Consider the following 115,343-nt stretch of genomic DNA (forward strand, 5'->3'; position numbering starts at 1 on the left):
TTCTTAAAAACTGCTTTTCCGGACTCGACCATGAACTCATGAAAAAGCTGCACATAATCTTCTCGGAAGACCTCCTGAGCATTGCAAATGCAGTATCCGATGCAAAGAATGACAATCCCGGGATCATTCTGTCATCTCTGGCTTCAATGGGGTCGGTGCAGAATTCCCGTGTCAGGGCCAAATCCCGCAGATTGCGCATTTATGAGGATATAGATCAAAGAGATTTCAATACCGCCATCTCTGAGAGCATATCCGATCTCGACTCATACGAAATCGCAGAACTCGTAAACGGCCTGTGCAGGGTCTTCAACAGAGTCCATTCTGTAAAGCCTGATATCGTCAATTCTCTTGCCTGCGGAATTGTGGATTCAATAGACCCCGGAGAAACAGAGAAAACTCTCAAGTGGCTCATTCCCGGTCTGGTACAGGCCGTCAAACCGCTTGCTCCTGCAATCATGCCGGAGATTATCCGCGGACTGAGTGAGCTTATCAGACCTGATGGCGGATATCAGAGTTCAGAACAGACCGGGGCGATCAGAGAACTCAGGGAGGCGATTGCCCTTGCCGCCGGAGGTGATGAATGATCGACAAACTTAAATCAGCCGCGACATCCCTCGAGAATGAATTTCTCGTCAAATGGAAAAATAAAGGCAGGTCGGTCATGGGCTACACATGCACCTTCATACCTGAAGAGATAATGCACGCGGCAGGCCTGCTTCCGTACCGGATCAGGGGCATAGGAACCACGTCGCTTTCTATCGGCGACTCATATTTCGGACCTGTCAACTGCAGCTTTCCCAAGTGCATGCTGCAGCTCGCCGGCATAAATGCCTACAAATTCCTTGACGGCGCCATAATCTCCAACGGCTGCGACTCCATGCGCAGGCTCGAAGAATGCTGGAGAAAGGCCGGCGATGACTATCCCGGCATACTTCCCGGATATTATGAGTTCTTCTCGGTGCCGCACAAGGCAGTTGACTACAGCATCGACTTCTTCACTGAAGAGCTTCAGGACATGATTGCAACTATCGAGAATCATTTCGGGAAAAAAATCGAAGAGTCTGACCTCAGGAAATCGATCAGACTCTATAACACCGGAAGAAAGCTCCTAAAAAATCTCGATGAGCTGAGATACGGCTGCAATACGCCAATCACCGGAGAAGATGCGCTCTCGATACTTATTGCCGGCCATGCAATCCCCAGAGAGGACTTCAACCGCATCCTGAAAAGAATACTGGCTGCGCTAGAAAAGGCGCCTCATCTCACGGAAGGGAAAAAACGCATCATGCTCATCGGAAGCGCAAGCGACGATCTGGACTTCATCAGGGTAATCGAAGAGGCGGGCGCGGTGGTGGTGGCGGATACCGTATGCTTCGGCTCGAGACTTCATGCAAGCCTTGTTGACGAAACAGACGAGCCTGTTCACGCCCTTGCCTCCCATTATCTCAGCAACAGCATATGCCCGCGAATGCTGGGCAATTATAAAGACAGGAGATCCTACATCAGGGACATCGTAAAAAAGGCTGATGTCGACGGTCTCATTCTTCAGAATATAAGGTTCTGCGACCTGCACGGTTCGGAAAACGGCGTCCTTGAAAGGGACTTCGAGGCCGAAGGCATACCCTGCATGAGGCTAGAAAGGGAATACGGTCCGCTGGTCGAAACCGGCCGGATAAGAATGCGCGTGGATGCGTTCATGGAAAGAATTTCTTAAGGAGGACCAGGAATGTGTCAGAACGACAGGGAAGAAATTGCAATGGAAGTCCTTTGCGGCATCGCCATGGATGACGCCAGGATGGTTGCGGAACGCCAGCGTGCGATCGATGCGCTCACTCTGTTTCAGGCGGATGCGCTTAAGTCTCTCGAATATATCGCACGCCGTACCGACTTGGATATCCTGAGAGAGCGCGCAAGGCTCTACATCGATAGAATAAAATCAGGGGCCGTCCTCAGCATGACCTCGGTTTGAAAGGTATGGGCATATGAAAAAGGAAACGCGCGAATATAACTATGACTGGATGCTCTGGAGCATCTTCAATGCCGGGAGCAAGGCCCTTGACGGGACCATCAAGGAATTTGGCGGACTTGTAAAGGTCATGCCGAACTTCTCGCCTGTCATCAACAATTTTCTCAGGCACGGCGAACCGGGTAAGCTGTTCCTCAAGATGATCAGCGAATATACGAACGACATTATGACGGCGCATAAAGAGGGGAAAAAATTGTGCCTCGGTACATTTGTTACGGCCAAGCATCTCTTCTTCTCGTTCGACAATGTGGTTCCTGTATGGGCCGAACCACTGACGGTGTTCGGGACGCTCGGTTTTCGTAAAGGGACTTCTGAGTACATGGACTACTGCTGCGAGGTGGGGTTTACTGAAACTTCCTGCTCTGCCCAACGCGGATCAATCGGTGCGGTTCTGGCTGGTCTTACTGAAAAGCCCGATTTCGTCATATGCACCGCACCCGGCATATGCGATACGAATGCAAACGCCGTGCAGTTCCTATCATCGTACCTCGACCTGCCCTTCTTCCAGTGCAACTTCCCGGCAAAGCTCACGGGAGACCGGATCAATGAATACCACCACCGTGACTTCAAGGCGCTCATTTCATTTATCGAAGAACAGTCAGGTTCGCGTCTGAATGTGGAAAAGCTCAAGGATATTCTGGAAGAACAGCGGCATCAGGATGAGATCACCGATGAGCTCTATGATCTCATCAGGCTTAAGCCATGCCCACTGCCGCCTATATTCATACTCATGATGTACGCCGGAAGACTTACGATGTCCGGCCGAAAATCGTACACAGCCGTGCTCGAATCCATGCTCGGGGTCGTGAAGGAGAATGCCGCCCGGGGTCATGCAGGAACGGCATCGAAGAAAGAGCGGGCCCGGCTTCTCATGTGTTATATCGATCATTACACTACAGATGCGAGATTCTGGGAATGGCTGGACTCCGAGGATATAAGCCTCATGCCATCCCTCATATTCAGTTTCTGGAACAAGGGGGTAAACTATGCAGAGGGCCGTGCTGAAGAAAGCTACGGCGTCATAGACACCTCGAGCCTTGATACCATGATAGACTCGCTTGCTGACATCAATTCGCGCATGCCCATGATCAAACAGTTGAGGGGGCCGTATGACGCACCTGGAATGTGGCGCGATGATCTTCTCTGCATGGCTAAAATCATGGACCCGGATTTTATGGTCTATATCGGAAGCATGGGATGCCGGAACAGCTGGGGAGTCAATAAACTGCTCCAGCGCGACTGCGAACGCGAGGGCATTCCCACGATGCTTCTCTTCGCAGATGCATTCGACGACAGGGTTGCTTCCTGGGAGCACTGCATAGACAAGATCAGCGAGTTCATGCATGTCAGAGGCATAAGGTCATGATAGCTGCAGGCTGCGATGTAGGTTCGCTCACCACCAAGGCGGTCATACTCAACAACACGCGAATCATAAGCCATGCCCTTATCCCTTCAACCTTCGACCCTGCAAAATCCGCAGAAGAGGTGATGGAAAAGGCCCTTTCCACGGCCGGACTTCAAATGAAGGATATCGGGTTCTGCGTGGGCACCGGTTACGGACGGGAACGCATTCCTTTCGTGCACAAGTCGGTCTCGGAGATAGCCTGCCATGCCAGGGGCGCGCATTGGCTGCTGCCTTCGGTGCGCACCGTCATTGACGTGGGCGGCCAGGACTGCAAGGCAACCCGTCTCGATGAGAAAGGCAATATCGTCAGATTTTTTACCAATGACAAATGTGCATCAGGAACCGGGCGCTTCCTCGAGGTAATGGCTGGTATTCTCGGACTCGATCTCAAGGAGCTGGGGGATATTTCAGTGCAGGCCCGTAACCCCGTAACCCTTGCAGCCACATGTACGGTCTGGGCGCAGGCCGAGGTGATCATGCACCTCAACAATAAAACCCCGAAGGCTGATCTGGCGGCAGGCATCAATGACGCCATGGCGGCGAGGATCGCGATCCTGGCAAAATCGGCAGGCCTCGAAAAGGATGTCTGCATGACTGGCGGTGTGGCCAAAAACACGGGCGTTATAGAGGCAATGGAAAAGCAGCTTAATGTCCCGATACGCAGGCTCAGGGTCGATCCCCAGGTCATAGGCGCCCTGGGCGCGGCCATCTTTGCCAGAGAAAAAATGGGAGGCGGATAATGTTTGCTGCAGGCTGTGATGTCGGCTCATTAAGCGCGAAAGCGGTCATCATGAAGGATGATGAAATACTCGCCACCGAGGTGATATTTTCCAAGCCTGACCCGGGTGACTCGGCCCGGACAGTCATGGAGAATGCCCTCATCAAGGCGGGTATTTCTTTAAACGATATCGGATACTGCATCGGCACCGGCTATGGAAGAAACTCCATTCCCTTTGCCGACAGCGTCGAGTCCGAAATCACGTGTCACGGAAAAGGGGCGCAGTGGCTCATGCCTGACGTGCGCATGGTGATTGACATAGGCGGTCAGGATGCCAAGGCAATCAGGCTGGACGATACCGGAAAGGTGGTCCGTTTCGCATATAATGACCGCTGCGCATCGGGTACTGGCAGGTTCCTGGAGGTGATGGCGGCTGCAATGGGGATAAGGCTCGAAGACATGGGTATGATATCCGCGCAGGGAAGGAACCCTGTCGCCATATCAAATCAGTGCGTGGTCTTTGCCGAAACAGAGATCATATCACTTGTAAATGCCGGCAAGGACCTGGCCGACATAGTGAGCGGCCTGCACAAGGCACTGGCCCACAGGGTGGCGTCGCTTGCCCATGGAGTGGAACTCGATAAACGACTCACCATGACCGGTGGTGTGGCTAAAAACCGGGGCATGTTTCTTGCCCTGCAGGAGGCGCTCGGGGTGGATATCACCCCCGTTGAAGCCGACCCGCAGATTATCGGCGCCCTCGGAGCGGCTGTTCTGGCACGTACGAAAGTGAACGGGGCCGGATAGTGTCTGAGATGGAACTCTTTACGGATACCATCGCAGCTGTAAGGTCATTTGTGGCGCAGTCATCTGCCATAAAATCCTGGAAAGAGGACTCCTCATGCCTTTGGCCTTCCGGCGGAAGCCGCAACATTGTCCTCAAAGACGACACCGGGCTCGAACTTGGCAGTCCTGAAATGGATTCCGTGAGCTGCCTTTTGTGGACACAGGACAAAAGCCTGGTTGAAGACGGCAGGATAACCGTTATCGGGCGTGATTTTCCTGAATGCAAAGATGAAAGCCTGCCCTTCGGCAAGGTAGTCATAGCAGGAGTCGAAGGCTTCAACGAGGATAACGCCTATGAGAGGCACAAGGATATGGATTTTCTGCGTTATGATCTTGACCTCAAGGGCTTCATGCTGCGTGCAGCTTCACAGTTCATGCGCGAATGGTGCCGCATCAGCAGGGATGCGCTGCAAAAAGGCTTCTCTGCACTTATACTGGGTTCGGCCCTGATGCGGCTCTTTCGAGCGCAACCATTTGTCAAATCGGTAGAGGTCATCTACCTTACTTCCAGCACCGAAGATATACTCAGGCTCAGGGAAATAACGACGCCTGCGGAAATGATCATTGCCGCAATGAACAAGATGGCCGTTGAGATGGATTTCGAATGCGACAGCTGCGATTACAGGACTGTCTGCGATGATGCGACCCAGCTCAAGAGCATGCGCGAGAGCCTGATGAAAAAATCAGTGGAGGCGGCCCGTGGCTGAAACCGGAATAATAGCGCTTTGCGGCAAGGGCGGCGTGGGCAAGACTTCGGTATCGGCCATTATGGTGAAGCTTCTGGCGAAAAAGCATCACGCAAAGATACTCGCAATCGACGCCGACCCGGCAGTGGGTCTGGCCACAGCACTTGGCGTAAGTGTAATGAGGACGGTGAATGATATCCGCAATGATCTCATCTCGAACCTTAAAAACGGCGGTAAGGACCGCGAGACTATAAGAAATCTCGATTACGAGGTGTTCGGTGCCCTCAAGGAGCAGGACGGTTACGCCCTGCTTGCCATAGGAAGACCCGAGGATGAAGGGTGTTTCTGCCGCGTGAATTCCCTTCTGAAAGACATCATCCGTGACCTTGCAGGAAATTTCGATATTGTCCTCATCGACGGCGAGGCCGGGATAGAACAGATCAACCGCCGGGTAATGAAGACTGTCGATCATCTGGTACTTGTTTCTGATACTTCGGCAAAAGGCATCAATGTGGCCAATACCGTTGCTTCGGTTGCCAAAGACAGAAACGCGGTTGATTTCAGCGATATCGGCCTCATCCTAAACAGGGTGAGAAGCGAAACGGAAGTCATGGATATCGGCACCAGGACCAGCCTCAGCATACTGGGCGCAATCGGTGAAGACGAGTTTATCAGGGATTACGATTTCAGAGGCATCCCCCTTGCCGGCATACCTGATACCTCGCCCTCGGTGACTGCGGTTAACGGCATCCTTGAAAAAATGCACATTATTTGAAGAGGAGCCTTTCATGGCAGAAAAGACCTCAATACTGAAAGAATTCGATAAGCTCCTTGAGACCCCTTTGAACCATCTGGTCGAACAGGCTGCTTCGAACGGCCGCATTCCTATTGGATATTCCTGCTCCTTTGTGCCCGAAGCACTTCTGATGGCGGACAGGCTTTTCCCGGTGAGGCTTCAGGCCCCGGGCATTGCGGGCACCGAGATTGCTGACAATTATCTTTCAAGCCTGACATGCTCTTACACACGAAGCCTTCTCGAATTCGCGATTGACGGCCGCTATGACCTTATAAAGGGATGGGTTTTTGTGCCTTCATGCGCACACATGCAGCGTCTTTACGACAACCTGGATTATCTCACAAAACCCGCATTCAATCACATCCTCGATGTCCCGCGCAAGGTGAACGAAGCGGCGATTGCATGGCAGGCCGATGAACTGAGGATACTCTCCCGGCGGCTTGCATCACATTTCGATATCGACATGAGCGACGCCGCGCTTATGAAGGCAATCGCTGAGTGGAACGAATTTTCAGCAGAAATCGAATCGATTGGTGAACTCAGGAAAAACCCTGAACCTCCCCTGACCGGAGCGGAGTTCCACCGCATCGTAATGGCGTCTCTTGCATCACCCAGGGATTTGATAATGCCTTACATAAGAGAACTGCGCACCGAAATCGAAAAACGGACCGAGCGGAAAAAATACCGGGCCAGACTGATGCTGGCAGGCTCTCACCTGCATGATCCTGAATTCATAAGGATCATCGAATCGCAGGGAGGCCTCGTCGTTGCCGACAGGATATGCACAGGCTCAATCCCCGGGCTCATGCCTGTCATATCCGATGGTGATCCCGTAAGGGCTCTTGCCGAACACACTTTCAGAAAAACCCTTTGTCCCCGGATGATGGAGAATTTCGACCTCAGGCTTAAGAATATTGTCGAAACCGTTAAAGAATACAGGGTGGACGGTGTAGTAATCGAGATAATCAAGTTCTGCGACCTCTGGGGGGTTGATTCCATGCCTCTTGTAAGGTCACTGCGTGCACAGGGTATTCCCGTGCTCAAACTCGAGCGCGAATACCGTCAGGGAGGAGAAGGACAACTGCGCACCAGGGTGCAGGCCTTCATCGAAAGCATGGGAAAATGAAAATCATAAAAATGCGTTTACAAAGAATCTGAGGCGAAAAATGGGACATCTCGCAGGCAAGGACATATTCAACAAAGTCGGCAATAAAATCGACAGCCTTCATGTTCGTTGTACGAATAATGATAACCTCAGAGAAATTGCAAGGGCCCTTTTTACCGAAGAAGAGGCCGGGGTTTTTGTAAAGCTGCCTTATGTATTTTCCACTCTTGAAAGGATTCACAAGATCACAGGGCTTCCGGAAAAGCATCTTGAACACATGCTGAATGGTCTCAGCGGCAAAGGGCTTGTCGTAGATATATGGGCCAATGGCCGCTATCATTACATGCCCTCCCCCATGATAATAGGCATCTTCGAGTTCACCATGATGCGCACCGGCAAAGACAGCAGGCCAGATGAATGGGGGCCTCTCTTTTACAGGTACCTTGAAAACCCGGACAGCATTTATAATGTCAATCTGGGTGACGGCCAGTTCATGTCTCCCGCACGGGTACTGCCCAATGACGAATCCACCCTGCCCGATGAATACACCCGCATCCTCGATTATGAATCGGCTGCAAGCATAACTGAAAGGGCCTCACTTTGCGCAGTAGGATTGTGCTCGTGCCGGCATGAAAAGCTTCATGCCGGAGTCAAAACATGTGACCTGCCGCTCGATACCTGCGCCAGCTTCGGTTGGGCCGCCGATTACCTCATCCGGCACAATATGGCCAGAAAGGTCTCCGCATCCGAAATGAAGGAGACACTGGCGCTGTCCGGAAAGAAGGGTCTCGTGCTCTGCGCGGACAATGTCAGGTGGAATGTGACCTTTATCTGTCAGTGCTGCTCATGCTGCTGCAACCTGCTGAGAGGCATTACGAAACACGGTTATCCCAATACCGTTGTCACCTCAAGCTTCATCGCAAATGTAATGAGCGACAACTGCAACGGTTGCTCGAAATGCGAAAAGGCATGCCCGGTGAACGCGATAACAATGCTTGAAGACGGGTCATCTTCTGTTCCAAAAACAAAAAAGGCCTCTGTCAATGAGGATTTTTGCCTGGGATGCGGCGTATGCACACTTCTTTGCAAAACAAAATGCCTGACGCTTAAAAAGCGAACAAGCCGTTTCATTCATCCAGAGACGACATTTGAAAGAGTTATCCTACAGTGCCTTGAACGCGGAACGCTGCAGAACCAGATATTCGATAACCCTGAAAGCCTGACGCAAACCTTCATGCGCGGGCTCATAAAAGGTTTTCTGAAGCTCGTTCCGGCCAGACAGATCGAGATGAGCGAAACTCTGAGATCGGCCTTCCTTGCATCTGCAAGGCTCATCGTAAGAATTCAGGGCAAGGGATGGATAACAGAGATTTAAGAGAAACATGAAATATAAACTATGATCACCGGGAGGAGATATGGCGAAGAAGTACTTCGGCGGCTGTGATGTGGGTTCGACAACTGGCAAGGTCGTTATCCTTGATGAAGACGGCTCGATCGCCGCGACTATTATCATACCCAGCGAGATCGACCCTGAACTTACATCAAAGCTGGCGCTTGAAAAAGCCTGCGCACAGGTTCCGGGCCTTGGCGCATACACTGAACTGGCCTATCTGGTGGGCACCGGCTACGGCAGGAACGAGGTCGTATTCGCCGATGAGAATGTCTCGGAGATCAGCTGCCATGCCATGGGCGCTTTTTTCTGCGACCCGGAGATCAAGACCATCGTGGACATAGGCGGGCAGGATGTCAAAACCATAGCACTGGATGGCGACGGCTCGGTGCTGGAATTCGCCATGAACGACAAATGCGCTGCAGGAACGGGACGCTTCTTCGAGGCGATGAGCCGGATATTCCGCATGGACCTCGACGAGTTCTCCCGGCTCTCCCTGAACGCGGTAAAATCAATACCCGTAACGGCTCAGTGCAGCGTCTTTGCCGAAAGCGAGGTGATCAGCCTTTTAGCCAGGCGCAATCCGCCTGAAGATATAGCTGCAGGCATACAGACTTCCGTGGCAAAACGCTGTTTCACCCTCCTCAAGAGAATCGGGATGAACCCCAGGATAACCGTAACCGGAGGCTGCGCCAAAAACCAGGGCCTCATAAAAGCTCTCACAAAAATAATTGATATGGATGTGACCCGGCTCTCCGTTGACCCGCAGATCATCGGCGCCCTCGGTGCGGCGGTCTTTGCAAGAAGAAAGGGGATGTCCTGATGATGAGCGTCCTTAAAGGGGAGTACGCGAAAGGAGTAAAAATGGGGATAAGGAAAAACATAACTCAAATAAAAGCCCTTATTAAAATTCTGCCCGGACTGATCAAGGGTCTCATGCAGAATACCCTGGCAGGCTATCTCGTTAATGCAGCGAACCTCAGGGATGCATCAGTCTATGTAAAATACTGGTCGCTCAACTGGATCTTTATCCTCAGACTCGGCCTTATGCTGCTTGTTAAAAAAGGGCCTCTCGGGCTTGTGCGCGTTATTCTCAATTCCCCCTGGGTGCTTATCCTCTTAAGGGTGAACGGCCTGTGCTGCAGGCTTGCCAGAGGAAGGAGCGGCATATATCTCGAGGCCATCTGCACAACGGTTCATACCATAACCATGACCCTGGAAGAGCAGCTTGAAGATATATTCCTTGACCATGATAACCTTGTAGTCAACGAGGACCTTGTGCCGACCGATATAGTCCGCGCGATGGGACTCAAGGCCTGGCTTCTGGAGGCCATGGGAATACTGCTTCCGATTCTTGCACCGGAGGCGGATCTCAGATACATCGACGAGGCGGAAAACGCTGGCATCAACCCCGATGCATGCAGCCTGCCCAAGGCTACAGTCGGCATGGTCCTCAAGGGGCATATGCCGAGCGGGGTAGCCCTTGTCAGTTCGAACATGCCATGCGATGCGGGAGCGGCTTCATATTCCCTTATCCAGCAGGAGCTCAAGGTGCCTATCTACAGGCTGGATGTGCCTTTTAACTTCTACAACGAACGTGCGGAAAAGCACTTTGCAGGAGATCTGAAAGACATGATAGCGTGGCTTGAGGAAAATACTCCCGGCCGCATGGACTGGAAACGCCTGCGTGAGATATGCGAGGGGCGAAACAGGATGCGCGAACTTGAGCTGGAGCTGTGGGATCTTATCAGGATCCGTCCGGCGCCTCTGGCCGGCGAGGCGGTTATATTGAGCCATCTCTGGCATTTCAACCTGATGCCCGGACACAAGACCGCAATCAGACACTATGAAAATCTTGTAAGGCTCGCGAAAAAAAATCTCGAACAGGGCATCCCCGCAACCAAAAACGAAAGATACCGTGCAGTCCTGTGGAATCCTCCCTTCTGCCAGTTCATCGACCTTCTGAACTGGGCTGAACGCACTTATGGGCTCACGCTCATCAACGACAGCATGACGTACAACAGACACAGGGCAATCGACACCTCCACCCCGGATTCAATGCTCCTTGGTCTGGCCAGTACAATCATGCAGGGGCCCATGGTAAGGCACACCAGGGGGCCGGCCGAAAACTATCTGGATGATATCTTCCGCATGTACAAGCAGTTTGACCTGGATATGGTCTGGATAGCGAATCATGTCGGATGCAAGACCGGGCAGGCGATGAACGGGATCCTCCGCGAAAGATGCCGTGCCATGAAAATACCGCTTCTTATCCTTGATTATGACCTGCTGGATAACCGTATCGTATCGCATGAAGGCATGATGAATCAGGTGGAGCATTTCATGGAGAACGTCATGAAGGCAAAGCGGCTTGATCAATAGACTCGTTCAGATGAACTTGACTTTAGACAAGAAATCCCATATTGATAAGCATTATCAATATGGAGAATTTTATGAAAGCAAAATCCGTCAAGGAAACTTCATTGTCAATGTCACACCTCATGACCCCGCAGGATGCCAATATCGCGGGCAATGTTCACGGAGGCGTCATAATGAAACTTATCGACGATGCAGCCGGTACTGTGGCTGCAAGGCATTCGACAGGAAATGCTGTTACGGCATCAATCGACAGGCTGAGCTTCTTCAGCCCTGTTTTCATAGGGAACCTCCTTACATTAAGGGCAAGCATCAACCATGTCGGCAGGACTTCAATGGAAATAGGAGTAAGGGTCGAGGCTGAAGACATCTTCACCGGTGTTGTCAGACATACAGCATCGGCTTATCTCACTTTTGTGGCTCTGGATGAAAATTTGAAACCGAAAGAAATCCCGGGGTTGATACTGGAAAACGATAACGAGAACAGACGCTACCGCGAAGCCATTGCAAGAAGACAAAACCGTCTGAATGAAAGAAAAAAGGAGGAAGCCTGCCAGAAAGGCCCGGATTCATGCAGTCTATGATTTTTTTTCAAGTTTTTTAAGACCCCATGCCTGGCGCGATTTGTCGCATTTCTCCTCGGGCAGACCGTCCGCCCATGAAAAAGGTATATCCCGGCAGACCTGTGGACGTCTCTCATAAATAGTGCAGCGGACCGCCTTGCCTATTTCTCCTTCAAGTGCAATGCATCTGGGTTCCGGGCGGTTCGTGCCTTTCATAACGGCCCTGAAATCGTTCAGCTTTTCTGTAAGCCCTGCAGGCACACCGCCCTCTTTTGCATCGTCGCATTCACCCCAGTAAAAAGATACCCTGAAATATGCACAGCAAGCACCGCATGCAAGACACGGATTATATTCTTCTCTTTTTTCTTTCATAACAAGAGGCTCATTAGACTATATCCATAAGCATAATCAAGCACGATCAGAACGCATGATATAATTATCTAAAGTAGATTATGGAATAATCCGTTATAACCATTATGGATTCAAAAGGTTTAAAGGTTTTCAGGAGGTTTCAATGAAGACTAGAATCGGCAGTATCAATGCACTGTACCCGATGCCTGTCGTTCTTGTAGGAGCCCTTGTCGGCGGTAAACCAAACTTTATCACCGTCGCACATGTAGGGATATTGAATGCCAGTGCTCCCCACCTCGTATCCATAGGTCTGGGAAAAGTACATTTTACCAACAAGGGCATAAAGGAAAACAGGACATTCAGTATAAACATCCCTTCAGAGGATATGATGCGCAAGGTCGACTACGCCGGTCTTGTTTCAGGGAAAAAAACCGACAAATCAAATCTCTTTGACATAACCACGGGTGAACTCGGAACCGCGCCCATGATAAACGAATGCCCGGTATCCATGGAGTGCAAGGTGGTAAACATTATAGAGCTCCCCACTCATGATGTTTTCATTGGAGAAATAACATCTACATATTCCGATGAATCGGTAATGAAAGGCACCCGCATAGACATCGGCAAGATACGCCCCATTCTTTTCGATATGGCAAGTCGTATGTATTATTCACTGGGACGTCCCATCGGCAATTGCTGGGATGAAAAGAACAGAACCCTTTTCGAGGAAGAGCTTCAGAACAGGGGTGAAGAAAAAACATACAAATGGAACGCACATGATTATGCCAGAAATTCCTCGGTCCAGAAGGCGTTCGGGGTCGAATTGATCGAGAAGATGCAGTTGAAAGGCAATGAATCCATCCTTGATATCGGCTGCGGCGACGGCAAGCTCACCGAAATGATCGCCGAAAGGATACCTGACGGTCATGTAATCGGCATAGACAATTCCCCGGACATGATCAGCTATGCGAAGGAAACCTATTCAAACATCCGTAACCTCAAGTTCATGCAGGTCGATGCCCAGAAGATGCTCTTTGACGATACCTTCGATATAGCTTTTTCAAATGCGGCGCTTCACTGGGTGAAAGACCACAAGGCGCTTCTTGCAGGTGTCAAGAAAGGGCTCAAACCTGGCGGCAGGATCCTTTTCCAGATGGGTGGCAGGGGCAATGTAAACGAAATCATGGCGGCGATTACAGAGACCATATCATTGCCTGAATGGAAGGAATATTTCAAGGATACAGGCTCCCCTTATAATTTTTACGGGCCTGACGAGTACCGCATGCTTCTCAAACATGCCGGTCTTGAACCGGTCAGGATGGAGCTTATCCCCAAAGAAATGAAGTTTGATTCAAGAGACGGCCTTGTAAGCTGGGTTAGGACTACCTGTCTCCCCTACACTCTTATCGTCCCTGAAGACAGGAGAGACGCCTTTATCGAAGGCATCGTTGAACTGTATCTGTCAAAAAATCCGGCCGATATTGACGGAACCATTCACCTGAAGGCCGTAAGACTTGAGATAGAAGCGACAAAACCGATTTCCAACGGCTTGATTTGAAGACCGGGCCTGCAGCAGTCTGCAGCCGGTATATTTTAATTAATAAAAATTTATTTTAAATGGAGGGGTGAAGTATGAACATGTTCGGCAGATTTACAGTTAATGCGATTTTATTTGCGGTATTTTTAATTCCTTCTGCGGCTTATCCGGCAAAATCCAAGTTCTCCATCTGGACAAAAGAAGAGATTTCAGCTCTGCCTGAAAGCTTCTTAACAGCTCAAAAAAATACTGAAAGGCAATGGAATTCATACAGGGACTCCATATCAAAGGCATACAAGTCGGAATACGGCAACGATATCAACAGCGGGTTTGACCTCTTTCTCAAAGAACAGGGCCTGCCTAAAATGGCGAATTCGAATGTATTGGAGTCAAAGAACCTGGGCCGTCCTACCGATATCGTATGGATTGAAGGGAAGCAGGCAAAGGCATTTTCCGGCCAGCCTGTATTTTCTTTGAAGATCCTTTCCTTCAGGGAAAACAGGCTTCACATAATCCCGGCTGACATCATCGAATTCACAAAAGACGGAAAAATTGTGCTTCCATTCGGTCCGGAAGCCAACATGAAGGATGCCGACGGGGTCTTGAGCGATAATGACAGGATATTCTTTATGGCAATGGATGCAGGCCACCGTATAAACCGGGATATCATAACATCCGCATACAGAAATATCGGGGCAATCCAGGAAATCGAGATATCTTCACCTTCCGAAAAGGAAAAAGCCTGGGTATATCTCGTCTCGTTTACATCCGATATACCGAAATGCGGTTTTGACCTTGTCAGCCTTTTCCCTGATGCATCAGTAATTTACACCCCGTACATGTTCATTCAGGCAAGACCTCAGAAGAACGGCGGCAGGATATACCCCACAGTCAATGTATGTTCATGGCTTATAAGCCCCGAGGCGGGCGGCACGATGGCAGATGTGCATAACAGGTTTTATATCAATATTGCCATGGCATACCGCATGGGAATAACCAAAACGCAGGATCAGGATGCATTCGATCTGAGATGGCGCGCCTGGTATGACGGACAGGTAATAGGCATGATACGCGTCTCCTGGAAGCTTTCCACACCACTAGGAATCGGCGCCCCCACGATTTTTACCGATGTCCTTATCACTCCTTTTACATTGCGCGACGAGAACTTCATTGCAACCCCCTTTGATCCTGGAATAATAATTAAAACCTATACGCAAAGCATTGGTGAAGACCTTAACCGCACAGTGCTCTCTCCCGACTCCAGGCCTGCCCTCATACTGACATCCGCGAATAAAAAAGGCTGTGCAGTCGAAGGAAAGATGAAGTCTTCCGAGGTCATTGAAGAGAAGAAGGGGACGAAAAGCTATCTCTGGCATGCCCTGACCTCCCAGTTCGGATCGATGTGCGTTATCAGCGGCCTCAATCCTTTTCTTTCCGAATATGCGAAATTCAGGCTTGAATATTTCGACGGTGCAAACAATCCCGGAAGATATATGTACGATCTTGAGCTTTCAAATTTCAAGAACCGCCAGGAAAACATGTATATCGAGTGGAATGTGCTGCCGTTCTTTAATGAAAACAACAAGCTTGATATGAAAATGCTTGACCTGGTGCTCAAGCATGCCGGCAACCCCCTGAGCATAAAAACCGGCATGGAGCAGCCGGTTCAGCTGCCCCAATTTACCCATATACCCAATATAAAGAATGAGATGAAAAACTATAAGTACTAGGAAACATATATGGACATTAAAGACCTGATTACGAATCTTGAAGACTGGAAGATGAGCTGCCTGATAGAAACAACCTCCGAATTCGGCGCATCTGCCGCGGTCATGTACAGATTCGACAATGATATGTTTGTGTTCGAAATGGGCTGGCCTAGAGACCTGCCTGACTTTCTTCTCAAGCTCGACATTTCCCGTTCGCACCCCAGGGCCCTTGAAAAGCTGAAAACCAATTTTCCCTATGCGGAAAGCATCGATATGTACCCTCACGATTTGAAGGAGATTCTCTTTTCAAACGGAACGAAGGAGATGCTTTTCACTCCGATCTTCATCAATAACAGGCTCTGGGGATGCCTTTGCATCATATATAAGGAAAACCGGCTGCACATCAATCATATCCCTGCAGCAACCGTGATAGCGGACAGGATTGCAAGACAGTTTAACCTTTACGATCTTGCTCATAAATCGAAAGAAGCTGATGACAGACTGAGAACCTTTCTTGAACTGATCGGAGAGGCCTATTGCACAATCAATGAAGACGGCATCATAACCAGTATCGCCGACAATATTGCACATTTCAATGATATGAAAAAGGAGGATATGGTCGGACAGAACTTCCTTAACTTCATTCATCCGGAAGACCATTCACGGATATTGAAGATAGTTGACATGTCAAAGCTCGGCAAAATAAACACGGAAGGCAGACTTCGGATCAGAGGCGGCAACTGGATATGGTGCAAGGCGTACTTCATGCCCATATTCGAGACCTGTGACGGCAACAAGATTTTCAGGGGTAACATCATAGTGATGATTTATATCCACGATCTCAAGACCCAGATTCTTGAGATGACCTCATCCCTTAATGAATATGAAGCATTCTTTACAAATATGGAGGCGGCCTTTATGTTCCTGGATCAGGATTATAATATCTTCAAGGCCTCACCCCAATGTTCGCGGCTGATCGGTTATGAACAGGCTTATATTCTTGGAAAATGCATGAAGGATATAATCCACCCTGAAGACATCGATAAACTTCCTGTGTTTTCAGACGAAACATCCTACAGGTTCATTGTTCCAGGCGGATGCCGGCTCCTTATGAATGACGGGACATACAGGCCGTTTTTATGTGAATTCGGACCATGTTCTATCGGAACGGGCGGCATAGTATATCCGCTCATTATCAAGAAGACAGGTGCAACACAGGGAAATGGAACATGATGCATTCATCATGAATGTGCATCACCATGACCCCGATTCCGGATACTCCCGTTACAATACCTGATAAAATAAGCCTTGAATTTTTGATATTCTGATATATCTGAAGGCATGGAAAGAAAATTCCACAAGGTCACGTTTGACAGAATACCCGAGGAAAAGCGCGAGCGCATACTGGCCGCTTCGCTTATTGAATTTGCGGCTAACGGATTCAAAGGCACAAATGTCAGCACCATAGCCAGAGCGGCAGGCATAAGCATAGGCGCGGTTTACAAGTATTTCCCGTCAAAGGAAGACCTCTTCATGACCGTTATCGATTACGGTTATCAGGACCTCGATAAAGTGCTCCTTGAGATCGTAGGCCATGAAGGCGACATCTTTGATAAAATTGAACGCATCCTAAGGGCCGCAATAAATTATTCAAGGGAAAAGCCCCAGGTGATACAGGTTTATCTGCACTGTACAACCGAAGGGCTGCCGGAGCTCGCCAAAAAAATGTCCCAGAAGATAGAAACCATATCCGCCAGATATTACAGAGAGCTTGTCGCAGAGGCTTCCCGAAGCGGGGTCATAGCACCAGATATCGATGAAGGGGCCGCAGCCTTTTTCCTTGACAGCCTGTTTCTTATCTTCCAGTTTTCCTATGCCTGTACATACTATAACGAGCGCATGCAGATCTTTGCAGGCCTCAGCGCCGATGACGACGAAACCATGATAAGCCGCTTCATGCAGTTCGTAAAAAAAGGCCTTGGCGCGAAGTTTTGAATATCCTTGTTTCAGCCGACCTGGACAATATGGCAACTGATATAGTCATTCGTACGACACTTTCTTTAATGGAAATTTCTGAATATTTTCTGGGTTCAGCAAGAATTTTTAAATTATAATTTTTCCGGTCAGGGTTTAACTGCCATAATCTTTAACCTGTGGCCCAGCAATGTATGTCTTACAACCCGATCTGTTACCTTCTCAATAGGCTTTATAATCTTATCTTGAAGCAGTTCAAACTTTGTCCTGTCTTTGTTATGATGCTTCGGAGCCAAATGAGTTCCTTTTGTCTGTATACTTATGATTTCAAAACCGGCTTCATTAAGCATTCTCTTTAGGGTCTCAGGCGAAAAAAGGTATATATGGTCATCCCCTCCGAAATATTGCCATTTTTTACCGCACATCTTCACCGAGATTGAATCGATATTCGGTGTGGACAGGACAAACAGCCCTCCAGGCCTAAGAATTCTGAAGATTTCTGAAACAACACGTTTCGGATCGGACAGATGCTCAATGACATTATTGAGTCTTGCTACATCAAAATGATTTTCCTGCAGATAGGTATCCTCGACAGGCTTGGTATGAACAGGGAAAAATTTACGGGCGTATTCTGCAATGGTTTCAACTATTTCAATCCCTTCGGGGTAATTCCAGCCTGTATCTCTTGCTGCTTTGAGAAATCCACCTGTTCCGCATCCGATATCGATGATATGCCCTTTTGTTTTATATTTCAGATATCCTCTGGCTTCCCTTTGAAGTCTGAGCATTCTTTTGCCGGAGTAATCAATTTGCGCAGTTTCATTAATCCCGTCATGCTCGCTGATGAAATTATTCCCAATTATGTTCTGGTTATTGATTATATCATCAAGCCTGGGATTAACGTAAACCAGCCCGCAGATTTTACACTTTACATGACTGAACCCGTCTTTTTCAAAAACAAGCTCAGTATTGTCAGCCCCACATAGATTGCACCTGACATATGACATGTTTGATTCAGACTCTTTGTTATGTAAATCCATTTAGTATCTATCCTTTATTGAATTAATTTGATTATAATAATTATGATCAATAGTATTAATTTCTTAACACTTATCTCATTGAAAATATACCTAATTATAAAAAGGGATTGGCTTCTATATGTTAAAAAAGAAGCCAATCCTCAAAATCTTTAAAAAATATTTGTTGAAAAAACTTTAATACAAATACTAGTATTCCTTGATAGGATTACACTTTAACAAATGTCCAGCGTTATCAACATAAGAACTATGCCCTGTACCTCCTGCAAAGCCTGTAATAACGTTTCCTGGTGGACAACATATTGTTTGAAATATATTAGCATTGGTGTCAATGATAGTAGAATTTTCATAATCAATATAAAGATTATAGTTTGATGTGAAATACCTTGATAGTATATCGTGTGGTAAATTGTACCAACGACTGTGACCAAAACCACCAGACAAGCCAATCATAACATAATTATAAGGCACAAGAGTAAGATCCCATGTATCAACGCCAGTACTTTGTCTATAGGGATCATATTTGAGAGATATGTTTATATCAGGTCTGTTAGGTGATACTATTTTACAGCATTTAATTTTATGTGGAGAATTATCTCCATCACAATGCCCCATTCCTTGTCTGATTCCTGATAGAACATATCCATCAGGACACTTGGTCATTTCATCTGTATCAACCCCAGTATCAATCTCAACACAATCAGAATATACAAAATCAGGTTGAGGTGTCTTGATAAAAATCTCAGACTGACCTCCTGTCCATTTTAATGATAAACGAGGATTCTTGGTGGGGTCCATTGGTGTTTTCCAAATTACTTCACCAAGACTTACTGTTACATTGTAGGGTTTTATTGTAATTCCCAAATGTGGGAATATGATTTTATCGTCTTGCACAATTGATGCTTTCATATCATCCTTATGTTGAGCATCATACAAATCAAAATTAAAACCTTGAAATTTTACAGGGTTAGGATATGCATATGGAATAACTGTATCAGGTTCTGTTAAACAAATCCATGGTTTTATTTCAGGAGGGTCGCAACGATTAGGAAATCGATTGTATCTTATTAGCTGTACTTGTTGTTTTGTCCTTTCTGCAACAAAATCAACAGAACACATAAATTCCATGCCTACAGCCATTGTTGTTTCATTCAATAATTTCCTTAAATCTTCTGCAATTTGTTTAGATAATGTGGTTCCCATTTTTTCAAATCGATCAATAGCTTTAATCAAAGTATCTTCCCATTGATCAGGCCATCTATCAAGAGTAGCAATAAGATCATTTAATGCATCCAACTCCCCGCATGCTGTTAATGAAAATCCTGTTACAATAACCATTGAAACAATAATAAACTTTGAAATTCCAGATTTAATTTTATTCAAACTCAACATCATATGAAACCTCCTTAATTATATTTTATTTTATATCATAATATTAATAACATATAATTATTTTTTATTCTATGCTAAAATCAATTAAAAGATTTATTTCTAAACATATTTATCTATCTGGTTTTAAATCTATGAACCTAACAATAAACCAGCCTACCAATCTTTTACGATTACGCCTATTCCCAGGCTGTTGTCGAAATGGTCATAATCGATCAGGCTCTGACCATATCCGGCAAAGTATTGCACATAGCCGTTTATGGAGTGAACCAGTGGAAAACTCAGATCCAGTTCGAGGCCGCTTCTGTTGTCATTAAGCTTCAGGTTGTTGCGAAACATGAGACCGACGGCCCAGTCTTTGTAGTGATAACCCATAACTATCTCGCCATGCCCCAGATAGTCGATTATGTCGGGATTGTCGTCATCGTCTTCATTCTCTGGAATACGCAGCCATGTTTTGAGCACCAGGTCGAAAGGCCCGCGTTCGAATCCGAAATTGGCGACTATGCGGTTCCAGCTTCTGGAAAGAGACCCGCCCAGCCCGTTGGACTGGTGATCGAAACCCACCTGGATGAATCTGTTCCTCATGATGCCAAAAATATCCGCATCCATCCTGTAGTTTATTAGAATCTCGGGCTCGTAATTTGTCTCAAGAAAAGGACATGACTCGCTTGTGTTGTAAAGTTGCCAGAAGCTCAACTGCGTATAGCCGAACCAGAGGTCAGCCTTACTCTTGAACATGCTTTCCCAGAGCTTGACCTTGAGGCTCAACTGGAATTTAACCTCTTCGTTCTGCATGTCGAAATTCGGAAAGGCCTTTTTATAGGGTTCGGTGTTCGGATTGAAGTTGTAGTCCAGAAGGAGAATGTAGTTTGCCCTGTGGGTCATTATTGCAAAGGGATTTTTTCTGCTCTCCTCATCGAGCTGCCATTTTTTCGAGAGATAGCTTATTTGTTTTTGGGACTCTTGCGTCATGGCTGTTGCTTTCTCACTGTCTGCAGACACCTCCGGCTTGAGCCTGGCTTTTTCATCATAGCAGTTAAGCCTTGCCTTATCATCAGTGATTGCCGCACAGGAATCGGGGTTCTCATCAGCCATGACGAGTACCGGCAACCCCGTCACCATAAGCAGGCATGTCAGAAAGATTGTCCTTGAAAGATTTTTGCAACGGATCATTTCGCCCTCTCATCAATCGTCCCTGCAAAAGGAACAGGCTCAAAAATTAATAAAGTAATACCTGTTACCCTGCGTATAACAATTCGATTAACAGGCAAAGAGGGGGCTTTTCAAGGTCAATATCAAAAATAGCGGTGACAGAACGAATTTACATCAATCAGAGAAATTACAAACTTTTTAAAACAAGGACTGTAAGAAAAGTAGCTGGAGACCTTTTTCAGGGTCTCCAGCTACTGTTGAACTTTCTATAAACCAAATGCGTGACCTGCAGCTTCCTGGCCGTTATATCTCACCGTAACCGTTCCTGCACCTATAGTCTTGTTGACGACTGGCAGGTTTATATTCGTAAATGTGCCCGCATAATTGCCGGTGAAGGCAAGATTCCCTGTAAACGTGCCGTTGAAGCTTGTATTGACTGTACCGGAAACCGTACCGTTAATGATAATCCTCCTGTTTCCAGTACAATCCACCGAGTGTAGCGCCGTTATGTAGATAAGAGAATCCACATAATTTGTGAATATTACCTTGATGAGCCCGCTCAATCCGCTTAGAGCAACGGTAAAGTGCACATTCCCGTCGCCGCAGGTATCATAATAGGTTTCGTCCGTACCTATGTTCGGGTTAGGATCCTGTATCATTACCCTTGCAAGAGGCGCACCCGCCGCAAGCTTTGCCACCATGTAGAATTCCTCGAGAGTGTAATCGATGCGACCCTCGTCATAGCTGCTGAGAATGCTGTTTGTATATGATGGCGATGTGCTGCATGCCTTCACCTTGTAGTATTTGAAGTTCTTGAAGTCGTTCATGATCGGACGGGCAATCAGCTCATAGGCATCAATGTTTGCAGCGGTAAGATCGGTCGGCAGGTCGGGCAGAGTTAGCGTCTCCGTCTGCATATCGTCATAGGTTGTTGTCGGAGCATCCACCGTTCCAATGAGGTTGTATGTGCCTATCGGTGAATCGGCGCGGTAGATCTCATACTTGCCCGCATTGGCCACGGCATTCCATGTTATCCTCACCCTGTCGTTCAGATTATGGTTAAGGAGCGGGTTCGTAACCGAGGTCAATATGACATCGGAAGCCTTGACGTTCTGCGGAGCAGGCAATTCCTGGGCGCATACACCGCTTGAAATTATCAGTTGAACGGTTGACCCCGGAGTCACCATCGTACCCGGGGCAGGAGACTGGCTGATCACACCACCTGCCGGAATACTGTTGCTGCACGTTGAACTTGTGCTGCATACAAAGCCTGCTGCCGTCACATCGTCGCAGCTCGCCGCATCAGGTACGGGAACCGTGCAACGGCCGTTCGAGAGGATCAGGTTGACTGTGGAGCCGTATGTTAAACCTGTACCCGGCGGCGGACTGATTCCTATCACTCCGCCCTGAGGAACTTCGTCGCTGCAATAGAACACCCTGTTGCATATGAGTCCGGCGGCAGTTATTTCCTCGCAGGTTGTTGCGTCAGGAACCGTTGCACCACACAATCCGGTTGAAATTGCCAGCTGTATTGTAGAACCGGGAAGCACCATAGCCCCTGCCTCAGGTGACTGGGTTATTACATAGCCTGCCGGCACCGTGTTGCTGCAGAGCCTGGTCCTGCTGCATACGAATCCGGCTTCCTCGACATCATCACAGCTTGTTACTATCGGGACCGGCTTCTCTATGGTGCAGGGACCCGTCGAGATCAGAAGACTCACGGTGGTGCCGGGCTGAACCATGGTACCTGCTGGTGGAGACTGCCTGATCACGATTCCTGCAGGAATCGACGGACTGCAGCTCTGCTGGATCTCGCAAACAAGTCCGGCGGCAGTTATGTCCGAACATCCGATGGCGGCAGGCACCTCAACCTCGTTCGAGCAGATGCCGCTCGAAATGGTGAGAGTCACTGTTGCTCCCGCAGGCGCGTAAATCCCTGCTTTTGGCGACTGGCTGATCACGGTCCCCTTAGGATAAGTATCGCTGCAGTTCTGCACCTTGGAGCAGACAAGGCCTGCGTTTACTATATCGTCGCAGTTATTGGCGGCCGGAACTACAGAGGGAGGCAGTTTCACGATGACCTTCCATGTTCGTTCTGCATTTACCACAAAAATTGACTTCACCTTGATTTCGTATGTGCCCAGACCGTAATCCATGCTGTTGAATGTAAATACGGCCTGAGTCGCGCCGGATACCGGTGCATCGTTCACATACCACTGGTAGGTCCCAAGGCCTTTCACATTGAACGTCTGGGTACTTCCCCATGTAAGCGGGATATTGCCCTCGGGCGGCGAGGACGAGAATATGCACCCGGCCAAAAGAACCAGCGGCATCATGATCAGAATGAGCTTCATGTTTCGCTGCATATCATGTCTCCTTTTAATGATGATCTTTATTATCCCGGGGCTTTTCCGACGCCCCTCACATTGCCTCAAACATCAGGGAAGGAGTATTCATCCCTCCCTGATAACTCATATTATTAATCCCAGACTGTGACAGAGATGTCATCGAACCACATGGCATGGGGCACCCAGGTGGCGCCGCCGTTGCCGTTGAGCCTGAAATTAAGGTTTGTTACGATCTTGTTTGCAGTCCAAGAATACTGGGTCCAGAAATTTGTACCTTCATAATTTACCCGTATTGTATCACCCTCGAAAAGACCGGAAGCAAGGCTCGGGAACTTGTCATATATCGGAGTGACTGCATAAAAGGACACCGAGTAGATATATCTCCCCGAATAGTTGGTCAGCTTGTGCCACCCGGAACCACAGTCGCCCAGGAAATTGTTGCAGTCCTTCATCCTGTATCCATAGCTCCCGGAATTCTTTTCATCAGTCGTTGTCCCTACCGGTCCCATGACCCCGTAGCTCGTAAGCACCCAAGTGTTGCCTGCACTGTCGTTCAGGGACCCGCCCTCGAAACCGGTTGTATATGTTGCCTGCGGCGTGGTGAATGTGACGGTATCGACGCTGCTGTTAATCGTTCCGTCGTCCACGACCAGGCTTATCACATAGGTTCCCGGTACATCCAGGGTTATTACCGGATTGACCGTCAGCGGGTTTGATATGATTGCTGAGCTGCCTGACGGTTTTGTGGTGAGTGTCCATGTATAATGCAGCGTGTCTTCAGGGTCGAGGTCGGAAGAGCCTGATCCGTTAAGCTGCACCACCCTGTTCGCAAAGCGAACTGACTGATTGGCGCCGGCCTCGGCCACAGGGGTGTTATTTGTCGCGTTTATCTGCACGGTATCCTGCAGACTGTAGTCCTCGCCGTCATATACCACGAGTCCCAGTGTGTATATGCCCTTCCTGTCAGGCGTAAATGTCGGATTGTATATTGCCGGATTGGAGAACGAGGCGGTGCTTCCTGCCGGGGCCGTGACAACCGTCCACGCATAGGTAAGCGTATCCCCGTCAAGGTCCGAGCCGTTGCCGCTAAGCTGCACCAGATGATTATTGAGTATGTTGACGTCGATTCCCGCTTCCGCCACGGGAACATGATTTGTGGTCGTTACAGTGACAGTGTCGGGAACACTCGAGATGTTCTCGTCGTCCTTAACAGTGAGGCTGAAGGTGTAGATGCCCTTCTTGTCAGGCGTGAATGTCGGGGTCACTGCAGTCGAGCTTGAGAGTGTAGCCGTACTCCCATCAGGACGTCCGGTTATTGTCCACGCATAGGTCAGCGGGTCGCCGTCCGGGTCATAGCTGGCACTGCCGTTGAGCTGTGCCGTCTGGGTGAACGGGATGGTGATGGGATTGCCGGCCACTGCAACCGGTGTGTGGTTCGAGCAGGTGACCGTTACAGTGTCTTCAGCAGTGAGATCGCCGTCGGTGACGACCAGCTTGATCACGTATCCGCCCTTCTTGTCAGGCGTAAAGGTCGGCTTGTCGCTCGTGGGGTTGACGATCTGCGCGTTACTGCCGCTCGGCCTGTTGATTACAGTCCATGTATAGGTCAGCGGCGTACCGTCAGGGTCGGTGCTTAAGCTGCCGTCAAGATTTGCCGTGCCGCCAACGTCGGAGATCGTTATGTCATCTCCAGCATGAGCGACAGGTGCCGTGTTGAAGACTTCGATGATTACAGTGTCTATACCGCTATTGAATGTGCCGTCGTTTACGACCAGCCTTATTGTATAAACTCCTTTCCTGTCCGGCATGAAACTGGGATTGACACTGGTCGGGTCCACCAGCGTAGCACCGCTGCCCGCAGGCATGGTCTCCATCGACCATTGATAAGTCAGCGGGTCATGTTCGGGATCGCTGCTGGCGCTGCCGTCGAGAAGCACGACGTTGCCGAACAGGACTCTCTGGTCAGGACCTGCATTGGCAGTCGGCGGGAAGAAACTCGTACCGACATTAATGACAACTGCATCGGCCGCGCTGTTCTGCTCGCCGTCGTTTACTATAAGCCGGATTGTGTATGCACCTTCCTTGTCAGGGGTAAAGCTCGGGTTTACGGTATATTGGCCAACAAGTTCCGCAGAACTGCCCGCCGGCCTGGATACCATGCTCCATAGATAGACCAGAGAATGGGCCTCGGGATCCGAGCTTGCGCTGCCGTCAAGATAGACGTTGTTGCCGAAATAAACATTCTGATCAGGACCTGCATTTGCGATCGGAGGCATGTTGTAGTAGACCTCGACCGTCCATTCCTTTGTCAGTATCTTGTTCTGGAGCTGATCCTTGGTCTGAACCCTGAACTTGTTAGTACCCTTGTCAAGTACTTCCGCAATATAGGTGTAGGATGATCCTGAGACCCCGCTTAAGAGGGTATCGTTCTTATACCATTCATAGGGGCCGTTCATCGCACCGTTCACTTTGAACGTCTGCGATTCGCCAACCTTCAATGTAATGACTGAAGTCGTCGATGGACTTACTGACATGATGCAGCCGCTCAACCACAAGGCCGTTAAAAACAGCGTGGCCAACACCAAATAGCATCTCTTCATTGTATCCTCCTGCATTTGATTTTTTTTCATGCCGCCCTATTGGAGGCATGTTAATTCCTTCCTAACAATCCAAAATTTCTGTTTCAAAAAATCTTTAACCGGTTACAAAAAGGGAAAGCCTGTGCCTTCCCCTTTTACCAAGCTGAATCTAATTCCATAGAGTTACACTTATATCATCGAACCACATGGCATGTGGTAACCAGGCGCCACCCCCGTTGCCGTTGAGCAGGAAATTAATATCTGTTACTACCCGGTTTGGAGCCCATGAATACTGCGTGTAGAAGTTGACGCCGGTATATGCGACCCTCTGTGTAGCCCCCTCGTACAGACCGGCTGCAAGATTCGGAAACTTGTCGTATGTTGGTGTAACAGCCCAGTATGACACCGATATCACGAATCTGCCTGTATAATTGGTCAATTTATGCCAGCCTGACCCGCAGTCACCCAGGAAATTGTTGCAGTCTTTCATCCTGTAGCTGTAGCTTCCTGTATGGGCTTCTGCATCATAAGCCCCGACAGGACCCATGATCCCGTATGAGGTTGGAGTCCATGCATTGCCGCCGCTGTCGTTCAGGGAGCCGCCCTCGAAACCGGTGGTGTAAGTGGCCTGTGACGTGGTGAGCGAGACGGTATCAGCTGCACTGTTCGTCTCGCCGTCGTTGACCGTAAGGCTGATCACGTATGTGCCGGGCAGATCCAGAGTAATAGTCGGATTAACTACGGTTGTACTGGAAAGGACTGCAGAGCTTCCTGACGGACTCGATGTAACTGACCAGCTGTAGGTAAGCGGGTCGTTGTCAAGGTCGGAGCTGCCGCTTCCGTTGAGCTGGACCGTGCGGTTCGCATACCTTATTGCGGTCTGATTGGCGCCTGCTTCAGCTGTCGGAGCGAAGTTTGCCTGTCTGGTGAGTATCATCGTATCAATGGTGTAGGTCGTGCCGTCATAGACCTGGAGCTGAATTGTGTAGACTCCTCCCTTGTCCGGCTTGAAGGTTGCGCCGTTAAGGCTTTCCGGGTTGGAGATGACGGCTGTGCTGCCGGAAGGCGCTGAAAAGACCGACCACATATAAGATAACGAGTCACCGTCAGGGTCGGAGGCGGTTCCGCTGAGGCTTGCTGTAACGCCCTTGTTGATTGTCTGGTCGTTACCGGCCCATGCATAAGGTGCACGATTGGGAACGGTAATGCTCATACTGTCAGGAGAACTGTATTGCACGCCGTCATCAACGACAAGCTGTATCACATATGTGCCCTTCATATCCGGCGTGAACGTGGGCTTCATGACATATCTGTTTGAAAGCACGGCCGCACTTCCGGCTGGCGCAGAGGTTATGGTCCACACGAAATTGAGCGGCTGGCTTTCCGGGTCGTAGCTGGCACTTCCGTCCAGCTGCGCCGTTGTACCGAGATAGATGCTGTTCTGGTCCGGGCCAGCCGAAGCAACTGGCAGGTTATTATAGACCGTCAGCATGACGGTATCCTCTCCTGAAAGATCGCCGTCGCTCACGATCATTCTGAACACATACACGCCTATGACATCGGGAGTAAAAGTCGGGTTAAGAATTGCAGGATTTGACAGCGCAGCAGAGCTTCCATAAGGGGCTGAAACGATTGACCAGGAAACGGTAAGCGGCGAACCCTCGGTGTCCATACCACTGCCGCTGAGCTGGACTGCCTGACCTCCGCCGGTAAAGAACAGATCAATGTTGTCCCCTGCCTCGGCTGTCGGGGCATTGTTGTACACCACCAGCTTGACTGTATCAGCCACACTGTCGTCTTCACCGTCATTTACGATCAGCTGGAATACATATTCGCCCTTCATGTCCGGCAGGAATGTAGGGTTTGCTATCGCTGGGTTGGAGAGCACAGCAGAGCTGCCCTCAGGCCTTGAGAGAATTGTCCACGAATATGCTAGCGGGTCACCGTCAAGATCGGTTCCACTCCCGTTAAGCTGAGCCGTGAAATCGGGGAAGGCAATGGACTGGTCATCACCCGCCTCGACCGTTGGCGCATGGTTTGTGATGCTTATGATGAACGTGTCGGGCGCACTCACAAGTTCGCCGTCGCTCACGATCAGCTGCACCGTGTATCTTCCTTTCTTGTCCGGGGTGAACTGCGGATTGATAATCGCCGGATTTGAAATCAAAGCCGTGCTGCCTGCAGGCCTTGATATGATGGACCATGAATAGGTAAGAGTATCTCCGTCAGGATCATGGCTCAGGTTGCCGTTCATGTGCACGGTGGTGCCCAGCGATATGGTGATATCGGAGCCTGCCTCGGCAACCGGAACGTTGTTCGAGGATGTCAGCGTCACTGTATCCTCGCCTGAAAGATCGCCGTCGCTCACGATCAGCTTGAAGACGTATGAGCCTTTCCTGTCCGGTGTGAAGCTGGGCTTCGCGGCGGTATCATTGGATAGTGCAGCAAGGCTCCCAGCAGGTTTTGAGATGATAAGCCACAGATAGGTTACCGGGGTGCCGTCCGGGTCGTTGCTGAGGCTGCCGTCAAGTGTTGCAGTGCCTCCGAACGGAATCGTCATGTCGGTCCCGGCATCAGCAACAGGCGCGTTGTTGAAAACGTAAATGTCCATTGTATCCTGTCCGCTGGTAAGCACACCGTCAGAAACTGTCAGTCCTATTACGTAATGTCCCTTCCTGTCCGGCGTGAAGCTGGGTGTCTTGCCGGAAGGATCAGATATCTGAGCAATGCTGCCGTCAGGCTTTGAAATAATCGACCAGGCATAGCTTAATGGTTCATTTTCCGGGTCTGAACTCAGACTGCCGTCCAGGTTAACGGTCGATCCCAGCAGAACTGTCTGGTCAGGACCTGCATTTGCAGACGGCGGGAAGTTGCTGAGATAAGCGGTTATTGTCACGGTATCCGAGGCAGATTTCTCACCGTCGCTCACGAAGAGTATCAAGGTGTAGCCTCCTGCTATGTCAGGTTTAAAGGTTGGTCTTGCTGCAGTCGGGTCTGAAAGGGAGACCGTGCTGCCTGCAGGTTTTGCCGTGAAGTACCATGTATATGTCAGCGGCATGTCTTCGGGGTCAGAGCTCAGGCTGCCGTCAAGCTGAACAGTTGTCCCGAGAAGGATGTTCTGGTCATTGCCGGCCTCTGCGACAGGCGGCAGGTTTCTGATTACTTCAACCGTCCATGACACGGCAAGGGTCTGATTGGTCATGCTGTCCACGGTCTGTACCATGAGGGTGAATTTGCCCACATCCCCGTTGACCGCGGTGTATGTATATGAGGAGGCGGTGGATACACTGACGAGTCTGGTGTCCTTGTACCACCTGTATTGTCCGTTTAGCGAACCCGTCACTTTGAAGGTTTTGCTCTCGCCCACCTTAAGAGTGACAGTCGAATTCTTGGCCGGGCTGGTGGAAAGGATGCAGCCGGCAAGGCTTGCAGCCAGTATGGTAATAAGGGATATGAGAACCAGTTTCCTTTTCATTGCATCCTCCTGAAAAATTTATCTGCATGCGGCCCGAAAAGGCCACATGCATCCATTTTTAAAGCGTCTGAAATTTTTGTTTGCCCAACTTTTATCAAAGCTTCCTCTCATCAAATCTTCAGGGGAAGGCTCACGCCTTCCCCTATGTTTTTTCCAACTACATTTAATCCCATATTGTGACGGAGATATCGTCGGAGTACATAGCATGGGATATCCAGGTTGCTCCGCCTGTGCCGTTCATCCTGAGATTGATATTCGTGACTACCCGGTTGGGAGCCCATGTGTACTGTGTCCAAGAGTTTTTACCTGGATAATGGACACGTTCGGTAGTACCCTCGAAGATACCCGCCAGGTCAGCCGGAAACTTTTGTGAAGTAGGAGTATAGAACCAGGCGCTTACCGATATTACGAATTTGCCAGTATAATTGGTCATGGAGCTATAGCCTGAACCGCAATTGCCAAGGGTATTATTGCAGTCCTCTATATGATAACCATATGACCCCGAGCGTTTTTGGGCAGTATCAACTGCGCATGTGCCCATGTTCGAACTGGTATACAAAGTCCATGCGTTGCCACCGCTGTCCAAATTGGAAGGAGCCTCCCAACTTGTTGTGTATGTGGCCTGGGACGTGGTGAGGATTATCGTGTCGGCAGCACTGCTCACTGTGCCGTCATCCACAATAAGCTGGATGGTATATGAACCTGGCAGGTCAAGCGTGATGGTCGGGTTCACAATCGTGGTGCTGGATAGTGTAGCTGAGCTACCTGTGGGTCTTGAAGTTACCGACCATGAATATGTCAAAGTATCGCCATCCAGGTCTGAGCTCCCGCTACCGCTGATTTGCACAGTCCGGTTGGCGTATTTGACAGCGGTTTGGTCTGCCCCTGCATTTGCGGTCGGCGCCCGATTTGGCACACTCAAGGTCATGGTGTCTGTGCCACTTGCTGTGCCGTCGCTCACGTTCAATTGCAGGACATACGTACCCTTGCTGGTTGGTGTGAAGGTCGGTCCGGGTATATTGGGGTTGGAGAACTGGGCGCTACTCAGGTTCGGACCGGAAGAGACAGACCATGTATAAGTCAGGGTGTCTCCGTCAGCATCGCTTCCGCTGCCGGCCAGAGTGGTTGCCTGGCCCTTGTAAGTCGATTGGTCGTTGCCAGCCTCGGCCGTCGGTGCACGGTTGGGAACGGTCACGGTCAGAGTGTCTGTAGCATTCGCCGTGCCGTCGCTTACTGCCAGCTGCAGCACATAAACGCCTTTGCTGTTCGGTGTAAAGGTCGGGCCCGCAATGCTGGGATTGGAGAATTGGCTGGCGCTTGTGTTGGGTCCGGAAGAGACAGACCATGAATAAGTCAGGGTGTCTCCGTCAGCATCGCTTCCGCTGCCGGCCAGAGTAGTTGCCTGGCCCTTATAGAGCGGATTCACGTCAGGGCCGGCCTCGGCAGTCGGTGCGCGGTTAGGTACGGTCACTGTCAGAGTGTCGGTAGCATTCGCCGTGCCGTCACCAACTGTCAGCTGCAGTACATAAACACCCTTGCTGTTCGGTGTAAAGGTCGGACCCGCAATGCTGGGATTGGAGAACTGGCTGGCGCTTGTGTTGGGTCCGGAAGAGACAGACCATGCATAAGTCAGGGTGTCTCCGTCAGCATCGCTTCCGCTGCCGGCCAGAGTGGTTGCCTGGCCCTTGTAGAGCGGGTTCACGTCAGGGCCGGCCTCGGCAGTCGGTGCGCGGTTGGGTACGGTAATGATCATGGTGTCGGTCACGGTGTTGACGCCGTCTGTTACGCTCAGCTGAAGCGTGAACGAACCCTTCCTGTCAGGTGTGAAGCTGGTGCTGAAGCTGTTCGGGCTCACTGGCTGCGCAGTGCTGCCTGACGGTCGGACTGTCACTGTCCATGTCGGCGTAAGTGTCTGGTTCTCCGGGTCGGTTGCGCTGCCGGTGAGTGTTGTTGTCTGGTCCTTGTAGACTGTCTGATCGTTTCCGGCATTGACCGTCGGCGCGACATTGTAGGCCGTTATCGTTACATAATCTGCAGTGCTGAGATGCAGCCCGTCTGATACGACCAGACTGATCAGGTAATCACCAACCTTGTCCGGAGTGAGCGTAGGCGTGACCGATGTAGGATTAGCAATGATGGCGCTGCTTCCGGAAGGTGACGATACAATCGTCCACGAATATGTAAGGTTGTCGTTCTCAGGGTCGTGGCTTCCGCTGCCGTCAAGGGTAGCTGTTGCGCCGAGCCCGTCGAAGAAAAGGTTCTGGTCGGGACCTGCCTCGGCGGTCGGCGCCTCATTGGGAACTGTCACAGTAACATTGTCGGTTACGCTGTTGACACCGTCGGATACGGTCAGGGTAACCACGTAATCACCAGTCTTATCTGGTGTGAAGCTCGGAGTCAGGCTTGCAGCATTAGATAGAGTTGCATTGCTGCCTGTCGGCCTTGAAGTAAACACCCAGGAGTATGTCATCGGCTGTGATTCAGGATCGGACGCACTCCCGATCAATGTCACCAGTGTGTTCCATTGAGCCGTCTGGTTATTGCCCGCCTCAACTGTCGGCGCTACGTTATAGGCTGTGATCGTCACTGAATCAGCTGCGCTCACGTTGACGCCGTCGGAAACGACAAGGCTGATCAGGTAGGTGCCCTTCATGTCTGGAGTCAGCATCGGCTTCTCCGCATTGGGGTCAGAGAGCGAGGCGCTGCTGCCAACCGGAGCGCTGACAATAGTCCAGTGATAGGTCAGCGGGTCGTTCTCAGGATCGTGGCTTGCGCTTCCATCAAGCGTTGCGGTCAGGCCCGTGCCGAAGAAGATGTTCTGGTCGGTACCCGCATCCGCAATAGGCGTATTGTTAGGAACAGTTACGGTGACGCTGTCAGATGCTGTGTTGACGCCGTCTGATACTGTAAGTGTGATTATGTACACACCCGTCTTGTCAGGTGTGAAGCTGGGGCTGACGGTCGTGGCACCCGTAAGCGTTGCATTGCTGTTGGTCGGCCTTGATGTGAAGGCCCATGAATAGGTCAGTGCGTGCAGCTCGGGATCATAGCTTCCACCGCCGTTCAGCGTTACGAGAGTATTCCATGCTGCGGTCTGATTGTCGCCGGCCTCGGCATGCGGTGCCTGGTTTGTCGCATTTATGATAACGGTGTCCGGTGAGCTGAACAGTTCGCCGTCGGATACGACTAGGCTTACCGTGTATGAACCTTCCTTGTCGGGCAGGAATGTGGGGTTGACTATTGTTGAGTTGGATAGTGCCGCAGTGCTGCCTGCCGGGCGCGATGTAATTGTCCAAGCATAGGTGAGCGTCGTGTCCGGATCCTGGTCTGAGCTGCCGCTTCCGTCAAGATGAGCCACATCGCCATAGCCGTAAACAAGGCTGATGTCGCTTCCCGCATTGGCCGTCGGGGCATGGTTAGATGCAGTAATTGTGACCGTGTCAGAAGAACTCGTGTTGACACCGTCGGAAACCACCAGGCTGATAACATAGGCGCCGGACTTATCAGCAACAAAGGTCGGGGCTATGGTGTCTGCACCTGCAAGTGCCGCAGAGCTTCCTGACGGAGTGGAAATCATAGTCCACGCATAGGTCAGGGTATGGCCCTCAGGGTCGGTGCTCCCGCTGCCGTTCAGATGCACAGTCTGGTTGAAGGAGACATTCTGGTCAGGACCGGCGTTTGCTGTGGGCGGATCATTATATGCAGTCACCTTTACCGTATCAGGGGTACTGTTCAGGTATCCGTCGTTCACGGTCAGACTGATGGTATAGTCTCCCTTCTTATCAGGTACGAATGACGGGTTGACCGTGCCGGGATTGGTAAGGTCTATGACGCTTTGGGGCGGAGCGGTCAATATCACCCATGAGTATGTCAGGCTGGAGCCGTCGGGATCCGAGCTTGCGCTGCCGTTGAGTGTGGCAGCCGCCCCGTAGCCGAAGATTACGCTCATGTCAGGTCCTGCATCCGCAATCGGGAAGTGGTTTATGACCGTGATCGTGAGGGTGTCCGCAGCGCTGCTGAAGGCCCCGTCGGATACCACGAGGCTGATTACATATACACCTACCTTGTCGGGAGAGAAGGTAGGATTCATCAGCGTCGGGTTGGATATGAGGGCAGTACTCCCGGCAGGGGCTGAATCGACATTCCAGAAGTATGAAACGATCAGGGAGCCATTGGGGTCGAAGCTGGCGCTTCCATCGAGGTTTGCAGTCTTTCCGGGGAAGCCGAGTTCCTGGTCCGCTCCGGCTATTGCCATTGGGGCATCTCCCACCGTCACGGTGACGGCATCGGGAGTGCTGTAATCGTACCCGTCGAACACGACAAGTGTAATAACATACTGCCCTTCCTTGTCAGGGGTCAGGCTTGGATTTACACTATTCGGGTTGGTAAGTGAGGCATGGCTGCCGGAAGGTGCCGTTACTATCGTCCACGCATAGGAAAGCGGCAGACCTGAAGGTGCATGGCTGGCGTCTCCGTTGAAGTTTGCCGTTATTCCGGGGAAGCTGATGGACTGGTCAGGGCCGGCCTCTGCCGTAGGGGCATTGTTGATTGCGGTTATTGTAAGGCTGTCAGGGGCACTGTAAAGGTCGCCGTCTGAGGCTACAAGACTGATCACATATATACCGGGCAGATCGGGTTTTATCGACGGATTTACCACGTTTGCGTCCGGGAGAAGCGCCGCTGTGCTGCCGTAAGGTGCACTTGTTACCGTCCAGTGATAGCTTAGCGTGGTGCCTTCATCCGGGTCTGAGCTGGCACTGCCGTCAAGATGGACCGTCTCGCCGGAGCCGAATGTGAAGCTGTAGTCAGGTCCGGCCTCAGCTGTCGGTGCATTATTGTAAACATTGATCGTCATTGTATCCTGCATGCTGTCAGTCTCGCCGTCGTTTACGGTAAGCCCGATAACATAAGTGCCCTTTACGTCCGGCGTGAATGTCGGGTTGGCTATTGTGGTGCTGGAAAGCGCTGCGCTGCTGCCTCCCGGACATGAGATGATCGTCCACTTGTATGTCAGCGGGTCGCTGTCAGCGTCTGTCCCGCTGCCGTTCAGATGAGCTGTGCGGAAGAAGATCAGGTTGATGTCGTCACCAGCCTCGGCAACAGGGGCATGGTTTGTAGTCGTGACTACCACATCATCAGGCGCGCTTGACAGGAGTTCGTTATCAGTAACCACCAGGCTCAGAGTGTAGATACCCTTCCTGCTGGGGGTGAATACGGGTCTTGCGGCAGATGAACTCGAGAGCTGTCCCATGCTTGTGTCAGGACCTGACTTTATTGTCCATGCATATGTCAGGGGGTCGCCGTCAGGGTCCGAACTGGCGCTGCCATCTAGATGAGCGGACTGCCCGAATTCGATCGTGACATCAGCCCCGGCATTGGCCACCGGTACATTGTTCGATGATGTCACAATCACCGAAGCATTGGCCGAGAGATCGCCATCGCTCACGGTCAGCGTGAACACATAGGCACCCTTTTTATCAGGGGTAAAAGTTGGCGCCGGGCTATAAGGATCAGAGAGTACAGCCATACTTCCTGCAGGAGCTGTAGTACGTACCCAGGAGTACGACAGGGCGTCTCCGTCCGGGTCAGAGCTTGCACCTCCGTTGAGCCTTGTAGTTTCGCCCTGTAGGATTGTCACATCGAGGCCGGCATTGGCAATCGGGGCATTGTTGGTCACCATGACAGTAAGAGTGTCCTTGCCGCTCGAAAGTTCTCCATCACTAACTATAAGTCCAATCACATAGGTACCTGTCTTGTCAGGAACGAATGTGGGCGATACGGTTGTTGGATTGGCGATCCACGCCGCGCTGCCCGATGGTTTTGATTCTATCGTCCAGGCATATGAAAGCGCCTGATTTTCAGGGTCCGTGCTCCCCGAGCCGTTAAACGTCACAGTTCTGAAGATGTGAACAGTCTGGTCAGGGCCTGCATCGGCAGTGGGCGGATAATTGAGGATGTATGCACTGACAGTCGCGGTATCAGTTGCTGTTTTTACGCCATCGCTTACTATAAGCTGTATCGTATATCCTCCGACCTTGTCAGGAGTGAATGTCGGTCTTGCGGTATAGGGGTTTACAATGGAGGCAGTGCTGGCGGCAGGGCGGGTAAGAACAGACCATGTATAGGTCAGGGGCTTGCCTTCAGGGTCATAGCTGGCGCTGCCGTTGAGGTTTACGACGCTGCCCAGTGTAACAGGTGCATACGTGCCTGCTTCGGCAACCGGCGGCATATTATCAATAACATTCACGTTCCATTGCTTTGAAATGATATTGCCTGTAAGCTTGTCCTTTGTCTGCACCTTGAGTATGAATATCCCGGTATCTTCTTCCAGGGCGGTATAGGTGTAGGAAGCCTCCGTAATCCCGGGGATTACTACATTGTTTTTGGACCATTCATAAGGGCCGTTCATTGAACCTTTCACGGAAAAGGTCTGTGATGCACCTATATGTATGGAAACCGGTGTTGTGGTAGAAGGACTAGTGGAAATTATACAGCTGCTCAACCACAAAGTGACAATAGATACCACAGCTAGAAATATTACATTCCTTTTCATAACCCCCCCTGGAAATGTATTTGTTGTATGTAGAGTTCTGTAGTTAACAGATCAGAAAATCCGGAATTTTTTTTACCCTGAATAAGGAAATTGAGAGGCAGGCTGAATTTTTCTTCCCCTGGAATCCTCATAAATTCAATAAACATATGACCTCTATAAATAAGATGTCATATAGTACAAAATCTTGGGAAATAGACCCCATATAAAAAAAGGAAAATGAAAACTGAATATAAATAGTTTTCTTAATTATATATAGATATTTAATTAATGATTTAATTTGTATATGTCAATATTTTAATTTACAGTCTTAAAAAGGTTTTATGTTTCTCACAGCAGATAAACTGAAAGAAAGCTGGCGGGAGACCCAAAAAAGGTCTCCCGCTAATTATAGACTTTATAACCTTGCTAGAAACCAAAAGCATGGCCGTTGAGCGTTTCACCATTGTATATTACAGAAGTTGTACCTGTCTGAGGTTCCTGGTTCACTATTGGAATCGAAATATTCGTAAACTTGCCAGCAAAATTACCTGTGAATGCAATCGAACCTGTTAATGTGCCGTTGCCGCTCAAGGAAACTGTACCGCTGGCCGAGCCGTTCATGATCATTCTCCTGGTCCCGTTGCAGTCAATGGTGCCGGGAGGGTAGATGAAATTCTGAGAATCGATATAATTTGTGAATGTTACTGTGAGAAGACCACTCAGTCCGCTCTGGGTTACTGTAAAGTGAACATTCCCGTCACCGCACGGATCATAGTATGTTTCATTGGTTCCTAAACCAACGCTCGGGTCCTGAAGCATGACCCTTGTCAAAGGATTCCCGGCTGTCAGTTTCGCGACAGTGAAGAATTCTTCCAGGGTATAGTCCATACGACCCTGGTCATAGTTGCTGAATTCGCTATTGGTGAACATTGGCGATGAACTGCAGGCCTTGACTTTAAAATACCTGTAATTCTTGAAGGCGCTCAGTATAGGACGTGCTGCAAGTTCATAAGCGTCAAGGGCAGCAATTGTGAGTGGTGACGGCAAAACCGGGAGGTTGAGTGTTTCAGTCTGCATGACGTCATATGATGTGGCAGGTGCTGTGGCCGATCCCACAAGAGTGTATGTGCCTTCAGGGGTGTCGGAACTGTATATATCATAGGATGTCGCATTCGTAACCGCATTCCAGGTTACCCTGATCTTGTTGTTAAAATTATGGTTCAGGAGAGGATTCGTGACTGAGGTCAGCACAACATCCGAGGCCTGTACATTCTGAGGCGGCGGAAGTTGTGTCGTACATATGCCGCTGGAGATGACCAGTGTCACTGTGGAACCTGGATCTACAAGTGTTCCTGCAGCCGGAGACTGGCTTATAACACCGCTGGCGGGCACTGTATTATTACAAACTGTGCTCGTTTCGCATACCAGACCTGCAGCCTCAATCTGGGCACAACTCGTTGCATTAGGAACCGCAAGAGTACAACCCCCGCTCGATATCTTCAGATTAACCGTGGAACCCGGCTGTACGCCTGTCCCAGCGGGCGGACTCAAGCTTATTACACCACTTTCGGGCACTGTATTGCTGCACACCGTTGTCTGAAGGCATCTCAACCCGGCTGCCTCGATTTCAGCGCAGGACGTGGCTGCAGGAATTATCACCGGACACGGGCCGTTTGATATATTCAGCACTACTGTAGAACCGCCAAGTACCATCGTGCCCGGTGCAGGAGACTGGCTTACAACATGACCGGCCGGTACCGTATTGTTGCACACAGAGGTAGTGCTGCATACAAGTCCGGCGTTTGTGAGGTCGGAACAGTTCGTAGCCGCCGGCACGGGTATCTCTGTCGTGCATGAGCCGCTCGACATGGTCACTGCAACCGTTGTGCCGGGATAGACCATTGTACCCGCTGCAGGGTACTGGTTGACTATCTGGCCAAGAGGAATCTCCTCGCTGCACTCGGTGTACAGGGTCGGGCTGCATATAAGGCCTGCCGCCTCAATATCTTCACAGGTCTCGGCTTCCGGAACCGGAATCTCTACCGTACATGGCCCGCTCGAAATTCTCAGGGTTACTGTTACGCCTGCTTTTACCATTGTACCTGCAGCCGGAGACTGGCTGATCACATGGCCTTCAGGGACTGTACCGCTGCAGCTCAATTCCGTGTTGCATACCAGGTTTGCAGCCATGATATAGCCGCAGTTCAAGGCTAGAGGGACTTTTACCATTGGGTCGGTTACCGTAACGGTCCATGAACGCTCAGCCTCAGGGAATATGCTGAATTTGGCCTTTACCTTGACCACATAAACGCCCTTGGGATGTATCTGAAATGTGTAGCTGGAGTTCGTTTCACCAGGCTGGGCAATATCGTCAATATACCACTGAATTTTGCCACGGGCATTGACACTAAAATCCTGGCTTGTGCCCCATGTCAAAGATATGGGACCCTCAGGTGGGGTGGATGATAAGATGCATCCTGTAAGAACAAGAAGCGGTATCATGACCGGAAGGAGCTTAATGATTCGCTGCATGTTAAACCTCCGTAAATAATAAAAAGCCTTAATAGCTGGCCTTTACTGCAAACCCTATTGCAAATGTAGGGAAGGACTGACAGTCCTTCCCACTCATTTTTATTAAGCTTTAATCCCAGACAGTGAAAACGATGTCGTCAATAAAAACTCCGTCGGTGCCCCAAAAGCTGTCGAAATAGAATCCAACCTTTGTGATAGCCATATCTGGGGTGTAGCTTTTCAAATACCATGTGTTTCCGCTGTCTCCTCGAATATCCGCATACTTGCTGTTATTAAAGTAAAGGGACGTTTTGAGGGCGCTCATATTTGCCGCATAGCCGCGGAACTGGAAACTTATCTGGATGAGATAGGTGTTGGTGAATGTCCTGCTAAGCATGAGCGTGTTTCCACCGGCCCATGCACCCTGTGCCCAGAAGCTGTAGTTTCCGGAATAAGGCTCCTCATCATCGACATTTATGGTGCCCCAGCTTCCGCTGCTATCCTTGCTCCAAGGTGCGAGCACACCATCATCCCAATTTTCAACAATCGTTTCCTGGAATGTAGTAAGGGTTACCGTGTCGGCAGCACTGTTTACCGTGCCGTCGTTCACTATGAGCTGGATTATATATGTTCCCGGTTTGTCTGGCTTGAAGGTAGGGTTCACGATGTTGGCATTGGAAAGCGCCGCCGTACTCCCGGAAGGTCTGCTTGTTACCGACCATACATAGGTCAGCGGGTCGCCGTCAGGATCCATGCTTGCGCTTCCGTTGAGCTGCTGCGTGACGTTGTAACGGCAGCCCGGGATGTCAGCGCCCGCATCTGCTGTCGGTGTACGGTTCGATACGGTAACTTTTACCGTATCGGCAAGACTGTAATCCTGGCCGTCAAACACGATCAGCTGTATTACATAATCGCCTTTTTTATCGGGTACCAAGGTCGGATTTATGATGGCCGGGTTTGAAAGTGTTGCAACACTGCCAGCAGGACTGGATATGATCGTCCAGGCATAGGTAAGCGGGTCGCCGTCAACATCATAACTGGCGTTTCCGTTAAGATGTACCGTGGTATTGACATAACCGAAAGTGTCATTGCCGGCTTCCGCAATTGGCCTGTGGTTGGTGGTGGTGATGGTCATGAAATCCGGTGCACTGTAGAACTCACCGTCAAATACGATAAGCCTTATCGTGTATACCCCCTGTTTGTCAGGCTTGAACGTCGGTTCCATACCTGTCGGATTAGTAAGTGTTGCAATACTGCCGCCGGGTCTGTTTGTTATTGCCCAGTCATAAGCAAGTGAGTCTCCATCAGGATCGGAACTGAGAACCCCGGTGAGCATTACTGTACCACCGAAGGCTACGATGACATCACTGCCTGCATTTGCTACCGGCGCATGTTTTGTGGTGGAAATCTGAACTGTATCCTCACTGCTCAGGTCGCCGTCGCTTACCACCAGCTTCAAAATGTATACGCCACGTTTGTCAGGTGTGAAGGTCGGGTTTACTAATGTGGAATTGGTAATCGTTGCAATGCTGCTGGCCGGTGCTGAATTGACCGTCCATGTATAGCTTAGTGTTGTTCCATCAGGATCTCCACTTAAGCTCCCATCAAGATAAGCAGTTGAACCGAAATCAACGATTGCATCACTGCCTGCGTTTGCTACAGGCGCATTATTGTAAACGGTGATTTTAACGTAACTGAGCCCGCTGCTTGAAGAACCATCATTCACAACCAGACTGAACAGATAATCACCCTTTTTGTTGGGCATGAAGGTCGGATTGACAATTGTTGGATCAGAAAGCACTGCCTGACTGCCAACCGGTTTATTAACAAGAGCCCAGTAATAAGTCAGCGGATGGCCTTCAGGATCGTAACTGGAGCTTCCATCAAGCTGAACGACATTGCCAAAGAGCACATTTGCATCAGGACCCGCATTTGATACCGGAGGGATGTTTATGTTGTAAACATTGACAATAACAATTGACGGGTCACTGGTCTTGACTCCGTCACTTACGTACAGTGAGACTGTGTAAGAACCCTCGACATCGGCTATAAAAGTCGGATTCACTATGCCGGGATTGGAAAGGGTTGCGGAACTACCAGCTGGTTTAGCTACAATCTCCCAGAGATAGTTGAGCGGCTGGCCTTCGGGGTCACTGCTCAAGCTTCCATCAAGTTGCACAAGATCAGAACCGGTAAAAGGATGAATATTTATCGGCGATGATCCTGCGTTCGCAACAGGCGGGAGGTTGTTGATGACATTCACGGTCCATTCCTTGACCAATGTCTTTTGGTTGAGCTGGTCCTTTGTCTCAACCTTGATTTTGTTCATACCGTTGTCTTCAGCAACAGCGGTATAGGTATAGGATGTGCCGGTAGCCCCCGGAATGACTGTGTTATTTTTGTACCATGCATAGGGACCGTTCATCATTCCCGAAACCTTGAACGTCTGGGAGTCTCCCACCTTCAACGCTACAGATGTTGCAGGATTGGGATCGGTGCTTAAAATACATCCGCTGACACCAGCAACCATAACTGAAATCAGAAACACAAGAATTACATTTCGCTTCATTGTATCCTCCTCACTCTTATTTGACATGCAATCTCCAAGGATGCAGCCTGTTTACAGTCAAAAATATGTTCAAGAAAATCAATCATCTGTGAAAAAACCATTGATAACCCCCCTCATCCAGGCATGGGCAGACTGACTGATGCCCCATGCATACAAATAAATCAGCACTAATCAAATTTATCGACCTCATACAGATTTTTAAAAAATAAATTATATAATTATATCACTATAATATAAATCAATTAGAGTTTGTCAACCTCAATTACTTAATTTTTCTCAATAGAAGCATGGGGGTATCCGTTTACGATACCGCTGCTGAGACAGACATTATAACTGGCATCTCCGGTTCTTATTATAATGTTATCATTATCAACGGCTATAATCTCATTCGGGTAGCAGTCGTTATCATTCGGTATAAAACTCGTGACCTTTTTCAATATGCGGATGCCCCTGATTGTCTCTACTGCAACCGTCATCTCGGATTGATATTCAGAATTCACGGTTCCCGTGATGACCATTCTTCCGTCCGGAAGAAAAGCCGCCATCTGGTTAGCAACCGCATATTCGCAGGAACCTTCAGATGATTGTGAACCTGTCGTCAGAAAGGCCTCGGCAGGCAACGGATTAATTTTTACATGAAGATCGTCTGATGCGCTTATTGTTACAATATAGACAATTTCTACGGTAAGTTCCGCAGTATAGTCACCTGGTTCAGTATAAACATGTGTTGCCGTGATTCCATCTTCACCGGTTCCATCGCCGAAATCCCAGTATGCTTCCCGTTGAAATAGTCCACCCTTTACAGAGCAGGTGCCGTCAAAATCTATTGTATCGCCAACATAAGCGGTTTTATCCTCTCCTGCATCGACTTTGAGCATCCCCCCGTCATTTTTCATTTTAATGCTGCTGCACCCGGTTGCAAGCGTGATTATAATGATAGCCGTAAGAATATTTGTTCTCATCATTTTGAAAGCATTCGCATAATTCAGAGGTTTAATCAATCAAACAGTACAGTCTATTTTCACACTTTAAAATCACGCTTGAAGATATTTCCGACTGGTTGTATATACGGTGAATAAATATTCACCGTAACGAAAACTTTTATCCAGGAGGCAAATATGTCCGAATACAAAAACACAAATATCGGTGATAAGGCACAAATCAAGAAAGGCTATTCAATATCCAGATGGCCTGATACCAGAGATATTCTCTCAAGGCTATACGAACTCGCAAACTCAAAACCTCTATATCATATCAGGCGCGACAAAATGGATAGCTACATGAAATTCTTCGATGAAAAATGCTCAAGATCCAAGGCTATGACCGACGAGGCAAAAAAGTTCATACCGGGCGGGGTTCAGCACAATCTCGCATTCAACTATCCCTTCCCTCTCGCCATTACAAAAGCGAACGGTGCCTATCTCTGGGATGCAGACGGCAACCGCTATACAGACTTTCTCCAGGCAGGCGGTCCCACGGTACTCGGGAGCAATTTCGAGCCACTGCAGGAAAAAGTAATCGAACTTATCAGGGAATCAGGACCTGTAACAGGCCTTTTCCATGAATACGAATACAAACTGGCAAAGCTTATCAGCGAATCCATGCCTTCAATTGAGATGTTCAGAATGCTTGCCACCGGTACGGAAAGCGTTATGGCAGCCATACGTGCGGCAAGAACATTCACAGGAAAAACCAAGGTCATTAAAAATGGCGGAGGCTACCATGGCTGGAGCGATCAGATGGTCTTCGGCATGCGGATCCCTGGACTCGGAAGCCTCGATGCGCACGGCATCCCTGCAGGCGCATATCAGGACACACAGGAGTTCTATCCAAACGATATTGAAGCACTCTATACGTTACTTAAAAACAATGAGACCGCAGGCGGAACCGCGGCGGTAATACTCGAACCTCTGGGTCCGGAAAGCGGTACAAGACCGGTCATTTATGAATTCAACAGACAGGCCCGCGAACTATGCGACGAATTCGGCGCCCTCCTCATATTCGACGAAGTGGTCACTGGATTCAGGCTCGGCATGGGCGGTGCACAAGGATTCTTCGGCATCAAGCCCGATCTCACCATATTCGGCAAGTGCGTTGCAGGCGGCTACCCGGCTGCCGGCGGTGTTGGCGGAAGACGTGAAATCATGGAATGCTTTGCAGCAGGGCTCCAGGGTCTTAAAAAACGTGCAATGGTCGGCGGCACGCTCTCGGCAAACCCCTTAAGCTGTGCGGCAGGATACTATGCAATCAGCATGATGAAAGAACATGATGCAGCAGTCAAGGCTGGCAAGGCTGGCGACAGGCTCACAGATGGCCTCAATGACATAATAAAACGCCATAATCTTCCCTTCATCGCTTTCAACCACGGCTCGATTTGCCATCTCGAGACATCGGCCGCAATGCTGATGGAAATTACAAATCCAAAGATATTCACCGAAGTAAACGACCGGAAGCATATAATGGAAGAGTTTGGCGCGGCGTTTTCCGCAGAAGGCATTATCTCGCTCGCCGGCAGCAGGCTGTATACCTCCATGGCAGACACGGATGACGTCATCGATAATGCCCTCGAACACTTTGAAAACGTGCTCAAGGATATAGTAGAAGTTAAGTAAGGGTACATCTTACTTCAGGAGGTGCTGTTCATATGAAGAAGAATAAATCAGGCAATCAGAAAGGCATTTCAAGACGCGATTTTCTCAGCAGGGCAGGCATAGCCGGGGCGGGTCTGATAATGCTGCCTGTTCTCGAGCCAGCAGCAGGGCTGCTGAAAGGCAGGAGTACAGTCAATGCCGATACCGGAAAAATACTCCTGAAGAACGGCCTCATTGTCGACGGAAGCGGCAAGCCTGCATTCACGGGTTCGGTCCTAATGGACAAAGGCTTCATATCCGCAATCAATCCCGATGCCATACCGGAGGATGCCAGCGTTTACGATTGCACAGGGCTTGTCATATCGCCGGGATTCATTGACGCTCATTCGCATATGGACTGGTATATGCCCATAAAGGGTCATTCCGAATTAAAAACTCCGTTTACGGAGCAGGGCATCACGACTTTCGTGGCCGGCCAGTGCGGATACAATTCGGCGGGTTTCGAGAAAAACTCGAAATATCAAGATATCCTATCGATTAGGACCAGCGGCCTTTACGACGTGACATGGTCGAGCATGGACGAGTACTTTTCATATATTCAAAACATCGGGTTGTCACACAACCTGGTCAATCTGGGCGGCCATGGCTTTACCAGAGCGTCCATCCGGGGATTCGACGCCTCCCCGATGAAGCCTGAGGAAATGAAGGAAATGCTCGGCTTGCTTGAGGAAGCAATGGATCAGGGGGCTGCAGGCGTCTCTCTGGGACTTCAGTATGAGCCGGGTATTTTTGCATCAAGTGATGAACTCGATCAGGTAGCAAGGCTCGTTAAGAAAAAGGACAAGATACTTGCCGTTCACATGAAGGCATACTCTTCCATATCCAATTCCTACCCGGTCAAGCTGTTCGGCACACCGCATAATCTTCTTGCGTTGCAGGACATGCTCGATCTGGCGAAAAAAACAGGGGTCAGACTTCAGGCATCTCACCTCATATTTGTAGGTACGCGCACTTACAAGACATATCCCAAAGCCCTCAAGATGATAGAAGATGCCAGAAAACAGGGCATCGACGTAAAGTTCGATACCTATGCCTATCACTGCGGCACTTCGATTATAAACGTATTCCTGCCGTCGTGGTTCCTTGCCAAGGCGCCCGCTGTCTATGATGACAAGGCAGCTCTGCGCAAACTCCATTTCGAAGCGGTCATGATTTTCAATCTGCTGGGATTCGGCTATGAAGACATTCAGATAACTGACTCAAAGACTCCTGAACTGAACAAATATAACGGCATGTTCATATCCGAGATCGCCAGGGAGATGAAAACAAGCAATTTTGAATGCCTCGTGGAGATCGCAAAGAAAAGCGGCGGAAAGGCCCGCGTTTTAAACCACAACTACAGCAATGACGAGATAGTGGATGCCCTGATCAAGCACCCGGATTCACTTTTCATGACAGATGCAGTTCCAACACTCCAGGGAGTGCAGAACCCGGCTGCATACGGAAACAATCCCCTTACATTGCAGCTTTCTCGCGACAAGAAGCTTGCAAGCCTTGAAGAAGTCGTAAAAAAGATGACCGGAGCTGTGGCCGACCGATACCAGATCAAGAACAGAGGCTATATTAAAAAAGGAATGTCTGCGGACGTTACCGTGTTCGACTACGCCAGAATCAAGGACAACAACACGAAGAAGATAACAAACGCAGCGCCTACGGGTATAGATTCGGTCTTTATCAACGGTGTCAGGGTCGTCTCCGGAGGTAAAGCGGACGGAAATATAAATGCAGGACAGGTGATAAAAATTTAGCTAAAAAAACAACTGCTTCACGGTTTAATACAAATTAAAGGACCGGGGAGTATATTCCCAGGAGGTATGATTTATGTATGTGATTTCGTATGATATCGGGACTACTGCCTGTAAAACCTGCATTTACAGGATAGCGGACAAGATCGAAATGGTGGATTCTTCCCTTGCAGAGTATCCGCTCTATCTAATGCCGGACGGCGGTGCCGAACAGGTGGCCGACGACTGGTGGAAAGCAGTATGTTCAGGAACGAAAGAAGTCCTGGCATGCACGAAAATCGCACCTGGAGATATTTCAGGTATCTCATTCTGCTGTCAGATGCAGGGCTCTGTCATGGTGGATCGCGCAGGAAACGCGCTTAGAAACCCCATGGGCTATATGGATGCCCGGGCCAAGAAACAGATGGAGGAAACGGTCGGCGGCGGACTCATCAAGATAAGCGGGGTGAACGCCTTTACACTCCTGAACTGGCTCAGGCTGACCGGCGGGGCAGCGGCAACAGCCAAGGACCCGATCTGGAAATACCTCTGGGTCAGGGACAACGAACCGGAAATATTCGCCTCGACGCACAAATGGCTCGACGTAAAAGACTACCTGCTCATGCGCTGTACAGGAAACTTTGCAATGACTAGAGACTCGGCCAACGTGACCTTCCTTTATGACACAAGGCCTGGAAAGCTTTCATGGCATGAAGGACTCTGCAAAAGGATAGGTGTGAACATGGATCATCTGCCGCCCGTGGTCGATTCAACAGACAAGGTTGGCGGCATTACAGAAAAGGCGGCCTTGGAAATGGGACTGAAGGCCGGAACGCCAGTGTTCGGCGGGGGCGGAGACGTATCACTGATTGCTCTGGGCGCAGGTTGCCTAGCTACGAACGATACTCACGTTTACGTGGGCACGTCAGGATGGGTAAGTTCGTGTGTAGATAAGCGCATGGTTGATGTAGGGGCTTTCGTGGCATCAATTCTCGGTGCAATTCCTGGCAAATATAACTATACGGCCGAGCAGGAAACGTCCGGACTCTGCCTCAAATGGGTGAAGGACCATCTCGCGTTAGACGAGATCGGAATATATCTCGAAAAACAGCACGTGTGCGAGAAGGAAAGCGAGTATGAAAGCCTGTACGACTTCCTCAACAAAGTCATCAGCGAAACCGAACCAGGCTCCGGTGGAGTCATATTCACCCCATGGTTCCACGGCAACCGGGCACCCAGGGAAGACCCTCATGCAAGGGCCATGTTTTTCAATCTCGGCCTGGAGACCGGCAAGCGCATGATGGTGCGCTCCGTGCTCGAAGGCGACGCCATGCACAAGCGGTGGTCGCTGGAAGCTGTTGAAAAGAGGGTCCCGAAGCAGGATGTAATCAGGTTCGCGGGCGGCGGAGCAAAATCAGAGGTGTGGTGCCAGATCATGGCGGATGTCACCGGCAAGGTTGTCGAGACCATAGAAGAGCCGCAGAATGCAGGTGCTTTGGGAGCCGCTGTCGTGACTGCTGTCGGACTAAACATATTCAAGAGTTTCGATGAGGCTAAAAGCATGATCCCAGTTAAAAGCGTATATAGTCCTCAAGACAGATACCGGGCCGTTTACGACAGGAACTTCAAGGTATTCAAGGGCCTATATGCAAACAACAGGAAGGCTTTCCATCTTCTGAACGGCTAAGGAAAAGACATGGCGCAGATAAAGGCCATGACCATAAACGTATGGTCAGGGCTCAACTACAAGGGCATTTTCAGGATGGGTTCATATGAGCCCTCAACAGAAACTGCCAGAAGGTTCGAAGGTCTGATCAGGGAAATAAAAAGGCTTTCCCCCGATATAATCACAGTAAACGAGGCCAATCCCCTGCCCCGCTATGCTGAAGAGCTTGCATCACGCACAGGATACGACTGCATATGGCATATGGGTGTATCAGGTCTGCGTCTTGGAAGGTTCGGCATACCGATCAATCTGAGAGAAGGTGATGTGATACTTGCAAGAAAGGGACTTGGACTTGAATTCTCAGGACAGATAAAGCTTGCAGGTCCCGGTATTGTCAAGCCGTCATATTCAATCCATACGGGCGACCTGACTCAGGCGCTGCTCGGGAAGATAACCTGGGAAGGAGAAATCGTGTATGTCTGTGCGACACACTGGCATGCGACTCTAGGCGGAATTGATGCATTGGAGAATGCAGAAAACCTTGCAGAGAGATTTTCATATCCGGAAAAAGAATATACCCGGGTTATTAATACGATATACGGCGACATCCGCTTCAAAATGCGTGAGGCAAGGAACACACTGAAGTTCATTAAAAAATATGTCTCTTTGGGCAACCCCGTAATCCTTATGGGTGACCTCAACGCAGAGCCGGACAGACCCGAAATAGAATGTCTGAGACTGAACGGCTTCAGTGGGGCCGCTTCCGGCGGCCCGGGCTTCACATGGGATCCTGAAACGAACACCAACCTCATAAAATACTATCCTGATAATTTCGATAAAAAATATGACAGCCTCTATGATCATCTCCGAGCCGTCTACGAAAGATCGTTCAGGCGTGAAATAGACTACATCATGGTCAACAGACTTGCGCATCTGCATGAATCAAGACTCTGCGCAAATGAACCATTTGACGGCTCGCACATTTCAGATCATTTCGGGGTGTTTGCAGAAATTGAAATCCTTTAGGATCAAGGAATATCTTTGATCTTTTCTGATACATCTGGAAGTAAAAGTCCCCTTAGACATTACAATGGCGTTGCCTTCAAATCATTGACCTTTCGAGCAATGCAGGCTGCAATGAAGAACATCCATATTATTAGCCCTATGTGCAGAACGTCATTTGCACAGAACCATATACCCTGTTTCCAGAGTTTTTCTGTCAGGCCTGAAAATAAATAGACGAAATAGGCCATGTTAATGATGCCAAGAGAGAACCAGACAATCATCAGCGTCAGCTCCTGACGCTCCCTCGTTCTGATATACCGCCTGGTGTTGATTACAAAGAGAGCGATAAAACTCGGGGTTGTGAAAAGAACCATGAGTTCGAATGAGACCATCATCTTATTCGGGATAAAGGCCCCTGTCAGGACAATGGCTAGATAAACGATTGTATTTGCTGCAGCATAGCATGAAAGCGCCCGTCGCAAGCCCCATTCGGCGCTGGAGAATGCAACGCCCTTGACGATTGCATTTATACTGATGACCGTGAATATAAGGTAGTACACTTCCCACCAGCTGGTCCAGGCACAGACAGCTCTGCCGGCGCACTTTATCTCATAGCTGAAGGCCTGATAGCTGGTCCCTGCAAGGATCGCCCCTGCTCCCCAGAAGATGAGGCCAATTCCCCACCACAGCCGCGATTTTTCATTTTCCCTGAATTTAAGGGCATAAAATCCTGTCAGAACAGTCAGAATTCCAAGAAAATAGATAAAGAATGTAGAACTGGGAACTGCAAGGACAAAATGCATCGAACCGATGGAAATATCCGTACATGGCTGGATAAGTCGCCATGTTTCAGGTGTCTGCTCCGGACAGCAGTAGGGTATCGTCTGCAGCCTGCCACAGGCTGACAGGCTTATTAAAGAAATGATCGACGCAGAGATACGCTTCATCACACCTCTAGTGTTTCAGCGGTTTTCCACACGCTCCCACATCTCGATATATCCCTCGGCAGAACGGTAAAGCGGCTTAAGTTCCTCATCCGTGAGCCCGAGATTCTTGAGGTCGGCCACGAAATCCGGGATCAGGCCATAACAGGCGATACCCTCGGTATTAAAGTCAAAGACGCGGTTTCCGGCCTTCAGCTGATTGAACTCACCGGTGCCGCCTACAGGATTTTTGAAGGGATATACAAGCGGATTGGTGGCGGGCGTCTCAGGCGGATTGCCGTCACAGGCCCGGCTACCGAAACGCGGACCAGGCTGCTTGCACATGCCGTTCACGTCGGAGCCGTATGGAATTGCAACCGGATACGGGCTCTGACTCATCACCCTCACCGCATTCTTATATGATTGAGCCCAGGACTCGGACGATATCGCACATCCTCCGTGCTTCTCCTGGTAAAGCATCAGGGATACGATACCTCCGAGATTGAATATTCTTGTGGCATACTGCCAGGTTATGCTCCCGTCAGGCGGGTCTATCCAGCTGTGGCTTGCTATTACCGGGTAACGCTCCTCCTCGCAGATCGAGAGCGCTTTGAATGCCATCTTATGGCTCATGTGGTCTGTTTCTATTATCATCTTCTTCTTTATCATCTCCCGGATGAAGAATTCACCTATGTCAGTAAGTCCTCTTTTGTTGTCTGACGATCTCATTCCGGCCGGATAATAGGGCACTACCGACCCGATTAGCGGCGCAAGCATTTTAAATAAAGGATTATCAGGATATGAGAACGAAGGTTCCTTATAGGTAAACGAAGGGTCGCTGCATTCCTCGAACTCGAAATATGACCCTCTTAGCAGGCGGTTTCCAAGATTCGGGATCACCGGCACCCAGACATTGGTCCCTCCGAAGGCATTGTTGAAAATATGGATGGGGAAGATGCTCCTTACACCCTTGTCGCGGTAAACCTGAAGCTGATCGGCAATATATTGCGGGTCGACTTTGTTCTCGTCTGCCGCGTTGAAAAGGGTTGCTACCTCAATGCCCAGGACGATGGCAAGCTTGCCGTCGGCAATTACATCCCGAGCCTCTTTGGGGGAATAAACAATGCGGAACCAGCCTTTGCCCGGACCTCCGCACTGGGCGTCTATGTAGTTTTCAAGACTCTTCACCTCATTCAGCTGACGGTCAACCGCGTTCATGTCGTTGCAGTCATAGCCGGGCAGACTGCCGTATATGCGGCACAAAAGCTCGTTGCTCACACAATGCACAACAGCCAGCCTCAAGCCGCCGAGGTATGCACGCTCTAGCCATCTGTAGTATACCATCTGATGCGTCATTGCGTTGTTGTAGGGCCAGTATTTGAAGTCGGGCCAGCCACTGGTATCGTGCCGGAGACGCCCCTCGGTCAGGTTGCCGATGAGGTCGTTTGCTCCGTTTTTCCCATGTATGTATGAACAATCCGGCAGAGCCCTGCTCACACCGAGCGGACTGAAATTCCTTCCGATTACCAGCTTGCCGCCAAAGCCCTCGTTGGCGCACAGATGAAGATGCGTATCGGCAAAACCGACTAGATTCTCTTTTGAGGGTTGCTTCATCGCTACAGCATCGGTGCTGATGTCCGCTTCAGGGAACGGGGTGCATTTTTCAGCAGTCTCTATTGTGAATTCAGACGCCTGGCCCCTGACGCCGGAGAGGTACAGTCGGCCGTCATTTGCGTCGGCTGCAAGCCACATGTTTCCTTTATAAGGCCTGAACGCAAAACGGTCATTACCAAGAGAGACGAATTCCCACATGGTATTATCATCAAGGGTTGATGTCCTTATTACATTTTTGTCCGCATCGATACTCAGATATCTGGCCCCTTTATCATAAAGCATATAGACGCCGAGATATGCCGGCTTCATGAAAAATGAGGAGGCCTTGCTCCGGTTTTCAGCTGATGCCGCATAACCGGTTGACGTGGACAGGATGAAACTGCCGTTTGCAGCCGACCTCAGGGCATAGCAGCCATTGGCGAAATCATATACGGTCTTCGCTGCGGCAGTGTTTTCTGTATTTGTTTTACCATCCGATGACTCTGAGTCTGTGTTGTCGGTACTGCAGCCTGCAAGTATCAGCAGTAAGATAACTGCAATGCAATAGTTCTTCATGTTCATAGCCACTCCTCAAAGATGAGAATTCTAATCTGACATTCATATAGCTATCAAATACCCTCTGCCACACGGGATTTTATTAATTTGATGAAGTTATTGATTCTCCTTGCTCCATCCCCACCATTCTTCATAATTTTCCGGCACGCTATCCCAGTATTTGGGGTCGCGTGACGGGTAATTCTCGGGATCTTTGTGATACCGTTCCACCCTGTTGAGCATCCTGAGATACGCCTCAGCCCCTCTGAAGAAGGAATCCAGTTTCAGGGTCGGGTCCTGTACCTGTCTGAACTTGATGAAATCAGGCATCAAACCGTAATGTGCCATGCCTTCTTTGTTCACATCGAAGGTACGTTTCCCGGTGACCTGGCGTTTGAACTTGACCTTTGATGGATCAACCACGCTTTCATTGTAAAGGCCCGGATAAAGGGGGCCAAACCCGTCAATACCATAATCGACAGCCTTTGTTGCAGTTGTATCCAGGCGTGGTAAAGAACAGGCGCCATTTACATCCGTGGTTATGGGCTGTCCAAGAACCAGATCATCTGAGGGATCGCCGTTCATATTGTACCATGAGGCAGGGACCATGTATGGTCTGCCGCCGTGGTAATAGAAATATTTCGCCCTTGCATTCTCGTTGTCCAGATACGCTCTGGAGCCAGGACCTTTCCTGCTGAGCTCGATTATGAAATTGAGATAGTCGAGATAGCAGAATCCATCGCCGTATATGCCAGGACCGGCATATGTGGGCGCTTTGCCGGCAATATGTTCGGAGAAGAGCCCGCCAAGCTGTATGATCTTGATCATGCGGGGTATGTCGAGCTGTTCATGTGTTTTTGCGTCAGGCGGTTCCAGGTCAGTGATACCGCCATGTGTTGCAATCACTCCCGGATACTTGTGTTCCCATATGATCTCCAGAGCCCTGTTGACCGTTTTGTCGCACATATGATCAACCTCGATGACAAAGCCCTTGTCTATCAGTTTGAGGATAAGCCATTCCCCGAGCTTTGTGAGCCCCATGCCATTGGCATGGCCCTTACCGGACGCTTCAGGCGGAAGGTCGGGTTCTATGATGGGGGCATATGGCAGATCAATGCCGAGCCTTTTCAAAAGCTCGATCGTCTGGGCCTGTGCCGTTGCATATTCTATCCCTGTTTCCTTATAAGTCACCCTTGGATTCGGGCTTGCCGTAATATCATAAAAATTGCCGCGCATGACCTTATTGCCAAGGTCCCAGACCATATTTACATACAGCCAGGCGCCGCCGTAGCCGTTGTTTATACCGTGAACCGGGAAAATCGTGCGGATGCCCAATTCATAATACTTATCGAGCAGGCCTTCGATCTCCTCAAGTTTTGCCTTAAGCTGGGCGCTGGTTATGTGGTGAGGATCATAAACGGGCAATTCGGCATCTGATATATAGTCTCTTCCTGCCCCGCACAATGAATCGACCTCTATTGCGAGTATTACCGCCATCTTACCCTGGCTTATCACCTTGCGTGCTTCATCCGAGCTTTTGCATATCCTGAACCATCCCTTGCCCGGACCGCCGCACTGGGCGTCTATGTAATCCTGCATCTTGTACATGTTCTTGATCTGGCTGTCGCAGATGGAAATGTCATCCTGAGGCGGCACATCCACTTTTGGCTTTATGAGGCCGTTCTTTACCACCGCAAGGACTTCGGCGTTAACCATCTCCTGTACCATGAGACGCTGCCCGGACAGCCATGCGCGCTCTATCCAGCGGTAATATGCCTGCTGATGGGTCTGCGAGTTAGCCGTGGGCCAGAATGAGAATGTAGGCCATCCGTCTGTGTTATGAGTTGAGTTGCCGTCCTGAACCATGCCCAGGAGATCAGTGGAACCGTTTTTACCGTGCAGCAGGCTGCAATCCCTTAATGCCTCCTGAATGCCAAGCGGGTTGAATGTCTCTCCCACAAAGGTTGTCTGGCCTGAAGCGAGGAAGTGATTCAGGTGAACATGGACGTCGGCAAAACCGACAATGGGTTCACCCACCGCCGGACGGGCCATTGCCATTGACGGGTCAACGGGCAATCCGTCACCGTCTTTTATATCGACATTAAGCTCAGCCTCGGGAAATGAAATGCAGTTATCAGTCCCTTCAAGCCTGAACCGGCATGATTCCGACAGACCGAATGAAAGTGAAAGTCTGCCTTCGGCAGAAGCTGAGAGAAACTTCCCTTTCGACCTGCCTCCTGAAGCTGATTTCAGTCCGAAAAGTCCATCCCCGACAGATACAAGTTCCCACATGTTGTTCTCATTCAGTGCGACCGTGCGTATCACTTTCATGTTTGCATCCACGCTCAGGTATCTGGCATCGCTGTCATAAAACATGTAGACGCCGAGATCGGATGGTTTCATGTAAAATGCCGAAGCACTGGTCTTATCCTGCGCGGCGGCACCATAAACTGAACCGGAGGAAGTTACAAATCCGCCGCTGGCAACAGATTTCAAGGCGTAGCAGCCATTGGAGAAATCATAGATAGTTTTAACAGGTGTGCTGTCTTCCCTTCCGTTTTCTTCCGCTGTCAGATCTGACTGGTGGTCTTTGCTGCTGCAGCCTGCAAGAAACAGGAGAACAGCAATGCCGAGGCAAAGGCTCTTCATTTTCATAAAAGCTCCTCCATTAACAGAATTTTAAGAATACAGAATCACAAGCTTCAATAGTAAATTTTAAGCTTACTTGGCCGTCATGTCAATGCACATAAAGACTATTTTTTATTCCTGATCATTAAAAGAGATTTCCAAATATTCTTGTTTATTGACGGGATTAAAGATTGTATTAGTTGAAACGATAATTTATTCAACTCTGATGCAGCCCCAGTTTAATGAGATTACCATTCCCGGAGGTTATTGAAAGATGCAGAAAACCGTTGAGCGTATTCCAGTATGGAAGATGATCATGTATTCGCTCGGCCAGTTCGGATGGTCGCTGCTCTCGGCAGTCGCGACACTGCTCACATATTTTTATATCCCTCCGGAAACGGGGGAAGCTGCATTTCCGCTGCTTGTGAGCCGGGAAGCAATATTCGGCATGACAGTAGTAGGCGTAAGCGGCTTCCTCGCCCAGGCAGCCGGACTCCTTTTCGACCCGCTGATGGGTGCATTATCGGACAGGAGCAAATCGAAAATGGGCCGCAGGCGATATTTCCTTCTTATAAGCTCCCTGCCGCTCGCTGTTATCTGCTATCTCATATTCAGCCCGCCATCGTCCTCACCCGGAAGGCTCAATGTGGTATGGGTTGTATCTGCAGTAGTTATATTCAACATTTTCATGTCCGTATACAGAATGCCGTACGGCGCCCTTATCCCTGAACTGGGACATACCTCAAAGGACAGGATGCTGCTCTGCACGGTCACATCCGTCACTTGGGCCCTGGGTTTTCTGGTCGGCGGCTCGCTTATCTATAATGTCAAGGATATCTTCCAGACCTCATTCGGAATGTCTCCTGTGAGCGCATTCAGAACTGTCGTGGCCATATACAGCGTGATAGGATTCATCCTGCTCTGCATACCTGTGATATTTGTCGATGAGAAACGCTACTGCACGGGTTATGTCTCGACCGAAACGCCAATACAATCCATAAAAAAAACATTTCACAACAGGGACTTCGTAATCTTTACGGCAAGCAATACCGTCTATTCCATGGCGGATGCCGTCCTGACGCTGGGCATAGTCTATTTTATGACCGTACTTCTCGGGCTTAAGGAAACATGGGTGGGAATATTCGGTGGCAGCATGTTCGCACTAAGCTTTGTGTGGTACTTTTTTGTAAACTTGGCCGCAACAAAGATCAGCAAGAAGAAGATGGTAATCTTCGCATTCTCCATTCAGGCCCTCGTATATGTAATGATATACATGGCCAGGCAGGTCCCGGTTCCGCTGATGGTTTGGGTATGGACAATCATAGTTCTTCAAAGCATAGTCGCCGCAACGACAGGCATAGTACCCGGTGCGATCAATGCGGATATAATCCGTGCTGATTCCATCAGGACCGGGGTTCAGCGTGAGGCTTCTTTCATGGGGGCCTCCAGCCTCTTCATGAAGATACCGCTCGCCCTGCCGCCGCTTGTATTCCCTTCCCTTCTTCTTCTCGGAAGAAGTCCGGAACACAATACCGGCGTAAGACTTGCGGCGCTTATTGCGTTCGGGCTCATGGCCCTGGCGGTTTTCATACTTCTCTTTTATAATGAAAAGCGCACACTTGAAACCCTGGCCGAGGAAAAAGTCCCTGATAAGGTCAGTTCACATGATAAATGATAATCGTACAATGGAGGTGAATATGCCGGAACAAAGACTGTGGTGGAAACACGGCGTTATTTATCAGATATATCCGAGGAGCTTTTATGATGCGAACGGCGACGGCACAGGCGATATCCCGGGGATAACCGCAAAGCTCGATTATCTCAAGGACCTCGGAATTGAAGGCATCTGGCTTTCACCCATCAATGTCTCGCCTATGTTCGATTTCGGTTATGATATCAGCGATTACAACGACATCGACCCCGTCTTCGGCAATCAAACTGATTTCGAACATCTTTTGGATGAAGCACACAGTCGCGGTATCAGGATCATCATGGACCTTGTCATGAACCACACGTCACACCTCCATCCTTGGTTCAAAGAGTCAGCTTCGAGTAAAGATAATCCCAAACGCGACTGGTACATATGGAAAGACCCGGTCAAAGGCCGTGTTCCAAACAACTGGATGGCGGCGTTCGGAGGACGCGCCTGGGAATTCGACAAGAAGACCGGACAGTACTACCTGCACCTTTTTCTGGCCGAACAGCCTGACGTCAACTGGCGCAATCCAGGACTCAAAAAGGCCATGTTCGACATGGTCAGGTTCTGGCTTGATAAGGGTGTGGACGGGTTCAGGCTTGATGTCTGCAACTTTTTTATCAAGGATGCCCTCTTCAGAAGCAACCCGTTCGGCATCGGTCCCAACGCACCCAGGCCCTATGATCTTCAGGACCATATCTATGATCGCGACCAGCCCGAGACTCACGTCATATTAAAGGAGTTCCGCTCAATATTGGACGGCTATCCCGAGCGAATGTCGGTTGGAGAGATTGCGGTCGAAGATCCAGGCGGAAACCACGATATAGCCTCTTCCTATTACGGAAACGGCGATGACGAGCTGCATCTTGTTTTCGACTTTTCCCACATGAACGTAAAGTGGGGAGCAGACGTGTTTTACAGACGCATTCGGGAATGGCTCACGCACATACCGGCCGGAGGGTGGCCATGCCATGTTTTCAACAACCATGACCAGTTCAGGAGCATGAGCCGCTATGCGAAAGGCCCGGAAAGCATACCCAGGGCAAAGGTCATTGCAGCCATGCTGCTGACCCTTAAAGGCACGCCTTTCATATATTACGGCGAAGAACTGGGGATGAGGAACGGCAAAATCCCGAAAAAGATGCTGCATGATCCGGTCGGCATCAAATACTGGCCGTTCCACCCGGGCCGCGACCCCGAGCGCACTCCCATGCAGTGGTCGAGTGCGCCTAATGCAGGCTTCTCCCCAGCACCCCCATGGCTCCCCGTAAACTCAGACTATGAAACGGTGAATGTCGAAACAGAACTCAATGACAGGAACTCCATACTCAACCTTTACAAGGACCTGATCGCCGTCAGGAAAAGCCGCCCTGCGCTTGAACGAGGCGAATGGGTTCCGGTGATCGAGGCAAAGAATGATGTCATCGCCTATAAACGCATCTATGAAAATGAGGAATTGATGGTTGTTCTCAATTTTTCGAATGCATCAAGAAAGGCCGGACTGGGAACGCCTCAGCTGCGAACCGTTTTTTCCACACACAGATTTAACGCAAGTGTCATATCAGGCCCTGAAATAAGGCTGATGCCTTATGAGGCGAGCATTTTCAGTCTTTAAGATGAGATGGATATGAAGAAACTCAAAAAATGGATATTATCTATACTGGCTGTTTTAATTCTCGTTACCGTCTGTGCTTTCGGTTTTTTTATCATCAAGATCGCGCCTATCGGAAGCGCATACAAGGCAAAGCGCGTATGCTCCTGCGTTTTCCTGGCGGGCCGAAATCCGGAACAGGTTATCAGGGAAGATGTTGCAGGGCTTGGATATATATGGGTTGATATCGACAATATAAATAAAAGCGTGACGGGCAGTTTTCTCGGCATGGCAAAACGAACAGCCATATACAGGGACGGTATCGGCTGCACGCTTGTCCTGGGCAAATCCGCGGATGAGCTTGGAAAACAGGCGGAAGGTTTCAAAACAACTGCAATTCAGGACCGTTCCAAAATCCCCTGGCCTGACGGAGATTTTGTTCCCGATGAGCCCTTACCATCAAACGTCAGCAGACGGCTCCTTGACAACACGCTCAAATGGGCGTTTTCGCCCGGAAGCGTAGATTCACCGATAATGGCAAGGGCGGTTGTAGTTGTTTATGACGGAAGAATCGTTGCGGAACAGTATGACGAAGGGTTTGACATTAATACCCGACAGCTCGGATGGTCGATGACCAAGAGTGCTACAAACGCTCTCGTTGGAATACTTGTCAAAGAGGGAAAACTGTCGTTAAAGGCCCCTGCCCCTGTTCCAGAATGGCAGAAACCTGGCGATCCCCGTTCGGCAATCACTTTAGACCAGCTTATGAGAATGAGCAGCGGCCTCAAATTCGGAGAGGATTATGTCTGGCCTTTATCCGATGCCATACAGATGCTTTTCAACAGGGATTGCGCAGGATGTTTTGCATCGTCAATGCCGCTAGAAACAGCACCCGATACCAGATGGCAATATTCAAGCGGTACGACAAACATCATTTCCCGCATAATCAGACAGGCTGCTGGCGGCAGTGATGCGGATTTCTTCGGCTTTCCGAAAAGGGCTCTATTTGACAAGCTCGGCATGCAGTCAGCCGTGATAGAACCTGACCCGGACGGTGTTTTTGTAGGTTCTTCCTTCATGTATGCGACGCCCAGGGACTGGGCCAGACTCGGTCTTCTCTATCTGAACGACGGCGTCTGGAAAAACGAGCGCATACTGCCGGAAGGATGGGTCAAATATTCCACCACACCGACACCCATGGCCCCTAAAGGTGAGTACGGGGCGCAGATATGGCTTAACAGAGGCCCTGCAAACAATCCAGGCCAGAGGCTCCTGCCGAATGTGCCTGTTGACATGTTCTCTTTTGAAGGATTCGAGGGCCAGCAGGTTGCCGTGATCCCATCGCACAAACTTGTCGTCGTCCGACTGGGAATTACATGGGATTATGAGGCCTGGAATTACGATGAGATAGATTATTTTTTAAGCAGTATAATAAAAGCCGTATCGGCTGAATGAGCCAGGAAGGAACAGCATATGAAGGGAAATACATCTATCAAATACACGGCAGATCATTTCATCGAGGCTGAAAAGCTCATAATCGCAGGCATTATCGCCAGGCTCAGCAGGCGTTACAAAACGGAATTCAAGGATGATTCCGCAAGATATGCAGCAGCAGTGACAGGAATAATCTTCAACATTCCCGAACAGGAAAATTACGGCAGGGACTTTCCTTTGAAGAGCAGGGAGGCCCTCGATTCTCTTGTTAAAGCACTTTCCGGGGACAGGGAAATTTGCGGCATTGTGACTCAGGCATACATAATGCGCATTGTCCATGCATCGAGGCTGAGCGGCTGCAAAACCGAAGACCTGTACAAGGATATAGAAAGACTTAAAAACCTTGGGCTGTATCTCGAGGACGGGCCTCCACCCTCACCTTCAACATTTATTCAAAGGGCAGAGGCGTTCTTCCTTGCCTCCGGTAATTAATTACAGGGAAGAAACTTTCCTTAAATACAGATAAATAACCAGTGCCGACAGGACGAAAAGGGCCGTGCTTATGTAGAACACCATATCAAGGCTTATCGTGTCCATTACAATGCCCGCCTGAACCGGGCCAATTATCATGCCCATCCCGAAAGACAGGTTGAAAAGGCCCATTGAAAATCCTAGCCCAAGATCCTTTGTACCCCTCACAAGAATTGCGTTTCCCGCAGGGTTTGAGATGGCGGAACCTGCGCCTCCGATTATGCAGAGGATGAAAAACTGCCAGAAGTCAGTGCATGCGGGTACGAATGCAAGGATGGCTGCAATGAGAAAAATCCCGGACATCAGGAGCCACAGCTTGTTGTACCTGTTCGCAAGGAATCCGCACGGCGTCTGAAGCACTCCCGCCGTTATCATGATGACCGAAGACAGCAGGCCTATCTGACTTGCACTCAAGCCCTGATTCTGTGTGACAACAGGCAGAAAGGCAAAGAGCCCGCTCTGCCCTATCGAAATTATCAAGGCATAAACGAGAAGTCCTTTGAGTATATCTGAAGACAGGGCATCTTTCAGCGGTGTTTTGCTTTTACTGATATTTTCCTTGCGTATCTGCTCCTTATTTTTCGTATCCCCGGGCACAAGTATTATTACAAGAATCAGGCTGAGCGCAAGGAATGCCGCCATCGCTATGAAAGGCGCCTTCATGTTTATACGATCCATCAGAAATCCGCCCAGGATAGGCCCTATCCCGAAACCGAACATCATGAACGTGTTGAAAATCGCCATATAGGAGCCCTCTTTGTCTCTGGGAGCAATGGACCCGACATATGCATATGCAACCGATTCCACCATTGCGGCGAGCACGCCCTCGATCAATCTTATGACTATAAGATGCGAAGCGTTCTTTGCATAGATATAGGCAAGCGCTATCGGGATGTTGAAAATAAGCCCGATTACGATGAACTGTTTGTAGCCGTATTTATCTGCAAGCCTTCCGACAATCGGATTTGAAACTGCCATGGTAAGCGCGAAGCTTGCCATTACAATACCTACCATGGTGCCTGACGCCCCCAGATTCATTGCATAAAGGGGCATTATCGGCATGAGTATGCCCACACCCAGCATGACGGCGCAGGTTGAAATGCACAGCGCTGTAAAAATGCCTATTGTACGGGTCTGGGCTTTCATAATTTTCTAACATTAGATTTCAACGGAAATATTGTCTATTAAATTTTAATCATTGACCTGAGGTAATTTTAAAAAATATTACCAATTGACAACAATGCCATAGCGTCTGTAATCTTTTTTTCATGAACATCAGACTTCCTCTTCATAAAACGAAGATAGTGTGCACAATCGGCCCCGCATCAAGAGACAGGACGGTCCTTAAGAAAATGATCGCCAACGGCATGAATGTGGCAAGGCTTAATTTCAGCCACGGCACCCCGGAAGAGCACAGGCGAGATATCAGCGTCATAAAGGAAATCTCAGCATCGCTCGGAAAACCGGTTGCAATACTTGCTGACCTGCCGGGCCCGAAGATCAGGCTTGGTATACTCAAAGAAGGCTCCGTCATGATGAAAAAAGGTGAGATCACGACGCTCACCACAAGGGATGTCCGCGGGACTCATGATCTTATCCCGGTCCAGTTCGAAGAGCTGCCACGCAGCGTAAAAAAAGGCGGCATGATCTATCTTAACGACGGGTTTGTCCAGCTCAAGGTCATGGATATCGGCGAAACGGATGTGAAATGCAGGGTTTTCATCAGTGGGCAGCTCCTTTCGCATAAAGGGCTCAACCTGCCCGGGGCTAATATTGACATCGATGCCGTAACAGATCACGACCTTGAACTCCTCAAATTCGGGATCGAGGCAGGTGTGGACGCGGCAGGGGTCTCATTCGTCAAATCCGCCGCTGATATCGTGAAAATAAAGGATGCTGCAAAATCACACGGCAGAAATATCCATGTTGTGGCCAAAATCGAGAGGATAGAGGCCTTCAGAAATATCGATTCAATCCTTGAAGCCGCTGACGGGATAATGGTTGCACGAGGTGACCTCGGTGTCGAGACGCCTATCGAGAATGTCCCGATCCTGCAGAAGGAATTGATCTTCAAGGCGAACCTAAAAGGCAAGCCGGTAATTACGGCAACACAGATGCTCGAGTCAATGACCGACAACATCCGGCCAACAAGGGCTGAAGTCACGGACGTGGCTAATGCTATTCTGGACGGAACCGATGCGATAATGCTTTCCGAAGAGACAGCCATCGGCAGATATCCTTCCGAAACGATTGCCATGATGGCAAAAATTGCCGTCTCAACTGAAAAAAAACGTTTTCATCTGGCCGGGGGTCCGGAAATAAGCCAGGCAGTAAGAAGCCTCCTGTTCTGCAAAAACATTTCATCCGAAGATGTAATATCGCTTGACGCGCTGGAGGCGATCAACTCGCTTAAAATAAAATATGTGCTTGCCCCTACCCGCACTGGCGGGACGCCTAGAAGAATTTCGAGATATAAGCCCGATTCATGGATAATCCCCATCTGCCCCGCTGAAGACGTACGGAATTTCCTGCTCTTCTCATATGGCACCCTGCCCGTGGTGCATTCGGACACTGTTTCCGATGATACAATCATTGACGGGCTTAAAAGCGCCGGAAAGATAAGATCAGGAGACAGGATACTTATAGTGAGAAGGCTCCCCGAAGAAAAAGCTGGAAAAGTGAATTCGCTAAAGATAGTAACCCTGGCATAAGACTGTTAGAACAGACACTAAATGAATGACACGGAGGTAATATTATGAAAAAACTCTCAGGCCTTACCCTTATCGTCCTTATCGCCCTATCGTGCATGTTTCCGGGAATTGCTTCCGCCGATATAATGCTCAAGCAGAAGCATCATACCGACAGCTACCAGGTAATGGGCAACAAGATGCCGGCAAAAGACACCATTGAAACCATATGGATGACAAAAGACGGGTTCAAAAGCGATGGCCCTGATAACTCCATGATATTCAGGATCGACAAAAATACCGTCTACATTATCGAGAAAAAAGACAGGACATACATGGAACAGTCTCTGAATGCTGTTGGCAAAGCCATGGAAGATGCACTCAGTCAGAATGGCATGTCGGCTGAAGACAAGAAGGCCATGAATGCCATGATGCAGAACATGATGCAGTTCAAACTTACGATTAAGGAGACCGGAGAAACAAAAAAGATCAACAACTGGAACTGCAGAAAATACGATATGAGGCTTGATTCGGCAATGGGGCCATCACTGTCAACCATATGGGCTACTCAGGACATCAAGATAGATCAGGCCCTCTTTTCAAAGTTCAAGGCGCTCAGCATGTCGATGACCAGTCAGGCGGGAATGAAGGATTCATTTGAAAAAGCACAGAAGGAGTATGCAAAAATAAAAGGCATCTCGGTTCTTACAACCACATCCACTAACATCATGGGCACACAGATGAAGTCTTCTGTTGAGCTCCTCGAATACAAGGATGGCAGCGCGCCTGCCGGCATTCTGGACATCCCTGCCGGTTACAAAAAAATCAGCTCCCCGGCCATGAATAAATAATTTTATCTTTGATATTTAAAACAAGAGGTCCTTATCCGGTATGCCGTTCATAAAAGACAGCAGGATAAAGGGCCTTTTTTATGTGCCTGAAGAAACTTCCAATATCCCAAAAAAGCACCCGTGCCCCGACTGCCATTCCTGCCGTATGTGCCCGGAGATAAAATGTGAGCTGTGCATAAATAAAAATCCCGGCTTAAGTGCGGGTTGCCTGAAGATAAATTGCAGTAACGGACAAAAGGAATGATCAATCCTTGACGGCCTGTCACCTTCAGGGTCTTCCCTTGACTCAACTTATATTGGATGTCCCATTTAATACCATGTATTACGGTACAACATACATAGACTTTGACATGCCTTCACTAATTTTCTGCTGGCCTAGTTCGCTATCTGCTTCATAAAGAACATCACGCAATTCTGGAGACTCAGAAGTTCCCGCTACGGCACTCCCTCCTATTGCCAGTTCATCATCCGCCAGGTTGAATTCAGGAAAGGAGTTAGCCTTAGTCATAAGCATGTCGGTACATATATCCTTCCAGTATTCACCTTCAGGGTAAATTCCATAACAGTTTACATCAGGGACCATTCGCCAGACATAAATAACAATATAAATGTAGCGATATTCCCATTCGCCACTTGGTTGCTGTATATCATACTTAAAATGGTATGCCCTGTTTTCACACTTGCGCATTGCTATCACATGCACGCTGGCAGTTGCGGTTCCCATCGACTCGCTAAGGGTACCCTGCACGAGCACCGCCTCTACGCTTATGGTGTCAGTCCCTTCCTGTTTGTCCGCAAGATAGCTCACCTTGCTGTAAGTCGTCTCGAACGAGTTGTCGGATTGACCGGTATCCGGATTTACGAGCTTGCCGAATGAGCCCGATGTACTCCATCTATAGTGAACTACTGCGCCTGATGGCAGGCTTTCACTGAGGTCCGGAACATGGGCTTCCAGCCAGCAGTATTCCTCTTTCGCTACATCCTGCTCTTCAGGTGATAAAGTGACTCTGGGAATCGTTGCGTCCAGTTCCCATACATTACAGGGATATGCAAGATAGACGTTCCCTGTGGACATAACCCCTGAAACCAGGGTTCCTATTGCGTCGACTACAGTTATTGCGGAACTCAGACGACTCGCCATTGTTGCTGCTGACGGGAACATATCCTGACCAACAGCCTTTGTAATGACTTCAAGAAGGGCCTGCCTGAAAGAGTTGTTAGTTGCAATGGCACTCATGAGCGCCGTCATGGCAGCGCTCAGGTCATGGTTTTCTATTGCCGTGCCCACATCTGGCACGGTTGAGTTGATTATTGAAAGAATATCCTGAAGAACATTGTTAGCAGTAAGCAGTTTTGCAACCTTATACTGTGAGAGCGGTGATTGTGGAACCAGGCAGTTTGCTATAAATGGTATGGCAACATAGGTCAGCATGTATTCCAGAGAAAGCTCTTCGTATTTTTTGGTCTGGGCGGCAGTCATTGCATGGCCTTCACCGGTTCCCGGTCCTATGACTGTAAGCCTGAAATGAGTCCTGTCGGCGCCTGCGGCCATGGGAAGTGTGAAAGGTCCTGTTGTAACTTCAGCAAACGCCAGATTCTGGTTTGACAGCAAATCCCAGAGTGTAGCTATGGTGCCGTTGAACATCTTTACCGGAGCGATGTCGAATTCGAGAATCTTCCTGAAGTCTTCGATCTCCTGCTGGCCGTCTGCAAGCCTGTATCCTGTCTGTTCGAGATAGCCATAGGCGGGTCTTATGAAGCGGTTGGACAACTCCATACAATTCAAGCCCGAGGCAATGTTTGCGGTTATACCGCTCTGTTCTTCAGGAGGATTCACAAGTACTGCATTCGTAATGCCACTCGTGAATGAAAGGTTCTGCTCATGGACAGGCACATTATAATTTCCGCTCCCGGAGACTGTTACTTTGATCCCGCTCTTATTATCGATTTCAGGACTATGACTGGACATCATTTTCTGTGCATTGAAAAGGCTGATAAGACTATTTAGCGCATCAGCCATATTGTCATTCCTGCCCATGGAAAAAGCGCCGGGATTTGACTTTATCTCCGATGCAATAACTTTACCCAGTTCATCAATTTCCTCAGTGGCCTTTAAAGCATTTATGGCATCATTGCATGCATCGGGCGGCAGACTGAAAAATCCCAGGGCATAGAACAATATCACTTCCGATGTTGTCCTTACACTCATGGGCCTTTCATCACCTGTCCAGCCAAAAAGAACAGGTTCACCTGATATGGTCTCGGCAACCATCAGCAAAGGGCCTTCTTCAAATCCCAGGGCGTTGAAAGAACCGTCCTGCGAAACCTGGGATACACCTCTTGCTGTACGTATCCGAAGACTTTCGGGCGTTAACAGCAAGCCTTCGGGAAGTTCAATAGTACCCGGAATAGATACCGGAGTCATTTGAACAGGATGATCAGGCACATCTGCCGTATCTATGATGTCGTCTGAACCGCTTCCGCCGCCGCAATCAGCAGTAAGTGAAATAAGAAACAAAACAATGATTATCCGGATAATTGCCGTTAAATCGACTTTTTTCATACTTCCCTCCCCAATAAAAATACCCTGATTTCGTGTTTGAATGTTCTGCAGGCAACATCAGGTAACACTGTAAATTCTATTCCCAATATTCTGTTTGTCAAGCACAAGACCTGAAATACTTTTTGAATAAAAGGAATTATTGCCATTTTTAAGGACAAATGCTACCTCTTGCCTAAGGTACAGCCCCAACCAATAACGGAGTAAACAATGGAATATGCAATTATCATTCTGATATTCGCGGCGGCAATTGCAGCTATATGGTTTATTTCTTACAAAGGCGGCTTCAGGCATGGTTCAGGGAACATCGAAAGGCAGATGAAAGCCGCCGAGCACGGCGACGTCTTCGCCCAGTATGAACTGGCGAAAAAATATCATGAAGGCATCGGTGTGGATAAAGATATCCGCAAGGCATTCAACTTGTATCTAAAGGCCGCTGAACACGGCCATGTAGAGGCGCAGTTCATAACCGCAACATTCTTTGATAAGGGCTGCGCCGGCATTGAGCCGAATAATGACGAAGCATATAAATGGTACCTGAAAGCGGCATCTCAGGGTCATGCCCGTGCTCAGTTCGAAGTCTCATCCGACAGATGGGGCAGTACCATTTCAAAAATGCAAATAGACGGCGACAGCATATCCTTTTCATCATCCGGTTCAGAACATGTCCCGAGCAAAGCCCCCTACCCCAGGGAAAAACTTGAAAGGCTCATGAATCAGGCCGAAGACGGCGATGTCGACGCACAATATGACCTTGGAATAAGATATTACAGCGGCGACGGCGTTGAAAAGGACCATGCAAAGGCAGTCAAATGGTTTACAATGGCCGCCGAACAGGATGATGCACAGGCGCAGTTCAATCTCGGCATAATGTACGGACGTGGCGAAGGAGCAGGCAAAGACATCAATACATCCATGCAGTGGCTGAGAAAGGCTGCTGAACAGGGACATGCCGAAGCCGTCAGTATGCTTTCAAAAATGAGCGGCAGAAAGTAAACCTTCCTTTTTTCCGGAGGCGGATTTGGACTTTAATCCTGACATGAAACACAAGGTTGTAAGAAAGGCTGTCCGTGAGTTTGCCGAAACCGAACTTGGTCCTGTTGCACATGACATCGACCGTGAGGCGAGATTCCCCTGGGAAGTCATAGAAAAAATGAAACTGCTCAATTACTTCGGCCTTCAGGCGCCGAAGGAATATGGCGGGGCCGATCTCGACGGAATAAGTTATTCAATTACGATCGAGGAACTTTCCAGGGTTAGCGCGGCCGTTGGCCTGTGCATAACCGTTCATAACAGCGTAGGAATGTTCCCGATCGTCAAATTCGGTTCTCGTGCGCTAAAGGAAAAGTATCTCCCGAAACTAGCAAGCGGCGATATAATCGGAGCATTCTGCATAACGGAGGCGAATGCAGGCTCCGATGCAGGCGCAGTCGAGACGACAGCTGTCAAAGACGGAAGCTCCTACATCATAAACGGTACAAAAATATTCGTCACAAACGGCGCAGTCTGTGGTGCACCTCTCATATTTGCCGTTACCAATCCTGAAAACCCGAAAAAGGCGGCAAGTGTATTCGTCGTGGATAAAGAGACGCCGGGATTTTCGGTAGGAGAATGCGAGGATATGTGCGGCATGCGTGCAAACCCGGTTTCTTCGCTATTTCTTGAGGATTGCAGGGTTCCTGCGGAAAACATGCTGGGGACTCCGGGCGACGGTCTCAAGATAGGCCTTACCGCACTCGATACCGGCCGTATAGGGATTGCCGCACAGGCCCTCGGAATCGCACAGGCCGCATTCGAGGCATCAGTCAGATACTCGAAGGAGCGCCAGCAGTTCAGGAAACCCATCTCATCCTTCCAGACGATCCAGAACATGATAGCGGACATGGCGCTTGAAGTCGATGCCGCAAGGCTCCTTCTATACCGGGCAAGCGCGATGAAGGATTCGGGGGTGCAATTTTCGGCTGAGGCAGCAATGGCGAAGCTCTCATGCAGCGAGACGGCGTCAAGGGTTACATCGAGGGCGGTCCAGATTCACGGCGGTTACGGTTACAGCAAGGAATATGATGTGGAGAGGTATTTCCGCGACGCAAGAGTCACCGAGATATATGAAGGCACCAGCGAGATACAGCGGATGGTAATATCCCGGGCCGTGCTTTCAAGGCCCGTATAGAAAAAGAAGCACAAAAAAACAGGCTTCTCATTAAATTCAGGAGCAGGCAGTGAAATTAGTAGTATGCATTAAGCAGGTCCCGATGGTGACCGAACTCCCCTGGAATGCTGAAACCGGGAATCTGAGACGCGACCTCTCCGAAGGGGTGATGAACCAGGCCTGCAAACACGCCCTCGAGGCTGCGCTCAAGCTGAAGGAATCCTATGGCGGACACATAACGGCAATCACAATGGGTCCACCTCAGGCGAAAGAGGTGCTTTTCGAGGCGTCTGCCATGGGGGCGGATGTAGGTGTGCTTATAAGTGACAGAGCGATTGCCGGGTGCGACACGCTGGCCACATCCTATACACTGGCCTGCGCAATAAAGAAGGCATGCCCCGATTTCGACCTCATCCTGTGCGGATGCTATACGAGCGACAGCGAGACCGGTCAGGTAGGCCCGCAACTGGCCGAAGACCTTAACCTGCCCGAAGTGGCATGGGTCGAATACATGGAAAAGAACGGCGAGACACTTTCTGTGACAAGGCAGGCTGACGGATTTCTTGAAACGCTAGAATTCGACCTGCCCGGGCTGGTTACCATTTCGACAAAACGTTATCTTCCCAGATACATTTCATTTTCCGACATAAACACTTCCTTTGACGATGCAGATATAATCACGCTTGATGCAAGAGCCATCGATGCCGACCCTGTTAAAATCGGACCGGCGGGCTCACCTACGAAGATTATCGGTATCAGTTCGACGAAGTCGGGCAAAAAAAATGTCGTCCTTAAAGGTCCTGCAAAGAAAGTCGCACATGAACTTTTTGAAAGATTCGGCGAGCGTATAGCAGGGGCCATCGGCAAAGATATGGCTAAGGGGTCATAAAATATGACAGCACCTGAACGGATAATACTCATATACGGAGATTACAGAAACTATTTCAAAAGCAGGGTAACCCTTCAACTCATATCAAAGGCGAAGGAACTTGCCGGAAAGATCGGAGCCTGCGTAGCAACCTGCGCATTCGGAAACGGCGTGGACGAGTGGGCCGGAGAATATCTGGCGCATGGCTCGGACAGGGTTTATGTCTATGACGATCCAGCTTTGAGCAATTACAGCATCGAGCTTTATTCCGAGCTCCTTTCGAGGCTCTGCCGTGAGCTTTCCCCGGAGATACTTCTTATCGGTGCAACTTCATTCGGCAGGGAAATGGCACCGATGGTTGCGAAAAAGCTCCAGACCGGCCTTACCGCCGATTGTGTAGGTCTCGAAATAAACGAAAACGGGCTTCTTGTTCAGACAGCGCCCTCATTCGGGGGAAACCTGCTTGCCGACATAATCACGCCAGATGCAAGACCGCAGATGGCTACAGTCAGGCCGGGAGTCTTCAAGGAAATCCCTCACAACAATAATCCGGACGGCAGGATAATAAAGATGATGCTTCCCGGAAATCTCCCAAGGCCGAGGGTGAGGCTTGTATCATCCGAGAAACTCAGAACCTCTGAACACAGACTGGAAGATGCAAGGATAGTCGTATGCGGCGGCAGGGGAATGGGCGGCGCCAAGCGATTCAAGAACCTCTTTGAGCTTGCAAGGCTGATGGACGGACAGGTCGGCGCGACAAGGCCCGCCGTGCACAGTCAGTGCGCACCGCCGGAAGCCCTTGTCGGTCAGGCCGGAAGGCATATTAAACCGGAACTGCTTTTTTCTTTCGGCATAAGCGGGGCGATCCAGCATACGGCTGCCATCACCGGAGCGGATTTCATAATAGCGGTGAACAAGAACCCGGCGGCTCCCATGATGGAGCTTGCCGATGTGGCGATAGTGACCGATGCGAATCAGGCTGCGCTTGCAATAATCAAGGAACTGAGAAAACGGGCGATGGATTGATTATCGCCCGCCTCCACAATGGTTTTATTGCTGTACGCCTGAGAGATCAAATTTCAGCAGGCACATATCGTAAGCTCCGAAATTCGTAATACCGTCAAGACTAGCGTTCGTGAATCCTGCGATGTACAGATAATCATTATTTGCATCGAAAGCAATTGCCTTGCCTTTCTCATCTCCTGCCGTGCCTGCAAGGGTAACAGAGAATAATGTACCGCTGAGACCGAATCTTGCTAATAATATATCTTCCTCTCCCTTATTTACGAAGAAAGGCGGCAAAGTTCCCCATGTAAAACCAGTGACATAAACGTTCCCCGGATCGCTGTCCATAGTGATGCCGTAGGCAATATCATCCAGAGCAGTCCCAATCTGTTTATTCCAGCGGCCGTTGGAATCAGTAAAGTTTGAAAGATTCAAGTATGCTACAACGATGTCATATCCCCCCTGGTTTGATGCACCGAATTCACCGTTGGTTATCCCGGTCACAGCAACATAACTGTCCTGATAAATTGCTATTGACAATCCCGCAGTGGTTTTCGTGGCTTTATTGACATCGTCTGACCCCCTGAAAACCAGACTTCCGTTATTTCCGGCACTGTCATAACGGGCTACAAAGAGATCACTCACTCCGCCAGAAAATCCCCATCCCGGCTCATTTGAAAATGATACGAATGGTCCACCGGCCTGCCCTGTTATGGCCACTTTGTTTCCGGAAGCACTCACGGCCACTGCGGTTGCGACGTCGTCTCCTGTTGACCCGATCTGTCTGGCCCACTGTGGAACAAGTGAAGAATTGCATTTTATGAGGATTACGTCCTTTCCACCTTTATGAGAGCCTGCACCCCCTATTTCACCTTCCGTATATCCCGTTACGTAAACATTTCCGCTTGTATCAACAGCAACGGAATTGCCCGCATCATCACTTGCAGTGCCCATTATTTTGGAAAGTTTTCCTGATCCGTTTGACTTGTCATACCTTACAAGGAAGATATCTTTGCCGCCTATCGCGCCGGCCCCGTCTATCCCGCCTGTGGTATAGCCGGTTACATATACATAGCTGCCGTCGACTGCTACGTTGAGACCATTGCCTAGCGCATCGAGTAAAGCATCCGGGTTCGGCCCGGACACTCCTGTGGTGCCAAGCAGTTTTGTCCACTGCTTGATGCCTTTTGAATCGTACTTTGTAAGAAAGACTTCAGCATGGCCGATATTGGTATTACCGTCAAGGTTGCCGCCGGTCCAGCCGGTCACAAAGATATTCCCGCTGCCGTCAACAGCAACACCCCGGCCATAATCATTTGAAGTCGTACCAGAAAGAATCGTCGCTGTTCCTAGCGTCGTTGCGCCTGCCTGATTGCTCGGGTCTGACTCATTGCCGTTGGAATTATATGCTCTCACTGTGTATGTGTAAGGCGTCCTGGGTGTGAGGTTGTAATCCGAATAACTGGTCGTGTTAAAAACATTGGCAATTGCGAGTTTATTATCATTACGGTAGACATTATACCCAACGGCATTGGCGGATGCATGCCATGACAGATCAATCCGCGAAGCTGATACGGCAGTTGCCGTAAGACCTGTCGGGGCCGGAGGAGGCGTTGCACCTTCCTCATCCACATCGACGCCACCGCCACCGCCGCCTCCTCCGCAGTTGAAAATGAATGCAGAGACGATCAATATTAGAAACAATCTTCCTGTTTTTGATTTCATATTGTACCTCCTTGGATATTTCTTATGGTAAGCAATCACTCAATTAAACATTTCAACAACTCATAGAATACACAAAGATATAAAATATGCCAGCGTATATGTTAGTCAAGTAAATAACAGTATTACATGTGATTTTGATATAAAAGAGAAGATTTCAGAAAAGAAATATTTATAATTTGTACCTGAAATTCCGAACATACTCTTATTACTCTTATTGAAACCGGAGGCAGGCATAAATGAAAAAATTCTTACCGGCGCTTATCGTTTTGATGACTGTTCTTTTTTCACTACCTGCATATGCAGGAATCACTGGTAATGTTAACATTCTTCCCGGCTTCAAGATACTCGAAGGCGGATCAGATGCCTGGGATGACGTGCATGTTCAATCCGAAATGATTGCTCCTCCCGGTGTAGAAACAAATTTCAGAGGCGAAAGCTGGCCGATCAGCATAAACCTCGCCTACCATGATTCATCCATGCTGACGTGGCTCAATCTGATAACAGTCCCCCTCGGAGCCGTGACAATGGAATACGGCGAGACGCAGGAATTCGATTTCGGTGTGAGGAAAATCTGGGAAACCGCACCTCATGTAAGACCCTATATCGGTGCAGGCGCTTCATACATAAGAGGCTACCTGCAGAAATCATTCACGTTCGCATATTACCCGGATATCAACTATAACCTCGCTGACAGGAGCGACGGATGGGGCGGATATGTCGAAGCAGGTATATACTGGGAAATCGCAAACCACCTTAACCTCGGACTGGGCGCCAGCTGGTCCAAGGCAGATCTCAAGTTTGCAGGTGATGTCATTGACGGTGACCCAAAAAGCACAAGGGGAGATGTAACTGTCGACGGCGGCGGATTTAAATTTAATTTCATTCTTGGTTTCCATTATTAGCGTTATCATTTCAACGGGATCAATGGCCCAAAGGGGGATATAAATATCATGAAAAGGCTTATGTTCCTGGCAATAGTGACAGTATCAATAGCACTTCCTCTCACTCACGCATCGGGTATCGAGTTCGAGCCCATCGGTTCGGAGTCCATCTCAATGGGAGGAGCGGGCGTAGCTTCCGCAAAAAGCGCCTATGCGCCCTATTACAACCCTGCCCTTCTCGCAGAATACAGAAAGAATTTTGACATCACAGTTGCCGCCAGTGCATCCGCAAGGGATGTCGATCTGGGAAAATATATATCAGAACTCAGCGATTTCGACATCTACGGCTCGATTGAGAATATCTCACAGGACCCTGCAAAGTACGTGAACAACATAGAGAGTTCCATAAACATTCTGTCATCAATCCCACTGGAGAACGGCCTGCAGATTATGCCCGGCGTCAATATCGGTTGTCAGATCAAGCAGTTCGGCATAGGTCTTTATACTGTATCTGAAGCCACAGCAACGGCGGTGATAGACCGGCAGCATATGGACATTGTCATCGACGCGGGTTCCGGCGTATATCTGAGATACAACCCGTCGGATCCGACTAATCCCGTAGTCACGACTCAGGCTGACTATGATTCTACCTCGATAGAGTACGCCCTTAATAACGGCCTGACATACATGGACCTGACCGGTCTGGCATACGTCGAAATACCCGTATCAGGAGGCTATCAGTTCAACACTGGAATCGGCACGATTGATGTCGGCGGAAGCATCAAGGTCATGCCCGGATATACGCTCCAGAAATCCATAAACATCGATACCGCCACCAAGGATATCGTAAAAGACATGAGAAAGGACACAAAAAGCTCGGTAAGCTGGGGAATCGACCTCGGGCTCCTCTACAAGCCGCCCAGACTTGAGAAACTCTCAATAGGTGTTGTCGGAAAAAACCTCAACACGCCCCAGTTCAAGACATCTTCCAACGACCAACTCAAAGTAAAGCCAATGGCGAGGGCGGGTATCGCGTATGACGGCCTCATCCTTGACATGCTGTCCGTTGCGATCGATTGCGATCTTACAAGGAACGAAACCTACATCCCGGGTTATTATTCACAGTATGTCGGCGGGGGAGTAAGTTTAACCCCCATAAGATGGTTTTCTGTACGCGCCGGGCTCATGCAGAACATACAGGAAACAAGTGAAGGGCTTATCTTTACAGGCGGGCTTGGAATAGGTCCTGAATTCTGCCAGGTCGACCTATCGGCTTTCGGTTCGACAAAAAGAGGATCATATAACGGGAATTCGATTCCTCAGTATGCAAAGGTACAGCTTGGAATTAGTTCCAGATGGTAAATCAACCGGGAGCTTACAGGACCACACTGCCTGTAAGCCACGGTTTGTCTAATCAGAAAAGGTAGCCTATCTGGAGGGTAATGAAATTTTCACCGTAATTCGGCATTTCAGTCCAATCGAAAATTCCATCACCGTTGGAGAAATGCCTGTAACCGAGAGATATATCAGCTTTATTTATCTTCATGCCCACGGCAAACCGGAATGAAAATTGAAGATGTGTACCCAGGTTGTCGGTAAGCTCTGTAATGTAGGCCCCACCCGGTTCGAAACAGAAATATGTATTCTCAGGCAGGTTCAACAATATCCCCAGGGCAAGGGCAAATGCATCATTGCGGTTGTCGCCGCTCCAGGCGCCGATCGTGCCTTTGTAATAAAGGTTAAGCGCAGGTATCAGGGATGAATCCATCTGATAGCTGACAAACATGGTCTGGGAATCGGATGAACGGAAAAACCCCTGGCCTCCTTCAAGGAATACACCGTCAGCATATGCAGGTACAGATGTGCAGATGAATACAGGAATAAGGATTATCAGCCAGTTTTTCATTAAATCTTCCCCCCTTGAACAACATATTCATCATTCCTAAATCATTTTTTCAATAAGCTTGCAACTGGTTGATATCATTTTCTCTTAAGCAGTATTGACATGAAAGCAGGTTTTTCCTATGGGGTGGAATACCCTAATCCGGAAATTCCGGATTAATCCCAGGAGGAGTCATGAAGATTGCAATTTTAGGAGGCGCGGGCCTCAGAACGCCTTTAATCATCAGATCGATGGTAAAAAGACAGAAAGAGCTGGGCCTTACCGAACTTTTTCTCATGGATACGGATGCCCGCCAGCTCGAGCTGACAGGTGCCATCACCGAAGAGCTTGAAAAGAACAGCTGCCTAGATTTCAAGATAGAAAGGACTACCGATGCTAAATCAGCTCTAGCCGGCGCAGACTATGTAATAATGACATTCAGGATAGGCGGCATGAAATCGCGCGTTGTCGATGAGAGGGTTGCTTTATCGCATGGAGTGCTCGGCCAGGAGACTACAGGCCCGGGCGGCTTTGCAATGGCCATGCGCTCCATACCTGTCGCCCTTAAATATGTAAAGCTCATGAAGGAAGTCTGCCCGGATGCCTGGCTTATCAATTTCAGCAATCCGTCCGGCATTGTAACGGAAGCAATCATAAACAAAGGGGGCTGGAAAAGGACGATAGGCATATGCGATGCACCTGAGATGATAAGAGGCTACGCTGCAATAGCGCTGGGAGCAAAGATGTCGGACGTACAGATGGAATATTTCGGGCTCAACCACCTGGGCTGGGCGCGAGCCATCTGGTATAAGGGTAAGAATCATGTCCCCGATTTCATTAAACTTATCAAAGAGGCTGGAGGCCTGCCTGGATTGCCTTTCTCTACAGGTGTAATAGAGTCGCTTGGAATGATCCCCAATGAATATCTTTATTATTTCTATCATTCAAAAGAGGCCGTGGACAATATTCTGAAGGCCGGAAAGACAAGGGGGGAGATGCTTGTCGAACAGAACGCGATCCTATCTTCCGACCTTGATAAATTGTTCAGGGCAGGTGACAGGGAAGGACTCGCAAAACGCTACAAGGCTTATATAGACATGAGGGGCGAGACCTATATGGCGAATGAAACCGGCGGCAGGTTCGAGGAGTTCAAGCTGGACCAGGAGAGTATAGACAACCTCACGGAAGAAGGCTATGCCGACGTGGCATTAGGTGCGATTGAGGCGCTCAGTGGAGGAAATCCCCGGGTAATGACTTTAAATGTGCCGAATGCAGGCGCAATTTACGGTTTTCCCGAGACGGCAATCGTTGAGATTCCGGTGCTTGTGGGCACCGACAGCATCAGGCAGATAACAGTCGGAAACATACCTCTTGTATGCATGGGGCTAATGCAGTCGGTCAAATCATATGAACTCTATACTGTCGAAGCCGCGACCGAAGGCTCTTATATGAAGGCCGTGGCGGCGCTTACCGTTCACCCGCTTGTAAGGGACTACGCCCTGGCAAAATCCCTGGTGGACGGCTATGTCAAAAGTCATGGAGACCTTTTCCCCAGGCTTGATTAAAGGAACCTGTGATGGGTTACGATTATGACGTGCTGACAGGCGGGGATTACTGCATTGACTACATATTTACGGGTCTGCCTAAAATGCCCGAACCGGGCAGCGAGGTCCATGGCAGAAAATTCGCAATCGAACCCGGTGAATCCTGCAACAGCGTCATCGCCATGCACCGACTTGGAATAAAGGTCGGCTGGGCAGCGGATTTCGGCACTGATGAATTCAGCAGAACGATCCTTGAAAAGCTCAATGACGAGGGCATTGATAACCGTCTTTTTTTCCATCATAAAAAGACTTATCAGCGCATTACAATATCGGCCTCGTTCTCACATGACAGGGCATTCATAACATACTATGACAAGGAACCCTATAAACTTCCCGCGCTTATAAAAAAACTGCCTTTCGTTTCGGCTAAAATCATGTTCATCCCCGGCTTTTACACAGGTGCCCTTTTCCCGATCGCTTCCCTTCTCGTTAAAAAGAAAAAAATGCTGATCGTAATGGACGGGAACCATCCCAATTCAGAAACAATCGAAGTGCCTGCCGTCAGAAAAACTCTCGAGTCAATCGATATCGTACTGCCGAACGCAAAGGAAGCCTTAAAGATGTCAGGAAAAGATGATATCCCTGCTGCCGCGAAAGAACTCGGCAGATTCTGCCCCCTGGTTATAGTCAAAGACGGTGCAAACGGTTCATGGGCCTGCAACAACGGGAAGATAATCCATGTTCCGGGCATAAAGGTAAACCCGATTGATACTACCGGTGCGGGAGACAACTATAATGCAGGATTTCTAAGGGCATACCTTGACGCCAGGGACCTTGCCGAATGCCTCAAATGGGGAAACATATCCGGCGGGCTTTCCACCGAAGCCCTGGGCGGCCCGGGCAGGAAAATCACCGTCGAGGATATCAAAAAACATCTCTAGGTAAGATCAGACAAAACTATTCATAATATCTAAACTTAAATAATCATTTGGTACATCAGGAGATTTATATCTTAGTCGTTATGCAGGGAAAAAATGGAGGCGGCAACCGGATTTGAACCGGTGAATAACGATTTTGCAGACCGTCGCCTTACCACTTGGCTATGCCGCCGTCAGTGATTTTCTATACAAAGCGGACAGGCCAAAAGTCAAGCTCTAATACTGCCGAATATTTTACCGTCTTGACTAAAACTTAAAATAAATGGATTCATCATTCTCATGAGAAAATTTCTTTTATTCCTTCTGCTGACTCTTTATCCTTTCTGCCTTTCGGCTGAGTCGGAAAACCCTGACAGCGGAACCGGGATTGAAGTAAAAAAAGAAAAAAACAAGGTCTATATTCAGGAAAGCGAGATATATCCTTATATGACGATTGAACAGGATCCCCCCATTGCAGCAAGGAGAGGTTTTATAAAGGGAGACATAAACGAGGCAAGCATCGAGGCTTCGATGAAGAAACTCGCAGCCGAATACAATCTGGCAGGCTGGATTAAGAAAACACCCGAAGGGACATTTCAGTTTCATCTGCAGGGTTTGCCCGATAATGTAAAGGCGGCAATTGAAAAAATCCCGACATGCGACCCGGGAAGCAAGATAGAGGGTGTGGATTCAAAAGCCGCAGTTGTAACCAAATACATGAGGGGATTTAAAACAATCGAGGCCGAAAACCGGCAGGGAGACTGAATGGGACAACTGACCCTTAAACAGAAGATATCATACGCGACCGGCGGGCTAGCACTTAATCTGGCGAATCTGGTCATCTCCCAGTGGCTCCTCAAGCTTTATGTCCCGAGCAAGGATACGGCCCTGGTAAACGCAGGCCTTTTCGCAGCAATATTCCTTATAGGCAGGGTCGTGGACGGGATAACCGAACCCATAGCCGGGTACTTGAGCGATCATTTCCGATCAAAACGCGGGCGCCGCATACCATTTATATTGGCTATGACACTGCCGACCGCAATCGTGAGTTTCCTTCTCTGGGTGCCACCCTTCCCCCATCAGATGCACTGGCTCAATGCGGTCTGGGTCTTCACCCTTGTCCAGCTTTTCTTTATATGCTGGTCTCTGCTTGCAAATCCTTACATGGCGCTGCTACCCGAAATCACCTCTGATCTTAAGGAGCGTGTGAACATATCCACTATGCAGGCGGTCTTCCTTATGCTCGGAACTCTTGTTTTCGGCGTAATGGGTCCGATAAAGGAAACCCTCGGGTGGATAGGAATCGGCATTATAACAGGCGCAATAACTGTTATATCGTTCACGCCGACTCTGCTAACCATCGTGGAAAAGCCTTCGGATGCATCAGTTACTGCTCATGAGAAATTCAGCCCTGTAACAATTTTTCTCTGGGCAAAGACCACATTTACAAACAGGCCTTTCGTTTATCTGCTCACCGCCAACTCCTTTCTTTGGTTTGCGCTCAACATGGTCATCCTGCTCGTGCCATTCTGGACACAGTACGTACTCGGAAAGACCGACGCCGATGTGGTAAAGCTCATGGCGCCTTTCCTCGCCTCGAATATCGTGTTCTTCTTTATCATTAATTTCCTTTCAGTCTGGCTGGGAAAATTTGCCGCCTACTGCATTACTCTGGGCAGCGCATGTTTAACAATGGCTTCACTCACATTGGTCGGATTAATCCCCGGCGAGAAGATGCTGCAATCCCAGATATGCATGGCACTCATAGGCATACCGGTAGCCGGCATCATGATACTTCCGCCCGCACTTCTCTCGGATGTGATTGATTATGACGAAACGCTCACCGGCAAGCGCAGAGAAGGCATCTATGTAGGCGTTCACGCAATCTTTCAGAAAATAGCAATTGGCATCTCAATCGCAACGGCTACATTCATGATGTATGCAGGCGGTTCCATGACTCCCACGGAAACAGGCCTCAAATGGATATCATTAAGCGCAGGCTTTTTCGCCTTTATAGCCCTCGGCATATTCATGGGGTATCCGATCAGGGAAAAGGATGGAAAAGCATATCTTAAAAGATAGGTAATAACGTCAGAAGTTGTGAAAATAATAAATATGGAAAAAGAGAGGAGACAATGAAGATGAAATTAAAACAGACATTACTTTTTGGCTGCCTTATAACACTTGCTTGCTTGTTTGCAGAATCTGCGGCTTTGGCAGCGGACAGCGAATTCACATTCAAGGGGGGGCTCGCCCGGGCGGATGAAAAGGGAGTACTTGAAATCTACAAGGAAACAACAGAGATACCTCTTATTACGAAAACGGTTGATCCAGGTTATTATTTCGGTGCCATTGCCTATGCCAATAATGAAAACTCATGCAAATGCAAAGTGGTTATCCGCATACCCAAAACCAGTGATGTGAAAGTGAATGCAGACCAGGAAAATGCCAGGGTAAAATCAGAGATCGACTCATCCGGCTCCGATTATACGACAGTATCTTCTGACGAGGGGGCCTGCTCGACCGTATATTATTCATTGATGCAGTTTGATGAAGGCGACCTGCCCGGAACCTATTCCATCGACATCTATATAGACAAGGTTCTCAAAAAACATTTTGATTTTAATGTGATTGCTCCACCAAAGAAATAATTTCTTTTCAAAGAGACATCCGGAAATGAAAGATATTATCGCAAATCCGGAACTTGTTGCCTTCTGCGGGCTCTATTGCGGGGCATGCAAGAGATTCCTGAAAGGTAAATGCCCGGGTTGTCATGACAATGTAAAGGCCACATGGTGCGGCATAAGAAAATGCTGTATTGAACATGAATATTCAAGCTGTGCGGATTGTGCTGACTTCGTCGATCCTCAGGACTGCAGAAAATTCAACAATTTTATATCTAAGATATTCGGACTCATATTCCGCTCCGACCGCCGCGCGTGCATAATTCAGATTAAAAACCTCGGACTGAAAGGCCATGCCGATGACATGGCCAGAAATAACAGACAGTCGATAATGAGAAAATGATATTTTTCTTTTTTTTATTCTACTTAATTATCTCTTTAAACTCCGATTCCTCAGGCAGACGGTTATTTTGCACAATGAAGCGGTAGAGCGATGCCGATTTCGTAGGCGTACGGTCGAATGTATTCCTGTCCACGCGATATAGCCCGAACTTTGGTGCAAAGCCCTTGGCCCATTCCCAGTTGTCTGTCAGGCTCCAGTAGGTGAATCCGAATATGGGGCAGCCTTTTTCTATAAGCCTGTGCACCCAAGCGAGGTGATCGAGGATGAATTTCGGGCGTCTGTCGTCCTTTGCATCGGCAAGCCCGTTCTCGGCAATCACAAGGGGCACGCCAGGATAGCGTTTTTCAACTTTTCTGCATATCCTGTATATGCCCTTGGGATAAATCTCCCAGTCCATATCCGTAGCCGGGTATTTATCGCAGTTTTTCATCTCGAGCATACCGGGTTTGAACGGGTTGAATGATACAACCTGACGCGTGTAATAATTGATTCCTATCCAGTCGAGTGTGTCTCTGGAATCCTCACTGAACCTTTTTATCCTTGGACCCGGAAACACTCCCACATCTATATTGCCGGTATGTATGGCGTCAAGGAACGACCAGTTGAAAATTTTATCGAGCTGATGTGTTGCAAACCTGTCCAGGAAAAAGCCCTGCGCCTGATAGTCGAAGAAGAAATAGATCATTCCGACCTTTGGCACCCTGACCTTGTTTCCGTCTCTGACAGTCGCGTTTTCCTTTATGATTTTATAAGCCCTTGCATGAGCGCGGATCAGATTATGATAAATCTTGATTGAAAGCTTCTGGTCCTTTTTATTGGGCGGTATCTCACCCATGGCAAAGCCGTTCAGAGCATATATCTGGGCATCGATCATGGTGCTCCAGTAATCGACATACCAGGCGAAGCGTATGGCGCATTCCTCGACGAACTCTTCCCAGCGCACCATGACAATATCACTTTCCCAGCCGCCTGCTTCAACGGCCCATCTGGGAAGTGTAAAATGCCAGAGGTTTAAAAAGACCGTGAAGCCCTTGTCTTTCATTGAGGCGAGCATCTTTTCATAGTGAGCCATTGCATCATCGTCAAATTCACCCATGACAGGCTCCACCCTGCTCCACTCGATACCGATTCTGTGCGCGTTCTGACCGTCGGCCCGGGCTCGTGTAAAATCCTCCTCGTACCTGTTCCAGAAGTCGGCAGCCATAAGACATTTATCGCCGTTCTCTATCGGCGAGGGAACACCTGCCTCCCAATCGGCCCAGTCATTGTTCAGATTGCCGCCCTCATGCTGATAGGCATCTTCGCCTGTCGCCCACAGGAATCCTTCGGGAAATTTGAGACCGTAACTATAAATCTCTCCGGACTTCCCTGGCGTGCGGACATTGCCGTAAATGACAATAAGAATAAAAAATACAATGACAATACCTGTTACCATTATATTATCCCAATCACCCTTTAGCCGGAAATTTTGAATTTCATGAGTAACGATTACATCTATATTTGCATCAACGCTAGCCAACGAATCATATCATGTCAATCAGGTATTACATCCTCACATGTTTTGCAGCATGAGTATAACTGCCATTGAAAACGGGCATATCTTCTGATAGGGTTCAAGACTGTAAAATCTTACTAAGCGGGTTTTTATGAACAAAGAGATGGACGAATTAAGAAGCTCGATAGATTTAATCGATAACGATATCGCAAAACTTCTCTCAAAAAGGGCGGAACTTTCCCGGCAGGTTGGCAGGATCAAACATGAAAACGGGATCAAGACCTACTCGCCCGAAAGGGAACGTGAAATAATCGACCGTCTGGAAACACTTATCGAACCCCCGCTTGAACGCGGCATGATAGAAGCGGTTTTTAACACAATATTCAGCGTTTCAAGGTCTCTTCAGGCCAGGACCAGAATCGCTTATCTGGGGCCTGTTGGAACTTACAGCCATGAGGCTGCGGTTTCTGTCTTCCCATACGATGCCGATCTTATACCGGAAACATCAATTGATCTTATAATTGAAGATGTGTGTGCCGAGAGGGTTGATCTGGGTATTGTCCCTGTTGAGAACTCAACCGAAGGGATCATCAATCAGACATTGGATCTTATGGTTTCTTCAAGGCTCTTTGTTGTTAAAGAAATACTGCTTCCTATAAGACATTGCCTTATTTCAAAAACGGATATGGGCAATATCAGGAAGGTATATTCTCATCCCCAACCGTTTGCACAATGCAGGCTCTGGCTTAAAAAGAACCTGCCCGATGCTAAAACCATCGATACCGCAAGCACTTCCGAGGCTGCTCAGATTGCAGTGAATGAAAATAATTCGGCGGCTATAGCATCCATAAATTCAGCTAGAATCTATGGCCTTGATATTGTTGCCAGGAATATCAACGACTATCATGACAATATCACCCGATTTTGGGTAATCTCCAAGAAGATGGCCGAACCGTTAACCAATGCAAAGACCTCGATAATAATGGCATTGGACAACACGCCAGGCGCCCTTTACAACGCCCTGGGCGTATTTTCATCACAAGGGATCAACCTGACCAAAATCCAGTCAAGGCCGTCAAGGAAAGGGCCCTGGGAATATCTTTTCTTTATAGATTTCATAGGAGGCCTCTCGGAAGAAAAGGTTGCCAGGGCACTGGAGAATCTTAAACCCTTTACAAAAGAAATTATCATACTGGGTTCTTATCCCGAAGAACGGGGTGATGATTGAAGCTGCCGGAAGAAGCCAGGCACATCAAACTGATCCCTCCCTACTCTCCCGGCCTGTCGAAGGATGAGATCGCCCGAAAATACGGAATAGAAAAGCCCGTCAAACTGGCGTCAAATGAAAATCCGCTTGGCCCAAGCCCGATGGCTGTCAAAGCCATGATGGAATATATCGAGCACACACACCTTTACCCGGACCCGATGGCAACAGAGCTTAAGGAATCAGCCTCTGAATTCTTCGGTTTCCCTTCAGAAAACATCATCACCGGCAACGGTTCGGATGAAATAATCGATTTCATATGCAGAGCATATCTTAATCCCGGCGACAGGGTAGTCATACCGGCATGTACTTTCAGCTATTACAGAATCGCATCCCTTGCATGCGGTGCAATGGTAACCGAAACGCCCATGAACGGCATGAAGATAGATACCCGTGCAATGCTTTCAAAAACGTCAAGCGGCGCAAAAATCGCATTCCTGGCTAATCCTAACAATCCCACAGGAACATATACAGGGAAAAAGGAACTACTGTCTTTATGCGAGAAGATATCTCCGGAAACCATTCTCGTTCTGGATGAGGCCTATGCAGCATTTGCACGCGCAGATGATTTCATCTCGGGACTGAAACTGATTTCAGAAAGACCAAATGTCATTGTAATAAATACCCTTTCAAAATCGCACGGACTTGCCGGAATCAGAGTGGGTTTTGCCATTGCCGGCAAAGAAATGATTGATATGCTCTATAAGGTTAAACCGCCGTTTAATATGAACCTTCTCGCAATAAAGGCCGGGGCTGCGGCTTTAAGAGACAGAGCCTTTTTTAGCCTTACACTCGAAACAACTTGGAAAGGACTTGATTACCTGTATTCTTCCTTCGACCGTCTGGGGCTTGAATACATCAATTCCCACACAAATTTTGTACTTGTCAGGCTTGGCGCCTATGCAAAGATCATATATGAGGAACTCTTGAAACGCGGAATAATAACGAGATTCATGCCGGGTCTGCCGGAATACATAAGGGTAAGCGTGGGACTTGAAAGTGAGAACGAACAATTCATACACGAACTTGAAGATGTCTTAAAGAATGGCTGATAAAAAATACATATCCTGCGGAGCAATAAGCTATGAGAATTAACGGAGAAATAAAACCGCCTGCCGACAAATCGATATCCCACAGGGCATTCATCCTGGGTGCACTGGCAAAAGGAAGGACCAGTGTTTTTTCCAGCCTTGAATCAGAAGATGTTAAAAGTACAAGGGAAGCGCTTAAAGCCCTAGGCGTCAGGATATCAAAATCAAATGATTCATACATTATTGAAGGCGGAAATCTTACAGAGCCAGAAACATTAATAGATGCCGGCAATTCAGGCACTACGGCAAGGCTTCTGAGCGGTGTATTATCCGGAATTAAAGGTGTGAGCATTATTACAGGAGATTCATCCCTTATAAAGAGACCGATGGCACGTGTTATCAAACCGCTCAGGCTTATGGGTGGGGACTTCATGGCAAGGCAGGACAGGTTTATGCCGATGGCCATTAGGGGAACAGATTTAAAAGGCATCACATACGACATGGATGTTGCATCAGCACAGGTTAAATCGGCAATAATCCTAGCCGGGCTGAAGGCTGAAGGCGTAACATCCGTTACCGAACCTTCCCTGAGCAGGGACCATACTGAAAGAATGCTTGCCTTTTTCGGGGTAAGACTGAAAATATCAGGCAGGAATATCAGTCTTGAAGGTCCTCAGGAATTAACTGCACGGGATATTACGGTTCCGGGCGATCCTTCATCCTCCGCATTCCCTTCAGTTCTGGCAGCCGCCACTCCTGGTTCGGAACTCAGAGTAATGGGCATATGTCTAAATCCTGCAAGAACTGCTTTTTTAAATGTCCTTAAAAGGATGGGGGCTGATATAACTATTGAAAATATAAAGGCTTCGGCAGGAGAAACGGTAGGAGATTTCATAATAAAGGGTTCCAGACTTAAAGGTACTGTAATTGAAGGCGACGAAATTCCAGGGTTGATTGATGAGATTCCCATACTGGCAGTAGCAGCAAGTCTTGCCGAAGGTCGGACTATAGTCAGAAATGCTCAGGAACTCCGTGTAAAAGAGGCGGACAGGATAACGTCAATGGTCGAAGGATTCGCTTCACTTGGTTCCCATATCAAAGAACTGGAGGACGGATTTGTTATCGATGGCCCCTTGAAACTCAGAAACGGCTCGGTAAAAACCTATTCCGATCACAGGATAGCCATGGCATTTTATATTCTCTCAATGGCTGCTGACATTGATGTGCAGCTTGACAACAATTCCTGCGTTGATATTTCCTATCCCAATTTTTTCAAGGACATGAAACAGCTCATATGAAAACCAGAATAATAACGATTGACGGCCCTGCAGGAACCGGAAAATCGACTGTGGCAAAAACCGTCGCGGAAAAGCTTGGATATACTTTTCTGGATACAGGTGCACTTTACAGGACATGCGCATTGGCTGTAGACAAAATAAATGGAGACATAGAAAATGAAGAAGAGTGTGCAAAAATCGTTGCAGGCATCAACATAAAACTTTTTGGATCAAAGGTTTTCCTGGATGGTATTGACGTAAGCAAGGACATACGGACAAACAGGATAAGCACTCTTTCATCTAAAATAGCCGCACACCCTTCTGTCAGAAATCTCATGCTGAATATACAAAGGTCATTCCCGAAATTTTCTTCAATCGTTGCCGAAGGCAGGGATACCGGTTCAGTTGTCTTTCCGGACGCAGATGTAAAGATTTACCTTGATGCTTCACTTGAAGAACGTGCAAAAAGAAGACATAACGAAATGATTTTAAAAGGTATTTCAGTCCCTATTGAACAGATTATTAATGATGTTAAAGAAAGAGATGACAGAGACCGTACAAGAGAATCAAGCCCGTTGGTGATACCTTACAACTCTACTGTGGTTGATACGACACATATGAATCTTGATGAAGTAATTGAAACTGTCCTGAAAGAAATAAAAAAGAAATTACCCGATTAATAATCGATCCCTTTGTCCCGCAAGCTTTGATACAGCGGCCTCTTTTTTCATATCACCTGCCATGCATTCAATTATTTCCTTTGAAAAGCTTATAATATCACTTTCTGCAAATCCATTTTTCTTGAGTTCCCTATAAAGTGACTTGGCAAGTATTTTGGTTGCCCTTTCGGGTTCCATATTTTTCATAACCATGTCTAAATTTCCTCTTTTGTTCATATTAGGCTCCTATGCCATTATGGTATGCATTCATTGTGCCAAATATAGTTATTAAAATAATTGTTATATTTTCAAGTGGTTATACAATCATAATGAAATATTTATTTAAAATGTTGTGTTGTTTTTGCAATATCATGGTTCCTATAAAACAGTTGTTCGCTTATCCCATATGCTGAATTAATTGTTTTGAATTTCTCCATTTTCTAGTTCTCTGCACCTTTCTTCTGAAAAATTCCCCGAATGGATCATTATGATTTGATTTATCACCTATAATGATTCCGAACACCTTTGATGCATTAAGGTAATTGGCCTTTTTTCTTTCCGAATATTTGAATCGTCCGGTTTCAACGGCTTTATTCATATTGCATAGAATAGTCAGAACCTGAGAAATATGCGCCATTACAACCTTTGGGATCTGAATCTGAATGCCAGCTTTTATCATCTCATCATGAAGCATTTTTGACTTATCCTGGCTTTCTGAATTTTTACCGACAACATGTCTAGCCCACGGCCAGAATATGATTGTAAAAATATCCTGAATTGGGATATCTTCTCCTGATATATTTAGAATATCTATTGTTTTTAAATAGTTGAACAGCTCAGAGGTCTCAAACTGATTATCCGAATAAAATCGGCCAATATCCCCCAGAAGACATGGCAATATCCCGAAAAGATCAAGCTGGAAAAAAACAGGCATCAGAAAACCAGATTTTATGTCTTTACATATCTCCTCATACATTCTTGCGCCAGAGCAGTTCTGAAGTAGATCTCTGTGTTGAAATACTTTAGATGCCGTTTCATGATGAATTCTGAAATTTTGTCTTGAAGAATGCCTTAAAACTCTTAAAATTCTGACAGGGTCTTCTTTGAATCTTTTATCAGGATCACCGATTATCCTTATTATTCCTTTATTTATATCATTCAGACCGCCAACATAATCAATTACACTGAAATCAGCAATGTCATAAAAAAGGGCGTTGATAGTGATGTCTCTGCGGTGGGCATCTTCTTCCGGGGTTCCGAATGTATTGTGAATATCCTCATTACTTCCTTCTTCAGGTTCTCTTCTGAATGTTGCAACTTCAATAACTTTATTACCTTTGAATCTGATATGGGCTAGTTTGAAACGTCGTCCTATCAAAAACGAATTGGAAAACAGCTTTTTTATCTGGCCGGGTCTCGCATCTGTGGCAATATCATAATCATTCGGCTTCTTACCAAGCAGAATATCCCTTACCGCTCCTCCTACGAGATAAGCCTTGAATCCATTACGGTTAAGCCTGTACAGGACTTTCAGAGCATCTTCATCAATGTCTCTTCTTGAAATATTATGAAATGATCTTCGAAGTATCTTCGCCATTGTTTAACTCTTCGGATGAATAATCAGTATTGGTTGAAGATATTTTGTAAGACTCATCTGCCCAGTTCAGGAGGTCTCTGTTTTTACATTCCTTCGAACAAAACGGCCTGTTTATGTTTCCCTCATATATGGTTTCTTTTCCACATGCGGGACATGATATCTTCATGCTTTAACCTTTGCATATGTTTTGGCTGAATTTCTTTTTGGCAGAAAATAAATACCTTTTTCATAACTGGCGCGCCCAAGAGGATTCGAACCTCTGACCTTTGGATTCGTAGTCCAACGCTCTATCCAACTGAGCTATGGGCGCATTCGTTTTCGTTATATAGAACCTATAGTACCAATCAGTCAATGTTGTAATAAAGAGCCTTGATAAGAAAATGTCATTGAATAATAAAAAGGGGACAACTTGAAATGTCCCCTTTTTGCTATCAGTAAATTTGATGCTTAACTGGCTTTAACAGTCTCAGCTACCTTAATTTTCACTTCGGCCATAATCTTTCTGCTTTCCCACTTGTTTACTTCAGGATCGTCTTTTGCAAGACTTCTCAGCTTCTCTTCTGCAATCTCCAGATCTTTGCGTGTCTGTTCCAGATCTATTTCTTTTGCGAGCTCGGCATGTTCTGCAAGGAGTATAACTTTATCGGAAGTTACTTCACAAAATCCACCCGATATAGCCATATAACTTTTTCCGCCTTCATCATCATACACCGTAACCATGCCGGGTTTTAATGTTGTTAGAAAGGCTGCGTGTCCTTTAAAGACGCCGAATTCCCCCTGAGATCCCGGAGCTATTATTTCTTCAACATTACGGCTCAGTAATGATCTTTCAGGTGTAACAACATCAAGATGAAATAATTCAGCCATTTAAGCTCCCCTTTTTATAAGGACAAATTACTCAGCTGCCATTTTCTTGGCTTTTTCGATCGCCTCATCCAGTGATCCCACCATATAGAATGCCTGTTCTGGCAAGTCATCCATCTCGCCGGCAACTATTCTTTTGAAGCCATCTATTGTATCTTTTAGTTCAACATATTTTCCGGGCATCCCTGTAAACTGTTCTGCAACACTGAATGATTGCGACAGGAACCGCTGAATCTTTCTTGCCCTTGAAACAATAAGTTTGTCGTCTTCAGATAGTTCGTCCATTCCAAGAATTGCAATAATATCCTGAAGTTCTTTATATTTTTGAAGTATCTGCTGAACGCTTCTTGCTATTGTGTAATGCTCAATACCTACCAGCTTGGGATCAAGAATTCTTGATGTCGAGTCGAGAGGGTCAACAGCAGGATAAATGCCAAGTTCAACAATTTGCCGGGAAAGAACAGTAGTCGCATCCAGATGGCTGAATGTTGTTGCAGGCGCAGGGTCAGTAAGGTCGTCGGCAGGAACATAAATAGCCTGGACCGATGTGATTGATCCCTTTGTAGTGGTTGTAATACGTTCCTGCAATTCTCCCATGTCAGTACCCAGAGTAGGCTGATAACCAACTGCCGAAGGCATCCGGCCGAGAAGAGCTGAAACTTCCATACCCGCCTGAGTGAACCTGAATATATTATCTATGAACAATAGAACATCCTGATTCTGTTCATCCCGAAAATATTCAGCAACTGCGAGGCCAGATAGACCAACCCTTGCCCTTGCTCCGGGCGGCTCATTCATCTGACCATAAACAAGTGCACATTTGTTGATAACCCCGGACTCTTTCATTTCAAGCCAGAGGTCGTTTCCTTCTCTCGTACGTTCTCCAACACCGCAGAAAACCGAGTATCCACCATGTTTTTTTGCAATGTTATTAATAAGCTCCATAATGAAGACTGTTTTACCGACACCGGCGCCACCAAACAGACCAATCTTTCCACCTCTCATATACGGAGTAAGAAGATCTATAACCTTGATGCCTGTTTCAAAGGACTCGATTGATGTGCTCTGTTCAGTAAACTTTGGCGGTTCCCTGTGAATCGGACCGGTTTTATCGTTGCCAATAGGGCCTGCTTCATCAACAGGTTTACCGATTACATTCATAATCCGACCTAGGACTTTATCGCCAACAGGTACGCTGATCGGAGCTCCGGTATCCTTAACCGGCATGCCCCTTACCAAACCATCAGAAGAGTCCATAGCAATAGTGCGGACTTTTCTGTCTCCCAGATGTTGTGCAACTTCCAGAGTCAGATTGTCTTCTTCATTGGAAAGGAACGGATTGCTTACCAACAGGGCGTTATATATATCAGGGAGTTCTCCAGTATCAAACTCCACGTCAATAACAGCGCCTATTACCTGTGTAATTTTACCAATATTCATTCAGAACACCCCCTATTTCCTATTAGGTCTATCCTTTTAACGCCTCTGCACCACCGACAACTTCGACAAGTTCGGTAGTAATAGCTGCCTGTCTTTGTCTGTTATATTTGATTGTCAGTTTTCCGATAACTTCACTGGCATTTCCCGATGCGCTTTCCATTGCTGTCATCCTGGCCCCGTGTTCTGACGCAGCTGATTCAAGCAGGGCCCTATAGAAAAAAACCTTAAGGCTCATTGGCAACAATGTTTCAAGCAGTAAATCCTCAGAAGGTTCAAAAATATATTCCAACCTTGAGTTTTCATCTGCTTCAATCGGTTCAATTGGAAGAACCTGATCAACATGCAATATTTGAGTCATCGCACTCTTGAATTCGTTGAATATTATCGTCAGCTCATCGTATTCTGACTTGATATATCCGTTAATCAGATCTTCACAAATCTCAGCAGCCAGACTGAAACTCGGTTTTCCAATAATATAAGATTTCCGGATATCGACATTCTTACGTTTGTAGAAATCAAGACTTTTCTTGCCTATGAGCACAAGTGATATCTGTTCGAGACGATTTTTATTCTGTTTCACATATGCTTCAGCTTTCCTGAATACATTTTGATTAAACGCCCCGCATAATCCTCTGTCAGAGGCAATTACGACAACAACGCCCTTCTTTGGTTCCCTAACTTTAAGCAAAGGATGTGCATCAGGGGTTATTCGGGAAACAAGAGAAACGAGGACCTCATTCATTTTGATAGCATATGGTCTGGCTGTAATTATATCTGTCTGAGCACGTCTTAATTTTGCTGCAGCAACCATTCTCATTGCTTTTGTTATCTGTTCTGTCTTCTTGACAGAATTAATCCTGTTCTTGAGGTCTTTTAAATTAGGCATGATTTATCCTTCAGCCGTTACTGTAAATACTTTCTTGAATTCAGCAATAGCATCCTTTAGGAGTTTCTCAGTTTCAGAATCCATCTGTCCTGTTTCTCTTATCGTTTTCAATATTTTTGGATGTTTATTCTCAAGGAATTCAAGATACTGTTCCTCAAAAGAATTAATCGCGTCAATAGGATACTCATCCAGATGCCCATTCGTTCCGGCATAAATTATCGCAACCTGTTTTTCTGCGGCTAATGGCTTATATTGGGGCTGTTTAAGCATTTCCATAAGGCGTGCGCCCCTGTTAAGCTGCGCTTGAGTTGCTTTATCAAGATCGGATCCGAACTGGGCGAAAGCTGCCAGCTCACGATATTGTGCCAGATCTATTCGAAGAGAACCGGCGACCTTTTTCATTGCCTTGATCTGAGCATTACCACCAACGCGCGAGACAGAAATACCGACGTTAATTGCAGGCCTGAATCCTGAATAAAACAAGTCAGTATCAAGGAATATCTGACCATCCGTAATTGAAATAACGTTGGTTGGAATATATGCAGACACGTCGCCTGCCTGAGTCTCGACTATCGGCAATGCCGTAAGTGATCCTCCACCCATGTCTTCACTCAATTTAGCAGCCCTTTCAAGGAGCCTCGAGTGAAGATAGAAAACATCTCCAGGAAAAGCTTCTCGTCCTGGCGGTCTTCTCAAAAGCAATGAAAGCTGTCTGTATGCCTGTGCCTGTTTTGTAAGGTCATCATATATACACAATGCATGTTGACCCTTATCCCTGTAAAATTCTCCAATTGCAGCGCCTGAATAAGGAGATATGTACTGAAGAGGGGCAGGATCAGATGCAGTAGCTGCGACGACAATTGTGTAATCCATTGCGCCATACTGCTCCAATGTTCCCACAACCTGAGCAACAGTTGACTGTTTCTGCCCTGTTGCAACATATATACAAATAACACCATTACCTTTTTGATTGATGATCGTATCTATAGCAACGGCAGTTTTTCCTGTCTGACGGTCACCAATGATTAATTCGCGCTGACCTCTCCCAACCGGCGTCATTGCATCGATAGATTTCAAACCGGTCTGAAGAGGTTCTTTAACAGGTTGTCGTTTAACTATGCCAGGAGCTTTTACATCGACAACCTTATATTCAGAAGCAGCAATCGGGCCTTTTCCATCAATAGGCTCACCAATAGCATTGACAACTCTTCCCAGCATTCCTTCGCCAACCGGAATCTGAACAATTCTTTTTGTTCTTTTTACCTGATCACCTTCTTTAATGCCGATACATTCACCAAAAAGAACGCAACCGACATTATCTTCTTCAAGATTAAGCGCCATTCCCATAACGTTATGAGGAAATTCGATCAATTCGCTGGACATTACGTTTCTAAGTCCATAGACACGGGCAATACCATCACCTATGGAGAGAATTGTTCCTGTTTCAGCGACGTCGATCTCCTTGTTATAACCTTTAATCTGATCCTTGATAATACTGCTAATCTCTTCCGCCCTGATCTGCATCCTACATCTCCCCTTTTAGACTCTCTTTAAATTTTATTAAGTTGTGTTTTATGCTCCCATCATAGACCATACCCTCAACATCTACAATCAGACCTCCAATAATTGAGGGATCTATTGTTGTCTCTATATGGATTTCTTTTTTTGACAGCCTGGAAAAAACTTCTGAAATTCTTTTTTGCTGGGCTTCTGTTAATTCTACCGCACTGATAACATTTGCTGTTGCTTTTCCACCAACTTCATTAATTATGTCATGATAAGATTCAAGTACGTCTGAAAGTTGATGGAATCTGTCTTTTTCAAGAAGTATATTAATGAAGCTCTCAATATATTTTGAGATATCAGTATTTTGAAGAAGGGTTCCAAGAATTTTCTTTTTGAGACCAATGTCATAAAGCGGACTTTCCATTATTGATTTTAGCTCTTCACTTTCTTTTATAAGCCCGACAACTGCATGAAGGTCAGCAAGAAATTTCTGGCCAACGTTTTCCTCGATACCAAGATCATACAGAGCCTTGGCATATCTTCTTGCTAAAACATCGCTCTTCAATTTTCCCTCGCTACATCATTTATATATTCTTCAACAAGTCTTTCCTGATCTTTATCAGTCATTTCTTTTGAAACTATCGAAACCGCCATGCTTCCGGCAAGTTCGACTACATAATTTCGTAAGTTTTGTCTAGAATTAATCACTTCCTGTTCGGCAGCAGCTTTAGCCTGTTCAATTAATCTCTGAGAATTTGCCTTGCCCTCTTCAATAATCTTATTTTTCTCGTTCTCAATTTCACCAATTAATGTCTTTGTAATTTCGTTAATATCTTTTTCAATTTCCTTAAATTTCTGCTCATATAAAATAAATTTCTGCTCAGCATCATTTTTTTCCTTATCTACTTCTTCAAGAAGATTCCCAATTTCAATTCTTCTTTCGCTAAAATACTTTTTTATTTTATCAGCCAGCAGATACCAAAGGAAGAACACCAGTGCAGCAAAGTTTATTGTTCTTTTTACGAGGTCCATCCACTGTACTCCATGATGACCTCCTTCATGTGCACCTTCACCACCTGATGCATACAATAAAACGGCAAACATCATACATCCGCATAAGATTGGGAGTATTCTTTTTATTTGTTTAAAACTCATGCCACCTTCCTCCCTAAAACTTGCTCTGCTATGGTAATCGCCATTTTATCAAGTTCAGGCTCAAGTTCCCTTCTGGCGGCTTCAATTTCTTTGGTGATCTGATTTTTTACTTCCGTGAGATGCCTCTCGGCTTCTTTCCTTGATTCTTCAATAATTATATTTGCTTTTTCAGTGGCCTCTTTCTTGGCATTATTTTTTATTGTCATTGCTTCAATCTTTGCCTGTTGTATTCTTTCATTATATGCATTAATTATTTTTTCTGTTTCTTCTTGGAAATCTTTTGTTTTCTGTTGTGTTTCAGAAATTTTCTTATCTCTTTCATCTAATATTTTAAGTAAGGGTTTATAAAGAACAATATTCAGGATAAAAATTAGGAGAAAAAAGTTTGCCATCTGAAGAAACATGCTCCAATTAATTTCTATCAAGATATACCTCCAGCAATTACCTTCTGCGTCTTTCTTTTGTAATGCAAATCGATTTAATCAATGCATTAACCGTGCACCATATCGCCATCATTAAATAATGAATGGCTATTCACTCATTAAGCAGGTAAGTCCTAACATTCAAATAAGACCATGTCAATATATTTGTATCAAAATAATAATATTCGATTAGGGCCTTATTATCGAATAATATCTTTAAATTTGTAGTGTTAGATAATAAAGAAAATTCATTCATTCAATCATATTGTTCATTTGGATATTGAAAGAGTCATGCATGCTTGTACAAGATTTTCACATGTGTTAATTTTGATTTATGGACCATTTGAATACGATTACTGCTATGATAGATAAAAGAAATGTTGCGTATATAAAATATATTTTTGAAGGATATGATGGAATGGCAATTATAAGTACAGAAGACAGAAGCGCATCAACAATCAATATCCTGTATTCAACAACACAGCAGAAACAACTGAAAAGCATTGTTAAGGCAATGATTAATGAAGGAGTAATTAAGGAGGTCCTTAAATCATGAGAAAACACCTGGTTATTATCAATACTGTCCTTGTCCTGATATTGTCGGTTTCATTAATAGGTATGTCTGGATTAGGAGGAAGCCCGAATCAAACTCAGGTATCATCGGTTTTCAAAGCAAAGGTACTGGACAATACAAATAATGAAGTAGAACTTGGAAATGTGACCATCGAAGGAAAAACATCATTCGGCGGATATCTTGGTAAAGGGAAAATCCAAATTCCATTTGAAAAAATTTCTTCTATTGAAATTTCCAAAGGGAATACATGTATAGATTTTGAAGATGGCGGGAAAATATGCAACATCAAAGCTAATGACTTCTCAAGATTATATGGAAACACATCATTTGGATCTTATCAAATCTCCCTAAAAGACATAAAAAAAATTGAATTTATCAAGGCCAGGAAGTGAATATTCTCGATATTGTCGTAATCATCATTATGGCATATTGCATTATCAGAGGATTGATGCTCGGGCTCTTAAACAGCATATCTTCATTTGTTGCAATTGTAGCCGGTGTTATACTGGCAAAAAGATATTATATAGTTGTTTCGGATTTTCTCAGAAAGATTACATTACCCGACTTGCATGGCGTTTTATCCTATCTGCTGGTTTTCATATTATTTTTTATAGCAATCAAATTAATCTTCTTTCTGGCAAAAAAAATATTCTCATCTACTGGCCTGACGACTTTTGACAGAATTCTTGGTGTTTCTCTTGGCTTTTTAAAAGGCATTCTAATTTCTGGAATATTAATAACAATAGTCCAGGTATCCATGCCCCCCAAAAGCAATATAATCATCAAATCTGTATTATTGCCGTATTATAATAAAGCCATGCAAACTACCGGATTGGTACCAAAGGATTTTATTAAATATTATAAAAATATAAGAGAATATTATTGAAGATAAGCCACTCAATAATGACTGTAAATGCCGTATGGAAAGGTTTCAGAAACGGCAATGGATTCTTGTGGACAACAACCTTGACATATACGACATTGTTTGCCCTTGTACCACTATTTGCAATCGCTTTGTCACTTTTCAAGTTGTGGGGAGGGTTCTCGATTATCCAGCAAAGTCTTTTACCAATAATCTCCGACTTCCTGGATCCTTCACAGAAAATTCAAGTAATGCAGTATATTCAGAGTTATGTTGACAATATAAAGGCAGGGACGCTGGGTACAATCGGCACATTTATATTTATACTTGCCTCAATTCCATTATTTCTTGGAGTTGATGATGCGATAAATTCGCTTTGGGGAAAGACAGACACAAGACCTGCTTGGCTTAAATTTGCGATCTGCTGGTCATTAACAACGCTCGGACCGATCGCAATAGTAGTCATACTAAGTGTTTTGTCATTGATTGACAGGGTTTTCCCGGAACTTTCAATTATCCTGAAATCGGTGAAGGTAATAATGTTAATATTCATAATATTTATTTTATTTATGATATACAAGATAGTTCCGAACACCAGGGTTAAAAACAAACCGGCTTTCATCGGTTCTTTTATCAGCGGGATTCTATGGATATTTTCATACAATCTTTATCAGGTATACATGAGACATGCCACATATTCTTTCAATATATACGGTTCTTTGGGAGCAATACCGGTTTTTCTTTTATGGATTTATATCAACTGGCTCATCCTTCTCCTGGGTGTACAAATAACAAAACAAATACAGTACCCCAATATCACAGGTGACATGTCTTCAATAACACCCACCGACAGATTCTGTGCGGCAGTCGATATTTTCAAATATATATTCTTAGGTATGTCCAAGGGTGTGTACTATGATGAAAGCAAATTAATTAATATATTGCCATTTCCTCCTGAGGTATCATCATCAACATTATCGATGTTAAATTCCTCAGGGCTTCTGCAGACAAACGGCAGGATACTTCTACCAACCAAGGGCATGAATGAAATAATGGTAATCGATATGCTCCATATTTTTATGGGACATATCGAAAATGAAATAATAGGAAAGTATTCAATTGATCTTGCAACTATAAACCAATATTCTCTCAAGGACCTCAAGTAGCTGTACTATTCATCATCAGCCATTTCTTTCTCTTCTTCTATAACCTCTGCATTCTCTTCAAGAATCATGTCTTCAACGTCAAGGGTGTATTCCTCAACATCTTCCTCTCCATCCCTGAAGATATCGACTCCATCAATATCTGGTCTGACATCTGACCGCCCTTTTCCAAGTGAGCGCTTTCTCTTGCGTTTGAGTATCTTCTTATTTTCCTCATTTGTCTGATCTTCACCGCATCGGGGACATACCGGATTCGGTTTATTTAAATCATAAAATTTACAGTTGCATTTATAGCATTTGTATCTCTTGCCGAGCTCTGCCACAGGCTTTCCTCCGCTGATTTTTTGTTCTCACTATCAGCAACTCAATGATTACGTCAACGATAATTCTGCTTTCAGTTTGTTCCAATTAATATGAAATAAAAAATAGCGTACTATGACCAATCCATGATAAATATTATATAATTCTATTAAAGGAGTTAACTCATGATAAATTTTTCATTGAAAGATAAAGTTGCACTGATCACCGGCGCCAGCAGGGGGATTGGAGAAGAGATCGCGTTGACACTTGCACAGTTCGGAGCACACTGTATACTGGTAAGCAGAAAGGCGGAAGCCCTTGCACCAGTAAAAGATAGAATATCTTCGTCAGGAGGCGCAGCAGACATTATAGCCTGTCATGTAGGTGACTTGAATCAGATAGAGATCCTCTTCTCGGAAATAAAATCCAGATTCGGGCGTCTCGACATCCTTGTAAACAACGCTGCCACCAACCCTTATTTCGGGGATATGCTCGGGGCAGATGCTGGCATATGGGACAAAACCTTTGATGTTAATCTGAAGGGACCTTTTTTCATTACCCAGAAGGCAATAAAACTTATGATAGAAACAAATACAAAAGGTTCCATTGTCAACATATCTTCTGTCAATGGAATCAAACCAGCCCCTTTCCAGGGAATCTATTCGATTACAAAGGCAGGACTCATCGCCATGACAAAATCGTTTGCAAAGGAATTTGCCAGCAAGGGAATACGGGTTAACGCTGTTCTTCCCGGTCTTACCGAAACCAAATTCTCAAAAGCAATTATGGACAATGATTCAATATATGATTTTGCCGTGAAGCAGATTCCGATGGGAAGACATGCAAGTCCTTCCGAAATCTCCGGGGCAGTATTATATTTGGCGTCCGAAGCCTCAAGCTTTACAACGGGTTCATTGATTGTCTGTGATGGCGGAATGCTTGCCTGATTCGCTGTCATGAACATCAAAGATGAAAAATTGTATATAGTTATGGTCGGTCTTCCCGGCAGGGGAAAATCGACTATAGCTCTCAGGCTTCAGGAAATGTTCAACAACGATAATATGGCAACCAGGATTTTCAATAATGGAAGCCTCAGGAGGAAATACAAGAACCTGAAGAATTCATATTCAGCAGAATTTTACCACCCTCAGAATATCGAAGGTGTGGAACTCAGGAAAATGTTCGCTCAGATAAACATGGAAAGAGCCAGGGACTTTCTTTCAAACAAAGGCCAGATAGCGATTCTCGATGCAACGAATGTCAGCAGGGAAAGAAGAGAGATGATCGAGTGCTTCCTTACGGATCATCCTGTTCTCTTCATCGAATGCATCAATGATGATGAGGATATTGTCAATCTCGGAATCATAGAGAAAACAAAATCAAAAGAATTTGAAAAGCTTTCCCAGAAGGAGGCCTTTCATAATCTGATGAAGAGAATCGAGTATTACAAAATGATATATGCCTCGCTTGAATCGGAGAGAAATATCATAAAGATCGACTCACTTCGCAACCGTATAATCAAGGAAAAAGTAATCGATACAATACCGCATCATTCCCGCATCCGGGATTTCCTTGTAACTGATATGGTGAAGAACCTCTTCCTGATAAGACACACTGAAACCTTCTTCAACGTATCGGACCGTATCGGCGGTGATCCTTCTCTTACGCCTAAAGGAGAGGAACAGGCAAAATCCCTGGCCGCCTTTTTCATGAACAACAAAATATCTTATATTTTTACAAGCAATAAAAAAAGAACGATTCAGACTGCACAGCCGATATGCGAAAAACAACAGAACTGCACTATCATCCCGTTAAAGGAGTTTAATGAGATAGACGGCGGAATATGTGAAGGAATGAGCTATAACGAAATAAGGATAAAGAGGCCTGATATCTACCTCGCGAGAGAGGCTGACAAATTCAATTATGTCTATCCCGAGGGAGAAGGCTATGTCACAATGAAAGAACGCATTGAAATAGGAATAAAGAAAGCTTTTTTTCTTAACAGAAACTCAAACAATATAATGATTGTAGGACACAGGGCCGTGAATCGCATGATACTCTCTCATTTTCTCTATCGCAGGATGGAGGATGTACCATATATCTATGTGCCGCAGGACAAGTTCTATCATATTATTGCAACACAGGATAAAAAGCTTTTTCAGCTGAAAAAGTATACCAAGTGAATAGAATGCAAAAATCAGTCATATATATTCCAATATTTATCATTTGCGTATTTCTGAACGGTTGTGCAACTGCTCCGATAACCGGACGTTCCCAGCTCCTGCTGGTGCCGGAAAGTGATGAAATTGCACTGGGACTCAAGTCCTACCAGGAAGTACTCGCCAAAGCCAAGATATCCCGTGATCAGCAAGTCAATGCCCAGGTCAAGCGAGTAGGAACACGCATAGCCAGTGTAGCAGACCGCGAAGACTACAGCTGGGAATTTACTGTTATCGACGATCCTAAAACAGCAAATGCATTCGCCCTTCCAGGTGGTAAAGTTGCTGTCTTCACAGGTATTTTACCCTACACAAAAGACGATAACGGCCTGGCATTTGTTTTGGCCCATGAGGTAGGTCACGCCATAGCACGGCATGGAGGAGAACGGATGAGCGAACAGCTTCTCATCCAGCTCGGACAGCAAGGTCTCAATCTTGCGATTGCAGATAAAAGCCCGCAGGCCATCCAGGCCATTAATCTGGGTTACGGTCTGGGTACTACTGTCGGTGTGACATTGCCGTTCTCTCGAGCCCAGGAACTAGAAGCCGACTACATAGGCATCATTCTTATGGCCAAGGCCGGGTATGATCCCCGTGAAGCGCCAAAATTCTTCGAACGCATGACATCAGGGCAATCAAAGAAAACTATTGAATTTCTATCTACCCACCCGGCGGATGATCGGCGTATACAAAATCTCAAAAACCTTATACCCCAGGCTCTGCCTTATTATAAACAGTAAATCTTGAGAGACTATTCCAAAAGGAGAAGATTATGAAAAATTGTGATCCCATCATCAGTTCCGAGACTCTGATAAACCGGATAAAAAAAGGTGCCTTCCTGACAGTAAAGGCTTCTGATTTGATGAATACCATGACAATCGGATGGGCCCTTGTCGGACACATATGGCGACGGAACGTCTTCATGGTTGCTGTACGCAACTCCAGGCACACCTTTTCCATCATTGAAAAGGCTGCAGATTTCACAGTCAGCTTACCTGAAGCCGACATGAAAGATGCCATAATGTTCTGCGGCTCCCATTCAGGACGGGACATTGACAAATTCAAGGCATGCAACCTTACCCCGGTGGCTGCCCAGCAGACAATTTCTCCTGTTCTTCAGATTCCAGGCCTGCATCTGGAATGCAGGATATGCTTCAAGGCACCTATGGATCCGGTTTATCTGGATCCTGCGTTTGATGACCTGTATCCGGCAAAGGACTACCATACCCTTTATTTCGGTGACATTGTCGCCTGTTACGAAACAGATACATTTTAAATAAAGCTTATCCAGGACAGAGATGCCTTCTGTCCTGGATCGTTGGACAAAAAAACCTAAATAAGACCAAGGTATCGAACTATCAAATAACCAGCACTGAGAGAAGCGGCATCGTCATCAAAAGTTCCTATTGCGGTTATATAGCGTACATCATAACCATTATATTCTTCCAGCTTGTCTAGAAATTTGGAGAAGTCAGTGTACCAGAAAAATGGGATTCCCTGCTGAACAATAAATATGCCGGAATTTGCTGATTTAATGGCAGCCTGACCAGAAAAATCGGTCACGATGTTATCCACCAAACCTGCGCGGTACAGGAAATGGAATTTACCCAGTTGATCATAGTTCAGGATCAAACTGTTATCTGTTTGACTGAATGCTTTTTCATAAGCCGGTTTCCAGTTTACATGCATGAGACCGAGTGCTTTGGAGATGTTAATGAGTGTTGTGGCGTTAAAATCAGGATTGTCCGCGTGTCCGAACTGATTAACAAACCCCCAAACCTTTACACGGTTACCTGCTTTGACTTTCTGTAACAATGTATTGCTCGCTGCAATTTTATATTTGTTGTAGTATGTACCTGCATTTGAAAAATTAAAGTCCTCATGCTTCATGCAATCGATAGTTTTTATCTCAACTTCCATGATGCCGGTGCTTTTCTTAGTCACAATGCCCCTCAAATGGGTCATCATCATGCGTACCGCATTTGCAGGTGCAATGGTGATCTCGCCATCTGCAGAATTATTTGCATTGCTGCTGCTGAAGAAGACCATAACACGCTGACCGACAGATATGTCATCTATTGAAAACGCAGATTGCGAAAACTGTCGACTCACTCTGGTGGAGGATTCATCCAGTTCTACTTTCGCAGTCTTGTAGAACTGAAGCCTGCCATCAGTATTAACAATGCTGACTCCTCGAATGGTTATAATATTACCGCTGCGGGCAGTTACATTTCCATTTACAACATTATCCGAACCTTTCCATGGAACGCTTGAACCCACATAAACTTCCTGCGCGAGCAGATCATACGGGTTGACACTAAGCTCTCCCAGAACCAGTACCGAATCATTCATGTATTCAGATCTGGCAAGTTCGTTCAGACCATCGCTTCCCTGATAACTTTTTCCGTTGATAAAATATAATGTGCCGTCTCCAGTACTGACCCTTATCTTTCCAAAAAGACCATCACTGTTTTGTACCATGGGAATAAACGGTTTGATCTCGACATAAAAACGATTATTACTCCTTTGCACATCACTCAACAAACCGCATACCCTGTGAGTATTGTTCTGAGGATTGAGATCGGCTATCAGCAACGGGCTTACAGTAAGAGTAAGATTGTCAAGATCCACTTCGTTCGTCGCATCGAGATTGAAATCCAAGGCAAGGTGTCTGGGCACACCTGGCAGAATGACAAGCGATGACAGATTTTCTATATCTACGGTTACACTGATCTGTTTGCCTTGAACTGCATTACCGTTATCATCAAGCAAGGTGATATTATGAGAATCAATCTGTTTTATATTCCCGCTGCCATCTTTTATCTTGATATCCGCATTTGAATAATCAAGTGTCATGGTCGCTTTAGTATATACGCCAACAGGAATGGTGCAGGCTGTTACGAACTCTGTCATATCCGTATACTGGCTGAAATCTACCCTCTGTTTAAGCGGCAGAGTTTCAACCTCGGCACCGAGATACTTCTTCAGGCTTATTGATACAATATCCACCGTATAGCTTGCAAAGTCTGACGGCGCATCGGTAAGGCTTATATATACCGCACCGGTTCCTTCCTCTATAGAACCTGTTCCATCTCCACCGTTCCCGCCGCCTCCACCGCCACAACCTGATATCATTGTCGCTAAAAAAAAGAAGATAACTGTTAATAAAGTAAATAAGTGATACTTTAAATTCCACGATATTTGCTTATTCATTCCCGCACCTCCAGTCTCTTTGATAATAATCTTTTCTCAGCGCTATGGTACTGCATTATCAGGCGACATGATCATGAAACAAGTGTTAACCACTAAGTTAAATCGTCATTGAACAGTTTGGAACAAAAAAGAGTTCAACCTGAATTGGAATCGTTTACAACTTGGTGTTTTTTAATATTATAGGTATTTTTAGTCAAGACAGGCATTCTCCTGTAAAAGTTGGGGAATAGATATAAAAGATGTCTTGTGCTACAATAACAGGAAACTAATTAACCGGAGGTAACCATCATGTGGGCATTAAAAAAGGTATATTATCGTATTTATCAGTTTGTAATGGGTTTCAGCATGAATTTCCTTCCCTGGATAGAACCCACAATCATTGACGGCAAGGACAGTATTAAAAAGCTTGCCAGTGTAATCAAGGGTAAAGGCATCAAAAACGTTCTCATAGTCACTGATTCAGTTCTCATGGGACTTCATCTTCTTGATTCTCTTTTTGAGGCCCTTAAATCTGCAGGCATAAAATATTCACTGTATGATCAGGTTCAGCCAAATCCTACGATTGAAAACATCGAAGCGGCTCTTAAAATCTATAATGCGAATGGTTGTGAAGCCATCATTGCCTTCGGCGGCGGTTCACCTATGGACTGTGCAAAGGTGACAGGAGCAAGGGTTGCACGTCCCAGTCGCTCGGTCGATGGAATGAGAGGCCTGTTCAAGGTTGGGCTTCCCTCGCTTAAAATGGGATCCATCCTGCCTCCGGTACTCTTTGCGATTCCCACGACAGCAGGAACCGGCTCTGAAACAACGATAGCAGCAGTCGTATCGAATTCTCAGACCCATGAAAAATCCCCCATCACCGACCCTGTTATCCGTCCGAGATATGCAGTTCTGGACCCGGCGCTGACTGAAGGTCTTCCACCACATATAACAGCGACCACAGGCATGGATGCCATGACCCATGCCGTCGAGTCATATATCGGAAAGTTTTATAACAATACAGAAACCCTCAAAAAAGCCATTCTGGCTGTTGAAATGATCTTCAATAATATTGAAAAGGCCTACAAGAACGGAAAGGACCTTGAAGCACGCGCCCAGATGCTGCTTGCAGCATATTATGCAGGATATGCCTTTACTCGCGGCGGCGTCGGATATGTCCACGGCATCGGCCATAATCTTGGCGGCATGTACGGTGTCCCACATGGACTTGCAATGTCGGTTATCTTGCCTTACGTCCTTAAATGGTATGGTGAAGCCGCACACAAACCGCTTGCAGAACTCGCCGAGTTTGCCGGCATAGCAAAACCCGGCATGAATCAGGCTCAAAAAGCCAAGGCCTTCATCGAAGCCATCAAAGATCTGAACAGGAAATTGAACATCCCTGAAAAGCTTGATTGCATTAAAGATGAGGACATCCCGTTAATCGCCGAGCGCGCATTGCTTGAATGCAATCCGACATATCCTGTTCCAAAGATCATGAGCAAAGAGGATTGCATGGGAGTCATCAGATCAATCAAGGCATAACGAATAAGATTAATTATCGGAAGAGGAACTGTTTAAAAGACAGTTCCTCTTTCTTATACAGACAATTTACTGTTTCAACTGCTGTTCACACATCCAAACGGGACTTATGCCTTTTTGCCGAAAGCATTTTAGGCATCTGGTTAAGCATCACACCCGATGCAAGAAGGAAGGCCCTGTTGTTTAGCCTGCGTTTCGGAACTTCTCCAATTGCGATCTGGACGAGTTCCAGTATATGATAAATTTCGGTCCAGAGGAAAGGGAGCATCAGCCTGCCCACGCCAAGCTGCTGCATGCATCCTGAACAGTACGTCACGACTGCGTCTGCCTTTGTATTTCTTGCAAGTGAGAGTGCCTTGCCGGTTGCCATTACAACGTTGAAAGGGTGATAGTTCGAGGCATGGCTGAATCCGCCTCCAATGCCGCAGCAGCGCATCATCTTTCCGTGCTGTTCTTCTTCAATTACCTTGACGCCCAGCATGTTAAGGAGTTTTCTGGGCATATCGATATACTCATCACCGAAGCATTTTGCATGGCAGGATTCCTGAATCGTTACGGTCATATCCAGCTTCTTTACCAGCTTCACTTCGCCTTTTTCGATCCTTCCTATAAGCCAGGGGATGACATGCTCTATCTCGAAATCAAACCTCGCACCATATTTTGGCAGTATGTTGGTGAACAGGTTCCTGCCTGCGGTACAGGGCATAAGCATCTTTTTTATTCCCATTTTTCTGTAATGCCCTGATAGTCTGGCCGCGGTTTTCCTTAGTTCATCAAAATGGCCTGAGCGGAAATACATCTCTCCGCAGCAAAGATCAAGTGACCCCCGGATCTCTTTACCGTCAAACAGCGAACTCATCATCAGGTATGGCGTTGTGATCACATTGCACCCCGGATAGATTATCTCTTCACAGGGGCTTGCATCATCCCATTTTTTTATGAGCGCCTTTTCATCTTCGGGCATTCTCTCGAGTGCATATGTCCTGAAGTTAGGTCTCATATCAGGGGTGAACCAGAGGGCCCTCTCAGGCATGCCTTCACTTTCATAGGCCTCATGCCACCTTTTAAGAATCAGCATTGCAGGGTTGCAGCCCTTTCTGCATACAAAGTTGCATGACATGCAGCTCGTACATTTTTTAAGTACGATACTGTTTTTCCGACCGGCTATCAGGTTTCGCATCTCGGCTTTTGCTTTATCAAGGGGAAGCGACATTACAGGGCATTCATGCAGGCATTCACCGCATTTTTCGCATTCCTCCTGATGGTATTCCTCAAACATGTCTGAATTCATATTTCCACCTCCAGAGTCTTCTGAAAAATGCATTTATTCATTCCTTATGATAGCATTCATATTCCCGAAGATGTTCATAGCATATCCCTCTTACATCCGGTGCCGGTATCTTTTTTTATAAACTGTTATTCCTTTATCCAAAAACATAATACCTGAGCCATACATATATCATACTTATTATGATTGACTCTATCATAAGCGGCATTCCGTATATCATGAACCTGCCGAATGTTATCTTTCTGCCTGTTTTCTCGGAAAGTCCTGCAACTATCACATTTGCCGAGGCACCTATTATCGTGCCGTTTCCGCCGAGGCACGCCCCGAGGGCAAGCGACCACCAGAGAGGCATGAGGTCGGGATGGTGAAGCAGCGCCGTGCCTGAAAGATCAGGCCACAGCTGTTTAGCCATGTCTATTATGAGTGGGTCCATTGTAGCTACATACGGAATATTATCGATAAATGCAGACGCAAATGCTGAAAACCATAACAGGATCATGCTGAGCCCGAACATATTTCCGCCTGCAAAAATAAGCATCTTGACGGAAAGCCATTTGATAAGACCGACCTTGACCACACCTCCGATGATTATAAATAGCCCTGTAAAAAAGAAAAGGGTAGACCATTCGACCTCTGATAAAAGGTGATGGGGCTCTTTAACCCCGGAAACAAGAAGGAGAATCGCCGCACCGCAAAGGGCCACCGTTGCGGGTTCCAGATGAAGGACACCGTGAAAAACGAAACCGGCCATTGTAAGACCAAGCACAACAAGGGATTTTATCATAAGCGGTTTGTCTTTGATGGATTCTCTTTCATCCATAGACATTATACGCTGGCGGTATTCTTCCCTGACATTCATTTTCTTTCCGAAAATAAACTTTAGGCTTATCAGGTAGACAATCATTATTACAATAACAACAGGTGCCATATTGTTTATGAAATCCATAAAAGAAAGCCCTGCTTTTGAGGCTATCATGATATTCGGCGGATCGCCCACAAGGGTCGCCGCACCTCCGATATTTGAAGCAAGGGCTTCTGTAATGAGAAATGGCACGGGTTCAAGGTCAAGTGCCTGACATATAAGTATGGTGACCGGGGCAATAAGAAGGACAGTAGTTACATTGTCCAGCAGGGCGGAAAAAAAAGCCGTTACAACAGAAAAAAGCGCCATCACTGCGAACGGCCTTGCTTTAACAAGCTTTGCACTTTTGACGGCAATATATTCGAAGATTCCTGAAGGACGCATGATATTTATAATAACCATCATGGAAAAGAGCAGGAAAATGACATTCCAGTCGACACCCAGTTCGTTCGAGTAAAATGCTTCTTCCTGGGTGACAATACCGAGTGTTATCACAAGAGCTGCACCGCACAGCGCAATTATTGTCTTGTGCACCCATTCTGTGACAATGAAAGCATAACTCAGGATGAAAATTCCTGTCGCTGCAAGAAATACAACATCAAATGTTACGGCATTCCCACTCATCATGCCCTTTCAGTGATTTTTTATATTTATTCATATCTGAGCGCATCTATAGGATGCAGGAGTGAGGCCTTATATGCAGGATAATATCCGAAAAAGATACCCACAAAAAACGAGAACCCAAAAGATATGAGGACTGACATGGGAGTGACAACCGCAGGCCAATCCGCAAATTTGGAAATAATATATGACCCCAACGACCCCAGAAGAATGCCGATTGCCCCGCCCATCATTGAAAGCGTGATGGCCTCGATTATGAATTGAAGCCTTATATCCCATGAGCGTGCCCCTACCGCCATTCTGATGCCGATTTCCCTTGTCCTCTCGGTAACCGATACGAGCATGATATTCATGATCCCTATTCCACCGACAAGCAGAGAAATTGATGCTATTGCACCCAGAAGTATTGTCATGACCCTTGTCGCGCTCTGTGCTTCCTTTAATATCTGGGTAAGGTTTCTCACGGTAAAGTCATCCTGGCCTTTCGGGCCGATGTTATGCTTCTGTCTCAGAAGTTCAGTTACCTGATCTTCTGCGGCCTGCATTGAATCAACGCTTTTCGCCTGCATCGTTATATTTCTGATCATACCCGGTATGGTCGTGCCGAATATCTTTTTTTGTGCGGTCGTTATAGGAATGAAAAGCGTATCATCCTGATCCTGCCCCATCATTGACTGGCCCTTTGCTTCCAGTACGCCTACCACCTTGAAAAGAACTTTTTTGATTCTGATAACCTTACCCACCGGTTCTTCATTCAGGAAAAGATTATCCGCAACCGACTTGCCAAGCACGCATACCTTTGTCGAACTCCTGACATCCTGGCTTGTTATGTTTCTTCCCGAAGCAAGCTTCCATTCCTTGATCTCGAGCATTTCCGGTGTGGTGCCGACCACTGATGTAAGCCAGTTCTGATTCTGATACACAACCTGCGCCGAACCGTTAAGGACAGGCGCCACCTTGCTTACGGCCGTGCATTTTTTTCTGATGGCGTCCGCATCGAAAACCGTGAGTGCCGAAGAACCGCCGGCTCCTGTTCTGACTCCGCTTTGAGTCCTGCTGCCCGGTGTTACGATTATGACGTTGCTCCCCATGCTTGATATCTGGTCCGTAATTTTCTTGCTCGCCCCCGAACCGACGGCAAGCATAGTTATAACCGCCGCAACCCCGATTATTATGCCCAGAACGGTTAAAGCCGAACGCATCTTGTTGGCCCTGAGTGCATTTAGTGAAACCTTAATTGTCGATGGAATGTTTATCATGAGCTCAACCCTGTATTCTGATTCTCATCGCTTACCACCCTGCCATCAAGAAACCTTATTACGCGCCTGCTGTATCGAGCTATATCCGGCTCATGCGTGACAAGAACTATTGTGATTTTGTCCTCACGGTTAAGTTTCACTATGAGATCCATGATTTCATAGCTCGATTTGCTGTCGAGATTGCCTGTGGGTTCATCGGCAAGTATCAGCGGTGCATTGTTCACAAGCGCCCTTGCTATGGCAACCCTTTGCTGCTGCCCTCCCGAGAGCTGGTTTGAAAAATGGCTGCTCCTGTCCGCAAGCCCCAGGGCATCGAGTGCAGCCATCGCCCTGTTTTTTCTTTCACTCTGGTGAATGCCCGCATAAAGCATGGGAAGTTCGACATTCTCCAGGGCTGTTGTCTTTCTCAGAAGATTGAAGCCCTGAAATACAAAACCTATTTTTCTGTTCCTTATCGCTGCAAGATCGTTAATTTCCAGACCCCCGGTATCAATGCCGTCAAGCAGGTATGTCCCTTTTGTCGGCCTGTCAAGGCAGCCTAAAATATTCATGAATGTCGATTTCCCGGAACCCGAAGGCCCCATGATTGCAACGAATTCTCCGCTTTCAACAGAGATGGAGACATCGTTCAGTGCATGGACCTGATCCTCTTCTCCCATGTCGTAAATCTTGAATAAATTTCTTGTCTCTATCAAAGGCATGGCTGTCTCTAAAACATCGGCGGAGGTCCCACATGTCTGCTGCTGCTTTTAGCAGTATCCTTATCCGAATCTGCAGATTCTGTTATGACCTCGTTGCCTTCCCTGATGCCGCCTGATACGACTTCGGTGTAGCTGCCGTCGCTGATGCCTGTCCTGACGGGAATTCTCTTGATCTTTCCATTATCCATCACCCACACGGCTGAGCCGTTTCTGCCGTTTGTGTTTTTTGAAGTCTGAGCCGGTTTGAATCTCAGAGCTGAATCAGGAACCTTTAACACATCCTTCTTTTCATCTACAATTATGGTTACATTCGCAGTCATGCCCGGCTTCAATTTAAGATCAAGATTATCGACTTTAACTATTACATCATAGGTTACTACATTCGAAACAGTGGTCGGTGAATTTCTCACCTCCGAGACTACACCCTTGAAAGTCATGTCAGGGTATGCATCAATCGTAAATTCGACACTCTGCATGTTTTTGATTTTCCCAATGTCGGCTTCATCCACGTTTGTGTCGATCTGCATCTCCCTCAGGTCCTGGGCTATCGTAAAAAGCGTGGGCGTCTGGTAGCTTGCTGCGACGGTCTGCCCTACATCGACATTTCTTGATATTACGGTCCCGTCAACAGGAGATAAAATCCTTGTATAACCGAGGTTCGTCTCTGCAACCTTGAGCGCGGCCTTCATCTGCTCGACCTGCGCTTTTGCCGCGTCAACCTGCGCCGAAGCCGAATCCGCGTTTGTCTGCGCCGTATCGACATCACTCTGAGATACAAAATCCTTCTTTAAAAGTGCCTTGTTCCTTGCGAGCGTTCTCAGATTATCGGCAAGCACCACCTGTGTCTTTCTATGATTTGCCTCGGCGCTTGAAAGGTTTGCTTTTGCCTGAGCCACCTGAGATTCGAAGTTTGCAGGATCAATCTGCGCCAGAAGCTGGCCTTTTTTCACCAGTGAATTATAATCTACAAATATCGTGCTGATTGTACCGGACACCTGGGTTCCGACCTGAACATTCACAACAGCATTTACCGTGCCCGTGGCGGTCACGGTAAGCTGAATATCCCCTTTTTCAACCTTTTCGGTTTTATAATTGTTTCCGCTGTTTTCCCTTTTTAAAATAAAATATGCAGATGCTCCGACAATAATCACGATGATGACAAATATAACCGCCTTTTTCATTTAACCTCTCCCATGGCCTTTTCGAGGGTTGCTATTGCAATTCTGTAATCATAAAGGGCCGATGAATATGATGTTGCCGCATCCATCTCCGAGTTAATCGCATCAGTTACCTCAATGGCATTTCCAACACGCTCGGCATACCGGCCTTCAGCCAGTTCCCTGTTCTGTTTTGCATAAGCAAGCGTCTCGCGGGCCACATCTATCTGTTTCCTTACTTCATTTATTGAAAGTATGGCCTGAGTGACATCCAGCCTTATTCCCTGCCGTATTGATTCCACCGCCGCCATCTGGCTCTTTTGATTGGCCCTTGCCTCTTCAACACTATACTTTACATTGAAGCCCGTAAATATTGGAATTGTCAGGCTTGCACCTGCATTCCATTCTTTTTGTAGAGGAAAGTCATCGCCATTCCACCCATATCCGGCGGCACCGGTCAGCAAAGGATAGTGACTGGCGTTTGCAAGTTTCACGTTCATTTTGGCTGCCTCAACCTTGTCCATCGCAGATTTCAGGTCAGGCCTGTTCTGATAGGCTCGCTCCAGGGCCGTCGCTTCATCAATCGACACATCCACGAATTTGGGGGACGAATCGATCTCAAAATCGGGGGCGGATGATATTCCCATTGCATTTGCAAGAACGAGTTTGTCAGAAAGATACGTATTCCTGGCCTTTATCAGGTCAAGTTTAGCCTGACCGAGATCGACTTCAGCCTTTGTAACGTCTATTCTGGGTTTAAAACCGACCTCATAGAGTTTTCTGGCCTGCTTAAGGTGCAGTTCAAATTTTTCCACCGCCAACGATCGGGCATCAAGCGCGTCATTTGCTTGAAGAAGCCCGTAGTATGCCTTTTTCACCCCGAGAATCACCTGGGATCTCGTATCTATGAAAAGGGCGGAATATGAATCAGACTCACGCTTTCTGACGCCTATCTGTGAAGATGTCCTTCCAAAATCATAAAGCGTCATGTCCAGATTAAAACCTGCATTGTACTTGTCGAACGGCCCTGACTGATTGATATCATAGCTCGTATCCTGGTCGTATTTTGAATATTGAGCCGTACCGTTCACCTGTGGCATATATGCCGATTTAGCCTTGCCTACACGGCTCATGCTCGCCTCATAATTGGACTGCGATGCTACAATATCAGGATGGTTTGCAATGGCGATTGAAATGCATTTATCAAGATCGAGAGTCTCGCCCGGTACAATTGCCTGGCCTGCAAGAAGCATTGCAGGCATAACCGAATAAATTAATGTAAAGATAATTTTTCTCATAGATCTTACCTAGTTCCATTATGAATAATCATCCAGAACGTTTACAATATTTTACAAAATCGGACAAACAGGCGCTTTTTCCGATTCATACTGCCGGCATCATGCCTTCAAGGTTTCTGGTACTGCCGTGTGTTTACCAAACGTATTACATATCGCTTATGCGCAATGTCGGAGAAGTTCTTGCATAACCCTCGTTTCTTATCAGGTGGCAGCCTATCGATATGGGATTTCTGAGCGCGGCCTCGGCAACCATGATCGCTGCCTGGGTACCATGGAAAAGACTTATTATATCCTTCGATACCGGGGTTTCCCTGTAAAACTCCTCTATCCTCAGGAACATGTGCCTCAAATCTTCAAGGGCACGCTTCAGCCGTGACTCGGTACGCACAATCCCTACATAATTCCACATTGTATTTTTCAGGTTCGCCCAGTCCTGAGCAATAAGCGCGGGATCTTCGTTTGCAACATTCCCTGTGGGTATCCAGTCCCTGGTCGATGCAAGCGTGGCTGCCCTGACAGTTTCGCCCGAGTTTATTCTTTCTTTTATGTCCATTGCCGACTGATATCCCCAGAGAAGCCCCTCCAGCAGAGACGTGGAAGCAAGACGGTTTGCACCGTGAAGTCCCGTACAGGAAACCTCGCCGATTGCATAAAGCCCCCTCAAAGTTGTCCATCCCTTTGTATTCACATGCACTCCGCCGCAGAAATAGTGCGCTGCCGGAACGACCGGCACGGGTTCCCTGGTGATGTCTATGCCCGCCTCGCGGCATGTCTTCGAAATAGTCGGGAAACGCTCGTTTATATCTTCTTTGACATGGTTCGCTATGTCGAGAAGTACATATTCCTGCTTGTTTCTCAGCATCTCTTCCCAAATGGCGACCGTCACTTCATCCCTCGGGGCAAGGTCCTTCAATTCCGGGTTATATCTTTCCATGAAGTATTCGCCTGAAAGGTTCTTGAGCTTGGCGCCCTCGCCCCTCACAGCCTCCGAGATAAGGAAACGCCTTCCGCCAGGAATATAAAGGGTCGTCGGATGAAACTGCATGAATTCCATGTTCATGACACGGGCTCCGGCTCGTTTCGCCATTACCATGCCGTCTCCGACGGTTCCCTTTTCATTGGTGGAATGCACAAAAATATCGCCGAGGCCTCCGGTAGCCAGGACCGTGTATTGCGCGAGCACTACATCGACTTCCATCCTGTCGTTCATGAACAGGTAAGCCCCCAGGCACCTGTCGCCCAGCATGTACCTTGCCTGAATATCACTTGAATGATGATGCATGGTAACTAGATCTATGGCTGTAGCCCCTGTTATTATAGTGACATTTTCATGCGATTTGACAGCCTTTATCAGGGCCTTCTCGATTACCTCGCCGGTATTATCCGCCGAGTACAATATGCGGTTTACGGAATGAGCCCCTTCACGGGTAAGGTCGTAATTCTCATCATACGAGTCGGTAAGATGTGTGAAATCTACATGAAGGTTCTTGATAAGCACTTCTTCAACGACATCTGGACCTTTTTCAGAGATGAAGTCAACGGCTTCAATCGAATTTATATCCCTGCCCGCTCTCAATATATCTTCTTTCAATATTTCGGGCGAATCTTCCTTTCCCCTGAAAACAATACCGCCCTGTGCGCGGTTCGTGTTAGTCCTGTGAGGATCGTTGCGTTTTGTAACAAGCGTAACCCTGAGACCCTGCTGTGCCGCTATCAGCGCGCAGGTTGCCCCTGCAATACCTGTTCCGATTACAAGAACCTCGGTTTCCATTCGCGCCATATCAGACCTCCAGCATGCGTTTGAGAGCTGCTCTGGCATCCTGAGCTATATGTTCAGGCACCATTACTCTGTAATCTTCAGACAGGCCTGAGATGCATGCGGCAAGCTTATCAAGTGTTATTTTCGCCATGTCTTCGCAGTATGCCTCTCTAAGCGTAACTACTCTGACATCATCTTTTTTGCCGGCAAGCCTTTTGACCATGTTGGATTCCGTGCCGACGGCGATTTTACCGCCCTTCTCAATCGTATTTACATACTCGATTATACCAGCAGTAGATGCTGCACTGTCGCTTGCACCAGCCACGGCGGGATCCGTCTCAGGATGCACTATGACCCTGCCGCCGGGATTTTGAACCCTGAACCTCTCAACATCTTCAGCCGTGAACACAGGGTAATGCACCGGGCACCAGCCTTTCCAGAGTATGACCTTCGCATCGTTCAAAACTTCACTGTCAAGACCTGATTCGGGATCCCATACGGCAATATCGCTGTCCTTTATACCGAGGCCGTATGCAGTATTTCTTCCAAGATTCATGTCGGGCATGAAGAAAACCCTGCCCTTCTTATCAAGCGCCCATTTAAAAACCTTTTTTGCATTTCCGGAAGTGCAGACTATACCGTCATTGCGGCCGCAGAACGCCTTTATAAGGGCGGATGAATTCACATATGTTACAGGTGCGGCAGGTCTGCAGGAAATCTCCCGCCATGCTCTTTCCACATCTTCAAGTTCCGCCATATCGGCAAGCGGGCAGCCTGCTGATTTGTCGGGAATATAAACTTTTTTACCGGGAGAAAGAATGGCCGCTGTTTCCGCCATAAAATAGACGCCACAGAAAATTATAACCTCAGCATCAATGAGACTTGCCGATTTTCCGGCAAGTTCCAGGGAATCCCCTACATAATCGGCAAATTCTATTATGGAATCATTCTGATAGTGATGTCCCAGTATGACAAGCCTTGTGCCAAACTCACGCTTTTTTCCGATAATGATTTCTCTTGCCTGTTCTTCAGTCATCCGCCTGTCCGATTGTCATTGAAATATCAAACGCCTTAACCGAATGGGTAACCTCTCCAACGGATATATAGTCGACTCCTGTCTGGGCGACATCTTTTATTGTCTTCAGTGTTATCCCGCCGGAGGCTTCCAATGGGACTCTGCCGTTCACCAGCAGCACCGCCTTTTTCATTCCATCAATTGAAAAATTATCGAGCATTACTCTGTCAACATTTGAAGACAAGGCCTCTTTCACGTCTTCAAGCGTCCTGCATTCCACTTCCACAGGAATATTTTCTGAGAACGCCTTGACTTTTCTTACTGCCTCAGAAATTGAACCGACACGGTCAATATGGTTGTCCTTTATAAGCGCCATATCAAAAAGGCCCATTCTGTGATTCTGACCTCCGCCTGTTCTGAAGGCAATTTTATCAAGCACCCTCTGACCAGGGGCTGTCTTTCTCGTGTCCAGCAGAACAGCCTTCGTCCCTCTGATCTCTTTTAAAAAGAGGCTTGTCATTGTAGCTATTCCGCTCATGCGCTGCATGAAATTAAGTGCAACCCTTTCCGCCTTTAGAAGCGCCCTGGCGCATCCGGAAATTTCCGCTATGACCGTTCCGGTCTTCACATGGCTGCCATCGTCAACCTTCTTTTCAAAGAGGGCTTTTCCATCCAGCTTTTTGAAAACCATTTCCGCGATATCAAGCCCTGCGATAATCCCGGATGACTTTGCAGTAAACTTTGCCTTCAACCTGTCTGCGGGTTCGAACACGGCATTCGAGGTCACATCAGTTCCGTCTTCTTCAAGGGCAAGGTCTATTATTCTTGTTAACAATTCTTGAGTATTCATAGGTAAACTCATCTATTATCACATCAAGCATGTTTATTGCCATATCGAGTTCCTGCTTTGACCCGAATGCTGAAGACAGACTTAACAAGACAGGATCATAAACCGGCGTCAAAGCACCTAAAGCCTCATAATTGATTTTATCGATATCATATTCCTCTCCGAGGAAATAATATTTGCCGAAACGGGGCCGCTTTTTATCCCTGAAAGGCCATGTTACCTTGAGCTTATAATATCTGTTGAGGATATCCTTTAGCTTGTCGGAACTTTTGACAACCAGGGGTTTGATTTCCTCTCCGAGGATGTTCTGGACTATCCTGAAAAACGTCTTCACATAATCAATATCCGTTATGACGGCCCCGAAAAGATACCAGTCATCGAGTGTTTCGACGATAATCCGGGCCTCATTTTCATCAAGCTTCTGGTAGCTGGGGCAGAAATGGCCCTCGCATATTTCTCTTCCGTAAAAGCTTACATCTCGCATGTCATTCCCGCCGTTCTGCATGGGATGAATCATGCAGCCGACCTTTTTTCTTTCTCCGTCCAGCCATCCTGCAAATTCACAGGTATATATGGTCTTATATATCCGCCTGCCGTCTTCGCGGCGTCTGACCGCATCTCTATACGCCTCAAGGGAAAGCTTGCCGCATCTGACTTTGCGCATCAGAGTCTCCCTGTAATCAAAGCGCACGGCAAGCTCATCCCTGGTATTTTCCACATAATTGTATATTCCGCAGCATGCACCGCAGGACTTGTTTTCATCAGGCTGACAGAGGTGAATCCGGGTCATCGGAACAGCTCACTTCAGGATTATCATTACATTGGTTCCGTCAACTCCAATGGAATAGCAGGCGTCTTTACAATCAATTGAATATCGCAGGACATCATCGCTTTCATTTGCAAATGCGCCCTCTTCATTTAGCCTGTCGATAATGAATCTGAGTCTATCGAAACTCAGGTCATCTTCAATAATAATGTTGTAGGCGCATCCCTTATACAGAAACGGTATTTTCTCCAGCATGGACTGAACCTTAGCATACTAAGCCTTTTCATGGAAGCTTCAGAAAAACTAAATCCTTGCATACTGTCGGCATAATCGGATAAATCTGTTTTATGAATTCAATTCTCTTAAACTCCATCGGATGGATCGGCGCCAAATTGATCTTAGGCTTCTGCGGTACATACCGGGAGGAGGTCTTCGGAAAAGAGCTCTTCGACGATATGTCAAAAGAATCCAGAAAGATACTTGTCTCATGCTGGCACCGTGGAATAATCTTTTACGGTTATTTTTTCAGGGGACTGAAGGCCGGGACAATCGGCTCACTTTCAAAAGATGCTGAAATCGCTGCGGCCATAGTTGAATGTCTGGGCGTAAAGGTCTTCAAAGGCTCCTCAACCAGGGGCGGTCATGCCGCACTCGACGCCATCGTCGATTATGTCAATTCGGGCAATTATGGAGGCTTCAATCCGGACGGGCCTGTCGGGCCTCAATATGTCTCTAAACCAGGAACGATTCAGATCGCGGCCAGGACAGGCGCTCCCATCATTCCCTTTGCCTGGGACGCTGAACCAGCATGGGAATTTAACACCTGGGACAAGATGATGCTGCCAAAACCCTTTTCAAGGCTTTGTATTCTCTTTGACAGAGAAACCATGCATGTGCCGCCAGGGCTTTCTATAGATGAGTATGAGAAATTCAGACAGGAGTTCGACCGCCGTATGAACATACTCAGTTATCAGGCGCGATTCCATGTCAAAAACCGGCTCAAAGGAATCGATCCGCGTGATATCGATGTCCCTGAAGATTTCATGAACTACCTCCCGATAGGAAGAATAAGGACTAAGAAGTGTCAAACTGTATGATTGCTTAAGGGTAAAAGAACCAGTTTATTTCCAGGTATGGATTATGGGGAAAAGA

At 47.4% G+C, this 115,343-nt stretch carries 96 protein-coding genes and 2 tRNA genes (2 of these 98 cut by a window edge); 54 read left to right on the forward strand and 44 right to left on the reverse strand.

The genetic code is table 11. The features are described 5' to 3' along the window. From VIS94_00270 to VIS94_00330, 13 genes are all read left to right on the forward strand, one after another. Positions 1 to 584, forward strand: the end of a protein-coding gene (locus VIS94_00270) for a hypothetical protein (protein HEY9159507.1). 715 nt of this gene lie to the left of the window's left edge; the window shows 584 of its 1,299 coding nt (coding positions 716–1,299); the start codon falls outside the window, past its left edge; it ends in the stop codon at positions 582 to 584. Continuing rightward, the gene (locus tag VIS94_00275; GenBank protein ID HEY9159508.1) at positions 581 to 1,714 is read left to right on the forward strand and encodes a 2-hydroxyacyl-CoA dehydratase family protein; all 1,134 of its coding nucleotides are present in this window, start codon (positions 581 to 583) and stop codon (positions 1,712 to 1,714) included. Before VIS94_00270 ends, VIS94_00275 begins: the two co-directional genes overlap by 4 nt. 12 nt (positions 1,715 to 1,726) lie before the next feature. Further along, positions 1,727 to 1,969, forward strand: coding sequence for a hypothetical protein (locus VIS94_00280; protein HEY9159509.1), 243 nt, complete (start codon positions 1,727 to 1,729; stop codon positions 1,967 to 1,969). Positions 1,970 to 1,982: 13 nt separating this feature from the next. Further along, complete coding sequence (locus VIS94_00285) at positions 1,983 to 3,392, forward strand: 2-hydroxyacyl-CoA dehydratase family protein (GenBank protein ID HEY9159510.1); 1,410 nt, start codon at positions 1,983 to 1,985, stop codon at positions 3,390 to 3,392. Then, positions 3,389 to 4,171 (forward strand): acyl-CoA dehydratase activase, encoded by a 783-nt coding sequence (locus VIS94_00290; protein ID HEY9159511.1) that lies wholly within the window; start codon positions 3,389 to 3,391, stop codon positions 4,169 to 4,171. The genes VIS94_00285 and VIS94_00290 overlap by 4 nt, the downstream gene beginning before the upstream one ends. Beyond that, positions 4,171 to 4,956 (forward strand): acyl-CoA dehydratase activase, encoded by a 786-nt coding sequence (locus tag VIS94_00295; GenBank protein ID HEY9159512.1) that lies wholly within the window; start codon positions 4,171 to 4,173, stop codon positions 4,954 to 4,956. Before VIS94_00290 ends, VIS94_00295 begins: the two co-directional genes overlap by 1 nt. Before the next feature lie 8 nt (positions 4,957 to 4,964). Continuing rightward, on the forward strand, positions 4,965 to 5,702 hold the full coding sequence (locus tag VIS94_00300; GenBank protein HEY9159513.1) for a hypothetical protein: 738 nt from the start codon (positions 4,965 to 4,967) through the stop codon (positions 5,700 to 5,702). Beyond that, positions 5,695 to 6,456, forward strand: coding sequence for an AAA family ATPase (locus VIS94_00305; GenBank protein HEY9159514.1), 762 nt, complete (start codon positions 5,695 to 5,697; stop codon positions 6,454 to 6,456). The genes VIS94_00300 and VIS94_00305 overlap by 8 nt, the downstream gene beginning before the upstream one ends. 13 nt (positions 6,457 to 6,469) lie before the next feature. Continuing rightward, entirely contained in the window at positions 6,470 to 7,603 is a 1,134-nt protein-coding gene (locus VIS94_00310) for a 2-hydroxyacyl-CoA dehydratase family protein (GenBank protein ID HEY9159515.1), read from the forward strand. A gap of 40 nt (positions 7,604 to 7,643) precedes the next feature. Continuing rightward, positions 7,644 to 8,957, forward strand: a complete 1,314-nt coding sequence (locus VIS94_00315; GenBank protein HEY9159516.1) for a 4Fe-4S binding protein — start codon at positions 7,644 to 7,646, stop codon at positions 8,955 to 8,957. Positions 8,958 to 8,997: 40 nt separating this feature from the next. Next, entirely contained in the window at positions 8,998 to 9,795 is a 798-nt protein-coding gene (locus VIS94_00320; protein ID HEY9159517.1) for an acyl-CoA dehydratase activase, read from the forward strand. Next, on the forward strand, positions 9,795 to 11,354 hold the full coding sequence (locus VIS94_00325) for a 2-hydroxyacyl-CoA dehydratase family protein (protein HEY9159518.1): 1,560 nt from the start codon (positions 9,795 to 9,797) through the stop codon (positions 11,352 to 11,354). The genes VIS94_00320 and VIS94_00325 overlap by 1 nt, the downstream gene beginning before the upstream one ends. A 71-nt stretch (positions 11,355 to 11,425) precedes the next feature. Next, positions 11,426 to 11,932: an acyl-CoA thioesterase gene (locus tag VIS94_00330; protein ID HEY9159519.1), complete on the forward strand. Its 507-nt coding sequence runs from the start codon at positions 11,426 to 11,428 to the stop codon at positions 11,930 to 11,932. Here the strand turns inward: VIS94_00330 and VIS94_00335 are convergent. Then, on the reverse strand, positions 11,927 to 12,283 hold the full coding sequence (locus VIS94_00335; protein HEY9159520.1) for a YkgJ family cysteine cluster protein: 357 nt from the start codon (positions 12,281 to 12,283) through the stop codon (positions 11,927 to 11,929). The genes VIS94_00330 and VIS94_00335 overlap by 6 nt on opposite strands. A gap of 142 nt (positions 12,284 to 12,425) precedes the next feature. Between VIS94_00335 and VIS94_00340 the strand changes: the two genes are divergently transcribed. The 4 genes from VIS94_00340 to VIS94_00355 all read left to right on the forward strand — a co-directional run bounded on the left by VIS94_00340 (position 12,426) and on the right by VIS94_00355 (position 17,503). Continuing rightward, complete coding sequence (locus VIS94_00340) at positions 12,426 to 13,820, forward strand: methyltransferase domain-containing protein (protein ID HEY9159521.1); 1,395 nt, start codon at positions 12,426 to 12,428, stop codon at positions 13,818 to 13,820. Between the two features lie 74 nt (positions 13,821 to 13,894). Beyond that, positions 13,895 to 15,529 (forward strand): hypothetical protein, encoded by a 1,635-nt coding sequence (locus VIS94_00345; GenBank protein ID HEY9159522.1) that lies wholly within the window; start codon positions 13,895 to 13,897, stop codon positions 15,527 to 15,529. A gap of 9 nt (positions 15,530 to 15,538) precedes the next feature. Further along, complete coding sequence (locus tag VIS94_00350) at positions 15,539 to 16,741, forward strand: PAS domain S-box protein (protein ID HEY9159523.1); 1,203 nt, start codon at positions 15,539 to 15,541, stop codon at positions 16,739 to 16,741. A gap of 108 nt (positions 16,742 to 16,849) precedes the next feature. Then, on the forward strand, positions 16,850 to 17,503 hold the full coding sequence (locus tag VIS94_00355) for a TetR/AcrR family transcriptional regulator (GenBank protein ID HEY9159524.1): 654 nt from the start codon (positions 16,850 to 16,852) through the stop codon (positions 17,501 to 17,503). Positions 17,504 to 17,631: 128 nt separating this feature from the next. Here the strand turns inward: VIS94_00355 and VIS94_00360 are convergent, their stop codons facing one another. From VIS94_00360 to VIS94_00405, 10 genes are all read right to left on the reverse strand, one after another. Next, positions 17,632 to 18,522, reverse strand: coding sequence for a class I SAM-dependent methyltransferase (locus VIS94_00360; protein ID HEY9159525.1), 891 nt, complete (start codon positions 18,520 to 18,522; stop codon positions 17,632 to 17,634). Positions 18,523 to 18,708: 186 nt separating this feature from the next. After that, complete coding sequence (locus VIS94_00365; GenBank protein HEY9159526.1) at positions 18,709 to 19,914, reverse strand: hypothetical protein; 1,206 nt, start codon at positions 19,912 to 19,914, stop codon at positions 18,709 to 18,711. Positions 19,915 to 20,064: 150 nt separating this feature from the next. Continuing rightward, positions 20,065 to 21,084, reverse strand: a complete 1,020-nt coding sequence (locus tag VIS94_00370; GenBank protein HEY9159527.1) for a phospholipase A — start codon at positions 21,082 to 21,084, stop codon at positions 20,065 to 20,067. Positions 21,085 to 21,329: 245 nt separating this feature from the next. Then, entirely contained in the window at positions 21,330 to 23,429 is a 2,100-nt protein-coding gene (locus VIS94_00375; protein ID HEY9159528.1) for a PASTA domain-containing protein, read from the reverse strand. 113 nt (positions 23,430 to 23,542) lie between these two features. After that, positions 23,543 to 26,011 carry a PKD domain-containing protein gene (locus VIS94_00380; GenBank protein ID HEY9159529.1) on the reverse strand — a complete coding sequence of 823 codons (2,469 nt, stop codon included), beginning with the start codon at positions 26,009 to 26,011 and terminating at the stop codon, positions 23,543 to 23,545. Positions 26,012 to 26,159: 148 nt separating this feature from the next. Then, complete coding sequence (locus tag VIS94_00385) at positions 26,160 to 29,465, reverse strand: PKD domain-containing protein (protein HEY9159530.1); 3,306 nt, start codon at positions 29,463 to 29,465, stop codon at positions 26,160 to 26,162. A gap of 163 nt (positions 29,466 to 29,628) precedes the next feature. Further along, a complete protein-coding gene (locus VIS94_00390) occupies positions 29,629 to 36,018 on the reverse strand; it encodes a PKD domain-containing protein (protein HEY9159531.1) in 6,390 nt (2,129 codons plus the stop codon). 405 nt (positions 36,019 to 36,423) lie between these two features. Further along, entirely contained in the window at positions 36,424 to 38,529 is a 2,106-nt protein-coding gene (locus tag VIS94_00395) for a PASTA domain-containing protein (GenBank protein HEY9159532.1), read from the reverse strand. A gap of 109 nt (positions 38,530 to 38,638) precedes the next feature. After that, on the reverse strand, positions 38,639 to 41,077 hold the full coding sequence (locus VIS94_00400) for a PKD domain-containing protein (GenBank protein ID HEY9159533.1): 2,439 nt from the start codon (positions 41,075 to 41,077) through the stop codon (positions 38,639 to 38,641). Between the two features lie 266 nt (positions 41,078 to 41,343). After that, positions 41,344 to 42,042: a PKD domain-containing protein gene (locus tag VIS94_00405; protein ID HEY9159534.1), complete on the reverse strand. Its 699-nt coding sequence runs from the start codon at positions 42,040 to 42,042 to the stop codon at positions 41,344 to 41,346. Positions 42,043 to 42,195: 153 nt separating this feature from the next. Between VIS94_00405 and VIS94_00410 the strand changes: the two genes are divergently transcribed. The 4 genes from VIS94_00410 (at position 42,196) to VIS94_00425 (ending at position 48,144) form a co-directional block, all read left to right on the forward strand. Then, the gene (locus tag VIS94_00410; GenBank protein HEY9159535.1) at positions 42,196 to 43,689 is read left to right on the forward strand and encodes an aminotransferase class III-fold pyridoxal phosphate-dependent enzyme; all 1,494 of its coding nucleotides are present in this window, start codon (positions 42,196 to 42,198) and stop codon (positions 43,687 to 43,689) included. A 32-nt stretch (positions 43,690 to 43,721) separates the two neighbouring features. After that, positions 43,722 to 45,476, forward strand: a complete 1,755-nt coding sequence (locus VIS94_00415) for a twin-arginine translocation signal domain-containing protein (GenBank protein HEY9159536.1) — start codon at positions 43,722 to 43,724, stop codon at positions 45,474 to 45,476. Between the two features lie 73 nt (positions 45,477 to 45,549). Continuing rightward, positions 45,550 to 47,139, forward strand: a complete 1,590-nt coding sequence (locus tag VIS94_00420; protein HEY9159537.1) for an FGGY-family carbohydrate kinase — start codon at positions 45,550 to 45,552, stop codon at positions 47,137 to 47,139. A 9-nt stretch (positions 47,140 to 47,148) separates the two neighbouring features. Then, positions 47,149 to 48,144 (forward strand): endonuclease/exonuclease/phosphatase family protein, encoded by a 996-nt coding sequence (locus tag VIS94_00425; GenBank protein HEY9159538.1) that lies wholly within the window; start codon positions 47,149 to 47,151, stop codon positions 48,142 to 48,144. Positions 48,145 to 48,203: 59 nt separating this feature from the next. On the opposite strand, the gene VIS94_00430 is transcribed toward VIS94_00425, so the two are convergent. The 3 genes from VIS94_00430 to VIS94_00440 all read right to left on the reverse strand — a co-directional run bounded on the left by VIS94_00430 (position 48,204) and on the right by VIS94_00440 (position 53,849). Then, a complete protein-coding gene (locus VIS94_00430; protein HEY9159539.1) occupies positions 48,204 to 49,070 on the reverse strand; it encodes a hypothetical protein in 867 nt (288 codons plus the stop codon). A gap of 15 nt (positions 49,071 to 49,085) precedes the next feature. Beyond that, entirely contained in the window at positions 49,086 to 51,221 is a 2,136-nt protein-coding gene (locus VIS94_00435; GenBank protein ID HEY9159540.1) for a membrane dipeptidase, read from the reverse strand. A 90-nt stretch (positions 51,222 to 51,311) separates the two neighbouring features. Continuing rightward, positions 51,312 to 53,849: a hypothetical protein gene (locus VIS94_00440; protein HEY9159541.1), complete on the reverse strand. Its 2,538-nt coding sequence runs from the start codon at positions 53,847 to 53,849 to the stop codon at positions 51,312 to 51,314. 247 nt (positions 53,850 to 54,096) lie between these two features. Between VIS94_00440 and VIS94_00445 the strand changes: the two genes are divergently transcribed. Genes VIS94_00445 through VIS94_00460 form a run of 4 tightly spaced genes read left to right on the forward strand, consistent with a single transcriptional unit; the run spans position 54,097 to position 59,035 of the window. Continuing rightward, a complete protein-coding gene (locus tag VIS94_00445) occupies positions 54,097 to 55,497 on the forward strand; it encodes an MFS transporter (GenBank protein ID HEY9159542.1) in 1,401 nt (466 codons plus the stop codon). Between the two features lie 22 nt (positions 55,498 to 55,519). After that, positions 55,520 to 57,133 carry an alpha-glucosidase gene (locus VIS94_00450; protein ID HEY9159543.1) on the forward strand — a complete coding sequence of 538 codons (1,614 nt, stop codon included), beginning with the start codon at positions 55,520 to 55,522 and terminating at the stop codon, positions 57,131 to 57,133. Between the two features lie 12 nt (positions 57,134 to 57,145). After that, entirely contained in the window at positions 57,146 to 58,564 is a 1,419-nt protein-coding gene (locus VIS94_00455) for a serine hydrolase (GenBank protein ID HEY9159544.1), read from the forward strand. An 18-nt stretch (positions 58,565 to 58,582) separates the two neighbouring features. Beyond that, positions 58,583 to 59,035, forward strand: coding sequence for a hypothetical protein (locus VIS94_00460; GenBank protein ID HEY9159545.1), 453 nt, complete (start codon positions 58,583 to 58,585; stop codon positions 59,033 to 59,035). Here VIS94_00460 and VIS94_00465 read toward each other — a convergent pair whose 3' ends face one another. Beyond that, a complete protein-coding gene (locus VIS94_00465) occupies positions 59,036 to 60,220 on the reverse strand; it encodes an MFS transporter (GenBank protein HEY9159546.1) in 1,185 nt (394 codons plus the stop codon). A 122-nt stretch (positions 60,221 to 60,342) separates the two neighbouring features. On the opposite strand from VIS94_00465, the gene pyk reads away from it, so the two are divergent. Further along, positions 60,343 to 61,785: a pyruvate kinase gene (pyk, locus tag VIS94_00470; protein HEY9159547.1), complete on the forward strand. Its 1,443-nt coding sequence runs from the start codon at positions 60,343 to 60,345 to the stop codon at positions 61,783 to 61,785. 44 nt (positions 61,786 to 61,829) lie between these two features. Then, complete coding sequence (locus VIS94_00475) at positions 61,830 to 62,612, forward strand: hypothetical protein (protein HEY9159548.1); 783 nt, start codon at positions 61,830 to 61,832, stop codon at positions 62,610 to 62,612. A 322-nt stretch (positions 62,613 to 62,934) separates the two neighbouring features. Here VIS94_00475 and VIS94_00480 read toward each other — a convergent pair whose 3' ends face one another. After that, positions 62,935 to 65,175 carry a hypothetical protein gene (locus VIS94_00480; GenBank protein ID HEY9159549.1) on the reverse strand — a complete coding sequence of 747 codons (2,241 nt, stop codon included), beginning with the start codon at positions 65,173 to 65,175 and terminating at the stop codon, positions 62,935 to 62,937. A 207-nt stretch (positions 65,176 to 65,382) separates the two neighbouring features. On the opposite strand from VIS94_00480, the gene VIS94_00485 reads away from it, so the two are divergent. The 4 genes from VIS94_00485 to VIS94_00500 are packed head-to-tail and all read left to right on the forward strand — an operon-like array spanning position 65,383 to position 69,215. Continuing rightward, positions 65,383 to 66,168: a tetratricopeptide repeat protein gene (locus tag VIS94_00485; GenBank protein ID HEY9159550.1), complete on the forward strand. Its 786-nt coding sequence runs from the start codon at positions 65,383 to 65,385 to the stop codon at positions 66,166 to 66,168. Positions 66,169 to 66,193: 25 nt separating this feature from the next. Next, entirely contained in the window at positions 66,194 to 67,342 is a 1,149-nt protein-coding gene (locus VIS94_00490; GenBank protein ID HEY9159551.1) for an acyl-CoA dehydrogenase family protein, read from the forward strand. A 49-nt stretch (positions 67,343 to 67,391) separates the two neighbouring features. After that, the gene (locus VIS94_00495) at positions 67,392 to 68,210 is read left to right on the forward strand and encodes an electron transfer flavoprotein subunit beta/FixA family protein (GenBank protein ID HEY9159552.1); all 819 of its coding nucleotides are present in this window, start codon (positions 67,392 to 67,394) and stop codon (positions 68,208 to 68,210) included. Between the two features lie 3 nt (positions 68,211 to 68,213). Next, entirely contained in the window at positions 68,214 to 69,215 is a 1,002-nt protein-coding gene (locus VIS94_00500; protein ID HEY9159553.1) for an electron transfer flavoprotein subunit alpha/FixB family protein, read from the forward strand. Between the two features lie 24 nt (positions 69,216 to 69,239). Here VIS94_00500 and VIS94_00505 read toward each other — a convergent pair whose 3' ends face one another. After that, entirely contained in the window at positions 69,240 to 70,919 is a 1,680-nt protein-coding gene (locus VIS94_00505; GenBank protein ID HEY9159554.1) for an SBBP repeat-containing protein, read from the reverse strand. Positions 70,920 to 71,155: 236 nt separating this feature from the next. Between VIS94_00505 and VIS94_00510 the strand changes: the two genes are divergently transcribed. Next, entirely contained in the window at positions 71,156 to 71,821 is a 666-nt protein-coding gene (locus tag VIS94_00510; GenBank protein ID HEY9159555.1) for a hypothetical protein, read from the forward strand. Positions 71,822 to 71,869: 48 nt separating this feature from the next. Next, the gene (gene traF / locus VIS94_00515; protein HEY9159556.1) at positions 71,870 to 73,162 is read left to right on the forward strand and encodes a conjugal transfer protein TraF; all 1,293 of its coding nucleotides are present in this window, start codon (positions 71,870 to 71,872) and stop codon (positions 73,160 to 73,162) included. 52 nt (positions 73,163 to 73,214) lie between these two features. Here the strand turns inward: traF and VIS94_00520 are convergent, their stop codons facing one another. Further along, the gene (locus VIS94_00520) at positions 73,215 to 73,706 is read right to left on the reverse strand and encodes an acyloxyacyl hydrolase (GenBank protein ID HEY9159557.1); all 492 of its coding nucleotides are present in this window, start codon (positions 73,704 to 73,706) and stop codon (positions 73,215 to 73,217) included. Positions 73,707 to 73,876: 170 nt separating this feature from the next. On the opposite strand from VIS94_00520, the gene VIS94_00525 reads away from it, so the two are divergent. Both VIS94_00525 and VIS94_00530 read left to right on the forward strand, forming a co-directional pair. Continuing rightward, on the forward strand, positions 73,877 to 75,247 hold the full coding sequence (locus VIS94_00525) for a 6-phospho-beta-glucosidase (GenBank protein HEY9159558.1): 1,371 nt from the start codon (positions 73,877 to 73,879) through the stop codon (positions 75,245 to 75,247). An 11-nt stretch (positions 75,248 to 75,258) separates the two neighbouring features. Next, entirely contained in the window at positions 75,259 to 76,167 is a 909-nt protein-coding gene (locus VIS94_00530) for a carbohydrate kinase family protein (GenBank protein HEY9159559.1), read from the forward strand. Between the two features lie 94 nt (positions 76,168 to 76,261). Here the strand turns inward: VIS94_00530 and VIS94_00535 are convergent. Continuing rightward, positions 76,262 to 76,336, reverse strand: a tRNA-Cys gene (locus VIS94_00535). Positions 76,337 to 76,443: 107 nt separating this feature from the next. On the opposite strand from VIS94_00535, the gene VIS94_00540 reads away from it, so the two are divergent. Genes VIS94_00540 through VIS94_00555 form a run of 4 tightly spaced genes read left to right on the forward strand, consistent with a single transcriptional unit; the run spans position 76,444 to position 79,170 of the window. Continuing rightward, on the forward strand, positions 76,444 to 76,908 hold the full coding sequence (locus VIS94_00540; protein ID HEY9159560.1) for an acylphosphatase: 465 nt from the start codon (positions 76,444 to 76,446) through the stop codon (positions 76,906 to 76,908). After that, positions 76,909 to 78,225, forward strand: a complete 1,317-nt coding sequence (locus VIS94_00545) for an MFS transporter (protein HEY9159561.1) — start codon at positions 76,909 to 76,911, stop codon at positions 78,223 to 78,225. Between the two features lie 59 nt (positions 78,226 to 78,284). Further along, the gene (locus VIS94_00550; GenBank protein HEY9159562.1) at positions 78,285 to 78,794 is read left to right on the forward strand and encodes a hypothetical protein; all 510 of its coding nucleotides are present in this window, start codon (positions 78,285 to 78,287) and stop codon (positions 78,792 to 78,794) included. Between the two features lie 25 nt (positions 78,795 to 78,819). Then, complete coding sequence (locus VIS94_00555) at positions 78,820 to 79,170, forward strand: DUF3795 domain-containing protein (protein HEY9159563.1); 351 nt, start codon at positions 78,820 to 78,822, stop codon at positions 79,168 to 79,170. 19 nt (positions 79,171 to 79,189) lie between these two features. On the opposite strand, the gene VIS94_00560 is transcribed toward VIS94_00555, so the two are convergent. Further along, on the reverse strand, positions 79,190 to 80,605 hold the full coding sequence (locus VIS94_00560) for a family 1 glycosylhydrolase (GenBank protein ID HEY9159564.1): 1,416 nt from the start codon (positions 80,603 to 80,605) through the stop codon (positions 79,190 to 79,192). Between the two features lie 211 nt (positions 80,606 to 80,816). On the opposite strand from VIS94_00560, the gene pheA reads away from it, so the two are divergent. Genes pheA through cmk form a run of 4 tightly spaced genes read left to right on the forward strand, consistent with a single transcriptional unit; the run spans position 80,817 to position 84,917 of the window. Beyond that, positions 80,817 to 81,893 carry a prephenate dehydratase gene (pheA, locus tag VIS94_00565; GenBank protein ID HEY9159565.1) on the forward strand — a complete coding sequence of 359 codons (1,077 nt, stop codon included), beginning with the start codon at positions 80,817 to 80,819 and terminating at the stop codon, positions 81,891 to 81,893. Continuing rightward, positions 81,890 to 82,981: a histidinol-phosphate transaminase gene (hisC, locus tag VIS94_00570; GenBank protein HEY9159566.1), complete on the forward strand. Its 1,092-nt coding sequence runs from the start codon at positions 81,890 to 81,892 to the stop codon at positions 82,979 to 82,981. Before pheA ends, hisC begins: the two co-directional genes overlap by 4 nt. 32 nt (positions 82,982 to 83,013) lie before the next feature. After that, positions 83,014 to 84,258, forward strand: a complete 1,245-nt coding sequence (gene aroA / locus VIS94_00575) for a 3-phosphoshikimate 1-carboxyvinyltransferase (GenBank protein HEY9159567.1) — start codon at positions 83,014 to 83,016, stop codon at positions 84,256 to 84,258. Then, on the forward strand, positions 84,255 to 84,917 hold the full coding sequence (gene cmk, locus VIS94_00580) for a (d)CMP kinase (GenBank protein HEY9159568.1): 663 nt from the start codon (positions 84,255 to 84,257) through the stop codon (positions 84,915 to 84,917). The genes aroA and cmk overlap by 4 nt, the downstream gene beginning before the upstream one ends. Here cmk and VIS94_00585 read toward each other — a convergent pair. The 11 genes from VIS94_00585 to VIS94_00635 form a co-directional block, all read right to left on the reverse strand. Continuing rightward, the gene (locus VIS94_00585) at positions 84,906 to 85,133 is read right to left on the reverse strand and encodes a hypothetical protein (GenBank protein HEY9159569.1); all 228 of its coding nucleotides are present in this window, start codon (positions 85,131 to 85,133) and stop codon (positions 84,906 to 84,908) included. The two genes, cmk and VIS94_00585, sit on opposite strands and share 12 nt — an antisense overlap. A gap of 160 nt (positions 85,134 to 85,293) precedes the next feature. Further along, a complete protein-coding gene (locus VIS94_00590) occupies positions 85,294 to 86,493 on the reverse strand; it encodes a hypothetical protein (GenBank protein HEY9159570.1) in 1,200 nt (399 codons plus the stop codon). Continuing rightward, a complete protein-coding gene (yacG, locus tag VIS94_00595) occupies positions 86,462 to 86,659 on the reverse strand; it encodes a DNA gyrase inhibitor YacG (protein ID HEY9159571.1) in 198 nt (65 codons plus the stop codon). Before yacG ends, VIS94_00590 begins: the two co-directional genes overlap by 32 nt. A 67-nt stretch (positions 86,660 to 86,726) precedes the next feature. Further along, positions 86,727 to 86,803 (reverse strand) — tRNA-Arg (locus VIS94_00600). Between the two features lie 137 nt (positions 86,804 to 86,940). Further along, a complete protein-coding gene (gene atpC / locus VIS94_00605; GenBank protein HEY9159572.1) occupies positions 86,941 to 87,360 on the reverse strand; it encodes an ATP synthase F1 subunit epsilon in 420 nt (139 codons plus the stop codon). Positions 87,361 to 87,387: 27 nt separating this feature from the next. Next, positions 87,388 to 88,797, reverse strand: a complete 1,410-nt coding sequence (gene atpD / locus VIS94_00610) for a F0F1 ATP synthase subunit beta (protein ID HEY9159573.1) — start codon at positions 88,795 to 88,797, stop codon at positions 87,388 to 87,390. Between the two features lie 28 nt (positions 88,798 to 88,825). Continuing rightward, positions 88,826 to 89,683, reverse strand: coding sequence for an ATP synthase F1 subunit gamma (gene atpG / locus VIS94_00615; protein ID HEY9159574.1), 858 nt, complete (start codon positions 89,681 to 89,683; stop codon positions 88,826 to 88,828). Positions 89,684 to 89,686: 3 nt separating this feature from the next. Next, positions 89,687 to 91,207, reverse strand: a complete 1,521-nt coding sequence (gene atpA / locus VIS94_00620) for a F0F1 ATP synthase subunit alpha (GenBank protein ID HEY9159575.1) — start codon at positions 91,205 to 91,207, stop codon at positions 89,687 to 89,689. Between the two features lies 1 nt (position 91,208). Continuing rightward, positions 91,209 to 91,754, reverse strand: a complete 546-nt coding sequence (atpH, locus tag VIS94_00625) for an ATP synthase F1 subunit delta (GenBank protein ID HEY9159576.1) — start codon at positions 91,752 to 91,754, stop codon at positions 91,209 to 91,211. Continuing rightward, positions 91,751 to 92,344, reverse strand: coding sequence for an ATP synthase F0 subunit B (locus VIS94_00630; protein HEY9159577.1), 594 nt, complete (start codon positions 92,342 to 92,344; stop codon positions 91,751 to 91,753). Before VIS94_00630 ends, atpH begins: the two co-directional genes overlap by 4 nt. Further along, on the reverse strand, positions 92,341 to 92,769 hold the full coding sequence (locus tag VIS94_00635) for an ATP synthase F0 subunit B (GenBank protein ID HEY9159578.1): 429 nt from the start codon (positions 92,767 to 92,769) through the stop codon (positions 92,341 to 92,343). Before VIS94_00635 ends, VIS94_00630 begins: the two co-directional genes overlap by 4 nt. A 358-nt stretch (positions 92,770 to 93,127) precedes the next feature. On the opposite strand from VIS94_00635, the gene VIS94_00640 reads away from it, so the two are divergent. Genes VIS94_00640 through VIS94_00655 form a run of 4 tightly spaced genes read left to right on the forward strand, consistent with a single transcriptional unit; the run spans position 93,128 to position 95,368 of the window. Beyond that, positions 93,128 to 93,322, forward strand: coding sequence for a DUF4911 domain-containing protein (locus VIS94_00640; protein HEY9159579.1), 195 nt, complete (start codon positions 93,128 to 93,130; stop codon positions 93,320 to 93,322). Further along, the gene (locus tag VIS94_00645) at positions 93,319 to 93,732 is read left to right on the forward strand and encodes a hypothetical protein (protein HEY9159580.1); all 414 of its coding nucleotides are present in this window, start codon (positions 93,319 to 93,321) and stop codon (positions 93,730 to 93,732) included. Before VIS94_00640 ends, VIS94_00645 begins: the two co-directional genes overlap by 4 nt. Continuing rightward, entirely contained in the window at positions 93,729 to 94,226 is a 498-nt protein-coding gene (locus VIS94_00650) for a CvpA family protein (protein ID HEY9159581.1), read from the forward strand. Before VIS94_00645 ends, VIS94_00650 begins: the two co-directional genes overlap by 4 nt. Beyond that, complete coding sequence (locus tag VIS94_00655; protein HEY9159582.1) at positions 94,223 to 95,368, forward strand: YihY/virulence factor BrkB family protein; 1,146 nt, start codon at positions 94,223 to 94,225, stop codon at positions 95,366 to 95,368. Before VIS94_00650 ends, VIS94_00655 begins: the two co-directional genes overlap by 4 nt. A gap of 5 nt (positions 95,369 to 95,373) precedes the next feature. Here the strand turns inward: VIS94_00655 and VIS94_00660 are convergent, their stop codons facing one another. Next, positions 95,374 to 95,688 carry an FYDLN acid domain-containing protein gene (locus tag VIS94_00660; protein ID HEY9159583.1) on the reverse strand — a complete coding sequence of 105 codons (315 nt, stop codon included), beginning with the start codon at positions 95,686 to 95,688 and terminating at the stop codon, positions 95,374 to 95,376. 162 nt (positions 95,689 to 95,850) lie between these two features. On the opposite strand from VIS94_00660, the gene VIS94_00665 reads away from it, so the two are divergent. From VIS94_00665 to VIS94_00680, 4 genes are read left to right on the forward strand one after another with little or no spacing between them, the layout of a single operon-like run. Then, complete coding sequence (locus VIS94_00665) at positions 95,851 to 96,612, forward strand: SDR family oxidoreductase (protein HEY9159584.1); 762 nt, start codon at positions 95,851 to 95,853, stop codon at positions 96,610 to 96,612. 9 nt (positions 96,613 to 96,621) lie between these two features. Further along, positions 96,622 to 97,848: a 6-phosphofructo-2-kinase/fructose-2,6-bisphosphatase gene (locus VIS94_00670; GenBank protein HEY9159585.1), complete on the forward strand. Its 1,227-nt coding sequence runs from the start codon at positions 96,622 to 96,624 to the stop codon at positions 97,846 to 97,848. 5 nt (positions 97,849 to 97,853) lie between these two features. After that, positions 97,854 to 98,624, forward strand: a complete 771-nt coding sequence (locus tag VIS94_00675; protein ID HEY9159586.1) for a M48 family metallopeptidase — start codon at positions 97,854 to 97,856, stop codon at positions 98,622 to 98,624. A 32-nt stretch (positions 98,625 to 98,656) separates the two neighbouring features. Further along, entirely contained in the window at positions 98,657 to 99,160 is a 504-nt protein-coding gene (locus VIS94_00680; GenBank protein ID HEY9159587.1) for a flavin reductase, read from the forward strand. 56 nt (positions 99,161 to 99,216) lie between these two features. Here VIS94_00680 and VIS94_00685 read toward each other — a convergent pair whose 3' ends face one another. Beyond that, positions 99,217 to 101,097 carry a DUF4382 domain-containing protein gene (locus tag VIS94_00685; protein ID HEY9159588.1) on the reverse strand — a complete coding sequence of 627 codons (1,881 nt, stop codon included), beginning with the start codon at positions 101,095 to 101,097 and terminating at the stop codon, positions 99,217 to 99,219. Positions 101,098 to 101,385: 288 nt separating this feature from the next. Between VIS94_00685 and VIS94_00690 the strand changes: the two genes are divergently transcribed. Next, positions 101,386 to 102,621: an iron-containing alcohol dehydrogenase gene (locus VIS94_00690; GenBank protein HEY9159589.1), complete on the forward strand. Its 1,236-nt coding sequence runs from the start codon at positions 101,386 to 101,388 to the stop codon at positions 102,619 to 102,621. Between the two features lie 85 nt (positions 102,622 to 102,706). On the opposite strand, the gene VIS94_00695 is transcribed toward VIS94_00690, so the two are convergent. The 11 genes from VIS94_00695 to VIS94_00745 form a co-directional block, all read right to left on the reverse strand. Then, positions 102,707 to 103,909 carry a (Fe-S)-binding protein gene (locus tag VIS94_00695; GenBank protein ID HEY9159590.1) on the reverse strand — a complete coding sequence of 401 codons (1,203 nt, stop codon included), beginning with the start codon at positions 103,907 to 103,909 and terminating at the stop codon, positions 102,707 to 102,709. 133 nt (positions 103,910 to 104,042) lie between these two features. Continuing rightward, the gene (locus tag VIS94_00700) at positions 104,043 to 105,392 is read right to left on the reverse strand and encodes an ArsB/NhaD family transporter (protein HEY9159591.1); all 1,350 of its coding nucleotides are present in this window, start codon (positions 105,390 to 105,392) and stop codon (positions 104,043 to 104,045) included. A 26-nt stretch (positions 105,393 to 105,418) separates the two neighbouring features. Beyond that, complete coding sequence (locus tag VIS94_00705; protein ID HEY9159592.1) at positions 105,419 to 106,648, reverse strand: ABC transporter permease; 1,230 nt, start codon at positions 106,646 to 106,648, stop codon at positions 105,419 to 105,421. Then, a complete protein-coding gene (locus VIS94_00710) occupies positions 106,645 to 107,349 on the reverse strand; it encodes an ABC transporter ATP-binding protein (GenBank protein ID HEY9159593.1) in 705 nt (234 codons plus the stop codon). The genes VIS94_00705 and VIS94_00710 overlap by 4 nt, the downstream gene beginning before the upstream one ends. Positions 107,350 to 107,357: 8 nt before the next feature. Beyond that, on the reverse strand, positions 107,358 to 108,530 hold the full coding sequence (locus tag VIS94_00715) for an efflux RND transporter periplasmic adaptor subunit (GenBank protein HEY9159594.1): 1,173 nt from the start codon (positions 108,528 to 108,530) through the stop codon (positions 107,358 to 107,360). After that, positions 108,527 to 109,804, reverse strand: coding sequence for a TolC family protein (locus VIS94_00720; GenBank protein HEY9159595.1), 1,278 nt, complete (start codon positions 109,802 to 109,804; stop codon positions 108,527 to 108,529). Before VIS94_00720 ends, VIS94_00715 begins: the two co-directional genes overlap by 4 nt. A 145-nt stretch (positions 109,805 to 109,949) precedes the next feature. Beyond that, on the reverse strand, positions 109,950 to 111,584 hold the full coding sequence (locus tag VIS94_00725; protein HEY9159596.1) for an FAD-dependent oxidoreductase: 1,635 nt from the start codon (positions 111,582 to 111,584) through the stop codon (positions 109,950 to 109,952). A gap of 1 nt (position 111,585) precedes the next feature. Beyond that, positions 111,586 to 112,599, reverse strand: a complete 1,014-nt coding sequence (gene nadA / locus VIS94_00730; protein ID HEY9159597.1) for a quinolinate synthase NadA — start codon at positions 112,597 to 112,599, stop codon at positions 111,586 to 111,588. After that, complete coding sequence (nadC, locus tag VIS94_00735) at positions 112,592 to 113,428, reverse strand: carboxylating nicotinate-nucleotide diphosphorylase (protein HEY9159598.1); 837 nt, start codon at positions 113,426 to 113,428, stop codon at positions 112,592 to 112,594. Before nadC ends, nadA begins: the two co-directional genes overlap by 8 nt. After that, positions 113,382 to 114,215, reverse strand: a complete 834-nt coding sequence (locus VIS94_00740; protein HEY9159599.1) for a hypothetical protein — start codon at positions 114,213 to 114,215, stop codon at positions 113,382 to 113,384. Before VIS94_00740 ends, nadC begins: the two co-directional genes overlap by 47 nt. Before the next feature lie 9 nt (positions 114,216 to 114,224). Continuing rightward, entirely contained in the window at positions 114,225 to 114,446 is a 222-nt protein-coding gene (locus VIS94_00745) for a hypothetical protein (GenBank protein ID HEY9159600.1), read from the reverse strand. A 92-nt stretch (positions 114,447 to 114,538) separates the two neighbouring features. Here VIS94_00745 and VIS94_00750 point away from each other — a divergent pair, with 92 nt between their 5' ends. Next, positions 114,539 to 115,288 carry a lysophospholipid acyltransferase family protein gene (locus VIS94_00750; GenBank protein HEY9159601.1) on the forward strand — a complete coding sequence of 250 codons (750 nt, stop codon included), beginning with the start codon at positions 114,539 to 114,541 and terminating at the stop codon, positions 115,286 to 115,288. A gap of 43 nt (positions 115,289 to 115,331) precedes the next feature. Further along, a protein-coding gene (locus VIS94_00755; GenBank protein ID HEY9159602.1) for a lysophospholipid acyltransferase family protein crosses the window boundary here: on the forward strand, positions 115,332 to 115,343 show its 5' portion. It continues 750 nt past the right edge of the window; only the first 12 of its 762 coding nucleotides appear in the window; the start codon lies at positions 115,332 to 115,334; its stop codon lies beyond the right edge, outside the window.

It is taken from the genome of Desulfomonilia bacterium (assembly GCA_036567785.1).
In the GTDB taxonomy this organism is placed as follows: domain Bacteria; phylum Desulfobacterota; class Desulfomonilia; order UBA1062; family UBA1062; genus DATCTV01.

Coding starts and splice junctions, on each gene's coding strand:
- VIS94_00275 (HEY9159508.1), top strand. CDS start 581: ATGATCGACAAACTTAAATCAGCCGCGACATCCCTCGAGAATGAATTT.
- VIS94_00280 (HEY9159509.1), top strand. CDS start 1,727: ATGTGTCAGAACGACAGGGAAGAAATTGCAATGGAAGTCCTTTGCGGC.
- VIS94_00285 (HEY9159510.1), top strand. CDS start 1,983: ATGAAAAAGGAAACGCGCGAATATAACTATGACTGGATGCTCTGGAGC.
- VIS94_00290 (HEY9159511.1), top strand. CDS start 3,389: ATGATAGCTGCAGGCTGCGATGTAGGTTCGCTCACCACCAAGGCGGTC.
- VIS94_00295 (HEY9159512.1), top strand. CDS start 4,171: ATGTTTGCTGCAGGCTGTGATGTCGGCTCATTAAGCGCGAAAGCGGTC.
- VIS94_00300 (HEY9159513.1), top strand. CDS start 4,965: ATGGAACTCTTTACGGATACCATCGCAGCTGTAAGGTCATTTGTGGCG.
- VIS94_00310 (HEY9159515.1), top strand. CDS start 6,470: ATGGCAGAAAAGACCTCAATACTGAAAGAATTCGATAAGCTCCTTGAG.
- VIS94_00315 (HEY9159516.1), top strand. CDS start 7,644: ATGGGACATCTCGCAGGCAAGGACATATTCAACAAAGTCGGCAATAAA.
- VIS94_00320 (HEY9159517.1), top strand. CDS start 8,998: ATGGCGAAGAAGTACTTCGGCGGCTGTGATGTGGGTTCGACAACTGGC.
- VIS94_00325 (HEY9159518.1), top strand. CDS start 9,795: ATGATGAGCGTCCTTAAAGGGGAGTACGCGAAAGGAGTAAAAATGGGG.
- VIS94_00330 (HEY9159519.1), top strand. CDS start 11,426: ATGAAAGCAAAATCCGTCAAGGAAACTTCATTGTCAATGTCACACCTC.
- VIS94_00335 (HEY9159520.1), bottom strand. CDS start 12,283: ATGAAAGAAAAAAGAGAAGAATATAATCCGTGTCTTGCATGCGGTGCT.
- VIS94_00340 (HEY9159521.1), top strand. CDS start 12,426: ATGAAGACTAGAATCGGCAGTATCAATGCACTGTACCCGATGCCTGTC.
- VIS94_00345 (HEY9159522.1), top strand. CDS start 13,895: ATGAACATGTTCGGCAGATTTACAGTTAATGCGATTTTATTTGCGGTA.
- VIS94_00350 (HEY9159523.1), top strand. CDS start 15,539: ATGGACATTAAAGACCTGATTACGAATCTTGAAGACTGGAAGATGAGC.
- VIS94_00355 (HEY9159524.1), top strand. CDS start 16,850: ATGGAAAGAAAATTCCACAAGGTCACGTTTGACAGAATACCCGAGGAA.
- VIS94_00360 (HEY9159525.1), bottom strand. CDS start 18,522: ATGGATTTACATAACAAAGAGTCTGAATCAAACATGTCATATGTCAGG.
- VIS94_00365 (HEY9159526.1), bottom strand. CDS start 19,914: ATGATGTTGAGTTTGAATAAAATTAAATCTGGAATTTCAAAGTTTATT.
- VIS94_00370 (HEY9159527.1), bottom strand. CDS start 21,084: ATGATCCGTTGCAAAAATCTTTCAAGGACAATCTTTCTGACATGCCTG.
- VIS94_00375 (HEY9159528.1), bottom strand. CDS start 23,429: ATGCAGCGAAACATGAAGCTCATTCTGATCATGATGCCGCTGGTTCTT.
- VIS94_00380 (HEY9159529.1), bottom strand. CDS start 26,011: ATGAAGAGATGCTATTTGGTGTTGGCCACGCTGTTTTTAACGGCCTTG.
- VIS94_00385 (HEY9159530.1), bottom strand. CDS start 29,465: ATGAAAAGGAAACTGGTTCTCATATCCCTTATTACCATACTGGCTGCA.
- VIS94_00390 (HEY9159531.1), bottom strand. CDS start 36,018: ATGAAAAGGAATGTAATATTTCTAGCTGTGGTATCTATTGTCACTTTG.
- VIS94_00395 (HEY9159532.1), bottom strand. CDS start 38,529: ATGCAGCGAATCATTAAGCTCCTTCCGGTCATGATACCGCTTCTTGTT.
- VIS94_00400 (HEY9159533.1), bottom strand. CDS start 41,077: ATGAAGCGAAATGTAATTCTTGTGTTTCTGATTTCAGTTATGGTTGCT.
- VIS94_00405 (HEY9159534.1), bottom strand. CDS start 42,042: ATGATGAGAACAAATATTCTTACGGCTATCATTATAATCACGCTTGCA.
- VIS94_00410 (HEY9159535.1), top strand. CDS start 42,196: ATGTCCGAATACAAAAACACAAATATCGGTGATAAGGCACAAATCAAG.
- VIS94_00415 (HEY9159536.1), top strand. CDS start 43,722: ATGAAGAAGAATAAATCAGGCAATCAGAAAGGCATTTCAAGACGCGAT.
- VIS94_00420 (HEY9159537.1), top strand. CDS start 45,550: ATGTATGTGATTTCGTATGATATCGGGACTACTGCCTGTAAAACCTGC.
- VIS94_00425 (HEY9159538.1), top strand. CDS start 47,149: ATGGCGCAGATAAAGGCCATGACCATAAACGTATGGTCAGGGCTCAAC.
- VIS94_00430 (HEY9159539.1), bottom strand. CDS start 49,070: ATGAAGCGTATCTCTGCGTCGATCATTTCTTTAATAAGCCTGTCAGCC.
- VIS94_00435 (HEY9159540.1), bottom strand. CDS start 51,221: ATGAACATGAAGAACTATTGCATTGCAGTTATCTTACTGCTGATACTT.
- VIS94_00440 (HEY9159541.1), bottom strand. CDS start 53,849: ATGAAAATGAAGAGCCTTTGCCTCGGCATTGCTGTTCTCCTGTTTCTT.
- VIS94_00445 (HEY9159542.1), top strand. CDS start 54,097: ATGCAGAAAACCGTTGAGCGTATTCCAGTATGGAAGATGATCATGTAT.
- VIS94_00450 (HEY9159543.1), top strand. CDS start 55,520: ATGCCGGAACAAAGACTGTGGTGGAAACACGGCGTTATTTATCAGATA.
- VIS94_00455 (HEY9159544.1), top strand. CDS start 57,146: ATGAAGAAACTCAAAAAATGGATATTATCTATACTGGCTGTTTTAATT.
- VIS94_00460 (HEY9159545.1), top strand. CDS start 58,583: ATGAAGGGAAATACATCTATCAAATACACGGCAGATCATTTCATCGAG.
- VIS94_00465 (HEY9159546.1), bottom strand. CDS start 60,220: ATGAAAGCCCAGACCCGTACAATAGGCATTTTTACAGCGCTGTGCATT.
- pyk (HEY9159547.1), top strand. CDS start 60,343: ATGAACATCAGACTTCCTCTTCATAAAACGAAGATAGTGTGCACAATC.
- VIS94_00475 (HEY9159548.1), top strand. CDS start 61,830: ATGAAAAAACTCTCAGGCCTTACCCTTATCGTCCTTATCGCCCTATCG.
- VIS94_00480 (HEY9159549.1), bottom strand. CDS start 65,175: ATGAAAAAAGTCGATTTAACGGCAATTATCCGGATAATCATTGTTTTG.
- VIS94_00485 (HEY9159550.1), top strand. CDS start 65,383: ATGGAATATGCAATTATCATTCTGATATTCGCGGCGGCAATTGCAGCT.
- VIS94_00500 (HEY9159553.1), top strand. CDS start 68,214: ATGACAGCACCTGAACGGATAATACTCATATACGGAGATTACAGAAAC.
- VIS94_00505 (HEY9159554.1), bottom strand. CDS start 70,919: ATGAAATCAAAAACAGGAAGATTGTTTCTAATATTGATCGTCTCTGCA.
- VIS94_00510 (HEY9159555.1), top strand. CDS start 71,156: ATGAAAAAATTCTTACCGGCGCTTATCGTTTTGATGACTGTTCTTTTT.
- traF (HEY9159556.1), top strand. CDS start 71,870: ATGAAAAGGCTTATGTTCCTGGCAATAGTGACAGTATCAATAGCACTT.
- VIS94_00520 (HEY9159557.1), bottom strand. CDS start 73,706: ATGAAAAACTGGCTGATAATCCTTATTCCTGTATTCATCTGCACATCT.
- VIS94_00525 (HEY9159558.1), top strand. CDS start 73,877: ATGAAGATTGCAATTTTAGGAGGCGCGGGCCTCAGAACGCCTTTAATC.
- VIS94_00530 (HEY9159559.1), top strand. CDS start 75,259: ATGGGTTACGATTATGACGTGCTGACAGGCGGGGATTACTGCATTGAC.
- VIS94_00540 (HEY9159560.1), top strand. CDS start 76,444: ATGAGAAAATTTCTTTTATTCCTTCTGCTGACTCTTTATCCTTTCTGC.
- VIS94_00545 (HEY9159561.1), top strand. CDS start 76,909: ATGGGACAACTGACCCTTAAACAGAAGATATCATACGCGACCGGCGGG.
- VIS94_00550 (HEY9159562.1), top strand. CDS start 78,285: ATGAAATTAAAACAGACATTACTTTTTGGCTGCCTTATAACACTTGCT.
- VIS94_00555 (HEY9159563.1), top strand. CDS start 78,820: ATGAAAGATATTATCGCAAATCCGGAACTTGTTGCCTTCTGCGGGCTC.
- VIS94_00560 (HEY9159564.1), bottom strand. CDS start 80,605: ATGGTAACAGGTATTGTCATTGTATTTTTTATTCTTATTGTCATTTAC.
- pheA (HEY9159565.1), top strand. CDS start 80,817: ATGAACAAAGAGATGGACGAATTAAGAAGCTCGATAGATTTAATCGAT.
- aroA (HEY9159567.1), top strand. CDS start 83,014: ATGAGAATTAACGGAGAAATAAAACCGCCTGCCGACAAATCGATATCC.
- cmk (HEY9159568.1), top strand. CDS start 84,255: ATGAAAACCAGAATAATAACGATTGACGGCCCTGCAGGAACCGGAAAA.
- VIS94_00585 (HEY9159569.1), bottom strand. CDS start 85,133: ATGAACAAAAGAGGAAATTTAGACATGGTTATGAAAAATATGGAACCC.
- VIS94_00590 (HEY9159570.1), bottom strand. CDS start 86,493: ATGGCGAAGATACTTCGAAGATCATTTCATAATATTTCAAGAAGAGAC.
- yacG (HEY9159571.1), bottom strand. CDS start 86,659: ATGAAGATATCATGTCCCGCATGTGGAAAAGAAACCATATATGAGGGA.
- atpC (HEY9159572.1), bottom strand. CDS start 87,360: ATGGCTGAATTATTTCATCTTGATGTTGTTACACCTGAAAGATCATTA.
- atpD (HEY9159573.1), bottom strand. CDS start 88,797: ATGAATATTGGTAAAATTACACAGGTAATAGGCGCTGTTATTGACGTG.
- atpG (HEY9159574.1), bottom strand. CDS start 89,683: ATGCCTAATTTAAAAGACCTCAAGAACAGGATTAATTCTGTCAAGAAG.
- atpA (HEY9159575.1), bottom strand. CDS start 91,207: ATGCAGATCAGGGCGGAAGAGATTAGCAGTATTATCAAGGATCAGATT.
- VIS94_00630 (HEY9159577.1), bottom strand. CDS start 92,344: ATGAGTTTTAAACAAATAAAAAGAATACTCCCAATCTTATGCGGATGT.
- VIS94_00640 (HEY9159579.1), top strand. CDS start 93,128: ATGATAGATAAAAGAAATGTTGCGTATATAAAATATATTTTTGAAGGA.
- VIS94_00645 (HEY9159580.1), top strand. CDS start 93,319: ATGAGAAAACACCTGGTTATTATCAATACTGTCCTTGTCCTGATATTG.
- VIS94_00665 (HEY9159584.1), top strand. CDS start 95,851: ATGATAAATTTTTCATTGAAAGATAAAGTTGCACTGATCACCGGCGCC.
- VIS94_00670 (HEY9159585.1), top strand. CDS start 96,622: ATGAACATCAAAGATGAAAAATTGTATATAGTTATGGTCGGTCTTCCC.
- VIS94_00675 (HEY9159586.1), top strand. CDS start 97,854: ATGCAAAAATCAGTCATATATATTCCAATATTTATCATTTGCGTATTT.
- VIS94_00680 (HEY9159587.1), top strand. CDS start 98,657: ATGAAAAATTGTGATCCCATCATCAGTTCCGAGACTCTGATAAACCGG.
- VIS94_00685 (HEY9159588.1), bottom strand. CDS start 101,097: ATGAATAAGCAAATATCGTGGAATTTAAAGTATCACTTATTTACTTTA.
- VIS94_00690 (HEY9159589.1), top strand. CDS start 101,386: ATGTGGGCATTAAAAAAGGTATATTATCGTATTTATCAGTTTGTAATG.
- VIS94_00695 (HEY9159590.1), bottom strand. CDS start 103,909: ATGAATTCAGACATGTTTGAGGAATACCATCAGGAGGAATGCGAAAAA.
- VIS94_00700 (HEY9159591.1), bottom strand. CDS start 105,392: ATGAGTGGGAATGCCGTAACATTTGATGTTGTATTTCTTGCAGCGACA.
- VIS94_00705 (HEY9159592.1), bottom strand. CDS start 106,648: ATGATAAACATTCCATCGACAATTAAGGTTTCACTAAATGCACTCAGG.
- VIS94_00710 (HEY9159593.1), bottom strand. CDS start 107,349: ATGCCTTTGATAGAGACAAGAAATTTATTCAAGATTTACGACATGGGA.
- VIS94_00715 (HEY9159594.1), bottom strand. CDS start 108,530: ATGAAAAAGGCGGTTATATTTGTCATCATCGTGATTATTGTCGGAGCA.
- VIS94_00720 (HEY9159595.1), bottom strand. CDS start 109,804: ATGAGAAAAATTATCTTTACATTAATTTATTCGGTTATGCCTGCAATG.
- VIS94_00725 (HEY9159596.1), bottom strand. CDS start 111,584: ATGGCGCGAATGGAAACCGAGGTTCTTGTAATCGGAACAGGTATTGCA.
- nadA (HEY9159597.1), bottom strand. CDS start 112,599: ATGACTGAAGAACAGGCAAGAGAAATCATTATCGGAAAAAAGCGTGAG.
- nadC (HEY9159598.1), bottom strand. CDS start 113,428: ATGAATACTCAAGAATTGTTAACAAGAATAATAGACCTTGCCCTTGAA.
- VIS94_00740 (HEY9159599.1), bottom strand. CDS start 114,215: ATGACCCGGATTCACCTCTGTCAGCCTGATGAAAACAAGTCCTGCGGT.
- VIS94_00745 (HEY9159600.1), bottom strand. CDS start 114,446: ATGCTGGAGAAAATACCGTTTCTGTATAAGGGATGCGCCTACAACATT.
- VIS94_00750 (HEY9159601.1), top strand. CDS start 114,539: ATGAATTCAATTCTCTTAAACTCCATCGGATGGATCGGCGCCAAATTG.